Source organism: Sphingomonas sp. (genome assembly GCF_965200135.1).
In the GTDB taxonomy this organism is placed as follows: Bacteria; Pseudomonadota; Alphaproteobacteria; order Sphingomonadales; family Sphingomonadaceae; genus Sphingomonas.
Genome location: NZ_CBDATK010000007.1, coordinates 220,587 through 330,066, shown reverse-complemented (window position 1 = coordinate 330,066; position 109,480 = coordinate 220,587). Strand labels below are relative to the sequence as shown.

Genomic DNA, 109,480 nt, shown 5'->3' with positions numbered 1-109,480 from the left:
AGCCAGTCGCGCCTCAGCCGATCTCGGAGTCACGCGATGGCGTTGGCCTTTGCCAGACTGCGTCAGAACTGCGGGCGGAAACTGGAAGCGCTTCCGGCTGTGATGTCGGGATTGCCGAGTGGTGCGGCACATCGCGCAGCGTTGCTTCGCGGTTCGATGGCGCTGCCATATAATCCTCAGGAGTGGCGCGATTGTAAGCACGCGCCCAAGCCCTCTGCCGCGATACGGCGTCAGTCCGATCGAGGTCGTGACGGTCGAGCGCGCGCTGGCGGACAACTTGCCGAGGCGGTTGCCCTCGTTGCGCCCGCCGCCGCGCTTCGGCGACAGTTATCGTCTCGATCGCGATACCGAGCCGCTCGGCAACCGCTGCACATTGCGCGAGATATACAGCATCCCCGAAAACCGCTGCGCTCCCGAACCGCGCCTGAGCGAGCGTCAGGGCAGCTTCGACGGCTCGATCAGAGGTGTCGTTGACCCAGATAATGGCGCCGGCATCGACCAGCGCCGGTTGCCCGGCGCGCGCCCGATCGCTCCGCGCCCAGTAACGCACCATATATCCGCTGTGCTCCGCGTCGAACCCGGCGAGCACCGTCGCCGCTGAGAACGTGCGATCGCCATGCCACGGTGCAGAGACACCGCTCTCGACCGCACCGATCGCCGCCAGATCGACCATGTCGAGATCGTCCAATCCAGCCGCGGCATGGCGGAGTGCACGAACGGCAGCGATACGCGCATCGAATGCCGCACCCAGCGATGCAAGGGCATCGGCACCGATCCGCGGCCAAGCGGCGGCGATGTCACGGTGCAGGCGCGGATCGCCGTCGAACCCGGCAAGATCATTGCGATGGGCAGCGATGTCGGCGCGCATTTCGGCTAGCGTCGCATCGCGCGCGGCGAAAAGCGCCGCTATGCGCTGGTCGATCTGCACCGAGATGGCCTGCTCCCGCTCACGCCGTCCCAGCCAGTCGGCGGCTTTGCCTTGGTCGAGGATGCGCGGTTCGTACGGCGCGAGTTCAATACCTTTCGGCGGGACGTAAGGTCCGAGCCGGTCCGGCTTGACCAGCTGCGTCCAGCTGTGCCGCCGATCGACGTTGCTTAGTTTGACATGTTCGGCACCGGCGTAGAGTTCGCCGCCGTTGACCGACTGTCGGACACCCAACCCGATCGCAGCCAGATCGCGGTGTAGCTTCGGCCACGACATCGCGTCGTCGAGGATCGGCCCAGCGACTTCCTGCGCGAACCGGGTGAACGACGCGAATCCGGATCGCTCCTCGAAGGCCAAAATCTCCTGCCGCAGCGGCGCGCGCTTGCGTGCCCGCGGCGAGCCGTCCTGCTCAACCGGTGCGGGCTTGCGAACCACGTGCCCCTCGCTAATCTCGTAACGTCCGCTCGCCTCCGGCTGAAGCTGCTGGGCGTGCTCTATGCGGGCGATCGCGCGCTGCATCGCTTCCTTGTAGTTGGCCCTGCCGTCCGCCCCTTGCCCGAACGGCAGGGCCGCCCCAGTTTCGGGATCGACGGTCACGAACAGCGCGTGGATGTGAACGTTAGCGGTGTCGGCATGCGCCGCCCACAGGATCGCCGCCGCCTCGCAGCCGAGCTCGTGCGCCAGCAGGGCAATGGCGTCATGGCATTGCTGCACGTCGGGCTGCTCGCCCGCGCGGTAAGACAGGACCACATGGCGGGCAGGCTTCTTGACCCGGCTGCTGCGCCGCGCGAGCCGGCGCTCCATCTCGGCCAGGCCATCGTCCCAGCCGGCTTGCTCGCCACCGATCAACGCGCCCCGACAGAGCACGCGTTCGCGTGAGATTGCATTCCGCTCCCGCTCGCGCGTCATGTAGGCCGACAGCGTCAGGCCGTAGTCGAGCCCCGCCGCGTCCGGCTGCAGCCGGCGCGGATCGGCATCGGCCATGTAGCTGGCAAGGGTGCGTGCATAGCGCAGCGCCCCCTTCGCTCCTTCCTTGCGGTCGACCAGCTTGATGATCATGCCTGATGATATCGGCATCGCGCGGGCATAAGCCAAGCGATGCGCCAACCTTACCCGGCAACGCCGGGACCACGGTTGCGAGACCTGCGTCAGCAGGCGGAGCGACCGTCCGACCCCGGGTCCGCGCGCCGTCTCGAACCCGCATCCTGTGTGAAAAATCCTCCCTTCCCGTGGCAAGCTGCGGCGTAACCCCGCGTGGAGTGGCGTGGCGTGGCAAGCGGCAAAGCTCAGCGGAGCGGAGCGGAGCGCGGCACCCGGCAAAGCGACGCGCGGCAGAACGAACTTCCGGAATGTCCCAATCAAAAATCTGCCGGATGCGGATGGCGACTTCCTGTCACTGACAGGAGCGAAGCCAATGCCCAGAAAGATGTTCGACGGCGAGAAGCTGATCGCCGACGTAGCCCGGCTCGGTGTCATCGACCGGCAGTCGCCGCCGCAGGCCCGCCCGTCGCTCATGGATGCCGTGCGCGAATTCGCGGGTTTCATTGATGCGCGCACGCGGCTCGGCTGGACCGATGCAATGATCGCGGCCCTCCTGACCGCGGCAGGCTATGAGATCAACGCCGCGACCCTGCGCTCGTATCGCAAGCGCTTGCGCGACGAGGGGCTGATCACCGCGAACCAGCCTTTGCGGCGCGATGCCCGGGCCTCGTCCCCGCCCTCAGTAAGCCCCCTCCCGGCCGCCGCGCCGACGCCGGTCGTCACGGCCGAAGCGCCAGCGCGTGGAATGTCAGCGGACGAACCGCCGGCCGCGGGTCCGGCCCCGGTCGGATCACCCCGCCCGCCGCCATCGCCGCCCGCCGGCCGCCGCAGTTTCGCGGTCGATCGATCCAGCCTCCCGCCCGACCGGGCGTGACCATCACCCAAAGGAAAGCAACATGAACAACAATAGCCACGCGGCGCCGAGTCGCACCACGATCCTCAGCATCAAGAACAAGGGCGGTGTCGGCGGTAGCCATATCGCCATGGCGACCGCGACCGTCATGCGCATGGTCGGCGCCCGCCACTTCACCACCGCGCTGATCGATCTCGACGGCAGCACGGGAACGTCGATCAACCGGATCGGCGAGCGCGACCCCGATGGCATGATCCTCGCCGACCAGACATTCGAAGCCGGCGTGCCCGCCTTCAACGTGCTCAGGAAGGAAGAACGCGACAAGCTGTTCGACATCACCGAGATCGAGGACCGGTTCCTGATCCTCGACGGCCCTGCGACCTCGCTCGACACGTTCGGCGCGCTGACCGAGAATCTGGCGGCGCCGGAATGGGTCGAGCACAACCGGGCCTGCGGACGCAGCTTGATCGTCATGATCCCGATCACGCCGAGCCTCTCGTCAATCGTCGATGTCCCCAAGGCGATCGAGCTGTTCGGCCCCGACGCTCATTACGTCGTCGTGCGCAGCATGCGGGGCTGTTCGCCGGACGATTATGTCCTGTGGGACGCACCGGATTTCCCGGACAGGTACGGCCGCGTGGTCAGCGGCCGCTCGAAGGCGAGGCTCGCGGAGGTCGGCGGCGTCGTGCTCGATATGCCCGCGCTCAATGCCGGGGTGCTCGCTCGCGCGGAAGCGTTGAAGATCACCTTCGACGAGGCGGTCGGCTCGACGCAGCTGCGCGCGGCGGAACGGATTTCGGTGCGCAACTGGCTGGCGGCGTGGGCGCAGCAGCTGCGCGGCATCCACGGCCTGCTCGGCCTCGACGCCGAGTTCGCGTGGAGGTTCGCGTGACGGCGGGCGGCACCGGCGGCGCCGAAAAGACCGCCGAGGAACTGCTGGCGCAGCTGCTCAACGAAAAGGAGCGGCTCGCCGTCCTCAAATACTCGCGCGATAAAGACATGGAGAGCGACGACGCGGTCTATTTCCTGGTCGCGCTGCTCAAGATGTTCGCCCACGCCTATGATCAGATGCTCGCGGTCGTCGCGGCCGGCGATCGGGGCCGCAACGACTTCGAGCAGTCGTTGCGGGTCGCCAAGGCTCAGATCGACAGCGCGCTGGCACGCTGGAAGTCGCTGATCGGGACGGTCGTGCAGGAGGCGACCGACCAGATCTCCTTCCACACCGGCGAAATCAGGTCGGCCGCCGGCGAGCTGAAGATCCTGCGCGAGCAGATGGCAGTGATCGTCAAGGACGCCAGGGAAGCGTTCGCTGCCTACGAGCGGCTGGGCCGCGGGGTGAAGCAGCCTGTCCTCTCCAAGCTGTTCCACGATCGCATGATCCAGGCGCTCGATCAGCGCGTCCCGGTGTACGACCAGACCTTCCGCGCGCTCATGCTCGACACCATATCGCTGGGGATGGGACGCTACTTCCTTATTATTCAGATCGAACTGGTCGCGATGGCCGCGCTGCTCGCGGCGATCTTCAAGTTTGGCTGAGAAGCGGGCGAGCCGGTGACCAGCATCGTCGTAACCGAGATCAAGGGGTCGATCCTACGTCACCGCCTGTTCGACCGGCTGGCCGGTCGCCGCGACATCGTCGCTCCTGAAGAGCTGGCACCATCGGTCATCCGCCACCTCTTGCGCTTCCTGGTGGCCGGCCTCGACGACGGTCGCTCACCGGGCAGCGGCGGCTGGCCTGTCTTCACCGGCGGACGGTACGCAAAGCTGTGCTTTTCGCCCGTGATCGATCCGGCCGAGTTTTCCGAGGCTACGGTACCATACCGCCTGCCGGTCTCAGAGCTCGACTATGTCAGTTACGTCGGCAGTATCATTGGCATCGGCGCGGCCCATGCCGACGAGCTCGCCCGCATCTTCCGGTTCGATCCCGCCGAGCTGTTCCACCTGTGCCGGTCGATCCGCGCGGATCGTCCGGAGGTGTGGCGGTTGCTGCTGAGCAACGAATTTCAGCTGGCGCGACAGCGTTGCTCGCTACTTGACGATATCCCGAACGGGTCACAATTCCGGTTCCCGCTGGTCGATGCCTTCCGGATCATCGCCGACTTCGAGCGTGCCAGTCTCATCATGCGCCACATGGCCCGGGCACGATCGATCATCGACCGCCCGCGCTTCCTCGACGCGCTGACCTCGTCGCTGCCGCTCAGCACATGGTTCAAGCCCGCCGCGTTGATCGAGGTCTATCGCTGGATCGAATATATCACGTTCTCGTCCGCCGCGATGACGGACCTGCTGTTCGATCGCGACCCGAAAGCGGTCGGAGCTTTGCCGGCGGGTTATGCGCCTTGGGCCTTCGCGCGCGGCGAGCTGCCGAGCGCCGCCGCCTCGTTCCATGACGATCCCGAAGTGCGGAAGGCGTTGGTTCAGGCCTTTACGCGACCCGCCATCAACGGCGAACGACGCAAGTCCGTGCTCCGCAACGACGAGGCGGTGCGGTGGTATGGCCTGACCAGCGAGGTTCTGCCGATCGTCGCGCTGGACGACGCCCGCACTCGGTTCCCGACCCGCCGTGGCAGGAGATACGGCGGCAGCAAGCCACGCGCGAAGATCGGCGAGAGTTCACGGATCGTACTGGCACAACTTGGGTCGGCCATGCGGACGCACGCCGATCCCGCCATGCAACGCCGCATCGTCGGCGCCGCCGAAGACTATCTGGAGGGATCGAAGGCGAACGCGAGCAAGGACGCGACCCTCGAGGCAAACACTAGGCTGGGGCTAAAACTGGCGTTCGACTATCTTCCCGCGCCGAAGAAGCCGGGCAGCGCCGCCCGCTTCGATCCAATGGTCTGGAATCATCCGAAGCGCGACGCAGACCTCTGGCACGCCCTGATCGATCCGCGTCGCGCGAGGTCGCTGTCCAGCTTCCATCCCCGTCGGGGGCAGCTAGTGAAGGCGATGATGGTCATGCGTCGTGCCTTCACGCCGGCGTTTGCCAAGCTGAAATTGTCGCCGGACGTCGAGCGGGTCGTGTGCGACATGGCGTTCGCACTGAGCCCGATCAGTGTCGATCCGCATATCGCCTTCGCGATCCACGCACTCGGACAACGTCCGAGCCTTCGACGGCGAAAGGGTCGAATGATACAGCGGCGGGGTTATGGCCGTTGAGCGTCGGGGACTAATCCGGCTGATCGAGCATAGGCACGGGTAAGCGGCCGCTTCGCGCCTTAGTTTCGGTCATTCAGGCTGACCCGCCGCAGGCCCGAAACCTGCCGTTTGCTTACCCCGTCCCTCTCCACCTGAAAAAGCTGACCAAAGGAGCGCCCCTAGTCGTTGTTCGACCAGTGCACATGCTTCTCCGTGTTGCCCTCGAACCAAAGCAATCCATTGTAGCGCAGGCGGATGTCTGGATGTCGCTTCTTCTTGAGCGTCGTCGCGCGGCGTTCGCCGATCACTGTCCAGATCGGCTCGAGGCCGTTCCTCCGCAACAAGTCCAGGAACGGGTCTCGGCGGACAAGGACGAAACTGCCCCGGTCGCCGCCACTGGCACTCCCCGTGACGATCGTCGGCAATCCCGCCGCATCGAGGAAGACGCCGAGGTTATTCGTGTCCGCCGTCAGTCCCAGACCACGGATCAGCCAGGGTATCGGCACGTGACGGGAGAACCCGTTGGGGAGGCTCCCGTCGAGATGGCTCTCCCAGACGAAGTCCGCGGTCGGCCGTATGACCCTGTAGCTGCGGGACTTCCCGATCAAGCGAGCATCGAGTGTCGTCCATGGTTCATCACGCCACGTGTCGCGTCGCGCCAGCTCGCCGACATAGGGGCCGTCGGTCGTTTGGTGCGGCAGCCATTCGTGGAAGTCGTAAGCGTCGGCGACGGCATCTTCGATCAGGCGCGCCTTGTCGTCGGGAGACAGGAGGATGGCGGCGAGGAAGTGGAAGTCGCTCTGGAGCCACGGCGCATCGAGATGCCGGTCCTCGCGTTCGGCGTCGATGTCGTGTCCGGCATAGCGGTACAGCGTGAGCCAACCCGGCTCGCCTACGTCGGGGCAGGTTGCCAGGGCGAGACGGCTGCCGGGCAGGTCCGGATCCGCCACCCAATTGGCTCTCCGCTCGACCGGAAGCGGCTCGCAGACGAGTGGCGGGACCCGCGGCAGGTCGGCCCGCACCGTCGTCTCCTGGTCGGCAGGCATGATCGACGGTTCGAGGTCACGGGTGAACTCGACGTCGAGCGGATTGTCGTACACCGCGGCCCCGCTTCCCCATTGCGGCTTCATCCAGAAGTTGTCGGCTAGGCGGGCCAGCAGTTCCAACATCGCGATCCGCTGATACTTCTTGCCGATCCGCTCGATGCGGCCGCCCCGTTCGCTTCTTCCGGAAAGATATCGGTCGCCGGGGAAGCGATCCGCCGCCCAGCCTAGCGAAAGCGCCCGGTTGGCCACCCAGACCTTGCACTTCTCGGCGTCGAACTCAGCGCCCTTGCCCTTACCGGGTATGATCCACTCGTGGCCGCCGCTACCCGTCACCCAGGCGTTCGCCTCGATCGCGTAGCGCTTGCGCTGCGTCGGCGTCAGGAGCGCCAGGAGCGTGGCGGTCGCACTGACGATCCGGCGGCGGTCGGCCGGAGGGACGATCACCTTGAAGGTGTCGCGGTCGAAGCTGACGCGCCTTTCTGCGTAGGCGGTGCGGAGATCAGAGAACGCGCTCTCGATGTCGGTGCGGCCGGCGACGACTTCCTTGAAGAACGCCTCCCCGCTTTCGTCCGCCGTGATCGGACGCGGCCCGGACAGGCGGGCTTCCGAGAAGCGGTGAACGCGTCCCTCCAATACGTAGCGCCCGAAATCGGCAATACCGTCGTAGCAGGAATTCAGGATGGAATGTGCGCCGGCCCGCTCGCCGCGGGCGTCGACACGAGCCTTCGTGACGCTGAAGCTGGGTGCCGTCGAGCCGTAAGGGGGGCGGCAGCGTGCGAGATCGACGGTTGTGTCGCACGAGCCCGCCGACACGGCCAGTTCGATGGTCCCGCGTGCGTAGTCCCTCGCAAGCAGGTGAACCGGGGCGCCGACCTCGAAGCAGTTCCTCCAGGCGACGCTCGCGAACATGCCTAAGGTGGTGGGTTCCAGAGTCCTCAGCGCCGCGCCATAAAGCGCGGCGTAAAGCCGTTCCACGACGTAAGGATCGTCGCAGCCGATGAAGCGCTCGAACAGCGGCGCGGCGAGCGCGGGGCGGGTCGCGAGGATCGACAGCATCCCCTTCGACGCCGTGTCGCGGATGCGGGCGCTCGTGCTGGCACAGCTCCAGGCGAGGGTCGCGAGCGCGAGGCCCAGGGTCGCGTCCGAGGCATGCGCGACGCCCGAGTTCAGGCTCCAGTCCGTGAGGCGGACGAGCGGGTGACCCGGGTCGTCATGCGCGGCGTTGATCGCGACCGTCCAGAAGGCGTCGCGCCCGGCGAGGTTCCGCGAGATCAGGTTGCGGTGGAGCAGTTCGACGTTCCAGGGATGGTCTTCGACGACCGCCAGTTCAACCAACAGCGCGGTGATGTCATCGTCGCTTCGGCTGAGACGGTTGAGCAGCTCGAGCGTCCTGTCGGAGAAGGCGGTGGGCGAACGCCAGCGGATGCTGTCGACGAACGCGTCCTCGACCGGCCACCTGTCCCACCAGGCGTCGAAGCCGCCCGGCAGTTCGTCGACCAGTTCCACGCCGTAGCGGTCGGCAAAATGCAGGCAGAGCGCGTAGAACAGCCCGCTCCACTCGTGGGCAACGCCATATCTGGCGAGCAGGAATGCGAGCTTCCCGCCGGGATCGAATAGGCCGGCGGGGGATGAAGCGCCCTCGAGCAGCGCCCGCGCGACGAGATGGTCGCCGAAGCGCTGGAAGGAGAAGCGGACCACGTCGATCGGGACCGCGAGCGGATCCTTGGGATCGGTGTCCGGGTCAGGGTCGTATCTGAGCAGTCCCCGGAACCGCAGGGTCTCGAGCCAAGTCTTGCTCGCGGGAGGGGCGAACCCCTCGAACGCCTGCTCGACGATCCGGTGCGCGTCGCCGCGCGGGACGCTGTCCCGCCTCGCGTCCGCCATCGACGTCGCGAGTGCCAGCACGGCCGAACGCAGTGGTCCGACGAGCAAGTCGCCACCATCGTAGCTCGTGCCGAGATGGCGCCCGGTCGACGTCAGGAAGAAGTTCAGCACCTCGCTGGTGCCGCGCATGCCGCGGGGGAACGCGGTGCGCCCTTCCGCCTTTAGCGCGAGGCAGGTCGTCCGCAGGAATAGCGGGTTGGAGAACTCCGGATTTAGCCAGGGCGTGGCAGGGCGCACGATGCCGCGCTTGTCCATGTAGACCCGCGCGGCCCGCTCGATGTCGGCGGGGGTCTCGAAGCCCGTGATCTCGACCAACGTCGCCATCTGGGCGACCGCGGGCACTATCAGGTGATCCAGGTATTCGCGTCGGCAGGACACGCAGAGGGCGAGGTTTGGGAAGGCCAGCACCCGCCGGGCGAACCCTTGAAGCGTGTTCCTCCAGAGTTCGGCACCTGCGCCCTCGTTGAGCGCGTCGATCGCGACGAGGCCCCGTATCCCCTCGGCCTCGGCCCGGGCCGACAGCGCACCCAGCATCTTGTCGAAGGTGGACTGGCCCCATTCGAAGTGCGCCAGTGTCTGGTTCTCGGGCGTGCCGTGGGTGGTGAAGTCCGTCCCGATCATGAATAGGGCCGGGGCTCCACTTGCCAGCGCGCGTTCGATCTCGGAGGCGATGAGGTGCGACTTGCCCGAGCCGGCTCTCCCGTCGAGCAGGGCGAAGCGCGACGCGTCGGCGCGGCAGGCGCTGGAGGCAAGCAGCTGCAGGACGTCGCCGGCCGCGTCCTGCAGTTTTCGTAACCCGTCGATGTGGTAGTCGAGGAAGGCGCGGTCATTGCCCTCCTCGATTGGTATCGGCGTCGTCCCATCGGGCGGGTCGGCCCTTGCCTTATCCTTGGCCTTGCGCTGGAGGTCCCCGCCGGCCTGGATCGACTCGAACAGCAGCTTTCGAAGTTCGAGCGCGGTGCTCTCCCAGCCGGCGTATGCCGCCGCATCGCGCGGTCCGGGCAGTTGCGCCATGCTGTCGATCAGCCTCGTGGCCAGCGTGTCGATCGTATCCAACCGCGCGCCGTCCGCGCTGCCTAGTTGGGTCGGCCGACGGCCGAGGCGTCGTGTTTCGACGAGCGTGGTGCGCGTCGTCGCGATGGCTTGGCCGAGGGCGGCGTTGTGCAGCAGGCCGTCGAAGACCGACCGCGTCGAGACGTCGACGTGGTCCTCGGGGTGATACCGTTCCTCCAACGCGTCGACCGTTCGTTGGCATTCCGCCGCGAGGCGCTCCCGCGTCAGTTCGATCGCACCGAACCAGTATTCGGAGAGCCCGATCGCCTCCGGTCTGGTGAGCAGCTCCTCCAGGTCGGGTGCCGTCCATGGGATGAACTCGACGGTCCGCCCGAGGGCTGCCGCGTTGGCGATCCACTTGGCCTTGTGCGTGTCCCACTCGCTCCAGCCGTTGGCGGTTGGCGCGCCCGCCCTGGTCCGCCGCTTCGTCGGACCGGTGAGTGAGCAGGCGATGGCGAGGTGCATCGTCGTCATCGCCGGGTGGGTCGAAAGCGCGGTGTCGACCGAGTTGTCGATCGCGCCCCAGTCGATGCCGGCGCAGGTGACGTAGTATTTGGCCTGGTATCCGACCTCGTCGCCGGTCGTCAGCAGCCAGACGGCTTCGACCCCGCCGTCGCCGCCCGCGCCGTGGATCCTTCGGAATTCGGCGCTTCCGGTCGGCGGCAGTCGCCTGGCGACCTGACACACGAGTTCCTCGAAGGTCTCGCGCTGGCCAGCGACGCCGGCGATGATCCGGGTGAAATCAAGCATTCCGTGAAACCTGGTGGACGTGTCCGCAAATCGTTGTCGCGATCTTCATCGGCACACTGAAGTCGCTTTGTGGCGCCTTGTCGACAACCGCCATGACTGCTCACGGGCTTTTCGCCGGAAGACGTGTGCTGCTTGTTAGCGAAAGCGCAGCTTTTCTTCCCGCCCGTCGATATCGGTTGCCGTGCCAGCCTCGGCGTGATCCGGTGCGGCCATGGCACGTCGACGTGAACCACCCGACATCTCGCCCGGCGCGCTTGGCAGCGCGGCCGCCGATGGCGCGCTGGAGATGCTGTTCCGCGATGCGCTCCTCGCACTCGACGACGATGCGGCCGGCCGCTTCAAGGAGTCCGTGGCCGACGCCCATCGGGCGGGCCTGATCGACCTGGCCGCCACGGCGGCGGGGACGCCCGGACCCGTCGACCACTTCGCGGGCACGGTCTACGGCGCCGCGATCGAGGCGCTGGAGGTCGATGCGGCGACCGTCATCGGCATGGCGAACTCGTTCGCGGCGCGCTCGAGGGACGGGACCGTCCCCTACTTTATGTTCGATGCGGTCGCTGGCTGGGCGGCCTGCGACGAGAGCCGTGTCGACGCTATGCTCCAGGCGATGGGCGTCGGGGACGCCCCCGCCTCCTTGCGGATCGCCACGCTCCAGGCAGGCCTGCGGGTCGACCGCGCGAGATACCTGCCCTTTGTCGCGAACATGCTGGTCACGGGTGACGCCTCGGAGGCGAGCGCGGCGGGCTTCGTGCTCGGCACGGTCTCGACCGCGGACGAGGCCGAGGGATCCATTGTGTCGGATGCGATTTCCACCGCGCTCTCGGCCGGTGATCTCGAACGCCGGGCGAGCGCGTTCGAGGCCGCGCTCACCATCGGCCTCCGGAACGGCGGCGACCCGGCCGGCGCAGAGGCGGCGCTGGACGCGGTCGCGGATCAGGCGAATGCGCGCCTCCGTCGTATCGCGGCGACCCGCATGTTCTTGGCCAGGGACACGATTCCCGACGGGCTTCGGCGGCGACTGCTGGCGCTGCTCGGGGGGGTCGAGAAGGGTGAGGCCGACACGATCGAGGCGGTCAACATGGCGATCGCCCAGCGGCTGCGAGGCAACGAGGGTGAGCCGTACCGCGCGCTGTTCAAGCGCATCCTGGCGAGCGGAATTGCCGACATCGAGGCGATGGACGACAGCGCCCACCAGGTGCTCACCGCGAACGACGGGTCGCTCGAGGCGCTGGTCGAGGATTGGGTCGCGGACGGGTCGGACGGCCTGATCAACGCCGTTTGCGACATCGCCTCTCTCACAGCGTCCAAGAGCGAGTTGACCTTCGAGCTGGACTTCGGCCGTTTTCAACTCAGCGCGGACCAGACCCTCGCCTCGGCCAGGAAGGTCGTCAGCGGCCTGATGATTCAGCCAGTGACTGCTACGTCCATCGTCTTGGGCCTCATGCGCACGGGGCACGCGGATGCCGGCGACGGCCTCGAGGCGCTCCTCTTCAACCCCGTGCTGATCAGCTACTGGGAAGGTCCGAAGGAATATCTCGAGAACGCATCGCCCAGCCAGCCGTCCATCGTTCAGGAGCGCATATCGCGCCTGCTGTCCTCGCTCGCGGACTATGAGGCCGCAGTGCGGTCGGCTGGCGTCATTCCGGAGCTGGGTCCAACGGCACGGCAGAACTTCCTGCGGCAGCTGTATCGCGCCGAGGCGCAGCGCAGTATCCGCGAGGACATGCCCAAGCGGTCCGCGATAATGGACTTCATTCCGGTCACGCGCGTGCTGCACGGCGACAGCGTCGTGAGCGAGGTATTCACCGGCGACGGTCCGCCGCAGCGGCAGGAGTTCCGCATGGGCACCGTGTCCCATTCCATCCCCCTCGCGAGGCTGGATGCGATCGATCCGGTCGGGTTCTGGTATCAACGCATCGTGCTCTCGATGGGGAAGGCGCCGTGATCACGCCGATCATCCGCGAATACTTCAAGGGGTTGAGGGAGCAGGACGAACTCGACGTCGTGATCCCCGACCTCTTGACGAGCATGGGGTTCGAGGTCGTCCGCAGGCCGGTTTCTGGCAACAGGCAGTATGGCGCCGACGTCATCGCCCTCGGCACCGACGCGGACGGTGAGCGTAAGCTGTTTGTGTTCTCGATCAAGCGCGGTGACTTGACGCGGCAGGAGTGGGCGGGCGCCGACCAAGCGCTTCGCCAGTCGCTCGACGAGATCAAGGACGTCATCCTCAACAACCGCGCTCCCGAGCACCAGGGTTTGAAGGTCGTGATCTGCATCACGCTCGGCGGCATCGTGCCTGAGGCGATGGAGCCGCTGGTCAACGGCTACATGAGCTCCAACCGGACCGAGACGCTGGACTACCAAGTCTGGACCGGGGACACGCTGACCCGCAAGATCCTCGACGGTGCGCTCCGCGAGGAGTTGTTCTCGGGCGAGCTGCGGTCGCTCCTCAGGAAGGCGGCTGCGACGGCGGACGACCCCGAGCGGTCGATCGCGCACATCGAGCGGCTCGTTGCCAAGGTCGCGCAGGGCGAGGCCGATCCCGTGGCGAAGGTCCGTATCCTCTACCTCGCGTTGTGGATCCTGTTCGTCTGGGGTCGGGACGCGGGGAACTTGGAGGCACCTTATCAGGCGAGCGAGATTGTGACGCTGAGGGCTTGGGACCTGTTGTATCGGCAGATCGAGGGAGATCGCGGTCGCCGGCTCGACGCCAGTCACTCATTTCACCAAGTCGTCAGCCTGCACCTTCAGATATGGGACGAGTTGTACGGGAAGAAGGTCATGCCCCACGCGGGCAAGCTGCACGTACTCAGCTTCGCGGTCAGGTCCGTCGACGGACTCGACATCAACCTGTCGATGTTCGAGACTGCGGGCCGGGTGGCGATGGGTGGGCTCTGGCAGCTCTGGATGGAACCAGGAAAGGGCGCCGCGCCGCAGACCTCCGACCTCCCGAACTGGCCGGCAAGGAGGGTCGCAGAGGCTTTGGGACGGATGCCGTTCGCCAACCCGACGCTACTGACGCCGTTCGCCGACCACCATTCGACCGACCTCGCGCTCGCGCTCCTGCTTCTGTGCTCCGTGCGCGACGCTAGGGACGCGGCGCGCCGGTGGGTTCGCGAGGCGGCGCAGCGCATCATGCTCGCCTACCGACACCACGGCCGCTATCCTGCGGACGACGGAAGTTATGGCTTCCTCCTGCGGCATCCGGAAAGCGCGACCGACGAATACCGGCAGGCGGCGATGGCGGCGAGCGTCACCATGCCGCTGCTAGCGACCGTCGCCTACATCTTGGACGATGGCGACACCGTCGCCGCGATCGGGGAATTCCAGCAGACTGAGGCGCCGGACTGCAGCTTCCAAGCGTGGGTTCCCAACAGCCGGACCGAGGATAAGATTTGGCAGGGCGACCCGTGGCAGGGATCGTCGATCACCGGACTCAAAGTCGGCACCGACGGCTCGGAACTAATCGCGGCGCAGCGGGCCGAGGCGCAGGTCAATCCGGACTATCCCGCGCTTTCCGCCATACGTCTCGAGCACTGGCCGGTCCTCTTGCTCGCCTGCCGTCGGCTCAGGTTGCCCGTGCCCCCTCAGCTCTGGATTAAATTGATGAATGAAATGAGACCGCCCGAGCGCGCGAAGGGGAATGTCGAAGCAGCGGGTGGCTTTAGCGGTGAAGACCAAACGACTTAATCGACGAACGTTTTGTGCCGATCGACCGCGGTTCGGCCGGCTAGAGGCGGTCGGGTGTGCGGCCGTGATCGAAGGATTTGCTCATTGCCGATTATTGCCACGCGTAGGTCTTGTCCCTTTGCCATTGCAAGCTGCTTGCGCTGTGCTTGGCGGCATAGGAGGCACCGAGCGCGCCCGCATGTTGGAATCTGATCCGGGCATTCTTCACCAGCGTAGTAATTTGCGGCGCGGCTCCGGCCTGGGGCTCGATGAGCAAAATATGCGAAACGTCGTTGGCTTGGTCTTGGCCGATGATCTCGGTCGTCACCAAGACGAACCGGCTAGGCACGATCCGGGTATTTTCGACACTGCGCGAGCCCTCGAGCACGGCATTGACGGCCTGCTGAAACAATGCCGTTGCGTAAAGACGCACGGAGCCGAACCGCCGGGGCGGCGCCGCGCCGTCTAGGCTAGCAATCCAGCCGTCCAGCGTGACTGTCATCGGCACGGTCGGCTTCAGCTCGGTGCCCTCGCCGAGCGCCCGTTCGCGCTTGGCGAGCCAATCCCCATACCGTTCGCCCAACGATTCATCGTCGGGCATAAATTCCCGAAACCTGTTCCATTCGGCGCGGTCAAGTTCTGGGAATACCAAGCCGACCGGGGGAAAATCGTCGCCGGCGCTGTTCAGTCGAGGCCGACCGTTGACGTAGAAGTCCGAGCTCTGGCCGAGCGGCGGCGCCGGCTTGACGAAGGTCTTGCCGTCGACATCAAAACCGGTGTCGAGAACCGGTCCTTTGGTAAGTCCCCGCGAAAGACCGTCCCTGACCGCTTCGGTCATCGCCCGCTCAGCATAGCCATGAAATGCCTCATGCAGCGCATCATATTCCGGAAAGGGCTGGTCTAGGCTGATTGGCACATAATGGATCGGCCATAACGCTAGGGTGTCGAACCCGTCGCTGTGGAGATAGGCCCCGGCAACGACCACGCCGTCGATATCGTCGGTATCGTTGCGCGCGCGGCGACCGGCCAGCTCACAGATCTCGTCATGGTCGAGCGCCGTGTTACCGTTATTGACCAGCAGCAGGATCGATCTTTTGCTGTTGGGGAACTCCGACCTCGTCTGGACAAGCTGGCCTTTTGCGCTTTTGACCGCGCCCTTGATTGGGCTCTCCATCGCGCGGTCGTAGGCCCGTTGGCCTTTCAGATCGAGCTGGGCGCGATCGAGTACATAGACCGGACGGTCCGGATCTAGCGCCGTGAAGATCTCGGCTAGCTTCCGTTGCCGCTCGATCTTGCTCAGCCCCTCGTCCTCGAGGATCTTCAACTCAATCACGGAGTCGCCGAGGATATAGTCGGCATTGCGCTTCTTGCGCTCGGCCTGGTCGGGATGGGCACGCCGCCCACCGGCGGCCTCGATGATCTCGTTGCAAACATCCTCGGTCAGAGGCCGGATGCGGGTGGTTGCGATGCCGATCATCGGCGACCACGCCGGTTTACTGGCGCACCCGCAACAGCCCGATATAGTGGGCGGATGGGGACCTCCGACTGGGCATTGATCATCAGCCTGTTCTCGCTGTTGCTGTCGCTGGCGGGTTTCATCTGGAATGTATGGTCGAAGTTCGTCTTTCCCAAGCCGCGCGTCGCCGTGAGCTTTATGGTCATGCACGTCGTCGGCAGCGATCCGCGCCAGCGGTTTCTCTCGCTGGACATCACCAACTTCGGTCCGGGCGAGGTGACGATCAGTTGCGCCGTCGCGCGACCCCGCAAGCCTTGGTACAAAAGACGCGTGGCGCTCGGCGTCCTTAACCCGCTGGTAGACCCGAGGTTGCCCGATCTCAGCAACGGACCGTTCACTGGCCTCCCGAAGAAACTCGGGGTGGGCGAGACATTCGCACTCTATTTTTGCTATATCGACGACATGTTTCTACGCGAACCGCTCGAAGCGATCGGCATCCATGACAGCTTTAGGCGCGCCCACTGGGCGCCGCGCCGCGACTTCCGCAAAGTGCTACGCAAGCATGGCGAGGATTTCCCGCGCTGACTGGCTATGTCGGACAATTCGATGTCCGCCTTTGAAGTATGTTAGCTAGAAGCCGCCAGTCTGCAGTCGGCCCAAAGACGACGCAAGCGGACGGTGGCCGCCGTGCCATGTTTCCGGGCCTTAATTATGGATCGTCCCATCTCGGCACGGTGCCGCGCGACGCGTCATGAGACCCTTGATCCCCGGAAAAGTGAGATTAGGTACGCAATCTGAGCCGAGACGCCATCGATCACCTGCTGGTGAAGGGTCGAGTCGGCAATAAGCACGCAGACCCGACGCGTCTGTGATCAATCGTTGTCGATGCGGTTGAGCCGCCGTCCCTTTTTGGGAAGGAATGTAAGAGCCAGGAAATGGGCTCAGGACCGGGCTGTCGGGTGCCGCGGTCTCCTTGAACACTCTTGTCCAAAGGAGACCGCCATGGGCACCTATGCCCATCGCAATACGACCCCCGCTGCGCCATCGATCGTGCCCAGCAATTCGCCCCGATCGCAGCGCAGGCGTTCGCCGCGTAGCAACTTCATCGATGAACTGGTAATTGCGCGCGAAGCCGAGCATCGCTCGGTGCCCAATCTCGCCAAGATGGCCGGCGTCACGCCCGCCGCCATCCGGAAGCTGGAAGCCGGTAAAGGACCGGTAACCACGCTGGTGGCGGTGATGAGGGCGTTGCCGTTCCAGCCGACCGTCCTCGCTCCGGCCGCCAGCTTTGCGGAGCAACTGCGCGCCCGCAGGGGCAAGGTCGGCCTGTCGCTCGACGACGTGGCCACCAAGGCGTCGCTGTCGCCGGAGGCAATCATCGAACTGGAGAACGGCGGCGGCTCGGTGGAAAACCTGCTGCGCCTGCTGTCCGTCATCGCGCCGAAGGTGAAGCGGCGGGCTCCGGAGCGGGTATATTGGGGAGCGGAGAAGAAGGCCGAGCGGGACAGCCGCTTCTCGCCGCCCGATTTCATGCAATCGATCTATGTCTCGTTCGGCCCGGTGGATATTGACCCCTGCGCTCATCGCGCCAGTCCAGTCATCGCGAACCGATATCTGTTGCTGGATCAGGGCGACGACGGTCTGAACGATCCATGGTCGGGACGGCTGGCCTATGTAAACCCGCCCTACTCCGCAGTGCTGGATTGGCTCGATAAGGCACACGACGAGTGGGCGACGGGGAATGTCACGACGATCGTGTGTCTCGTGCCGGTCAGGGTCGACAGTCCTAGGTTCCAGGACTTCATCAAGCCGAAGGCCGACCTGTACTTTCTGCGCAGGCGGTTGCGCTTCGGCAAAGAGGGCGGGAAACCGGAACAGACCCCGCATAGCCTCATGCTCGTGATTTTCGGGGCGACCGCTCGGCAGAAGGCGCACCTCGCGTCGCTGGTGCGTGGCTTTTGGGCACCCGCGAACGACCATCAGTCGGTCTCAGCAAGCGGCAACGCCGTGGCTGCGGGAACCGACCCTTGGGTCAGGACGGTCGAGAGCCGCTTTAACAGCACCTCGTGCGCGCCGATCGTCAGGCGGAATGGTCGCTATCCCATTCGCGCTTTTTGCGGCCCCTCCCTTAATCGACGGGGAGAAGCGCGATGAGCGAAATAGGGCCGGTGGTCAGCGCGCTGCCAGAGGAGGATCGTCCCGACACGGTCTGCACGATCTGTCCAAAGGCGATGTGGTACCGCTCGCGCAAGCAGGGTGTCCGCGCCTTCTGCCGCGAACTTCGCCACATCACCTGGCAGTCGGGCGAGCAGGATCCGGTCGCCGAATGTGACGGTCAGATCGCGGCCACCGACAGCTCCTGATCGACCGAATCGCTCGGTGTCACGCTTCGCCGGGCACGACCATCCCCATCGACCATGTTCGGCAGCGCCGACACAGCGCGCCGTCATCACCTCATCAGCATTTCGAAGGAGTATCCGATGAAGAAGCCCGGCAAATCGAGCGCACTCGTCCCTGCCGGCCAGCGCAAACCGCCCGCGACGCGTAAGGCGGCGACGCCCGCCATCGTCTGCGCCACCGCCGACACGCTGATGCCGGTCCTCCGTTCCGAACTCGCTGTGGCGAAGCTCATCGGCGCCGGCGGCGAGATCACGCGCGAGGACGGCATCGTCCGCGTCACCGGCCGCGGCTACGCCACCCGCGAGTGCGTCGTTCCCGCCGAGGAGGTCTTCTACGACCGCGCGGCCCATAGGGGCGACGAGGGCGCCCATCTCGGCGAGGCGGACAAGGTCAGCTGGCGCGACGAGGCATCCGGCTACGACTGCATCCTGCTGCGCGACAAGAACCGGCACTTTCTTTCTGGCTACGTCGGCGTATCCCGCGATCACCCGCTCTGGGGCTGGGAGCATGACGCGGTGCCGCCCGATCTCGGGATCGAGGTCCACGGCGGGCTGACCTATTCGCGGGTATGCCAGCACGGTCCCAGCCCCTCACCGCGCCTCATCGTGGAGGCGGCGCGCATCTGCCACGTGCGCGTCGTCCCGCCGCCGAAGTTCGAGCCGCTGCGGCACGCCACGGATTACCGCGTCGAGGACGGCGACGCGTGGTGGTTCGGCTTCAGCTGCAACCACGCCTTCGATTTGGTCCCCGGCGACGCGCGCCATTCGCCTGGTCCGGCGGCATCGGAGCTCGCCCGGACGTATCGCGACGATGCATACGTCGTCCGCGAGACGATCGCACTCGCGGCGCAGCTGCGCGCCATCGCCGACGGGAAGGAGGCGCCGCCCCGCGACGGATCCCCGCCGCCGGTCGGTCTCGATCCCAGCCGCGGAGGTGGCCGTGACTGAGTTCCCGCGCCATGTCGGCGAGCTGCCGTGGGGCTGGTGGCTGCGCGCCGGTCCTGAAGGCCTCGAGGATGCCAACGGCCGTGTCTGGCAGAGTGTCAGGGACGCCTTCTGGGAAGGTGAGCTCGGCTTCCCACCCGTCCACTTCGCGCCCGAGCAGCACGAATTGATGCTGCGCGTCATGACCTCGATCCAGGCGGGCTGGTTCGTCCGGGAGAGCAAGCACGACGTGTTCGGCGGGGACATGATGTTCTGGCGGTTCCACCAGTGCTGGCTCGCATCGATCGGCATGGTCGAGACGTCGCACGGGCGCTCCGCACTTGAGGCACCGCTCACCGCCCTCGGCCGGTCGGTCCTGATGATGCTGCAGGCGACCCGCGAACCGGAATTCGAGCGCCTGCCGATGGCGGCGGTCGTGGCGGCGGTCACGGCGACCAAGGGTCTGGATACTGAGGCCCGCGAGCGAGCGCTGCTCGCCTTCGAGCGCGAAGTCGGTTTCCGCCGGCACGTTTTCGCGCGCGAAGGCGTGGCGGCACACTATCTGGTCACGCTCACCGGCATCAAGGTCGGCGCGCGGATGCCCACGCGCAGCGTCGCCTGGTCCCAGTCCTTCGCCGATGCGAAGTCGCGCGACGACCTGTTCGCGTGGCTGGCCGAGCGCGTGCACCGCTGGGACGAATGGGGCGAACTGGCCTACAGAAAGGGCGCCGACGCGCTCACCCGTCACCTACTGTCGGTGATCATCGGCTCGGGCGGACTGTCGTGAGCCGGAAGCGTCCATCGCTCCCCGCCAGTAACGCCGAGCTCTCCGATCGGCCCAGCGTTTCCGATGCGCCGACCGATGATGATCGTCGTCGCATCCGGAACGCCCGCCGTCAGGCACGAGCGCGCTACGACGAGATCGATGCGGCTCGCGATGCTGAAGTGGCGAATACCTTACGCACCGAACTTACCGCCGCCATCAGATCGGCATCGCCATTGCTGATATCACTGCTCGCGGTCGAAGGTCTGACGCTGGACGACGCCATGGCGATGATGGTGTCCGAGCAGTCCGCAACGCAGCGCCCGACACGTCTGAGCCGCTTCCGTAGCTATCAGACCAGCCATAGTCAGATGCTGTGGCATTACGTCTCTGGGCCATCACCGAGCCGATTGGGCAGCGCCGCCTCGCACGAACATGTCATCAATCGTGCTGGGGGCGGATACATCACGATGAAGGTATTCGAGCATTCGGTCGAGGTCGAAACCCGGATCGCGCCGGTCTGGCTCGACACGAAGTTCGGAAAATTGCGGGTCCAGTTGGACACAGCATTACCAGAAACCCTGGCGACGGCCGCCGTGGGGCGGCTGCTCGAGGAAATCGTCGATCATGCCGTCTGGCGCGGGCGAGGATGGCGAATCCATACCATCGAGGAACCCGTATCTTCGTTCTTCGGTCATACGCTGATCGTGGCGACCGGTTCGGTGCCGTATCAGGTAACTTGGCCTGACGTCGAACATCTGACGGCCCGCGCCGCGGAATTACAGTGATGATCCGGCAAGCCCGAGCAGACGATCGCAGCGCGAACCGACCTGTGGGAACAGGCTGCGCAACTCGGTCTGCCGAATGGCGAGCCTAAGCCCGTCCGCCATCAGCCGCCGCTCGGCGCGGTTGGGCCGCCGGTCGAACTCGGCGGCGCCACGCCCTTCGCGCATCGCGATCATGCGGCGTTCGACACGGGCGGCGCGCCAGAAGAGAACGACGCCCACGGCAGTTGCGATAGCATCGACCGTCGATCGGGCGATCACCACGGCTGCATGCCAGACGAAAGTGATGATCATCAGTGCGATGATGATGGACATATATCAGCTCCTTTTTTCCATGATCCCGTTCGGATCAACCTCTCCTGGTCCCCATAGAAATTTGAGAATGTCCCAAGATCAGGCGCGGGCCGGGCTGGCAGTCCCGGGCCATGGACCGCCAGGCCGACAGCGAGAACGTTTGCGGCGAGCGCAGCATCGCCGGGGAACGCGCGTCGCCGTCGCGTCTTGTCCGTACCGACATCCCGGAACGACTTTCCGTCCTGCCCGACGAGAGCGATCTGGTCCTCCAGCATCTCGGAGAGGCGCTCGCCGATATCTTCAGTCCCTAACGTCATGACACAGGAGGATGAGCCATGAGTGATGATCGACGCGCCTTCATCTATCTGCGCGTCAGCAACGACGACGAGGGCGGCAACAACGCCTCCAGCGCCGCGCAGGAGGCTGCTTGCCGGGCCCTGTGCGAACGCGAAGGCATCGCGGTCGCCGAGGTGTTCGAGGAACTGAACGTGTCGGGCCGGAAGCTGCAGCGCAGGCAGTTCGACCGGATGATCGCGCTGGCGACGTCGCCCGCCCGCCCGGTGCATGTCGTGGTCGTCTATGCGCTGAGCCGGTTCACCCGGCGGCTGCTCACTCAAGTCACCGCCGAGCACAAGCTGACCGAGGCTGGAGTGAAGCTCATCTCCGTCATCGAGGGAATGGGCGATGATCCCAACAGCCGGATGATGCGCGGTTTCATCGCGGTGATGAACGAGAAGTACGCCAACGACGCATCCACGTTCACCTGCCGCGATCGGCGCGGCAATGCCCAGGCGGGATATTGGAACGGCGGGCCGGTCCCGTTCGGCTATGAATCGCGCGTAGTCAGCGTCGAGGGACGCAAGGAGCGGAAGAAGCTGTTCGTGCGTGCGCCCGAAGCGGCGGTCGTTCGCCTGATCGTGCAACTGGCGTGCACCGGTCTGGCCGGCCAGCCGATGGGCACGCGGGCGATCGCCAAATATCTCAACGATCAGGGCTACACGCTGCGCGGCAGGAAGTTCTATCACAGCAACGTCGATGGCATCCTGACGCGCGAACATTACGCCGGATCCTACCGGGACCGCACGCGCGACGATCATGGTGCTACGCCCAACACCGCCGACGAGATCGTTGTCGAATGCCCGAAGATCATCGAGCCTGACGTGATGGCGCGCGTCGCCGCGATTCGGTCGAAGGCCGCGCCGCGTGTGACGGCGCCACGCATCACCAACTCGCCCGTGCTGCTGGGTGGCCTGGCGACCTGCGGCCATGCCGAGTGCAATGCCGGGATGGTGATCCGCAGCGGCAAGGGTGGTCAGTATCGCTACTACGTCTGCAACCAGAAGGCGACGGCGGGCGCAAGCGAATGTCCCAGCAAGTCGATTCGCGAAGACGCGCTCGATGCGATCGTGCTCGACGGCCTGCTCCATCGCGTCCTAGCGCCGGATCGCTTGCGCGCGCTGCTCGCCGACGTGCTCGATCGGTCCGATGATGCCAGGCAGCGCCGTGAACAGGATCTCCACCGCGTGCGTCGCGAACGCATCGCGGCGGAGACGCGGCTGCGCCGGCTGCTCGAGATCGTCGAGGACGGAATGATGAGCGTCCGCGATCCGATCTTCGCGACCAAGCTCGCCGAGGCCAATGCCTCCATCGCCACCCTCGCCGAAACCGAGCGCAGCCTGGCCGGGCAGCTCGGCAACGCCGCGCACCAGATCACCGACGAAGCAATCCAGCGCTTCGGTAATGCGCTGCGCGCCAGCATTCTGGCCGAAAACAGCGAAATGCGTCGCGCGTATGTACGCTTGCTGGTGTCCAACGTGACGGTCAACGACAACGAGATCATCATCGCCGGTTCGAAGGCTGCGCTCGAAAACGCCGCCCGGAAAGGCGATCCCGCAGCTTGCGCTACGGTGCCCAGTTTTGACCGGAAGTGGTGCCAGAAGAGGACGCGCGTTTGCAGTGCAAACCATTGAAGACTAAAGCTTAAATAATTCCGCATTAGTGAAGGGCCCCCAGAAGGGCCCCCAGAAAAGTTTGTGCGCCTACTTTCCTGCGGCGGGGCGGACCTTCGGACGGGCTCATCCGAGCAACGAGCGCGATCGAAACCGGTAGATGGAGCACTTGAGGGCCGATGATCCAAGATTATCGCCGTAAGAGCTCCAACTCCTGCAAGGGAACGCCCGCGCACACGCGGGGCGTTGCCGAACGTGCGACTGCACGACCTTCGAAATAGCTTCGCCTGCGTCACCCTCTCGGACAGCATACCGCTGTCGATGACCGCAAGCTGCTCGGGCACGCTCCCTCCCAGACGACGGCGCGGTACGCGCACTCAGCCGACGATGTGATCGCGAGGCGGCTGCCCGCGTAAGCGGCGGTCTCGTGGACGCGCTCAAATTAATTTGCGCATGCGGTTAGCTTCAGCGGCAAGGTCTTGATCCCGCCTAAAAGCGTCCATCGCCCTTTCGATTTGTGACCGCACAATACTCTTCTGCTCGCTTGATAGCACAGCACCTGCTTCGAGCGACTCCGCAAGGCCTTTAAAGAGGATCATAAAGGGGTGGACCGTTACCCTGCCCTTGTAAGCTTCTATGCGTATTGCGGAGGACAACGCGTCCAGCGCTTCCTCCAGCTCACTCGGGATAACCCTGCCGAGGAGACGCATCTTACCAAAAATAACTCGGCCTATGGTCGTCATCGTAAACTGGTGTGAGCGCTCTATGGTCTTTGCAAAACGAGCATGCTGCACTGCAAGCTCGGCTTCTTGTTTTCTAACAGCCGGGTCGTCTGCATATGCAGCCAAGTCGAGCCGATACTGGGCAATTTGGTGCCAGTAGCGGGAGTTCCACTTCCATTCCTTCTTAGTCGCTTCGTAGAATAGGCCAGCACCTTGAATGCCTAAGAGCGGCTTGACTACCTCATCGAAATCAAACAGTCGTGATGCAATTCGTGCTGCTGGGTCACCGGCCATCATAGCCTTGATGCTAACCCTTGGACGAATCGCATGAGCCAAGTCTCCGAAGAGCTTCAAAGACCTATCGGGAAAGCGGTTGGTAAAGCGGCCTAGAACGGAGTCCGAAACAGCCTCATTGAGCGGAGTAACAAGCTCTAGCCCTGAAACGTCTTCTAACTTTAAGGGAAGAGCCGCTTCATCGTCGATTTGTGTCTCCACCTGATACCCTGGAAACTTCGCGCTGATGATGTCGTACTCGACCCCCTGCCTAAAGCAATGAGCAGCTAATGCCGCGAAGACATAGCAATCGACATCCTGCGGGGCATCGGCAAGAGACTTATCTATTATGTTTGCGAGGGGTTCAAAGTTATTTAGAATGCGGCAGCAGGCCACTGCAACAACTTCGTCCGCCACCGGGCTCAGGTTGGCATCCTGCTGTGGCGGGTTCGCGAGACCATAGTTCTTGTAGGCGGTGAGAAGCTCTCCAGCGATCGATTCTCCGACAGGGCCTAGAATTTCCGGAGTGAGTACGCCGCCTCCCAGGACTCTCCGGACATGGCCGATCCGGTAGGCTCGTTCCGCCCCAACAAACACCACGTTGTCGCGTGGTAACCGTTGTTGGAGTGCGAGTATCTCAGACACGTTATCTGCTAGATTGTCGACAAACACGTAGCAGCGTCGACCTAGGCTCCCGAGCACCGCTGCGGCGCTTGAAGTACGAATACGGCCGACTGAACGGAGCCAGAAGCACGGAGCGCCTGACTGAGCGATGTTCCATGCAAGCCTCTTCAGCTGGGTAGTTTTGCCCGCCCCAGGACCTCCGGCGACTACATAAAGTGTTTTATCACCGTTTTTGATTATCTCCGCTTCAAGCGACCCGGTGTTTTCGCGAGAGACATCGCGCCCGTTTTGAATATCTAGCCAAGTGGGTTGGTGACCGTAGGCGAAGTTCGTTCCCCCGTCGGCTCCCTCCCGCCCGTCGTCGGGAACGCGTTCGAAATCCGAGTGAAATTCCGTCAGGGCACTGGCATCAATCTTCGCTGAAGCGATGTCCCCGAGATTGTCCGCGATAGCCTCATCGACAGTTGGGCGAACTGGGAACCGGCGATTTACTTCATTCAGAAATTCCAGCGCCGATCCCGTGAAGAGGCCCATTTTGTACTCTTCGCAGTCGATTTCCGTTCCAGCGTCAGGAAAGGGCTCTACTATGATCGATGGCGGACGATCCCTTCGCTCGATTACGTTAGCTCTGTCCGAGAGAAAGTATGTGATATCCGGCTCTTCCAACGAACTGCCAAGGACAATAAATGGCTCCGTTCTGATTAGGGTGCCAAGGATATGAGCCCAAATATTGTTGGAGCTGATTGCACCCATGTACTCCTTGATGTCAAAGATGTACTCATCCTCCGGGCGGCGGGCCCATCCGTGAAGATGGACAATCGGGAGGACACGAAGGTCACGAATACTCTCGTACGGGTCCACATAGTTAAACGGTCTGACACTCTGAACAGAAAGCTCTTTAGTTTCGTAGGCCCTCTCAAGCGCATCATCTACATTCAATGTGAAGATGCGCTTCCATCTAAATTTCGCGATTTCCTTGACGGTATCGCCTGGTACGCAGCCACGGAACCTATTGGTTATTTGTTGCTCAATTTGCTCCGGCTTCATCGTTCGGTATAGCCGGTTCAATGAGGAACCGGGACGCACTCCCGGCAATGCGTCTTGCAGTGCCTTTGCTAGCCCTCCAGCCGCCGGACATTTCTCGTTGGGCAGCCCGCTCTGGCTGTCCAAGCTCACGCCCGCTCCCAAGAGCAGATTGTACCGGCCACTCTTGACGGCTGAGCCGATCGCTTCCCAATCTAAGTCCGCCACGTCGTCCCCCTTCGAACTCACGAGCCTCGCGTGTTTCTGGCCCGCCAACTTATCGCCCACGGTCAAGAGCCCACATGATAAATCATCGTCTTCTATCTCCGGTGGACTTCAGATTACGATCTTAGGTCTCTTGCAACTGCCGGGGCAAGCCTAGGTCCTTCAACGCGCTACGACACCGGTGCAGGCGACCGCCCCCGGGTTAACCGGTCAATGGGTTCAGCTCGGAGGCACGGTCCTTAGGCTGGAGCATTGTTGCGCCTCCGGCGCTCCCGCCAGAAGGGTATATAGAACCGTATCTCAGAAGCTTGGGCTTCGCCTAATAGCCACTCACTATGCGCTTAAAACCAGGCACACCTTACGCGGCGCGCCTCAGATAATGCGCTTTAATACAGCATCTTACGCTTGGCCATAAGGCGTGCGGTTCGTGGTCAATGACCACCTGCCCATCACTGATGGTCAGTCGCGAAAATCCGGGCTAATCCGCGGGCTTCGACCTTGACGGCCCGCTGTTGTCCGTCATATGTTCTGCATGCATTGTGTAGTGCCCACCACGCTCCAGACCGATATGGAGCCTCAAATGGCCGAAGTGTGGATCGACGAAGCGGAGCCGCTTACCGTGCGAGTAGGCACGGCATGTAGGCACGGCCTCGGACGGACAACGATATATGAGCTAATGAAGTCGGGCAGGCTCCGCAGTGTGAAGGTGGGCCGCGCGCGACTGATTGACCGAGCAAGCTTGTGCGGCTTGCTTCACGACTAGCGACTTCAGTCGGCGTTTGTGTCGAAGGCGGCAGAGGCCTCCCCAAGCGTGCGAACGGGGTTCAACCGGCCTTCCCAGGCTTCCTGGCGCACGAACAACGCCCGGTAGTGGTTCGGCGCATCCTGTTTGGTCGCATCAGCGCACCAGAGCTTGAGGCGGGTCCATTTGCGCGGATCGTCCAAATCCTCGCGTCCCTTGGTTTCGACGATCCAGACGGTGCCGTCGACCGCCCGCGCGATGAAGTCCGGCCGGTAGTCGCGCACGATACCGCCCCCGGCTGATTGATATTCGACGGTGAAGCCCGTCGCTTCCGTGTTCTTGAAGAACGCCTGCACGTCCGCCGCCGCCTCTAGGAAGCGGGCGAAGGCAAGTTCGAAGGCGTTGTCGCCGACGACCTTGTTCATCAGCGATTTGGTCGCTTCGATCATGTCCCGCCGCTTCGTTACTTGCGGCCGGGTTGCCGACAGCTTGATCCGGTCGACGACGTGCGTGTCGCCGCTGTCGTGCACGGTCAGCCGGTTGATGGCGCCCTTGATGGTGTCAAACAGTGCGCGGGTGACGCCCGTCTCGCTCAGGTTCCGCAAGACGTTCGGGTCGTCGAGCGACACGTTGCGGTCGAACAACCCGTCTTCGATGAATGGCACCAGCTTCCCGAACAGCACGTCATAGCCGCCCACCAGTCGCAAATCGTCCTTGATCGACTTGGCGAACCAGCCGACGACGTTGCGCCAGTCCGCGACCGCGCCCGCGTCGAGCTGCGTCGTGTGACTCACCTCGTCGGTGCGGATGTCCCGGAACACGATTTCGCGCTGCTCGGCTTCGGTGAACTCGCGCAAGGTTACGCGGGGGGCGGGCAGGCTAGCGTCGTCGATTTCCTCGAAACGATAGAACTGGCGTTCGATGCGTGGCTTCAGCTTGGGGAGTTCGATGTCGAGCGCGGCGACGTCCTTGTCGCGATCGATTTCGACAACCATCGGCCCGGCGGGTCCGCTGTTGCTCCCCATCGGCCGCTGTTCCAGCTCGACGCCTTCGTTCTTGATCGTCTCGACGAACTCCAGGAACCGTTCGGTGCCGAGCACGCTGACCTGTTCCTTGACGTCGCGGCCGGTGAACATGCGCCTGAGCCCGCGCCCGATCGTCTGTTCGGGCAGGATGTTCGACGGTGCCTTGAAGGCGCGCAAGCCGACGATCGTCGTGACGTTGCGCACGTCCCAGCCTTCGCGCAGCACCATGACCGACACGACCGCCAGATAGGGGCTTTCCCAGCCATCAATTTCACGGCTCTGCTTGCGCAACTCGTCGAGTTCGGCCTTGCCCTTCCCCGTCGAGCTTTCCGAAATCTCGCCGTTGTCCTTGGTGTGGATCACCAGCACCTTGTTCTTCAGTTCGGGATAGCGCGTGCCCAGCCACTCAGCGACCCGGTCGCAATTGGACGTGTTGTCCGTCATGACGAACAGCACCGACTTCTTGCCGGCCTTCCTCAGCTCGCCGAAGGTCCGCTTCCATTCTAGCACGCCCAAGTCGAGATGATCCTGATACTGCTCGACGAAATCCTCGCTTTGCCGGACGGTCAGGCGCGCGCGGCTGGCGGCGTCGGGCAGGACGGGCGTCTTGACCACGCCTTGGGCAATCGCTTCGACCAGCGGATAGTCCGACACCGTCTGCACGAATATCGCGCCGTTGTTGTGTTTGGGCGTCGCGGTCAGGTCGAATTGCGCCGACAGCCCGGTTCCCCGCCGGCGAAGCCCAGCGTCGAGTTCGCCCATTTGCCGGAACCAGGCCGTGCCCTCGCGAACATGGTGCGCCTCGTCGTTGATGACGATCAGGTCGGGCACCGAACGCACGATGACGCCCAGGTCCGCCTTGCTGTCCGTCGTCTTGGCAACCGGCTTCGCGCCCAGGAATTGCTCGCGCAAATCCCACGTCGGCGTTGCCCGCCCGCCCTCGTCGACCCGGTGAATGTTGGTCAGGAACAGGTTTCCACGCGGCGCGACGTGCCCGATGTCGTCCTGCACGTGCACGGTCAGTTGAAAATCAGCGCTCCAGTCGCGTCCCTCATACCCGTTCGGCGGCAACACCGGGTCGCTGTGAAACACCCGCGCGCCATCGAAATCGACGCGCAGCCGGTCGAGCACGATGATGTTCGGCGCGACCAGCAGCGTGTTGGTCGAAAGCGTCGAATCCGCCTCATAGAGCTTGTGGAAATAGCTCCAGGCGATCAGCAGGCTCGCGACCTTGGTCTTGCCCGCGCCCGTCGCGAGCTTCAGGACGTAGCGCGTCCAATGCTCGTCGAACATTTGCTGCGATACCGCGCCCGTGCTGTCATAGGCGATCAGGCTCAGCGGGTCGCGCGCCTTGGCGACTTCATACAGCCACACCGCGCTTTCCACCGCCTCGCGCTGCGCGAAATACCATTGCCAGAGGAACGGGCCGTCGTCGCCGTACAGCACGTGTTCGCGTTCGAACCACCAGCGCAGCAGCGCGCGCGTCGTCTCGCTCGCCCCGGCATATCTCGCCGCCCGCCATGAGGCGACACCCCGCCGGACCTTGTCGACCAGCGGCGGAATGAGCGAGGCTTGCCCCATACCCCCCAACAGCTCGTCGCCCGGATACCAACGGACGTCGGGCGACAGGATCACATAGGGGTCGGCGGAAAAGGCGGGGTTGAGCGGCATGGGTTAAACCTCCACCCCGATCACCTTGGTCGTGTCGTTCCCGAATATGTCGATCACCTTGACCGCAATCTGTTTGCGGCCGGGCGTCGCATACTCATGCGTCGCGCTGGTCAGCTCCAGCGCGCGGTTGCGGCGGGTGCGGAAGCTCTGCCACTCGTTTTCGAAGATGTAGCGCCCGGTCCATTGCGGCACGTGCTTCACCGTCCCGTCGGCTTGCGTCACGGTTTCGTGGATCGTTTCCGGACGGCTGGCGTAGTCGAAATCGACCGCCCAATAGTCGATCCAGTCGGTCCATTCTTTGGTCAGCACCTCGCGCGTGACGGTGCCGTCCTTCGCCTTGGTCAGCTTGACGACCTGCCCGTCGTCGACCGCCACCTTGGTGCCCGGCCGCATCCCGTCGATCAGGTTGTCGAGCCCGTCCTGCCGATAGGCGACAGCGAAGTTCGACAGGGTGACTGTCACCCGCCGCGCCTTCTTGTCGGCGATCGTCGCGCGCGCCTCGACATAGGCGAGGTCGTGGAAGTTCACCTGTCCCTTGTCGATCGCCCGCCGGTCGAACACGTCCTTCGGGATATAGCGCAGCGCGACTGCGACACCCTTTGCCTTCGCATCGTCGACCGCGCGCGGGGCAAGGCCCATTTCGAACTCGAATCCGAGCACGTCGACCCGCGCCACGCCCATGCGCCGCGCCGCTTCCACCGCCTCGGCGACGGTCAGCTCGTTAACCGGCGCGTCGAGCGGCCCAACGACGATGAAGGCACTGTCCTTCACCCCATGGAAGGGCGGCGACTGCTCGACGGGTTGCGCGCGATACGCCTCCAGGATCAGCGCGACATAGGCCGCTTCCTTCGCCGCCGCCGCTTGAGCGCTCTCCCCCGCCGGAAGCGCGGGGTCGATCCCCGCGAACCATTGGCGCTCGTACTTGCCGAGATTAAGAATTTCAAAGCTGCGCCACGGCCTGCCAGCCGCCTTCAACTCGCGTTGCACTCCGATCAGGCGCTTGCGACTGGTATGAATAGCGAAGCGGCCCAAGTCCGCGCCAATCCACTTACGGCCGAGCTTCTCGGCAACGGCTATGGTAGTCCCTGAGCCACAAAACAGGTCGGCTACTATATCTCCGGGATTGGATGCTAGACATACGATCCGTTGCATCAACGACTCTGGCTTTTGTGTTGCGTATCCAACCGCCTCTACTGCCTGAGAGTTTATCGCACTGACGTCAGACCATATGTCTTGGAGCGGAAGACCAGGCATTTCATCGAGGTAGCGTTTGTACCGCGGCACAGCACCGGGACTTGGTTGAATTATTCGACCGGCCTTCACCAGTTGATCCATCTTGTCGATGCTATAGCGCCAGTACCGCTTAACACCCATTAGTTCGTAGTAGGGGTTACCCTTCCCAGCTCCGCCAGGAGCGGTTAGATTATCAAGTTCGAATCGTCGACCTGTGCCCTCCTCCTTGCCCTTGTAATGGGTTTCTAAGTATCTTGCATCGTAATCAGTGTACTGCGTATTGAATGTGAAAGACTCCGACTTTCTATAATACAAGATAACGTCATGGATACGGCCTAGATGTCGAGCACCTTGACCGCCATCGCTATGTGCGGTTTGCCGTTTCCAAATGATTTGGTTCATGATGTTCTGTGCGCCGAATACCTCATCTAAGGCTATCCGCATGATGTGAGAGACGGCCCAACCTACATGAACCATTATTGAACCTTCGGCATGCAACAGCGCGTGAATTGCACGAAGACGTTCAATAATCATGTGAACATAGGAGTCTGTTCCACGACCCCACGTGTCTCGGTAAGCAATCTCTTCAATGACACTTGCAGACTTGGAGAGAGTCTCACCCCCGACGTCCAGCTCCACTGAAAAGTCGGCCCCAATGTCAAATGGAGGGTCGATGTACACCAACTTCAAGCCGCCGGCGGCTTCAATATCACGCCGTAAGGGGCCGCCAATCAAGCTGGATAGTACCAGCTTGTTGTCGCCCCAGATCAGCTTGTTCGACCAGCCACCGCCTTGTCGCCCGCCGCTGCCCATCTGGAAAAGGTCCGCGACTTGAGCGCCCGCCTCGCTGCGGGGTTCGTCAATCTGTTCGATGCTCTGGAACGGCAGGACGACGTTGGTGACTTCGCTCGTCTTGCCCGGCCAGATCAGCTCCGCCTCGCGCGGTTCGCGGAACAGCGTCCAGCGGAACCGGTCCGGCAATGGCTCCCCGCGCGCGAGGTGGTCGGCGATCAGCGCCTTGTCGTCGTCACTCAATTCCACTCGTGCACCTTCCACTCGCGCGGGCACCGAGGCTCCGACCCGCCGATCAATGTTATGCCGTGCCGGCACCCGATTGAGAGCGCCAGGTGTCGGCCGAAACCCAACCGTCCCGGCCTTTTAGCTCCCAATCGTTCCATCCGTTACGGCTCGTTTGAGTCGCTGCCGACGAGGCCCCGGAGAAAGAGCTGTGCGAGCCTCCGACGCCTTCCACTTCCATCTTACGGCTTTTGACCAGACCTATGAACGTCTCGCCGCCATACTGGAATCGACAGATGGTGCCTTCAGCCGGGAGGTTGCCGTTTTCACCCAAGCGACCCAGCTCGGGGAAAGCAGTTTTGGCTTCAAGCGGCGGCATCCACACCTTTCGCGCGGCCTCCAACAACGCCGCTCCACGCGCCTCGACGCATCCTTCGTTCCAGACATCGAAGTCGTGCAGTTCACGATTCAACGCGAGACTGGCATGAGCCCGCAGCGCCGGAAGCTTGGCTGAAAACGGCCCGTTCGACATGGTCGAGTTAAGTGGGGACGTAACTAGCGTCAGGTTGCCGAGTTTGTTGATGCACTCGTCTCGTTTAATCTCTGCGCTCAGTTGGTCTGGATCAGCGTACGCGGACCCTGCGTGATCGAACCCCTCGATTGGCCAATTGTCACGCCACTTCTGTGGCATAATGTGCTCAATAGTCAGTGCGGACTTTATCTCTATTTCTTCACTAAGGGCCGTTCGTTTAGCGCGCTCGATCCGCTCGAAAACGTAGCGCAGTCGGGGCTGGCGAGCTGATTTATACTGATCGCGTCCCAGCCATCCCTGCCTAAACTCGGCATCGTTGGGCCACCGATCCGTCTCATTTGGCCTTGTCGAAAGCCACCGCGCCAGCGCGGCGACCTTACATCCTTCGCTTTCCCGCAAGCGATCGATTGTGCCCACAAAAAATCGATTGTAGCTCTTCGTGGAGAGGCCGGCGATGTCACGCCGCAGTATATAACTTTCCAACATTTCAAGCGCGGCCGACAGCCTCTCGCCGACATCGGCCTCCGTGGCTAGGTATACGACCAAAGGAAACGCCGTGCTGACGTCAAAGGCCTCCGCAAGTAAGCCGAACTTGCCGATTGGGTTGTCCTTGTCCTTTTCGAAAATCTTCCGCTCGACGGCTGCCGACGCAGTGATCGCTGCCAGTTCCGGTTCGACTCCCGCAAAAGGCTGCTGATCAATAATCCACCGCCTATAGCTCTCGAAGAGTGCCTCTTTTGAGATGACGTCGGCTTTCTCCATCGAGAGATGGTCGGTCAGCATCCAGTCCAGACGACTCGCCCCCTGCCGACCTCGATAAGCCAAAGTTCCCCAAAAGGGACCGTCAAGCGGGAGCCAGTGCTTCTCATACAGCTCGTCGATCTTCAAAGAGCCCTGTTCTTGGCCCATGCCCTTTGCGCGTTGAAATATGAAGTTCCGCATTAGATCGCCTGGGGTCAAGTCGACACCACGGCTGTTAAGCGTTTCGAAGATGGTCTGGGGATCGTCGCCGCCTTCAAGCTCGATTGAGACGACAGCGAGCCCCTCCTTCATGGCTTCGAAGAGCTTCTCAAGCTTGGCTTCGTCGTAGTGCTCACCGCTACCGACATGGGCGTTGATCTGCTCGCGGAACCACTCGTGTGCTTGCACGGCCTTACGAACGAAACCATCTTCTTCCGGCGGCCTCTTCGCGATCTCATCAAGATTGATGGCGGAATCGATGACATGCGCAAACGCCCTTCGATCCATCAGCGACGGCCAAACCTTAAATCGTTCGACGTTGGGCGTCTCCATGATACCCTCATTGAACAGGTACTTCTGGATTTCGGCAGCATACGACGAGCCGTTCGCGGCGGCCACGTCACGAAGCGCCGCCAGCAACAGCTGGAAAGTAGTCATCCTTTGCTGCCCATCAATAACTTCGAACGCTTGGACCTCCTTCCCGAAGGTTTTAATTTGCGCGATAACCATTGCCCCCATGAAGTGGGGGACCACCGAAGCCCGATCCTTCAAGAGGCGCTGGTATGCGCGAACAATGTCTTCCCACAACAGCCTAAGCTGCGGCTCGACCTTCCACGCATACTGGCGTTGATAAAGGGGGATCAGGTATCGCTTCTTACCATCGAAAAGCTCGATAATTGAGCGTGTGTATGGTTTCATTGGTGCCCCTTCCCCAGGCTGCTAGTTAGCCTGGGGCGTTCGGACCCGACAAGGCCAATCAGTTACGCGTGTCTCGAACCGCCTAGTCCGGGGATCACGCGCTGAAGCGTAGCAAGAGCCTGAGCGACCTCGTCGCGGGCTGGTGACGATCCCCCTGCATGCGAGATTGATTGGATAAGTTCGCCCTGGCGGTGTGTCGGTACGCTGCCATAGCTCGTGAAGGTGGTTAGTACGTCGGCGTGGCCCAGATTTTGTGACCATGCCTTCATCGCTTCCGGCGACAGGTTGAGCGTCATCGCATGGCGCACCAGCATATCGCGGAAGCTGTGAGGGTTGTAATACGGCAGGCCGGCCCGCTCGAACGCTCGCCGAAACACCGCATTGATCGGCTGTGTCGTGCTCCAGCCGTTCCGCATGATCCCCGCCGCGCGAAAGCCGCCGTTTTCGTCGAGCCCCATTTCGGTCGCTGGGAACAGCGGATCGTCGCCGCCCCAATGATGATCCCGCTCCAGCTCGCGGGTCCAGTCGGCGAACACGGTCTGCGCGCTGCCTTCGATCGGCATGAGATAGGTACGGAACGTCTTGGCGAACTTGGTGCGGACGGACCGCGCATCCTGTTCGACATAACCTTCGTCCAGGTTGACGTGCCCCAGCCGGAAGGATGCCAGCGCGCCAACGCGCGCGCCGGTCAACGCGGCAAAAGCGATCAGCGCCCGGTTGCGCCTTTCGAGCACGGTGTCGGCGGGCATGGACGACAGAACGAGGTGCACTTGCGCGAGTGTCGGCACCCGCTTTTCGCGCCGCGCGCGCGCGACCGCCACGTCCTTGTCGCTCAGGTTGAAATAGTCCGCGTCCGCATAGGCAATATGCGACTTGAAGCCAGGCAGGTGTGCCAACCAGAAGAAGAAGGCGCGGAGGTCGCGCAGCGTCGACAGCATCGTCGCCTTGCTCAGCCGCTCCCCCGTGCGCGCGTTCAACGCGTCTGCCAGCGCCCGCTTGAAGGCGACCGCCTGTTCGCGGTGGAAGCGCCGAAACTCCTTGCGCTTGGTCGATTCCTCGAACCGCGCCAGCGACTTGGCAACGGCGTCGATCGTAGCCTCGTCACGGCCCTTCGCCTCCTTCAGATAGCGGTAGTAATCTCGCTTCACCCGCTCGTTTGCGGCGTTGTGCTTCGTCATATTGTCGCCTGCCTTTCCAAGTCACAGTTCAGGGAGGGCGAGGGGCTGCCCTTTAGGCGTGGCGGTGCTTGCGCGATTTGGACGTCGCAGCCGGGCAGGATGGTCGCGAGCGAGGCTTTGGCGGCGCGGCGATGCATGACGGTTTCGCAGGCGGCGCAGATCGCCCGGACGTTGCCGCCCGTGGCGTTGATCGGGATATAATCGACCATGCCCAAAGCCGGCGAACGCGGCGAGCGGCACTTGAAGCAGTAGAGGGTCCCCGGCGGACAGGGCGACTTGCGGCTGGCGCTACGGCTCGAAAGGAAGGCGCGGACTGTCGCGCCGTGGAACAGCACGGGCCGGCCGCTGTCGAGCGGTTTCAACCCGTCGCGCTGCCAATGGCGCACCGTATTCTTATGCACGCCCAATCGCGCCGCCAGCTCTGCCACGTCATAGGTGCGGTTGAGCTTGACGGAATTTGGGCCGGCCCGCCGCGCGGCCATAGCGACCGCCCTAACCCTGCGACTCGATCAGCCTGCGCACCGACTCCGCCTTCACCAGCCGCCGACGGCCCAGCTTGAACGCCTCCAATCGCCCATCGGCGATCATCGCATAAACGGTCGTCCGGCCCAGGCTCAGCGCCTTTGCCGTGTCGTTGATCGAAATTGCGAGATTTTCCATGCGTCACTCCCGTGTCCGTGCGAGCATCGGCGGACATGATCGGGGTTTGAGGCAGGTGGAATCAGGCGGCTATTTCGGCGGCTATTGCGCGGCAATTCCGCGGAAGATTCCCGCCTAATTTGTCTTTGGGCCCGGTTTGCGGCCTTCTGCCAGCGCCCGGATGCGATCTCGCGAGACGCTATGTTGCGGATGATCGTTGGCCGCGAGCCCGCGTAGCTGTTCCTGCGTAAGCCCGTCTCGTGCCTTCGCGAGCTTATTCCACCATCTCTCCAATTCGGCTTCCGGAAGTGCCGGCTTGCGCGGATCCGCTTGGTCGTGCTCTCCCGGCACTGGTGGCGCAACCGGCAAAAGGACATCGAGCGAGGACCGCAGGAAGTGCACTCCGTTGAGCGTTAGCCAGCCGTAGCCCTGAGGTGCGCGCCCCCGTCCAGCAAACCGACCTTGCTCCCAATCCTGCGAACTAGCGTCTTGCGTCGTGAAACGCTCCCAAAACCAAGCTGGGATGTCCCACTCGCGCTCTTCCTGCGTCCAGTCATCCGGCCTTTGCCCGGCCGCCCATCGCATCTCGATCGCTCGCGCTGTCACAAACCCAAGTCGGCATTGCTCGACCACAGCTGCGCCGGCCGTCATCGGGTTAAACCCCGCCATATCGTAAGCGAAGCGCCTAGCCTCCCGCGCCGAGACCCACGCCGCGTTGCCCGCAACTGATAGACTGCGCGCAGCCGCTGCCCGCTTTTCGACAGGAACCATTGCGATCACATCCGAAGCGTCGAAGCGCACGCCGAACGCGCAGGAAACCGTCAGCCCATCGAAACTAGATTGGAAGTCGCCATGCTCCCAGTCTTGTTGCAGGCGCTCTCGTCCACTGTCGGACCAGAACTCATCGGGAAGACAGAGGAACTCGACGGGCTCGCCGTCGATCGTGGCGCGTCGGGCGCAGCATCGCACCATCCCGAACGACACGCGCTGGCGAAGCGCGTCTGTATCATTGACGATCCGAGCGGCCTCGCGTGCCTCAATCCAGTGTTCGGCCATGCTCGCCAACTATCGCCAGCCGTCGCGTTCGATCAAGCACGCTAACGCAAAAGGGCCTGAGCCGTCAGCGGCAGGATAGTTGCCCCGGTCTTCAGCGCGTCCAGTTTGTCGCTCCACCATTGCGCCATCCGGACCCGCTCGTCCCAATGCGCGCCGCGATGGTAGGCGGCGCGAACCTGATCGCTGTCACGATGCGCCAGAGCGCGCTCAATCGCGTCGGGATGCCACTTGCCCGACTCGTTCAGCAGCGTGCTCGCCATTGCGCGGAACCCATGCGCCGTCATTTCGTCCGCGCCGAACCCCATCCGGCGAAGCGCGGCCGTTGCCGTATTCTCTGAAAGGGGACGATCACGTTTGCCCATCGCAGGGAATACCAGTCGCCCGCCGCCGCTCAATTCGCGCAGATTGCCAAGGATCGCCAGTGCTTGAAGGGATAGCGGTACGACATGCTCGCGCCGCTTCTTCATGCGCGCCGCCGGGATGCGCCAGACGTTTGCCTCCAGATCGAACTCGCTCCACTCCGCTTGGCGAAGCTCGCCGGGCCTGACGAACACATGGGGCGAAAGCGCCAGCGCCAGCCGCGTGACCGGCTGTCCAGTATAGCCGTCAATTGCGCGCAGCAGCTCGCCGATCCGCTTGGGGTCGACGATTGCGGACAGGTTTTTGGGTTTGGGCGACGCCACCGCGCCGAGCAACAGCCCGGCCGGATCGGCCTTGGCGCGAGCGGTGGCGACCGCATAGCGAAACACGCGACTGGCAAAGGCGCGGGTCCGGCGGGCAGTCTCTAGGTTGCCTTGCGCTTCCTGCTTTTTTAGGACGGCCAGCAACTCGTGAGGCTCCACCTGATCGACCGGACGATGACCGATCGCGGGTCGCAGCCACTCTCGCGCCCAATGAAGCTTAGCGATCGTGGCGGGCGCGCGGCCTTCGCGTTCAGCCTTGCCGACATATTCCAGGGCGACAGCGCCGAAAGTGGTGCCTGCCGCCAGCTTGGCCGCGACCCGCTCGCGCCGCTTGGCCGCTGCCGGATCGTCGCCCGCGCCCGCCTTCGCACGCGCCTCGCCCCGCGCCTTACGGGCCGCCCCCAGCGTCACATCGGGATACTTCCCCAGCGCCAACTTCCGCTCGACGCCATGCGCCCGGTACTTCAGCCGCCAGAGCTTGCCGCCGGCCTTAGTCACCAGAAGATAGAGGCCGCTGCCGTCCGCGAGCTTGTAATCCCGCTCCTTCGGCTTTGCCGCCCGGATCGCCGTATCGGTAAGCGCCATATCAGGCCCTCCAAAAAGGGCCCCCAAAAAGGCCCCTGTTTTGGCCCGGCTGTCGGCGAACAAAGGCGTACGCCAGCAACCGTGTCGCTGGCGAAAATGGCAGAAAACCTAGGGTTTGTCGACCAGTGGCGAACTCTCGCGAACAGGGAAATGGTGCCCAGAAGAGGACTCGAACCTCCACGACCTTGCGATCGCCAGCACCTGAAGCTGGTGCGTCTACCAATTCCGCCATCTGGGCACGGGGAGCTGGAAGCTCCGGGTAGGGGCGGGCCTTTAGGGGCGGCGTCGGCGCCTTGTCAACCGGAGCGCGGGAGAGCAGGGAGCGCGCGTTCGGTGCGAGGATTGGGCGATGCGTGACAGGCTGGTGGTGCTGTTCGGGGGCGGGGGCTTTATCGGCCGCTATGCCGCGCAGGCGCTGTTGCGGGCAGGCGCGCGCGTGCGCTTCGCCGAGCGCGATCCGCGGCGCGCCTTTTACCTGAAACCGCTGGGTGGCCTGGGGCAGAGCCAGTTCGTCGCCGCCGACATCACCCGCCCCGACACGGTGGCGCGCGCGGTTGCGGGCGCGGACGCCGTCGTCAACCTGGTGGGCAGCTTCGGCGACATGGCGCGCGTCCATGTCGACGGCGCGCGGATCGTGGCGCAGGCCGCCGCCGACGCCGGGGTGGAGGCGCTGGTCCATATCTCGGCGATCGGTGCCGACGCGACCGGCCAGTCCGCCTACGCGCAGACCAAGGGCGCGGGCGAGGAAGCGGTGCGCGTGGCCTTCGCGGCCGCGACGATCCTGCGGCCTTCGGTAGTGTTCGGGCAGGAGGACCAGTTCCTCAACCGCTTCGCCGGCCTGATCGCCAAGGCGCCGATGGTGCCCGTCCTCAAGCCGAATACCCGTTTCCAGCCGGTGTTCGTGGGCGATGTCGCCGAGGCGATCCGCTTCGCCGCGACCGAGCCGGGCCGGTTCGCCGGCCGCACCTATGAACTAGGCGGCCCCGACACGCCGACGATGGCGGCGCTGCTGCAATGGATCGCGGCGGAGACCAACCGGCGGCCGCGCTTCGTCGAGCTGCCCGACATCGCCGGCGCGCTGATCGCCGGCGCCGGGTTCCTGCCGGGCGCGCCGATCACGCGCGATCAGTGGCTGATGCTCCAGCGCGACAATGTCGTGGCGCCGGGCGCTGAGGGACTCGCCGCGTTCGGCATCGAGCCGACGCCGATGGCCTCGGTCGCGCCCGGCTGGCTGGTCCGATATCGCAAACAGGGCCGGTTCGCCCGCCGCGCCACCGAATCGGTCGAGCTTCAGGCGGAGAAGGTCGGCGCATGAGCGACCTGCTGACCGCCGCGCTGCTGGGCGTGGTCGAGGGCGTGACCGAGTTTCTGCCGGTGTCCTCCACCGGGCACCTGATCCTGGCGACGCGGCTGCTCGGCTACGACGCGGCGCGCTGGGCGTTGTTCAACGTCGTCATCCAGCTCGGCGCGATCGCGGCGGTGGTCGTGCTGTACTGGCGCACGTTCTGGACCGTCGCGGCCGGGTTGCTACGGTGGCAGGACGGCGCGGTCCGTTTCGTCCGCAACCTGTTGATCGCGTTCCTTCCCGCGGTGGTCGTTGGACTGGCGCTGCACAAGAAGGTGGAGGCGCTGCTCGGCAACGCCACGGTGGTGGCGGTGGCGCTGATCGTCGGCGGCGTCGCAATCCTGCTGGTGGAGCGGTTCGCCAGGCCGGGGGAGACGCGCGGCATCGCGGACATACCGGTCGGGACGGCGGCGGGCATCGGCGTGATCCAGTGCCTGTCGATGGTGCCGGGCGTCAGCCGCTCGGGCGCCACCATCCTGGGCGGCGTCGCGCTGGGGGTGGAGCGGCGGACGGCGGCGGAGTTCTCCTTCTTCCTTGCGATCCCGACGATGCTCGGGGCGAGCACGCTGGAGCTGTGGCAGAACCGGCATGCGTTGGCGGCGGGGCAGGGGGTGAGCTGGCCGGAGATCGGCGTCGGCGCGATCGTCGCGTTCGTCGTGGCGCTCGGGGTAGTAAAGGGTTTCGTCGCGCTGGTCGGGCGGCATGGTTTTGCCCCGTTCGCCTGGTATCGCATCGTAGCGGGGGGCCTCGCGCTCGTGTTCCTGCTGAAATAGTTCCGATCCGGGCGTGATTGAGCGTCATATATTTATGATGCGCTGCGATGAAGGATTCCAAATTACAATATAGGTAAGTTAGCCTGACTAGAAGATCACGAAGGCTCTGTTACAGGGGTGACGTTCACTCCTTGTACGAGTCTCCGCATGGCCGTCGATCCAATGCTGCAATTCGTCGGGCGCGATCAGGCTTACCCCGCCAAGCGATCGGCGGGCGACCGAGCCGCCGACTTCGCCGAGATCGCCGCGCGCTACGCTACCCCGGATGCGGAAGATCAGGCCGGGCGCTGCTCGCAATGTGGCGTTCCGTACTGCACGGTGCATTGCCCGCTCCACAACCACATCCCCGACTGGCTGCGCCTGACCGCCGAGGGGCGGCTGCGCGAGGCGTACGAGCTCAGCAACGCGACCTCGACGATGCCCGAGATCTGTGGCCGCATCTGCCCGCAGGACCGGCTGTGCGAGGGCAATTGCGTGATCGAGTTCGCCGGCCACGGCGCCGTCACGATCGGCTCGGTCGAGAAATACATCACCGACAAGGCATGGGAGGAAGGCTGGGTCGAGCCGGTCGCCGTCGGGCCGGCACGCGGCCAGTCGGTCGGGATCGTCGGCGCGGGCCCCGCCGGGATGACCGCCGCCGAATACCTCCGCAATCACGGCTACAACGTCCATGTCTATGACCGGCACGATCGCGCGGGCGGGCTACTGACCTATGGCATTCCCGGCTTCAAGCTGGAAAAGCCGGTGGTGATGCGCCGGGTCGAGCGGCTGCGCGACGGGGGTATCATCTTTCACCACGGCTTCGCGGTCGGCGAGGACGCCTCCCTCGACGAGCTGCGACAGCGCCACGACGCGGTGCTGATCGCGACCGGGGTCTATCGTGCGCGCCAGGTCGACATGCCGGGCGCCGACGGGGCGACGGCGGCGCTCGACTATCTCACCGCCTCCAACCGCAAGGGCTTCGGCGACAGCGTGCCGGCCTATGACGACGGCACGCTGTCGGCGACCGGCAAGCACGTCGTCGTGATCGGCGGCGGCGACACCGCGATGGACTGCGTGCGGACGGCGGTGCGGCAGGGCGCGGCGAGCGTCCGCTGCCTCTATCGCCGCGACCGCGCCAACATGCCGGGATCGCAGCGCGAGGTCGCCAACGCGGAGGAGGAGGGCGTCGAGTTCGTATGGCTCTCCGCCCCCACGGCGTTGCGGGACGGCCCGAACGGCGGTGAGGTCGCGTTGCGCCGGATGCGGCTCGGCGCGCCCGACGCGAGCGGCCGCCGCGCGCCCGAGCACGAGCCGGACAGCGACACGACGACGCGCGCCGACCTCGTCATCAAGGCGCTCGGCTTCGACGCGGAAGACCTGCCGGTCCTGTTCGGCGCGCCCGACCTGCAGGTGACGCGCTGGGGCACCGTGCTGGCGGACAGCAGGACGCTGATGACCAGCCTGGACGGCGTGTTCGCCGCCGGCGACATCGTGCGCGGTGCCAGCCTGGTGGTGTGGGCGGTCCGCGACGGCCGCGACGTCGCGGCGACCATGCACAAATGGCTCAGGGCGCGGGCAGCGGGCGCGCGGAGGGCGGCGTGAGGCTGAAGCAGCGCGACGTCGACGCGATCAAGACGGCGACGTGCGACGTGTTCGGCGCAACGGCGACGGTCCGGCTATATGGAAGCCGCACCCGCGACGACCTGCGCGGCGGGGATATCGACCTGTTGATCGAGGCCGACGTCAGCGATCAGCCCGTATGGCGTCGTGTGGGCGCTTTCAAGGACTTGCTGTTCCGACATATCGATGAACAGAAGGTCGATGTCGTGCTGGTGGAACGCGGGCGCCCGCTATCGGCGTTCGCGCGGCTCATCGCGCCCGACTCGATCGTCATCGCATGACGACGGAGGACGTGATCCGCGCCGCCGTCGAACGATGCGATCGGATCGTACGCGGCTTCGACGACCTGCGGCCATTTCTCCTGCCGCGGCTTCCGGCGACGGAGGATGAGCTGGAGCGGCTCCCCGTGATCGAGCGGATCGCTAGCGTCGCGCTGCTGAAACGCTACGAGCAGCTTCAGGACATGCTGGGCCGGCTGTTCCGCGCCTATCTCGATTGGGAGCTGGAGGACGTGCGTGCGATGACGCGCCGCGATCAGGCCAATCAATTGGAGAAGTTCGGCATTTTCGCCGACGCGGACGACTGGATCGGCGCATCGGAGCTGCGCAACAGGCTGGTCCACGAATACCCGACCGACGAGGGCGAACAGGTCGATCGCGTCAACCAGACCTGGGTAGCAAGCGGCTTGCTGGTCGCTGCCTACGCCAATCTGCGCGCGCGGATCGCCGAACGGAGGCTGCTGACATGACCACGGAGACGAACCGCACCTACCTCGCCGAACATGGCATGTACCGGCCGGACATGGAGTCCGACGCATGCGGCGTCGGTCTCGTCGCCGCGACCGACGGCAGGCCCAGCCGCCGCGTCGTCCAGTGCGCGATCGATGCGCTGAAGGCGGTGTGGCATCGCGGCGCGGTGGATGCGGACGGCAAGACCGGCGACGGCGCCGGGCTGCACCTCGACCTGCCGGTGCGCTTCTTCGACGACGCGATCGCCGCGTCGGGGCACAAGGTGCGGCCGAACCGGCTGGCGGTCGGCATGATCTTCCTGCCGCGCACCGACCTGGGCGCGCAGGAGAGCTGCCGCACGATCGTCGAGAGCGCGATCATCGAGGCCGGCTACACCATCTATGGCTGGCGGCAGGTGCCCGTCGACGTCGGCGTGATCGGCACCAAGGCGCAACTGACGCGGCCCGAGATCGAGCAGATCATGATCGCCGGGCCGGAGCCCGATGCGGTCGACGCGGCCGAGTTCGAGAAGAACCTCTATCTCGTCCGTCGACGGATCGAGAAGCGCGTCATCGCCGCGCAGATCCAGGGCTTCTACATCTGTTCGCTCAGCTGCCGGTCGATCGTCTACAAGGGGCTGTTCCTCGCAGAATCATTGTCGGTCTTCTACCCCGACCTGACCGATCAGCGTTTCACCTCGCGCGTCGCGATCTTTCACCAGCGCTATTCCACCAACACCTTCCCGCAATGGTGGCTGGCCCAGCCGTTCCGATGCCTCGCGCACAATGGTGAGATCAACACGATCCGCGGCAACAAGAACTGGATGCTCAGCCACGAGATCCGGATGGCGAGCCTCGCGTTCGGCGAGCATTGCGAGGACATCAAGCCGGTGATCCCGGCAGGCGCATCCGACACCGCCGCGCTGGACGCGGTGTTCGAGGCGATCTGCCGCTCCGGCCGCGACGCGCCGACCGCGAAGCTGATGCTGGTGCCCGAATCGCTCGTCGAGAACGGCGACACGCCCGACAGCCACGCGGCGATGTATCGCTATCTCGCCAGTGTCATGGAGCCGTGGGACGGTCCGGCGGCGCTCGCCATGACCGATGGCCACTGGGCGGTGGCGGGGATGGACCGCAACGCGCTACGCCCGCTGCGCTATACCCGAACCAGCGACGGGCTGCTGATCGTCGGCTCCGAAAGCGGCATGGTCGTGGTGCCCGAATCGACCGTCGTCGCCAAGGGCCGGCTCGGCCCCGGCCAGATGATCGCGGTCGACCTGGACGAAGGCGTCGTGCTGGAGGATCGCGCGGTCAAAGACCGGATCGCGGGCGAGGTCGACTATGCCGGCCGCATCGGCGAGTTCCTGACGCTCGCCGACCTGCCGCCCAGCGATACCGTCGTCGGCTATCCGCGCGCGGAGCTGGCGCGGCGTCAGGTCGCGGCCGGGCAGACGCTGGAGGACATGGAGCTGATCCTGTCGCCGATGGTCGACGGCGCCAAGGAGGCGATCGGCTCGATGGGCGACGACACGCCGCTGGCGGTGATCTCCGACAAGCCACGGCTCATCAGCCAGTTCTTCCGCCAGAACTTCTCGCAGGTCACCAACCCGCCGATCGACAGCTTGCGCGAACGCCATGTGATGTCGCTGAAGACGCGGTTCGGCAATCTCGCCAACATCCTCGACGTCGACGAAAGTCGCGAGCGGGTGCTGGTGCTTGACTCGCCGGTGCTGACGGGCGCGCATTGGGAACGGCTGCAGGCGTATTTCGGGACCGGCGCGGCGACGATCGACTGCACCTTCGCGGCGGGCGGCGACGCCTCGGACCTGCGCGCCGCGATCCAGCGCATCCGCAACGAGGCGGAGCAGGCGGTGCGGCAGGGCAAGAGCGAGCTGTTCCTGACCGACGAGAACGTGTCGGAAGACCGCGTCGCCATCGCCGGCGTGCTGGCGGCGGCGGCGGTCCACACCCATCTCGTCCGGCGCGGACTGCGCTCCTACGCCTCCGTCAACGTCCGCACCGCCGAGTGCCTCGACACGCATTATTACGCGGTGCTGATCGGCGTCGGCGCGACGACGGTGAACGCCTATCTGGCCGAAGCCGCGATCGCCGACCGCCACGCCCGTGGACTGTTCGGCGACCTGTCGCTGACCGAATGCCTGCGCCGCCACCGGATCGCAGTCGAGGACGGCCTGCTCAAGATCCTGAGCAAGATGGGGATCGCGGTGATCTCGTCGTATCGCGGCGGCTATAATTTCGAGGCGGTCGGGCTCAGTCGCGCGCTGGTCAACGACCTGTTCCCCGGCATGCCCGCGAAGATCTCGGGCGAGGGCTATGCGTCGCTGCACCTCAACGCCACGATCCGCCACGACGCGGCGTTCGACAGCGCGGTCGCGACCTTGCCGATCGGCGGCTTCTACCGTCAGCGGCATCAGGGCGAGGTCCACGCCTATTCGGCGCAGTTGATGCACCTGTTGCAGACGGCGGTCGCGACCGACAGCTATACGCAATACCTCCAGTTCAGTCGCGGCGTGGCCGACCTGCCGCCGGTCTATCTGCGCGACCTGCTCCAGTTCAACTTTCCCGCAGAGGGGCTGCCGGTCGATCAGGTCGAGGCGATCACCGAGATCAGGAAGCGGTTCGTGTCGCCGGGCATGAGCCTCGGCGCGCTCGGGCCGGAGGCGCACGAGACGCTGGCGATCGCGATGAACCGGATCGGCGCCAAGGCGGTGTCGGGCGAGGGCGGCGAGGACAGCGAGCGCTTCACCCCGCGCGAGAACGGCGACAATGCCAATTCGGTCATCAAGCAGATCGCCAGCGGCCGGTTCGGCGTCACCGCCGAATATCTCAACGCCTGCGAGGAGATCGAGATCAAGGTCGCCCAAGGCGCCAAGCCTGGCGAGGGCGGGCAGCTGCCCGGCTTCAAGGTCACCGAATACATCGCCAAGCTGCGCCATGCGACGCCGGGCGTGACGCTGATCTCGCCGCCGCCGCACCACGACATCTATTCGATCGAGGATCTGGCGCAGCTCATCTACGACCTGAAGCAGATCAATCCGCGCGCGCGGGTGTGCGTCAAGCTGGTCAGCTCGGCGGGCATCGGCACCGTCGCGGCCGGCGTCGCGAAGGCGCATGCCGACGTGATCCTCGTCTCCGGCCATGTCGGCGGCACCGCCGCCAGCCCACAGAGCTCGATCAAATATGCCGGCACGCCGTGGGAGATGGGGCTGTCGGAGGTCAATCAGGTGCTGACGCTCAACGGCCTGCGCGGCCGGGTGCGGCTGCGCGCGGACGGCGGACTCAAGACCGGGCGCGACATCGTCGTCGCCGCGATCCTGGGCGCGGAGGAGTTCGGCATCGGCACGCTCAGCCTCGTGGCGCTGGGCTGCATCATGGTGCGGCAGTGCCATTCCAACACCTGCCCGGTCGGCGTCTGCACGCAGGACCCGCGGATGCGCGCCAAGTTCACCGGAACGCCAGAAAAGGTCATCAACCTGATGACCTTCATCGCCGAGGAGGTCCGCGACATCCTCGCCCGGCTCGGCGTCCGCTCGCTCGACGAGGTGATCGGCCGCACCGAGCTGTTGCGTCAGGTCAGTCGCGGCGCCGAGCATCTGGACGACCTCGACCTCAACCCGATCCTCGCCAAGGTCGACGCCACCGACGCCGAGCGCCGCTTCAGCCTGTCGACCTTCCGCAACGAGGTGCCCGACAGCCTCGACGCACAGATGATAAAGGACGCCGCCAACGTCTTCACCCGCGCCGAGAAGATGCAGCTGACCTATTCGGTCCGCAACGTCCACCGCGCGGTCGGGACGCGGCTGTCGAGCGAGATCGTCCGCACCTTCGGTGGCGACAAGCTGGCGGACGGCCACGTCACCGTGCGGCTGCGCGGATCGGCGGGGCAGTCGCTGGGCGCGTTCCTGGTCAAGGGCATCCGGCTGGAGGTGTTCGGCGATGCCAACGATTATGTCGGCAAGGGATTGTCGGGCGGCACCATCGTCGTCCGTCCCGCCGTCTCCAGCCCGCTGGCGAGCCAGGACAACACCATCGTCGGTAACACCGTGCTCTACGGCGCAACCTCCGGCCGCCTGTTCGCGGCGGGGCAGGCGGGGGAGCGGTTCGCGGTCCGCAACTCGGGCGCGACCGTGGTGGTCGAGGGCTGCGGCGCCAATGGCTGCGAATACATGACCGGCGGCGTCGCGGTGGTGCTGGGCGCGGTCGGGCAGAACTTCGGCGCGGGGATGACCGGCGGCATGGCCTTTATCCATGACACCGACGGCTCGTTCGAGCGCCGCGCCAACGGCGACAGCATCGTCTGGCAGCGCGTCGCGACCGCGCATTGGGAGGCGACGCTGCGCGACCTGATCGAGGAGCACGCGCGCAGCACGGACAGCAAATGGTCGCGCGGGTTGCTCGACGACTGGGACCGCGCGCTGCCGCGCTTCTGGCAGGTCGTGCCCAAGGAAATGCTGGGCCGCTTGCCGCACCCGTTGGACGAGCTCCCGGAGGCGGTGGCGGCGGAGTAGCCTTAGCGCAGCTCGGCCCTGACGGGGGGTGGCGGCGGCGACCCGAGCAGGAAGCAGCCTACCGCCTTCACCTTGAACCAAAGGCCGCGGCGTGGCGGGGGCGGCGTCCACGGCGTCGGTGGCGTCACGTCGGCCAGCAGCGCGCGGGCCTCATCGATCAGCGTCCAGTGCACCCGCACCGGGATGCCGCCCAGCGCCGTCACCAGCCCCATGTCGGTGCGCGCGTGTTCGCTCAGCGCATAGGCGTCGATGCCGTGCCAGGCGAGGAACGACATCATCACCGCCGCCTCCGGCTGGCTATAGCTGATCGCCACCGTCTCGAACCCGTCGCTCATCCCCTGGCTTTAACGGTGCGACCGCGCGAAGGCCACACGCGACCGGCGTGCGTTGGCCAGCTGCCGTTAAGCTGCTATGATGCAAGCGTTCGGGTGCGGAGTCGTCCGCATCCCAGTCAGCTTTCGAGAGGTCCCCATGCGCGTCGCTTTTGCCGCCCTTGGTCTTGTCGTCGCCGCTCCCGCCATCGCGGCACCGGCCGAGCACCACCGTCCGACACCCGAGCAGGCGGTCGCCGCGCTCGGCGATCCGACCGTTCAGGAACTGGCGGCACGATCGCTGACGCAGCTGGTCGGGATCGTGCTCGACACCCATGTCGGGCCGGCGGCGGCGCTGACCGATCCGCGCGACCGGGTGCGGGCTACCGACACCCTGGGCGATCTCGTGCGGCGCGACGACCCGCGCTTCGACGACCACCTCTATCAGGGCACGCGCCGCACGATGGGCACCGCTGCGGCGGTGGCCGGCGGCGCCGCAAGGCAGGCGCGCGAGTTGAAGCGCACCGCCGACCGTCTCGACGCCGCGCTTGCGCCGGTGATCGCGGCGCTAGGTGCGGGCGGGGATCGAGACGGTTCCGACTATTGAGGGTCAGGCGGTTAGCGCCGACATGATATCCGTCTGGGCGAAGTCATCGCCCTTGTAGAGCAGCGGACACCCGGCGACCGCCGCCACCGCATAGGCCATGCAGTCCCCGAAGTTGAGCGCGGCGCGGTGGCGACCCTTGCCGAAGCGATCAAGCGCGCCGGTCGCGGCAATGAGGTGCGGCCGGCCGAAAGCGATTTGCTCGACCGTGTCGGCCAGCAGCGCGGCAATCGCTTTCTCCGCCGTGAGGGCGCCGACCCGCGCCGTCATCACCAGCCGCAGTTCCAGGATCGTCGGCATACCGATCAACAGCCGATCGGCAGCCGCCATCGTTTCCGCATACAGGTCGGCCTCTGGTTCCTGTTCGAGGATCGTGACGAGCGCCGACGTATCCAGCGCGATCATGTCGGCAGGCCGTGCTCGTCATAGCCGAGGATTTCGTCGGGCGTTCGCGGATCGAGCACCGGCATCGTCGCGATGATGGTCTGTGCCTCGCGGATCTGGTGCAGGTAGGACTCGAAGCGCACGGGCGTGCCCTCCCGTTTGAGCTCGTTGCGAACCGCGATGCCGATCGCGTCGGTCAGGGACAGGCCGCGTTCGGTCGCGAGCTGACGGATCGCGCGTTCATATTCGTCATGCTTGATGCTGATGCCCATCGGCTCTTTCCAGAAAAGTCGCGTTCTTTCTAGAAATGACGGCTCGGCCGCGCAACCGCTTCCCGCGCCTCGTCCGCTGGCCTAACGACGATGCCATGTGGCAGCTTTTCCAATTCCCCCTGTGCCCCTTCAGCCGCAAGGTGCGCCTGCTGCTCGGCGAGAAGGGCATCGGCTATGAGCTGGTGCGCGAATCGCCCTGGGCGCGGCGCGACGAGTTCATCGACATGAACCCCGCCGGCCAGACGCCGGTGATGGTCGATGCGGGGCGCGGCATCGTCCTGATCGATTCGATGGCGATCTGCGAATATCTGGAGGAGACCGTCGACAAGACGGCGATGATCAACGGCACCGCCGTCAACCGCGCGGAAATTCGCCGCCTCGTCACCTGGTTCGACACCGATTTCTTCCGCGACGTCACCGGCCCGCTGCTGTTCGAGCGGATGGAAAAGCGCGTCGCGCACGGGCAAGCGCCCGAGGCGCGGCACCTGCGCGAGGCGATGAAGGGCGCGATCAAGCATCTCGACTATACCGACTATCTGCTCGATCACCGCCAGTGGCTGGGCGGGGCGACGATGAGCCTCGCCGATCTGGCGGCGGCGGCGCAGATTTCGGTCACCGACTATCTCGGCGGCATCGACTGGAAGGGGCACGAACAGACGGCGCGCTGGTATCGCGGGCTGAAGAGCCGCCCCAGTTTCCGCCCGCTGCTGAGCGAGCGGATGGAGATGGTCGCGCCGCCGCAGCATTACGACAATGTGGACTTCTGATGCATCTGGTTCCCGATCCCGCCGCGCCGGCGGCCGAGGCGATCGGCTTCGACGACTTCCTGCGGGTCGACATCCGCGTCGGCACCGTCGTCGCCGCCGAGCCCTTTCCGGAGGCGCGCAAGCCGGCGCTCAAGCTCCGCATCGACTTCGGCCCGACGATCGGCGTCAAGCGCTCGTCGGCGCAGGTGACCGAGCATTACACACCCGAGGCGCTGGTCGGGCGTCAGGTCGCGGCCGTGGTCAACTTCCCGCCGCGCCAGATCGGCAAGTTTCTGTCCGAGGTGCTGACGCTCGGCTTTCCCGATGCGGCGGGCGCAGTCGTACTGATCGCGCCGGGCCAGCCGGTGCCGAACGGCGGCCGGTTGTTTTGAGCGTCCGAGGTTCGTCCGAAAGAGCCGCACCCGGCCAAAGGTGACCAAAGGTTACACCAAAACGCTGCGTCCGATCGGCGCCGGAAACGGCGTCGGCTTGGTCGTCCGGTCGGGTCAAAGAGCGGCGGCGTCGATGCCACGGCCGGCGAGGTGTAGGACAGCGTAAAGGTCCGTGATGGACTTGGCCGCGCAACCGGCTAAGCGGCGCGGATGACGACGCCCGCGGCGATCCTGGCCGGCCCCGACTGCACCACGATGGCGGAGGTCCGCGCCGGCGTCGACCAGGTCGATCAGGAACTGGTGGCGCTGCTCGCCCGTCGTTTCGCCTATATGGACGCGGCGGCGCGGATCAAACCGAGCCGCGACGCCGTCCGCGACGAAGCGCGCAAGGCGCAGGTGATCGACAACGTCCGCGCGCTGGCGCGGGCGGCGGGGTTGCCGGAGGCGGTGCTGGCCGACCTGTGGGACCGGCTGGTCGAAGCGTCGATCGCCTATGAACTGGCGGCCTACGACGCCGGCTAGGGGCCGGCTAGGGGCCGGCTAGGGACCGAGCGTCAGCAGCCACAGGTCCGGCGGCGCGCCGTAGCGCAGCGGCAGGCTGGCGCCGATGCCGCCGGTGACCAGCACCAGCCGACCCGGATCGCGCACCGCGCCGCACTCGTAGCGCGGGTCGTAGAGCGCTTCGCCATAGCGATGCAGCGCCAGCGACCCGACCAGCGGCAGCACCGCCTGCCCGCAATGCGTGTGCCCGGCCAGCAACAGCGCCGCCTCGCCGCGCGGCAGCTGCTTCGTGGTGTCGGGCGTATGCGTCAGCACGACGCGCGCGCCGGGCACTCCTCGCGCCGCCGCCAGCGCCCGGCCCACGTCGGCATGGCCCGAGAAGCCGTCGTCGATCCCGATCACCGCCAGCGGCCCGCGCGCTGTCGCCTGATTCGCCAGCACGGTGATCCCGGCCCGCTCCAGCGCGCGCCGTACCTCGACCGGCGCGGTCCAGTGATCGTGATTGCCCAGCACCGCCACCACGCCCAGCCGTGCGTGCAGTCCGGCCAGCGGTCGCGTCAGCCGCGCCGCATAGTCACGCCCCTTCACCGGATCGTGCCCCGCCACGAAGTCACCGGCGATCACCACCAGATCGGGCCGCAGCGCGTTTACCTGCGCCACGACGCGCGTCAGGCGATCCTCGTCGGTCGCCGGGCTGCCGATATGGATGTCCGACAGCAGCGCGACGGTGACCGGGGCCGCGCCGGCGGGCCAGCCGGGCAGCCGCACCGTCAGCCGCGGCACCACCGGGTCGGCGCGAGCGTTGCGGTAACCGACCAGCGCCACGACGCCGACGATGAGCGCGAGCACCAGCACCACCCGGCCGAATTTACGTCTCTTTCGCAAGCGCTGCTCCATGCGACACTCCTGCCCCGATCGGCGGGCGAGACGCAATCTCTCGGCCCGCCAGATCGCCCGTCACGCTCGACCCTGCCGGATGAGGATCGCCGCGCCATCGTTGCTGCATACCGCACGCGGCCGAAACGGAACCCGCTGCCGACGCGTTACCCGCGGATGCACACCTTCGCCGCGCTCCTGGACAGTCTGATCTATACGCGCGGGCGTAACGGCAAGCTGAAGCTGATCGCCGATTACCTGCAGGCGACACCCGATCCCGACCGGGGCTGGGCGATGGCGGCGCTGACCGAGGAGCTGGACCTGCCCGCGGTCAAGCCGGCGCTGATCCGCGCGCTGATCGAGAGCCGCGTCCACCCCGTGCTGTTCCGGATGAGCCGCGACTATGTCGGCGACACCGCGGAGTGCGTGGCGCTGCTCTGGCCAGCGCCTACGGCTCCGGTCGATCCGGCGCCGCTGTCGATCACCGAGGCGGTGGACCGGCTGAAGCACCTGTCGCGCTCGGACGCGCCGGCGGTGCTCGCCGGGATGCTCGACCGGCTCGACGCGGAGGAGCGGTTCGCGCTGCTCAAGATGGCGACCGGCGCGATGCGCGTCGGCGCGTCCGCCCGCCTCGCCAAGACCGCCTTCGCGCAAGCCTTCGGGCTGGAGCTCGAGGCGGTGGAGGAGGTGTGGCACGGCATCGACGCGCCGTACCCGGAGCTGTTCGCCTGGGGCCAGGGCACCGGCGCGCAGCCGACCGCCGCCGATGTGCCCGTGTTCCGTCCGTTCATGCTCGCCCACCCGCTGGAGGACGCGCGCGTGTCGCTCGACGACTATGTCGCCGAATGGAAGTGGGACGGCATCCGCGTCCAGATCGTCCATGTCGTCGACAAGGAGGGGGCCGGGCAGACTCGCCTCTACAGCCGCACCGGCGACGACGTGACCGGCAGCTTCCCCGATGTCGCGAGCGCGTTTGCGGAACCGGGTGTGGTCGACGGCGAGCTGCTGGTGAAGGGCGAGTTCCAGGGCGGGGCGCTGGACGACGGCGGTGGCGCGGCGAGCTTCAACGCGCTGCAACAGCGGCTCGGGCGCAAGGTCGTGTCGGCGAAGATGCTGGCCGACTATCCGGCCTTCGTCCGGCTCTACGACATCCTGATCGACGGCACCGAGGATGTCCGCGCGTTGCCGTGGACGCAGCGACGCGCGCGATTGGAGCGGTTCGTCACCGGCCTAGACCCCGACCGCTTCGACCTGTCGCAGGTCGTCGAGGCGGAGGACTTCACCACGCTCGAGGCGGTCCGCGCGGGTGCCCGCGACGCCGCGATCGAGGGCATGATGCTCAAGCGACGCGACAGCCCGTACGTCCAGGGTCGCCGTGCCGGGCTGTGGTATAAATGGAAGCGCGATCCGCTGACCGCCGACTGCGTGATGATGTACGCGCAGCGCGGCAACGGCCGCCGGTCGAGCTGGTATTCCGATTACACCTTCGGCTGCTGGACCGAGGAGGGCGAGCTGTTGCCGGTCGGCAAGGCGTACCAGGGGATCACCGATCAGGAGATCGCCGAACTCGACCGCTTTGTACGCACCCACACACTGAACCGCTTCGGCCCGGTGCGCGAGGTCGAGAAGACGATGGTGCTGGAGATCGCGTTCGACTCGATCCACGCCTCCGGCCGCCACAAGAGCGGCGTCGCCATGCGCTTCCCCCGCATCGCCCGGATCAGGACCGACAAGCCGGCGGCGGAGGCGGACCGGATCGACACGCTCAAGCGGCTGATGACCTGACCGCACAAACCGCTGTCCTCCGGCGGGTCGACCGCCCTATCGGCATCCGGTGAGCACCTCGTTTTCCGGTATCGGTTCCGCAGGGCGCGCGCCGCGTCTGCTCGCCCGGATGCGGCTTCACCTGACCTATGGCTGGCGCCTGCGCCGCCGCCTGCGGCTGGCCCGACCGGTGCTGTTCACCGAATGGGTCATGCATCGCAAGGCGAGCGACCGCGATCCGCGCCTGCCGGCCCTGCTGGACAAGGTCGCCGCCAAGTCGCTGGTCGCCGGTCGGCTGGGAGGCGACTGGGTGACCCCGACGCTGTGGCATGGCCGGACGCTGCCGGACGCGCCGCCCTGGCCGTTCCCGTTCGTTCTGAAGGCACGGCACGGCTGCGGTCAGGTCATGGTCGTGCGCGATCGGCGCGACTGGACCGAAGCGCGGCGCCGCGCCGCGCGCTGGACCCGCCACGGCTATGGTCGCTGGCTCGACGAATGGGCCTATGCGGGCGTGCCGCGCGGTCTGCTGGTCGAACCCTATCTCGGCGACGGCCCGACATTGCCGGTCGACTACAAGCTGTTCGTCTTCGGCGGCCGCGTCGCGTTCGTGCAGGTCCACCTGGATCGCGCCACCCGCCACCGTTGGATCGTCATGGACCGACGGTGGCGCCGGGCCTCGCCGGCGACGGGCGATCGCGATCCCTCGCGTCCCGTGTCGCTCGATCGCATGATCGCCGGGGCGGAGGCGCTGGCGGCGGGATACGACTTCCTGCGCGTCGATCTCTACGAAGTCGCCGGCCAGCCGCGGTTCGGCGAATTCACCGTCTATCCGGGATCGGGCCTGATGCCCGTGATCCCGCCGTCGCTCGATCTGGCGATGGGCGATCTATGGCGCCGCGCGCGCGACCCGGCGTGACGCCCTTCATCCTCCCCGCCGCGATGATGGTCGCGTCCGGCGCGATCCACGCGGTCGTCAACGCGATCGTGAAGGGCCCCAAGGCACAGGCCAGCGACCCGCTGCACGCGCGCATGGTCGCGCGCGGCAGCACCGATGGGGCGAGCGCGCTGCTGTTGCTGCCCGCGACGTTGTTGGTGGCATGGCCGAGCGGCGCGATCGGCTGGCTGGCGATCAGCGCCGCCGTTCACCTCGTCTACCTCTACGCGATGATCCGCACCTATGCCGTCGCCGACCTCAGCGCCGCCTATCCGGTGATGCGGGGGAGCGCGCCGCTGTTGACGGCGGCGATCAGCGTCGGGCTGTTCGGCGAGCGGGTCGCGATCGCCGATTTGGCGGGGATCGCGATGATCGGCGCGGCGATCCTGACACTGGTGCTGGGCCGGCACCTCGATGCGAAGGCGCTGGGCTGGGCGCTGACGACGGGCGCGATGACCGCGCTCTACACCGTCGCGGACGCGCACGGCGTGCGCGCGGCGCCGTCGCCGGCGAGCTACATCGCCTGGGACTTCGTGCTGATCGGCGCGATCAGCATCGCGATGTTCGCAGGGCTGACGCGCGGGCGGCTGTTCGCCGACCTGCGCGCGCAATGGCGGCCCGGTGCGGCGGCGGGGACGCTGTCGGTCGTCACCTATGGGCTGGCCTTGTGGGCGCTGTCGCTCGGGCCGACCGCGCCGCTCGCCGCCTTGCGCGAGACCGGGATGGTGACCGCGCTGATCCTGTCGGTGGCCTTCCTGGGCGAGTCGGTGACGTGGCGGCGGGCGGCGGCGGTGGGCGGCATCCTCGCCGGCGCTGGCCTCATCCTGCTGGGGTGAGCGCGATCTGGAAGACGCTGGGCCAGAGCTTGCCGGTGACGAACAGGCGGCGGTGCGTGACGTCCCAGGCGATGCCGTTGGCGACCGCCTCCGGATCGGTGACGCGGACCTGTGCCACCACCGCGCGCAGGTCGATCACGGCGGTGACGCGCCCGCTCGCGGCGTCGATACGGACCAGATACGGCGTGTGCCAGACGTTGGCGAGCAGCGCGCCGTCGACCCATTCCAGCTCGTTGACCTGATCGAGCGGCCGGCCGCGCAGCGTCACCGATACGGTGCGGCGCACCGCCAGCGTGCGCGGATCGAGGAAGCGCAGCGTCGGCGTGCCGTCCGACTGGATCAGCTGCGTGCCGTCGCTGGTCAGCCCCCAGCCTTCGCCGGTGAACCGTCCGTTGCCCCGTGGCTTCAGCGTACGGATGTCCCAGCGATGCGCGACGCCGCCATGCCAGGTAAGGCTGACCAGCTCGCTGCCCCAGGCGGCGAGGCCCTCACCGAACTCGCTCGCGGGGATGCGCGCGCGTGCGGTGACCTTGCCGTCGGCGAGGGAGACGCGCCGGACGTCGGAGCGGCCCTCCATCCCGGTGCTCTCGTACAGCGCGCCGTCGTGGAATAGCAGCCCCTCGGTGAAGGCGCTGGTGTCGTGTGGGAAGCGCGCGACGATGCGGGCGGTCAGGATGGGGATGGGCGAGGTCGGCGCTGGCGCTGTCTGGGGCGCGGGCGCTGCCTGAGGCGCGGCGGCGAGAAGGGCAAAGGAGAGAATCACGCGCACGCGCTCCCGTTACACGCCCCGGCGGGGGCGGCGCCATCGCTTAGCGATCGTTCCACGGATTACCTTGGCTTGTGCCGATCCGCGCTGGCATGACGAGGCCGATGCCGACGATCGCGTGCGAATGGGGCCTGGCCGGGATCGAGGCATGGCGGAATCGGGCGGCCGTCTTCGTGATCGTCGACGTGCTTTCCTTCTCGACGGCGGTCAGCGTCGCGGTGGAGCGAGGCGCGACGGTGATCCCCTTTCCCTATGGTGATCCGGCGGCGGCGACCGCCGAGGCGGCGCGGCGTGGGGCGGTGGCGGCATCGCCGCGCGGCGCGGGTGGCGGGCAGCTCAGCCTGTCGCCGGTCAGCCTGAAGATGCTCGAACCCGGCGCGCGGGTGCTGCTGCCGTCGCCGAACGGCGCACGCCTGTCGCTCGCGACCGGCGATGTGCCGACGATCGCGGGCTGTCTTCGCAATGCATCGGCGGTCGCCGCAATGGCGGACCGGATCGCGGGCGACGGCAACATCGTCGTCATCGCGGCGGGCGAGCGCTGGCCGGATCAGTCGCTGCGGCCGGCGATCGAGGATTGGCTCGGCGCGGGTGCGATCGTCGCGGGGTCACGCGCGACCGCCGACGCGGAAGCCGGGCTGGCGGCGGCGACGTATCGGGCGGCGGCAATGGAGCTGGGCGACGTGGTGCGCGCGAGCAGGTCCGGCCGTGAACTCATCGGCTGGGGCTATGGCGAGGACGTCGAGGTGGCGCTTGAGGTCGACGCGACGACCGCGGTGCCCCTCCTGCGCGACCTGAGTTACGGCGAGGCGTGACGCCGGAGGAGGCGGTGGCGGACAAACGCGATCCGGCGGGCAAGAAGAAGCCCGCCCGGAAGGTCCGGACGGGCTTACATCTTTCAGACGGGTATGAGCTGGCTCAGCCCAGCGGGGCGAGGTTCACCGCCGCATGCTTGCCGCGACGGTCGACCTCCAGCTCGAACTGGAGCTTGTCGCCCTCGTTGAGCGTCGGCATGCCCGCGCGCTCGACGGCGGAGATGTGGACGAACGCATCCGGCTGGCCGTCGTCGCGCTGGATGAAGCCGAAGCCCTTCATGGCGTTGAAGAACTTGACGGTGCCCGTCGCCTTTTCGCCGGTCAGCTCGCGCTGCGGCGCGCCGCCGCGGTCGCCACCGCCGAAGCCACCGCCGCCCTGACGCGGACCACGGTCGCCGAAGCCGCCGCTGTCGCGGGGCTCACGCGGGGGCGCGCGATCGGTAACGGCCATCGGCTCGCCGTCGATCTTGAGGTCGGTCGCGGAGATGCGGCCACCACGATCGACCAGGGTGAAGCCGAGCGGCTGACCCTCGGCCAAGCCGGACAGGCCCGCCTGCTCGACCGCGGAGATGTGGACGAACACGTCCTCGCCGCCATCGTCACGGACGACGAAGCCGAAGCCCTTTTGACCGTTGAAGAACTTGACCACGCCGGTGCCCTCGCCGACGACCTGCGGGGGCATGCGGTTCCCACCGCCGCCGCCGCCACCGAAGCCGCCACCGCCGCCGCCGCGGAACCCACCGCCGCCACCGCTACCGCCGCCGAAGCCACCACCGCCGCCGCCACGGAACCCACCGCCGCCGCCGCCGAAGCTGCTGCCACCGCCGCCGAAACCGCCGCCGCCGAAGCTGCTACCGCCACCGAAGTCGCCGCCGCCACCGCCGCCGAAATCACTGCTGCCGCCGCCGAAATCGTCGCGCTTGTCGCGCCCGCGTCCGCCACGATTGCCGCGGCCACCCTTGTCGTAACCCATAACCCTGTTCGTCTTCCCGACTCGTCCTCTTCAACAAAACCGGACGTCGGACGACGAACGCAACCGGCCGAACGCGCAAAAATCTTTGGCGCCTCGAACAGTCCATAACCCATTTCGCAAGCACGCGCGAGGCGATTCGTCGTCCTCCGGTGCGCTTCCTTGCGTAATTGTGGCAGGAACGGCACAGGACTGGGGCATGTCCGACATTTTCACGCTCGCGACCGACCCGTCCGCCTGGGCCGCGCTGCTCACCCTGGTGGTGCTGGAGATCGTACTCGGCATTGACAATCTGGTCTTCATCTCGCTCCTGTCCAACCGCCTGCCGGAAGCGGATCGGCAGCGGGTACGGCGGCTGGGCATCGGGTTGGCGCTGGGGATGCGGCTGCTCCTGCTGTCGGCGATCGCGTGGCTGGTCGGGCTGACCGCGCCGGTGATCGACCTGGGGCTGCGCGGCGCACCGGGCGCGCATGGCGAGCCGACGTTCGAGACCGCTTTTTCGTGGCGCGACCTGATCCTGATCGCGGGCGGGCTGTTCCTGTTGTGGAAGGCGACCACCGAGATCGGCCATACCATGGACGATCACGGCGACGGCGCGGAGAAGACCGAGCGGCCCGCGCCCTCGATCGGTTCGGCGATCGCGCAGATCCTGGCGCTGGACCTCGTCTTCTCGATCGATTCGATCCTGACCGCGGTCGGCATGACCGATCACCTGCCGATCATGATCGCCGCGGTCGTCATCGCGGTCGGCGCGATGCTGCTCGCGGCCGATCCGCTGGGCAATTTCATCGCCAGGAACCCATCGGTGGTGATGCTGGCGCTCGCGTTCCTGCTGATGATCGGGCTGGTGCTGATCGCCGACGGGTTCGGCGTGCACGTACCCAAGGGGTATATCTACGCCGCGATGGGCTTCGCGGGGCTGGTCGAAGGGCTGAACCTGTTCTCACGGCGACGCAACGCGACGCACTGAGCGGTTTGCATCGCCGGGCGGCGCGGCTAGGGCAGCGTCGATGACCGTTCACCTGCACGAGGAAGACCTGCCCGCCGGCGACCTGTTCGCTCCGGGCGCCGCGATCGCCGTCGATACGGAGACGATGGGGCTCATCACCCCGCGCGACCGGCTGTGCGTGGTGCAGTTGTCGGACGGCGGGGCGGAAGAGCATCTGGTCCGCTTCGGCCCCGGCAGCGACTATGCCGCGCCCAATCTGAAGGCGCTGCTCGGCGATCCGGCCCGGCTGAAGCTCTATCATTTCGGCCGCTTCGACATCGCGGCGCTCGGGCATTACCTCGGCATCGTCGCCGCGCCCGCCTGGGATACCAAGATCGCGTCGCGGCTGATCCGTACCTACACCGATCGGCACGGGCTGAAGGAGCTGGTCAAGGAACTGCTAGGGCAGGACCTGTCGAAACAGCAGCAGTCGTCCGACTGGGGCGGGCCGGAGCTGTCGGACGCGCAAAAGGATTACGCCGCGTCCGACGTGCGCTTCCTTCACCGATTGAAGGCGGAGCTGGAGCGGCGATTGGTGCGCGAGGGGCGGATGGCGCTAGCGCAGGCGTGCTTCGACTTCCTGCCGACGCGCGCGGCGCTTGACTTGGCCGGCTGGCCCGAGATCGATATCTTCGCGCATGCTTGAGGTGCTGCCGGTCTCGAACGCGGCCAGGCGGGAGCGCAGCGCGCGCGAGCGGTGGGCCGCGCCCGGCAGCAGCCACGACCGGCTGATCGCGACGCTGTCGGTGGCGCTGCCGGTCGGGGTCGGCGTGCTGGCGGCGTTCCTGGTGATGGCGCCGATCTATCAGTCGGGCGACGTGTCGTTCGTGCTCGACAAGAACAAGGTCGCGGTCGCGCACGAGCGGCTGAAGATCCAGGCCGCGCAATATCGCGGGCAGGACGCCAAGGGTCAGGCGTTCACGCTGAACGCGGGGTCCGCGGTCCAGCGCACCTCGGCGCAGCCGGTGGTGGAACTGACCCGGCTCGACGCGGGGCTGCAACTGCCCGATGGCCCCGCGCGGCTCCACGCCGACCGCGGGCGCTACGACATGGACAGCGAGCAGGTGCATGTCGACGGCCCTATCCAGTTCCGCGCCGCCGACGGCTATGCGCTCGACACGTCGGATGCGACGCTGGACCTGAAGGCGCGGCGATTGCAGAGCGGGGGCGTGGTGACGGGCACGGTTCGGCAGGGGACCTTCTCCGCCAATCGCCTGCACGCCGATCTGTCCGGGCGCACGGTGACGCTCGACGGCAATGCCCGCTTGCGTATCCAGCCACGAGGTCCGAAGTAACCGGCCATGCGCGTTCTTCCGCTCCTGTTCGTTCTCGCCGTCGCCGGCCCCGCGCTGGCCCAGCGCGGCCACAACACCAACGCGCCGATCGATTTCGGCGCCGACCATATCGAGTTGCAGGACAAGGCGAACCGGGCGTTGTTGTCGGGCAACGTCTCGGTGAAGCAGTCGGAGATGAACCTCACCGCCGCGCGGATGACCGTCGCCTATACCGGGCAGGTGGTCGGCGGGAACCCGCAGGTCTCGCGGCTGGACGCCAGCGGCGGCGTCACGGTGCGCCGGCCCGACCAGACTGCGCGGTCCAGCTATGCGATCTACGACCTCAACAAGCGGGTCATCACCATGCTGGGCGCGGTGACGCTGACGCAAGGCGGCAATACGATCAACGGCGGGCGGCTGACGATCAACCTCGATACCGGGCGCGCGGTGATCGACGGTTCGTCGACCGGCAGCGCGGGTGCACCGTCCGGCGCCACGACCACGCGCGGTGGCCGCGTCACCGGCACCTTCTCGGTTCCCGATCGGCGGTAGGGCTGGCGCCGGGCGCCGATCTCATGCACGAATCCTGCCATCAAGGTCGGCGGTAGCGAACCGTTAACCACTTTGCTGCGAGGCCGCTTGCCGATGGACGCCGTCACCGACACGCTGAACGCCCCGCTGGAGGAGGCGCCCGTCGACCGCGGGCTGCAGGTCGTGTCGATCGCCAAGAGCTACGACAAGCGATCGGTGCTGACCGACGTGTCGGTGTCGGTCGGCCGTGGCGAGGTGATCGGGCTGCTCGGACCCAACGGTGCGGGCAAGACGACGTGCTTCTATTCGGTGATGGGGCTGGTGAAGCCCGATTCGGGCCGCATCATGCTCGACGGCGACGACATCACCGGCCTGCCGATGTACCGCCGCGCGATCCTGGGGCTCGGCTATCTGCCGCAGGAGACCTCGATCTTTCGCGGCCTGTCGATCGAGAAGAACATCCTGACGGTGCTGGAGCTATCGGAGCCGAACAAGGCGGTGCGCCAGCAGAAGCTCGACACGCTGCTTGACGAGTTCGGGCTGACGCGACTGCGGTCGGCGCCGGCGATGGCGCTGTCGGGCGGCGAGCGGCGCCGGGCCGAGATCGCGCGCGCGCTGGCCGCGGAGCCCTCGATCATGCTGCTGGATGAGCCGTTCGCGGGCATCGACCCGATCTCGATCGCCGACATCCGCGATCTGGTGAAGGACCTGAAGCGCCGCGACATCGGCGTGCTCATCACCGACCACAACGTCCGCGAGACGCTGGAGATCGTCGACCGCGCCTACATCATCTACGACGGCCGCGTGCTGTTCAGCGGCTCGCCGGAAGCGCTGGTGGCGGACGCCAACGTGCGGCGGCTGTACCTCGGCGAAAGCTTCGAGCTTTAGGCCATGCGCGTGCGCCGATGAGCCTCGCCCCCTCGCTCCAGCTTCGCCAGTCGCAGTCGCTGGTGATGACGCCACAATTGCAGCAGGCGATCAAGCTGCTGACGCTGTCGAACCTGGAAATCGAGGCGTTCATCGCCGAAGAAGTCGAGCGCAACCCGCTGCTCGCCGCCGACCAGACGAGCGGGCGTTCCACCCCCGAGCCGGTCGAGGCCGCGCCCGTCGAGGCGGACAGCGCGGCGGGCGAGGGCGCGCTGGATGTCGACGTCGCCGCCGAGCGCTTCGACGACGGACCCAGCGAGGCGGCGCTGTCGACCGGCCCCGTCGGCGCGGGCGCGGCCGGCGAGGAGCTGCCCGACCTGGACACGCTCGGCGCGCCGCCCGAAAGCCTCCATGATCATCTCCGCGCGCAGGCTGGAACGGCGGTGGCGGCGACCGACCTCGGGATCGCCGAGGCGCTGATCGACCAGATCGACGAGGCCGGTTATCTCCGTGCCTCGCTGCTCGACATGGCGACGCGGCTCGGGGTGCCGCTGGCGCGGGTCGAGGCGGTCCTCGTCACTATCCAGACCTTCGACCCGACCGGCGTCGGTGCGCGTGACCTGGCGGAGTGTCTGGCGTTGCAGGCACGCGAGGCCGATCGCTACGATCCGTGCATGGCGCGGTTGATCGACAATCTCGACCTGCTCGGGCGCGGCGAGGTGAAGCGGCTGCAACGGATGTGCGGCGTCGACGACGAGGACATGGCGGACATGATCCGCGAACTGCGCGGCTATGACCCCAAGCCCGGCTGCCGCTATGGCGGCGACCCGGTGCAGGCGGTCGTCCCCGACCTGTTCGTGACGCGCAGCCGCGACGGCTGGACGATCGAACTCAACGCCGCGACGCTGCCGCGCGTGCTGGTCAACCGCCGCTATCACGCGCAGCTCGCGTCGGGCGCGCAGGACAAGGCGTCGAAGGCGTGGCTGGGCGATATGCTCGCCAGCGCCAACTGGCTGGTCAAGGCGCTGGACCAGCGCCAGCGCACGATCGTCAAGGTCGCGACCGAGATCGTCCGGCAGCAGGAGGCGTTCTTCCTTCATGGCGTCTCGCACCTGAAGCCGCTGACGCTGGCGCGCATCGCCGACGCGATCGAGATGCACGAATCGACCGTCAGCCGCGTGACGTCGAACAAATATCTCCATTGTGCGCGCGGACTGTTCGAGCTGAAATACTTCTTCACCAGCGCGATCCAGGCGGCGGACGGCGGCGAGGCGGTGTCGGCGGCGGCGGTCCGCGCGGCGCTGAAGGCGCTGATCGCGGGGGAGGGCGATCAGGTGCTGTCCGACGATACGCTGGTCGACCTGCTCAACGCCAAGGGCTTCGACATCGCGCGCCGCACGGTGGCGAAATACCGCGAGGCGATGGGCATCGGCAGCTCGGTGCAGCGGCGGCGGGCGAAGGCGCTGGAGCGGGCGTAGCCTTAACGTTGCGCGATCAATGCAGAATGCGGGCGTCGTCGGGCGTGGACCCAGGCTGTTGGCTGGCAGCGTCGAAAACACCTGCCAGCTGCTTGGCCAGATAGCTCTCCAATAGCTCCTTCATCGGTAACAGGTCAGGATCACCTTGCTTGGCCGACTCGTCGATACTCTCCAACGCATCATAATAGGGTGTCTTGTTGCGTGCGATCAGTTCGGGGATGTCACGCGGCTGGGAAAGCGGTGCCCCGCAGCGGCAGGCAGGACGAGGTATGCTACCGCGCGCGATGTCCGGCCGTTGCCATCGTTAAAAGGATGGATCCAGTTCAGGCGCCACATCACGTACGAGCACAGTGTGATCGGCGACGCATGTGACCATCGGTCGTTCACCCAGTCACACATCTCCTCCATCAACCCTGCTACCAGATACGCTCCGGGCGGATTATGGCTGCTCTTGCCGATCCTGATGTCGCCGGGGCGCCAGTTTCCCGTATAAGCCGACAGCCCCTCCAAGGCGAGGCGATGAAGCTGCTGGATGATCGAGACACGCAGCCGGAACGATTGACCCCCCACGCTCCACGTCGTCGATGAGGTCCAGTACCCGGTCGAACTGCGCGACTGCGTTGGCCGCCTCGCGTTCGGCTCGCTCCTGCTCGTCGACGATAAGCGACGGGGCGTCTGCATCGCTGTCACCTTCGTCACTCACGTCCGCGTTGTCGCCTTGTCGGCTGCCGCGTCGATCATTGCGCGCGTGACGCGCTCGTTCTCGATATGCGCGTTGCCGTATGCGAAGCTTCGCCGCTGCTCCTCCTTGTCGGCGGCAGACATAGGCACGCTGGCCGCGCGCTCGATGAGGCGCTTGATCTCGTCAGTCATAACAATGCTCCGTACCGCTTGTATGGCGCTGTGGCAGATTTCGGCGTCAACCGTTTTGCGGCGGTCTGGTCGCTAATCATCCTCGTCCTCGAACCCCGCCAGATGCAGCGGTTTCGCCTTCATCTGGCGCATCGCGCACCAGTGGACCAGCGCCTCCTCGCGCCCGTGCGTGACCCACACCTCCTTTGGCGCGATCTCGGTCAGCGTGTCGGTCAGCTCGTCCCAGTCGGCGTGATCGGACAGGATCAGCGGCAGCTCGACGTTCTTCTGCCGCGCTCGCTGGCGAATCCGCATCCAGCCGCTCGCCATTGCGGTGATCGGGTCGGGCAGGCGCCGGGACCAGCGGTCGTTGAGCGCGCCGGGCGGGCAGAGCACGACATGGCCCGCCACCTCCTTTTTCGGCGCGCCCGTGGCGGGCAACAGCTCGCCCAGCCGCACGCCGTGATCCTCGTACAACTCGCACAGCCGGGTGAGTGCGCCGTGGATATAGATCGGCGCCATGTGCCCGCGCTCGCGCAACTCGGCGATGACGCGCTGCGCCTTGCCCAGCGCATAGGCGCCGACCAGCACGCAGCGGTCGGGGTTGGCGTGGAGCGCGGCGATCAGCTTGTCGATCTCGTCGCCGGTGTCGGGATGGCGGAACACCGGCAGCGCGAAGGTAGCCTCCGTCACGAACACATCGCACCTGACCGGCTCGAACGGCAGGCAGGTCGGGTCGGCGCGGCGCTTGTAGTCCCCCGACACGACGACGCGCTCGCCGCGGTGGTCGAGCACGATCTGCGCGGAGCCGAGCACATGGCCGGCGGGGACGAAGCCGATGTCGACTTCTCCCAGACGGATCGTCTCGCCATAGGCGACCGGACGCCCGGTCTGCTCGCCGTAGCGCGCGGCCATGATCGCCAGCGTCTCGGGCGTCGCCCACACCTCGCGATGACCGCCGCGCGCATGGTCGGCATGGCCGTGCGTCACCAGCGCGCGCGCGGTCGGCTCGGACGGGTCGATCCAGGCGTCGGCGGGGCGGACGTAGATGCCGTGCGGATGAGGTTCGAGCCAGTCGCCGAGACGCGCCATGTTACCACTACGCTTGAAGCCCGTGCGGCGATCCGCGCGCAACGGAGCGAAACGCCGGCTCGCGGCGTTGAGGGACGACACAGGTTCGAGAAGGTGGCGGCGCGATGATGTATATGTGGACGATTATCGGCGCTGTGCTGCTCGCCGCTGCGATCGGCTGGGCGGCGCTCAACAATCGCCAGTCGAAGCGCGGGCTGGAGCGTACCGAACGCGCGACGCGCGACCTCTACGCGGAGCAGGATCGCGCGGACAAGGCGGGTGAGAGTCAGCGCGACGACGCGCGATAGGCGCATCGCCGCGCCACCCGGCGAGTGTCTGAGCAGCGATGTCGCGTCTGCGAACGCTGGTCTACGGACGCCCGGCCGTGAGATAAGGGCGTGTGATCCCACCGGCCTTCCTCATGTGGGGACAGATATCGGGCGCCGGCTAATGTTATCCGATCCTCACGGTGCAAGGCTCCGCGCCATGTCGGCAGGTGCGGTTATGCCCATTCCGCGATGGTACGGTGAGATGGCGTGAGGACCGCGACGTTCCGCGCGGACCGGCCTAGCCGGTGACAGATCTTCCCGCGCCCCTTCCCGACTGGTTCGCCGGACGCGGCTGGACGCCGCGGCGGCACCAGCGCGACATGCTCGATCGCGCCCGCGCCGGGCGGCACACGCTGCTGGTGGCCGCGACCGGGGCGGGCAAGACGCTGGCGGGGTTCCTGCCGACACTCGCCGAGCTGATCGAGCATCCGTCGGCCGGGCTGCACACGCTCTACGTGTCGCCGCTCAAGGCGCTGGCGATCGACATCCAGCGCAATCTGCTCGGACCGATCGGCGAGATGGACCTGCCCATCACCGTCGAGACGCGCACCGGCGACACGCCGTCCGACCGCAAGGCGCGGCAGCGGGTCAAACCGCCCAACATCCTGCTGACGACGCCCGAATCGCTGTCGCTGCTGCTGTCCTATCCCGACAGCGCGTTGATCTTCGCCGGCCTGCGGACGATCGTCGTCGACGAGGTCCATGCCTTCGCCACCGGCAAGCGCGGCGACCTGTTGTCCTTATGCATGGCGCGGCTGCAACGGCTCGCGCCTGCGCTGCGCCGCGTCGCGCTGTCGGCGACGGTGGCGGACCCGGACGGCTATCGCGCGTGGCTGGCGCCCGACGGCGATATCGGCGCGGTCGACCTGGTGCTGGGCGAGCCCGGCGCCGATCCCGACATCGCCATCCTGCTACCTCAGGACCGGGTCCCGTGGATGGGCCATTCGGGCCGCTACGCCGCCGAACAGGTGATGGCGGAGATCGAGACGCACCGCACCTCGATCGTCTTCTGCAACACGCGCAGCCTCGCCGAGCTGATCTTCCAGGATCTGTGGAAGGTGAACACGCTGGGCCTGCCGATCGGCGTCCATCACGGCAGCCTCGCGAGGGAGGCGCGGCGCAAGGTGGAACAGGCGATGGCGGACGGCCGCCTGCGCGCGCTGGTCGCGACCGCGTCGCTCGACCTCGGCGTCGACTGGGGCGACGTCGATTGCGTGATCCAGATGGGTGCGCCCAAGGGTTCGTCGCGGCTGCTGCAGCGGCTCGGCCGGTCCAACCACCGGCTCGACGAGGCATCCGAGGGCATCCTCGTGCCCGGCAACCGCTTCGAGTATCTGGAGGCGCGCGCGGCGCTCGACGCGGTGGAGGCGGGGGAGCTCGACCCCGACATCTTCCGCCCCGGCGCGCTCGACGTGCTCGCGCAGCACGTCATGGCGTGTGCCTGTGCAGCGCCGTTCCGCGCGCCCGAGCTGCTCGACGAGATCAGGTCGGCGCTGCCCTATTCGGCGCTGACCGACGAGCTGTTCGACCGTGTCCTCGGCTTCATCCGCGACGGCGGCTATTCGCTGAAGGCGTACGACCGGTTCAAGCGGCTGGTCGAGGAAGACGGCGTCTGGCGCGTCAGCCACCCGAAGTTCGTCGCCCAGCACCGCCTCAACGCCGGCATCATCGTCGAGGCGACGATGCTGACGGTGCGGTTCAAGAACGGCCGCAATCTCGGCAAGGTCGAGGAGAGTTTCGCCGCGCAGCTGTCGCCCGGCGACACCTTCTTCTTCGCCGGCCTCAGCTGCGAGGTCGAGCGCATCGATACCGAGGATCTGGTGGTGCGCGCGTCAAGCCGGCCCGCGCGCATCCCGACCTATGGCGGCAGCCGGATGCCGCTGTCGACCAACCTCGCCGACCGCGTTCGCGGCTTCCTCGCCGATTCGGCGCAATGGGCGCGCTTCCCCGCCGACGTGCGGGAATGGCTGGAGATCCAGCTCAAGCGCTCGGTGTTGCCCGAGCCTGGCCAGCTGCTGGTCGAGACCTTCCCGCGCGAAGGGCGCAACTATATGGTCGCCTACAGCTTCGAGGGCTGGAACGCGCACCAGTCGCTGGGCATGCTGGTGACGCGGCGGATGGAGGCGACGGGACTGAAGCCGCTCGGCTTCGTCGCCAACGACTATGCGCTCGCGACCTATTCGATCGAGCCGGTCACCGATCCCGCCAGCCTGTTCTCCGCCGATATCCTGGAGCACGAGTTCGTCGACTGGGTGCAGCAGTCGCATTTGCTGAAGCGTGCGTTCCGGGAAGTAGCGGTGATCGGCGGGCTGGTCGAGCGCCAGCACCCCGGCAAGCGCAAGACCGGGCGGCAGGTCACCTTTTCGACCGACCTGATCTATGACGTGCTGCGGAAATACGAGCCGGGCCACCTGTTGCTTCAGGCGGCGTGGGACGACGCGCGGGCGCGGATGACCGATGTCGGGCGGCTGGCGGGGCTGCTGGATCGAGCCGCCGACACGATGGTCCATGTCGACCTGCCGCGCGTGACGCCGCTGGCGGTGCCGGTGCTGACGCTGATCGGCCGCGAGCGGGTGGCGACCGGCGGTTCGGGCGAGGACGCGCTGCTGATCGAGGCGGAGGCGCTGGCGGCGGAGGCAATGCGCGTCGATCCATGAGGGATTGCGAAAGGCCCGGATCGGGCGCAGCATCGGGTCATGGCCGGCTTTCTCCTCCTGCTCGCCGCCGCCGCAGCAGCCGTTCCCGCCGCGCCGCCGCCGCTCGACACTGCGCTCGCACAACTGGTGATCGCGCCGCCGACGCCTGCGCCGGTGCCGTTGTCGGAGGAGGCGATGCTCGCCTTCGGGGCGGACGGCAGCCGGATGACGGTGCCGGTCTCGATCAATCAGCGGGGGCCGTGGAACTTCGTCATCGATACCGGCGCCGAGCGGACGGTGGTCAGCCGCGAGCTGGCGGGCGTGCTCGGCCTGTCGTCGGGGCCGATCCTGCGGGTGATCTCGATGACCGGGCCGTCGCTGACCAGCTCCGTCGTCGTGCCCCGGCTGTCGGTCTCGACCATCGCGCATGCCGGGATTGAGGCACCGGCGCTGGGCGCGCGCGACCTGGGCGCGGTGGGGATGCTGGGCATCGACGCCTTGCAGGGTCATGCCGTATCGATCGACTTCGACCGCGGCCGCATGACGCTCAAGCCGTCGCGGCGGCGCGCGTCGGCGCGTTACCAGCAGGCCGCGAACGAGGTCGTCGTCACCGCGCGCTCGCTCTACGGGCAGCTGATCGTCACCGACGCCTTTTGGCACGGCCGGCGCATCTCGGTCATCATCGACACGGGATCGCCGGTGACGATCGGCAACCGCGCGCTGCTGACCGCGATCACCAGCCGGCCCAAATTGGTCGGGCCGATGGAGATGACCTCGGCGACCGGCGGCACATTGCGCGCCGAGGCATTCACGGTCGATCAGCTCGACATCGCCGGCATCGGCTTCCGCAATTTCACCGTCGCCTTTTCGGACGTGCCGCCGTTCGCGCGCTTCGGGCTGGGCGACACCCCGGCGCTGCTGCTCGGGATGGATGCCCTGCGGCTGTTCCGGCAGGTCAACATCGACTTCGCCAACCGCGAGATCCGCTTCGCCCTGCCGAAAGGGCGGGTCGGGCTGGGGTTCGACGACTCGAGATCGGTGCCGGTCGACTGACCGTCACACCGGCACATTGCCCTTGCCGCCGTTTGCCGCTCTACACCGGACAGATGATCGGGAGGGTGCGATGAAGCTGGGGTGGATGACGGCGGCGGCGGTGCTGATGGCGCCGGGTGCGCAGGCGCAGACGCGGCCGGATCAGCAGGCGTTCTTCGCGCTCTACAAGGAGCTGGTCGAAACCAACACGACGCTGTCGTCGGGCAGCTGCACGCAGGCGGCGGCGCAGATCGGCGCGCGGCTGAAGGCGGCGGGCTATACCGACGCGCAGCTGACCTACTTCTCCGTGCCCGATCACCCCAAGGAGGGTGGGCTGGTCGCGGTGCTGCCCGGCAGCGATCCGCGCGCCAGGCCGATGCTGCTCCTCGCGCATCTCGACGTGGTCGAGGCACGGCGCGAGGACTGGCAGCGCGATCCGTTCACCCTCGTCGAGGAGGGCGGCTATTATTACGGTCGCGGCACCGTCGACGACAAGGCGCAGGCGGCGATCTGGACAGATGCGATGATCCGCTTCCGCACCGCCGGCTATCGGCCGAAGCGCACGATCAAGCTGGCGCTGACCTGTGGCGAAGAGACGACCTTCGCGTTCAACGGCGCGGAGTGGCTGGCGAAGAACCGGCCCGAGCTGATCGCGGCGGAGTTCGCGCTCAACGAGGGCGGCGGCGGGCGCAACGACGAGCGCGGCAACCGCCAGCTGCTCGCGATCCAGGTCGGTGAGAAGGCGGCGCAGAACTATACGTTCGCGACCACCAATCCGGGCGGGCACTCGTCGCAGCCGGTGCCGGACAACGCGATCTACCGCCTCGCGGATGCGCTGAAGGCGGTGCAGGGCTACGAGTTCCCCGTCCGCTTCACCGACACGACGCGGGCGTTCTTCACCGCCAGCGCCAAACAGCTGGGCGGCGAGACGGGGACGGCGATCACGCGGCTTCTGGCGAACCCGCAGGACGGCGGGGCGGATGCGATCGTCAGCCGCGACAAGGCGCTGCACTCGACGCTCCGCACCACCTGCGTGGCGACGCTGGTCAACGCCGGCCACGCCGAGAACGCGCTGCCGCAGCGGGCGACCGCCAACGTCAACTGCCGCATCTTTCCCGGCGAAACGGTGGAGGGCACGCTCGCCCGGCTGAAGGAGCTGGCCGGGGCGGGGGTGACCGTCACCGCCAACCAGCCGATCCGCCCGACCGCGATCCCGCCGACGCTGGACCCGAAGATCATCGGCCCGGCGCAGGCGGTGGCGGCGCGCCACTTTCCCGGTCTGCCGATCCTGCCGGTGATGTCGACGGGCGCGACCGACGGCATCTTCTTCGAGGCGATCGGCATCCCGGTCTATGGCGTGCCCGGCATGTTCATCGACAAGGACGGCGGCGGTATCCACGGCCTGAACGAGCGCATCCGGGTGCGGTCGCTGTACGACGGGCGGGACTATCTGTTCGATCTGGTCAAGGCATATGCGGGCTAAGCCCTTGAACCGACCGAGTCGCGGCGGCTAAGGGCCGGGACATGGTTCCCTTTTCGTTCGGTGGGCACGCGCTGTTCGCGCTGGGGCAGGGGGCACTGTTCTGGCCGGCGCGGCGCGCGCTGCTCGTCGCCGACCTGCATCTGGAAAAGGGCAGCTGGTTCGCGACCAAGGGCCAGATGCTGCCGCCCTACGACACCTTGGCGACGCTGGCCGATCTGGAGGCGCTGGTCGCGGCGACCGGCGCGACGGAGACGTGGTGCCTGGGCGACAGCTTCCACGATCGCGAGGGGTGCGAGCGGCTGCCGGTGCAAGCGCGGGCGACGCTGGAGCGACTGACGGCCGTGACGCGCTGGACGTGGATCACGGGCAATCACGATCCGATCATCACCGACCGCTGCGGCGGCGCGCTGATCGAGGAGGCGGTGGTCGACGGGCTGGTGCTGCGCCACGAGGCCGACCCGCACGAGACGCGGCCGGAGCTGTCGGGGCATTTCCATCCCAAGCTGCGGCTGACGGTGCGGGGCCGACCCGTCGCGCGGCGGTGCTTCGTCGCGTCGCCGAGCAAGCTGATCCTGCCCGCCTTCGGCGCGCTGACCGGCGGCATGGACCCGAGCCACCCCGCGATCGTGCGGGCGATGGGCGGGCCGGCGGAGGCGCTGGTCCCGGTCGAGGATCGGATGCTGCGGTTTAGGCTGGCCGCCTGAACGCGGTGGAAGAGGTGCCTGGGGTCCTGGAAATCCGGGCGGTCCGCTCGGGTCGGGGCCAAAGGTAACGAAAGGTAACACCAAAACGGCTTTTCGGTCAGCGGCCTGTGGCGAGCGGAACTTCCCGAACTTCACGCCAGATCCAGGCCGCATCGGAGTGGCGGCGGCGGAAGGTGACCAAAGGTAATACCAAAACGACCTGCGTCGCGGGCCCGCACGGGCCCTACATCGTCGGATCGCACGATGGCGCTGTCGGTCGGCCGGCGATGAGAACGTGCCTGGTAGGGGTGGCACAAGGGCTCTCTTGTAGGACAGCGGTGATTGTCCCGCTGGGCGCTGCGGTCGGTGCAGGACATTGCACCCGGCAGGTAGCCCTGCCCCTATCCCTACGCCGCCTTCTGCTCGGCCACCCGAGTCTGGATGTGCCCCTGACGTGGCGAGAAAGAGGGGCGGGGATTGCCTTGCCTTAAGCCCGTCGAACGGCGATCAGCGCGCCAGCGCGGGGAACCCGGCCTTGAAACCGGCGACCTTGGGCTTGTCCCACATCACGATATACGGGTGCGCCGGGTTCTTTCGATAGAAGCCCTGGTGATAGGCTTCCGCCGGGAAGAAGCCGCCGGTCTCGACCCGCGTGACGATCGGTTGCGGATAGGCATGGGCGGCGCCGAGTTGCGCGATATAGGCACGCGCGACGGCGGCCTGACGCGGGTTCTGCGGGAAGACGGCGGAGCGATAGCTGGGGCCGGAGTCCGGACCCTGACGGTTCAGTTCGGTCGGGTCGTGCGCGATCGAGAAATAGACACGCAACAGCGTCGCGTAGCTGACCTGGCGGGGATCGTAGGTGATCCGCACCGCCTCGGCATGGCCGGTGCGCTCGGTCGAGACCTGGTCATAGGTCGCGGTGGCGCGGGTGCCGCCCGCATAGCCGGCGACGACGTCACGGACGCCGCGGACCTGCTCGAACACCGCCTCCATGCCCCAGAAACAGCCGCCAGCGAGGACCGCAGTCTGTAGCCCCGGCGCCGGCGCCACGTCGGCGCGCGCGGCGGGGATCGGCACCGCGCGCTCCGCGCTTGCCGCGCCGGTCAGCGCGACGCCGCCTGCCACGGCAGCGCCCATAGCGAGGAAGGGCAGGAGGCGCTTCATCGCTGGACCGTGTGGGTCGGAGTGACGTGCGCCTTCGCCTCGGCGGGATGCAGCACGACGAGACCGGCGGCGCCGAGCGCGAAACCGGCGGCGAACTGCCACACGAAGCTGGATTTGAAATAGCTCAACATTTGCAACACTCGTTGGTTGACTTTCCGTGTGAACAGCTACGAGCGCTCACGCGAAAGGTTGCACGGAGGTCGGAATTGATCCGACCGGTGACAACCCCGTCTTAACGTCGCGGCATTAACGGAAGCTGGAAGCGCCGTTCATGTCTGCGTTCATCTAAGCGCGGCGCACGCCGTCTGGATGCGCTCGCAGGCGGTGCGGAGCAGCTCTTCGGACGTCGCGTAGGAAATCCGCATCGCCGGCGACAGGCCGAAGGCGGCACCCTGGACCGCCGCGACGCGCGCGTCGTCGAGCAGATAGCCGACGAACGCCTCGTCCGAATCGATCAGCTTGCCCGATGGCGTCGACTTGCCGATCAACGGCGCGATCGACGGATAGACGTAGAAGGCGCCTTCCGGCCGGGGACAGCTGATCCCGTTCGTCTGGTTGAGCATCGACACCACCAGATCGCGGCGCGACTGGAAGGCGGTGGCGCGCTCCTTCAGGAAATCCTGCGGGCCGGTCAGCGCGGCGACGGCGGCGGCCTGCGCGATCGAGCAGGGGTTGCTGGTCGACTGCGACTGGAGCTTGGCCATCGCCTTGACGAGCCACGCCGGCCCCCCCGCGAAACCGATCCGCCAGCCGGTCATCGAATAGGCCTTGGAGCAGCCGTTGACGGTCAGCGTGCGCTCGTACAGCTCCGGGCAGACCTGCGCGATCGTCGCGAACCGGAAATCGTCATAGACGATGTGTTCGTACATATCGTCGGCGAACACCCAGACGTGCGGGTGGCGGACCAGCACATCGCCCAGCGCGCGCAGCTCGGCGACCGTATAGGCGGCGCCGGTCGGGTTGGAGGGCGAGTTGAGGATCACCCATTTGGTGCGCGGCGTGATCGCCGCCTCCAGCGCCTCGGGCGAGAGCTTGTAGTCCTGCTCCGGCCCGGCGGGCGCGATGACGGGCGTGCCGCCGGCGAACTGGACGACATCGGGATAGCTGACCCAATAGGGCGCGGGGATCACCACCTCGTCGCCCGCGCCGACGGTGGCGACGATGGCGTTGAACAGGGTGTGCTTGCCGCCGACGTTCACCGACACCTGCGTCGTGTCGTAGGCGAGGCCGTTGTCGCGGGCGAACTTGGCGACGACCGCCGCCTTCAGCTCGGGCGTGCCGTCGACCTGCGTGTATTTGGTGCGACCGTCGCGGATGGCGCGGATGCCCGCTTCCTTGATGTGCTCGGGCGTGTCGAAGTCGGGTTCGCCCGCACCCAGCCCGATCACGTCGACGCCGGCGCGCTGCAACTCCATGACGCGGGCGGTGACGGCGAGCGTCGGCGACGGGCTGATGCGCGCGAGTGCGGCGGACGGCTGCATGGTGGAACCCCCTGAACGGTGCGCGCGCCTCTACGGTGCGGTCGGTCGGTCCGCAACCGCCACGATCGCCGGCATGAGGCCGCGCAGCGCGTTGCCGAGGAGAAAGCCCTCCGCGAGGTCGGCGACGGTCAGGTCGCCTTCCGCCGCCCGGCCGGTCGCGATCAGTTCGGCGCGTAGTACGCCCGGCAGCAGCCCGAGCGCCAGTGGCGGGGTGACGAGCCGATCGTCGCGGTGGACGAAGACGTTGGTGTAGCTGCCCTCCGTCAGCAGGCCGTCGGGGGTGACGAAGACGATCTCGGCGGTGCCCGCCTGTTGTCGGGCACGGTCGTAAAAGGCGCGGTCGCTGCTCTTGTGACGCAGCCGCCAGTCGGCGGGGGCGACGGGAAGCGGGACGATCGCGACGGGGATCGGCAAGGCGGGCGTCGGCGGCAGCGGCGCGACCTCGATCGCCATCGCGCCCGAGGGGGCGAGGAGGAGACGGACCCGCTTGCCCTCACGCAGACGGAAGGTGGCGGCCTGCAGCTCGTTGCGCGCGTCGTGGCGGTCGAAGCGTAGCCCCAGCGCGGCGGCGCTCACCGTCATTCGCGCCATGTGCCGGTCGAGCAGCAGCAGCCCGTCGAGCGGGTCGAAGCGCATCGTCTCGATCAGGTCCACCACGCGCTGTCCTTGCGTCAGGAACGCGCCCTTGGCGAGCGCTTCGTCCCATTCGTCCGCCGCGGTCGAATCGGCGACGATGCCGCCGCCCAGTCCCATCGTCGCCGCGCCGTCACGGACGGTCAGGGTGCGGATCGCGACGTTGAACCGCGCCGCGCCGTCCGGATCGATCGCGCCGATCGCGCCGGTGTAGATCCCGCGCGGCGCGTCCTCGATGGCGGCGAGCGCCTCGATCGCGCGCAGCTTGGGGGCGCCGGTGATCGAGCCGCACGGAAAGGCGGCGGCGAGCAGGTCGACCTCGTCCCGGTCCGGCGCGAGGTCGGCGGTGACGGTAGAGGTCAGCTGGAGCACGGTGGGATAATGCTCGACCGCGAACAGCGCGGGAACGCGGACGCTGCCCGGCGTCGCCACCCGCGACAGGTCGTTGCGGAGCAGGTCGACGATCATCAGGTTCTCGGCGCGCTGCTTGGGATCGGCGGCAAGTTTCGCGGCGGCGCCTTCGCCCGGCCGCGCGGTGCCCTTCATCGGGCGGCAGGTGATCGCGCCGTCGGCGACCGAGAAGAACAGCTCGGGCGAGAAGGAGAGGATGAGGTCGGTGCCGGTCGAGACGATGCCGCCCCAGCCCGCCGCCGCGCGCGCGCGCACCGCCGCGTAGAGCGCGAGCGGGTCGCCGAGGAACGGCACCGTCGCCTGGAAGGTCAGGTTCGCCTGATAGAGGTCGCCCGCCGCGATCAGCGCGAGGACCCGATCGATGCGGCGGTCGTAGTCGGGCTGGGCGATCGCGGGCCGGGGCGGCAGGACGCGGGCACCGGCGGGGTCCGGCAGGAGCGCGGCGACGTCGACGTCCTCCCAGCCGTCGAACAGCCCGAACCAGAGCAGCGGCGTCGGCGACGGCTGCGCCGGCAGCGTCGGCTCGAACGCGGGCGCGGCTTCGTAGGAAAGGAACCCCGCCGCGCTGAGCCCGTCGGCGACGGCGGCGCGGATGCGGGTGAGGGCGGGGCGGACCGCCGCCACCGTGCGCGCTTCGAGCAGCTCGACGGGATGGCGATAGAGCCGCGCGGGCGCCCCACCGGCGCGCACGTCGTCGAGGAGGACGAAGGGATCGGCGGGGTCGAGCACCCGGATCAGCCGGCGGGGGCGGCGACCGGGATGCCGGGCTGGGTCAGCACCACCGTCGCGGGGCGTTTGGCGGTCTCGATCGTCTGGAGCAGGCGGAGCTGCGCCAATTCGGGATTGTCGCGGACCAGCCGCGCGGCATTGGCGAGCGAGCGCAGCGCCGCCTGCTCGCCGCGCGCGCGTTCCAGCGCGGCCAGCCCCTGAAGGCGGGCGGCCTCTACCTCGGTGAACAGGCGGCGGACCTCCGGCGGCAATTGCAGGCGCGACACCGCCGGCTGAGCGAGCGTCACCGCCGGAAAAGCGGGCGCGACGGCGGCGAGCGCCTCGGTGGCGAGCGGCTGTGGGTCGGTCAGCAGCTCGGCGAGCGGGCGCGTCGCGGCGGCGGCCATGACGGCGGCGGTCAGCGCGGCGTCGAAGCCGGGCAGCCTGACGCCGGGAAGGAACGCGGTGCCGGCGCTCGCCTCGTGATAGGCGCGCGGATCGGCGGGAACGAAGGTGAGGGCGAGCGTCACGCGGTAGGCGAAGCCCTCTCGGCTGAAGACCTCGACCGGGCCGACCTGCGCGCTCTGCGGGGTCGTCACGATCCGCACCAGTTCGGGACGACCGAAGGGGCGGAACAGCCAGTGCCGCCCCGCGCCGAGCGCACGGTCGAAGCGACCGCCGGCATAGACCAGCACCGTCTCCCACGGTCGCACCGTCACCACCGTCGGCGCGGTCGCGGCGATCAACAATACGGCGATCAGCGCGACGGCGAGCAGGATCCAGCCGATCATTTTCTTTCCCTTCTTCCGAAGTCCCCCGGCGCCGGGGTGGCCGGGCGGGGGTGCAAGACCCGCTTGGCCCGACCACGACCTGCCCGAGGGCGTGGCGCCGGGGACCGTTGGTGGCAGTCCTGAGCTGTGAACGCTCGCCCTTCTGCGACCGCGCCCACCCGTAAGGTGGGTCCGACCAGGCGCGCGAACGTGCGGAGGCCAGGCCTCCGTGTGTCAGCCTAGCAGCGCGGGGACGTGCGGCAAGCGCGTTGACGTCGCGGGGAGCCGCCGCCATCTCGCGACCATGACCAACCCTCCCCTGCGCGCCGCGATCGTGCCCGTGACGCCGCTCCAGCAGAACTGCACGCTGATCTGGTGCACCGCGACGATGAAGGCGGCGGTGGTCGATCCCGGCGGCGACATGGCGCGCATCCGCGCCGCGGCCGATCAGGCGGGGGTGACGATCGACCGGATCTGGCTGACCCACGGTCATATCGATCACGCCGGCGAGGCGAAGCCGCTGGCGGACGCGCTGGGCGTGCCGATCGAGGGACCGCACGAGGCGGACCGCTTCTGGCTGGCGCGACTCGATGACGACGGCCGCAACTGGGGCATAAACGGCGTGCAGTTCGAGCCCGACCGCTGGCTGAAGGAAGGCGACACGGTCAGCGTCGGCGAGCTGACGCTCGACGTCTACGAGACGCCGGGCCACACGCAGGGGCATGTGATCTTTCACCACGCGCCGTCGAACTTCGCGCAGGTCGGCGATGTGCTGTTTCAGGGCTCGGTCGGGCGCACCGACCTGCCGGGCGGCGACCACGCGACGCTGGTCCGGTCGGTGGTCGACAAGCTGTGGCCGCTGGGCGACGACATCGCGTTCATTCCGGGTCACGGCCAGCCCTCGACCTTCGGGCACGAGCGGCGGCACAATCCGTTCGTGAGCGACGCGGCGCTGGCGGGCTAACCGTTCGCCGGCACCGTCACGTCCTGCGGCTGGCCGGCGTGCGGCACGGTCAGCGGCAGCGCGATCGCCCAGACCGCCAGCGCCAGTTGCAGCGCGAAGGTGATGCCGATGCCGCCACTCCGCCCGAGCGACCAGCCGTCCATGCCGAGCGCGTGGCCGATCCGCGCCACGACGAACAGCGCCGCCGCCGCCCACAGCCACGGCGACGGTCCGACGCTCAGTTCCAGCGCCAGCACCAGCAGCACCACGATCGGCGTGTTCTCCGCGAAATTGGCATGGGCGCGCATCCGGCGGATGACCCGCTCGTCGCCGCCGTCGCCGACCGACACCTTCGCCGCGCGCCGCACCTGACCGACGCGGTAGCCGAGCCAGATGTTGAGCAGCGCGCACAGCCCCGCCAGCACCAGCGTCACTTCCGGCAAGCGCAGCACCATATCGATCTCCCCGCGGTTCGGTTGCGGATTGCCACCGTTCCGCATGGGTTGCAACGCGCGGGCATTGCGCTATAGGCGCGCGCTTCGCGATGCGTCCGGCCGTTCGAGCTGCTTCTCGCGGCCGGCCATTCCAAGCCGGTTGCCGAAGCGCCTGAGCGGGCCTAACGCAGTGGTCCGATTTAAGAACAAGGTGCCGCAATGGCCGTCCCCAAAAGAAAGACTTCGCCTTCCCGCCGTGGCATGCGCCGGGCGCACGACGCGCTGAGCATCGACAGCTTTCAGGAATGCCCGAACTGCGGCGAGCTGAAGCGCCCGCACAATCTCTGCAACGCGTGCGGTCATTATAACGGCCGCGAGATCGTCGCGGTCGAGGGCTGAGCCAGCACAAGACGAACGTGAAACCTTCCATGCCCGATCAATCAACGATCGCCGTCGATGCGATGGGCGGCGACGAGGGGTTGGCGGTCATGCTGGCAGGCGTCGCAAAGGCGCGAGGCGCGGATGAGGGAATGCGCTTCATCCTGGTCGGCGACGAGTCGCGGATCGCCGACGGGTTGCGGAAGCACCCGAACCTGTCGGCCGGCGCCGAGGTCGTTCACGCGCCCGAAGTGATCGGCGGCAGCGACAAGCCGAGCCAGGCGATCCGGCGCGCCAAGACCACGTCGATGGGCATCGCCATCGACCTGGTGAAGAAGGGGCGCGCGGGCGCGGCCGTGTCGGCGGGCAACACCGGCGCGCTGATGGCGATGGCGAAGATCAGCCTGCGGATGCTGCCGGGAATCGACCGGCCCGCGCTCGCCGCGCCGCTGCCGACGCTGGGCGCGAACGACGTCATCATGCTCGACCTGGGCGCCAATGCGGAGGTCGACGCGCGCAACCTGGTCCAGTTCGCGGTGATGGGTGCGGCCTATGCGCGGACCAATTTCGATCTGGAAAGCCCGCGCGTCGGGCTGCTCAACATCGGCTCGGAAGAGCAGAAGGGCACCGGCGAAATCCGCGAGGCGGCACAGGTGCTGCGTAGCGCGACGTTGCCGTTGACCTTCACCGGCTTCGTCGAGGGCGACAAGCTGGCGCGCGGCGACCACGACGTGATCGTATGCGACGGCTTTGCGGGCAACATCGCGCTCAAGACCGCGGAGGGGACGGCGCGGTTCGTCGCCGACCTGCTGCGCCGCGCCTTTACGTCGTCGATCCGGTCGAAGCTCGGCTTTCTGATCTCGCGACCCGCGACCGAGCTGCTGCGCGAGCATCTCGACCCGAACAACCACAACGGCGCGGTCTTTCTGGGGCTGAACGGCATCGTCGTGAAGAGCCATGGCGGCGCGTCCGCTAGCGGTGTCGCGACCGCGATCGGCAATGCGGCCAAGATGGTCCGTGCCGACCTCACGCGCCGCATCGCCGACGATCTGGGCAATGTCGCCCAGACCATGATCCGGCCGGCCGCGTGATCCGCAGCGTCGTCACCGGCACCGGCTCGGCGCTGCCCGTCCGGCGCGTGTCGAACGCCGAACTTGCGCAGGAGGTCGATACCAGCGACGAGTGGATCGTCGAGCGCACCGGTATCCGCTTCCGCCACATCGCCGGTCCGGACGAGACCACCGCGACGCTGGCGACGGATGCGTGCAAGGCGGCGCTGGCGGCGGCGGGCGTCCTCGCGGTCGACATCGACCTGATCGTGCTGGCGACCGCGACGCCGGACCAGACCTTTCCGTCGTCCGCGACGAAGGTGCAGGCGGCGCTCGGCATCCCCGATTGCGTCGCGTTCGACGTGGCGGCGGTGTGCTCGGGCTTCCTTTATGCGGTGCAGGTCGCCGACGCGATGCTCAAGACCGGCCTCCATGCCAAGGCGCTGGTGATCGGCGCGGAGACGTTCAGCCGCATCCTCGACTGGGAGGACCGTGCGACCTGCGTGCTCTTCGGCGACGGCGCGGGTGCGCTGGTGCTGGAAGCGCGGGAGAGTGCGGACAACGTCGCCAGCCCCGACGCGCGCGGCATCCTGGCGACCCGGCTCCACGCCGACGGGCGGCACAACGACATGCTCTATGTCGACGGCGGGCCGTCGACCACGGGGACGGTCGGCAAGCTCCGCATGAAGGGCCGCGAGGTATTCCGCCACGCCGTCGTCAACCTGGCGGCGGTGATGCAGGAGGTGCTGGACCTCGCCGGTCTCGAGTCGCACCAGGTCGACTGGGTGGTGCCGCACCAGGCCAACGCGCGCATCCTCGACGCGACCGCGCGCAAGCTGGGGCTGCCGCCCGAAAAGGTGGTGGTGACGGTCGACCAGCACGCCAACACCTCGGCCGCGTCGGTGCCGCTGGCGCTCGACACGGCGGTGCGCGACGGGCGGATCAAGCGCGGCGATCTGCTGGTGCTGGAGGCGATGGGCGGCGGGTTCACCTGGGGTGCGGCGGTGTTGCGCTATTAGCCTTTGTCAAAGGCTTTCCGTTACCGGTAACCTCGGTTAAAGACAGTGGATTCGGGGGATGACTGGTGTGCTGATGACGACGGTGGGAACGCTGACCCGCGCCGATCTGGCCGAAGCGCTGCACCGCGAGGTGGGGCTGAGCCGCGCCGATTCGGCAAAGATCGTCGAGCAGATCCTTGGCGACATGTGCGAGGCGCTGTCGAACGGCGAGAACGTCAAGATTTCGGGCTTCGGCACCTTCGTGCTCCGCGACAAGGGCGAGCGCGTCGGCCGCAATCCCAAGACAGGCGTCGAGGTGCCGATCGCGCCGCGACGTGTGCTCACCTTCCGAGCCAGCCAGATGATGCGCGAGCGCATCGTGGCGGCCGGCTGACGGCGATGGCGGATGGCCCCGCGGCGGCCAGTTCGAAGGCAAGCGGCGCGCTGCGGACGATCGGCGAGGTGTCGCGCGAAACCGGGTTGCCGCAGCACATCCTGCGTTACTGGGAAAAGCGCTTCGTCCAGCTGCGGCCGCTGACGCGTGCCGGCGGCAGGCGTTATTATCGCGCGGAGGACGTGGCACTGGTGCGGCGGATCGACGCGGCGCTCAACCGGCAGGGCTACACGGTGCGTGGCATGCAGCAACTGCTGGCGGCCGGGCCGGTCGAGGCGCCTGCCGCTGCGAATGCGGAGCTGCGCGCCATCCGCGAGGCACTGGCCGCCGCGTTGTCGGCGGATGACGGAGTCGACCTTTCCGCGTGATGCCGGTGACGAGCCGTCGGAGAGGTCGGGAGAGAAGTCGCCAGGACGCCATCGGGACTAGCCACGCCGGCGAAAACCGGCATGGTTGCGATCGACGCGACCGGGAGAGGGTGTGATGCGGGCGACGAACGACGATACCTCCTCGTCCGGTTATCCGCGCATCGTGCTGGCGATGCTGTTGCTGGTCTATACCTTCAACTTCCTCGACCGGCAGATCCTGGGCATCCTCGCCAAGCCGATCCAGGCGGACCTGCATCTGGACGACGCGCAGTTCGGGGCGATCGCGGGGCTCGCCTTCGCGATCCTCTATTCGGTGTTCGGCGTGCCGCTGGCGCTGCTCGCCGACCGGATCGGCAAGACCAAGGTGATCGCCGGATCGCTGGTGGTGTGGAGCGCCTTCACCGCGCTGTGCGGGACGGCGGTCGGCTTCTGGCAGCTGTTCCTCTATCGGCTGGGGGTCGGCGTGGGCGAGGCGGGCGGGGTGGCGCCGTCCTATGCGCTGATCGCCGACTATTTCCCGCTGGAACGCCGCGCGCGGGCGCTGGCGATCTATTCGATGGGTATTCCGATCGGGCTCGCCTGCGGGGTGCTGGCGGGTGCCTATATCGCGGCGCTGGTCGACTGGCAGACCGCGTTCGTCAGCGTCGGCCTCGCCGGCGTCGTGCTGGCACCGTTCTTCATGTGGATCGTGCGCGACAAGCCGGGCACGCTCGCCGCGCCGGCCGATCGCGTGCCGGTGTTCGCGGTCTTTCCCATCCTGGCGTCGAAGCCCGCCTTCTGGCTGATGGCGTTCGCGGCCGGGTGCAGCTCGCTCGCGGGCTATGGTCTGGCGCTGTGGACGCCCAAGATCCTGATGCAGCGGTTCAACTGGGGGCTGATCCCGGCGGGGCAGTTCATGGCCTCGTTGCTGCTGCTCGGCGGGGCGACGGGCATCTTCATGGGCGGGGTGGTCGCCGACTGGCTGGGGAAGCGCGACCGGGGCTGGTACGTGAAGATCCCGGCGATCGCCTGGCTCATCACCGCGCCGATGTTCGTGCTGGGGCTGCTCAGCGACGCGCCGATGATGACCTGGTTCCTGCTGGTCATTCCCAACGCGCTCAACACGCTGTGGCTGGGGCCGGTCATCACCGCCGTCCAGCATCTGGTGCCCGCGCGGATGCGGACCAGCGCGTCGGGGACGTTCCTGCTCATCAACAACCTGATCGGGCTGGGCGTCGGCCCGTGGCTGATGGGCGCGTTGTCGGTGGCGCTGAAGGGGCAATATGGCGACGACTCGCTGCGCTATGGCGCGATCATCGCGGTGGGGTTCTATCTGGTCGCCGCCGTGCTGGCGCTGTTCGCGGTCAAGGCGCTGCGGCGCGGCTGGGTGGAACAGCCGGCCTAGCGCTCCCGCGTCGCCGCGAAGCGGACCTTCGGGTAGCGGTCCTGGACATAGCCGACTTCCCACGCCGACTTGGCGAGGAACACCGGATTGTCGTCGCGGTCCTTCGCCATCGCGGTACGGTTGAGGTCGGCGAACGCCTTGAGGTCGGCCGCGTCGTCCGCCGACACCCAGCGCGCGGTGTCGAACGGTGCCGGCTCCAGCGCGGCGGCGACCTTGTATTCGGCGTCGAGGCGGCTGAGCAGCACGTCGAGCTGGAGCTGACCGACGACGCCGATGATCCAGTTGGAGCCGATCTCCGGATAGAAGACCTGCGTCACGCCCTCTTCGGCCATGTCGTCCAGCGCCTTGCGGAGCTGTTTGGTCTTGGTCGGGTCCTTGAGCTGGACGCGGCGCAGGATCTCGGGCGCGAAGTTGGGCAGGCCGGTGAAGCGGACGTCGGCACGTTCCGACAGCGTGTCGCCGACGCGCAGCGTGCCGTGGTTCGGGATGCCGATGATGTCGCCGGGATAGGCGACGTCGGCGATCTCCCGGTCCTGCGCGAAGAACAGGATCGGCGAATGCACCGCGATCGGCTTGCCCGAACCCGACGGCGTCAGCTTCATCCCGCGCCTGAAGGTGCCCGAGCACAGCCGCATGAAGGCGATGCGGTCGCGATGCTGCGGGTCCATGTTCGCCTGGACCTTGAAGACGAAGCCGGTGACCTCGTCGTCATCGGGCGAGACGGGGGCGGGTTCGGCGGGCTGCGGGCGTGGCGCGGGGGCGTGGGTGGCGAGGGCGGCGATCAGCTCGGCGGGGCCGAAGTCCTTGAGCGCGGAGCCGAAATAGACGGGCGTCAGGTCGCCGTTGCGATACGCCTCGCCGTCGAACGCCGCATAGCCGCCCTGCGCCAGCTCGACCTCCTCGGCGAAACGGTCGGACAGCGGCGTATCGTCGGTCTGCCCCCGGAAATTGCGGCTGTCGCCCTCCGGCCGCCCGATCCGGCCGGTCGCGAAGTCGAGCACGCCCTCGAACTCGCCGCCCATGCCGATCGGCCAGTTCATCGGCGCGACGTCGAGCGCCAGGATGTCGGCGATCTCGTCCAGCAGCTCGAACGGCGCGCGGCCCTCGCGATCGACCTTGTTGACGAAGGTGATGATCGGCACCGAGCGCAGGCGACAGACCTCGAACAGCTTGCGCGTCTGCGCCTCGATCCCGCGCGCCGCGTCGATCACCATCACGGCGGAGTCGACCGCGGTCAGCGTGCGATAGGTGTCCTCGCTGAAATCCTCATGTCCCGGCGTGTCGAGCAGGTTGAAGGTGACGCCGTCCTTCTCGAACGTCATCACCGACGAGGTAACGGAAATGCCGCGCTGTTGCTCGATCTTCATCCAGTCGGAGCGCGCGCGCCGGTTCTGGCCGCGCGCCTTGACCTCGCCGGCAAGGTGGATCGCGCCGCCGACGTAGAGCAGCTTCTCGGTCAAGGTGGTCTTGCCGGCGTCGGGGTGCGAGATGATCGCGAAGGTGCGGCGGGGGGAGGTCATCGGCAGGGGTTACTCGAATCGCAAAGTCGCATCCTACACAGGGTCGTCGTGGCCTTGCGCCAGCGCCGATGCGTGAAGGCGAGCGCCGCATGGCAGCTTTCGCCGACATAGGACAGCATTCAGTCGTGTAGCGTCACGCGCAGCGCGATGTGCTTGCTGCCGCCCGGCGGCACCGAGAACACGCCGGGCTTGTCGCGGAAGTCGCCCGCGAAGCCTTGTGGGTCGGCGATGCCGTGCCAGGGCTCGACGCAGACGAAATGCGCGCCGGGCTTGGTCCAGATGCCGAGCATCGGCGTGTCGGGGAAGGTGATCTCCAGCTGCGGGCCGGTGGCCGCGCCATAGGTCACCGACTGCGTGTGGACGTGATCCCAGATCAGCGCATCCTGCGCGAACAGCTCGTCCGTCAACGGAAGCTCGCGGCCGTCGAGCGGTGACGGGCGGGACACCGGCAGTATGGTGCCGTCGGCGCCGATCTGCCGGATGGCATCGGGCTCGTCGGCGGCGAAGACGATGCGGTGGTCGGCGCGATCGTGGCCGTAGGGTAGCGGCCAAGCGAAGGCGGGGTGGAAGCCGAAGCTGGCGGGGAGCGGGGTGTCGGCGGGGTTGGCGATCGTCACGTCGACCGCGAGCGTCGCGCCGACGAGCAAAAAGGCGACCTCCAGCCGGAACGCGAATGGATATTGCGCGCGCGTCGCGGCACTGTCGGTCAGGGCGAAGACGACGCAGTCGGGCGCCCGGTCGGCAATCGTGAATGTCGATTTACGCGCGAAACCATGCTGCTGCATTGGATAGTCACGGCCGCCGACCCGGATCGTGTCGCCGGCGCATCGCCCGACGACCGGGAACAGCAGCGGCGCGCGGCCGGTCCAGAACGCCGGGTCGGCGTCGGTCATCAGCTCGCGGCCGCCCGCATCGCGGAGCGACGACAACTGCGCGCCGAGCGGGTCGATCGCGGCGGTGAGCTGCCCGGACGTGATCTCGATCCACTCAGCCACGCAGGGTCGCTCCCAGTTTCGTCGCGGCGCCGACGACCTTGTCCGCGATCGCCTTCAGTTCGGCATCGACGAACGCCTTGTCGCCGGGCTGCAACGTCACCTCGACCGCCATCGAGCGCTCGTCGTCGCGCGCGAAGACGTCGAACACGCGTGCGGCGACGATGGCAGCCTTGTCGGCGCCACGAAGTGCGCGGACCAGCGTGTCGGCGGCGAGGTCGGCGGGGACGGAAAAGGCGAAGTCGCGGCGCACCGCCTGCAACGCGGGCGGCGCATAGGACGGGCGCGCGAACCCGGTCCCCCGCTTCGCCGGGATGGCGTCGAGATAGAGTTCGGCCGCGGCGACCGGACCGTCGAGGTCGAACGCCTTGAGCAGCGTGGGGTGGAGCATCCCGGCGCGCGCGAGGATCGTCTTCGGCCCGAGCCGCAGCGTCGCCGACTGGCCGGGGTGCCAGGCGTCGCCCGCCTCCCCCATGACCTGAAGATTGTCGACCGGCGCGCCCGCCTCCCGCAGCAGCGCCAGCGCCTCGCTCTTCGCGTCGAAGGCGTCGAACGGTGTCGCCTTGCCGTCCCGCCAGCCGCGCGCGCGTTTGTCGCCGGCCAACACCAGCCCGAGCGTCAGCGGCTCGGCGTCGGCGAGATAGCGGCGGCCGATCTCGAACAGCCGAGTCGTCGCGACGCCGTGGCGGGCATTGCGCGAGGCGGCCGCGAGCAGGCCGGGGAGCAGCGACGGGCGCATCGCCTTCAACTCCTCGCTGATCGGGTTGGCGACGGTCCAGACCGCGCCGCCGAACAGCGCCGCCTGCGCCTCCGGCACGAAGCTCCACGTCACCGCCTCGTCCAGCCCGCGCGCGGCGGCGGCGCGGCGGACGCGGCGCTCCAGCTTCTGCTCGGGTGTCGCGGTCGGGCGGGCGACGCCCGGCGCGCGGTCGAGCGGCACCGGCGGCACGGCGTCTATGCCGGCGATGCGGATCACCTCCTCGACCAGATCGGCGGGGCCATCGATGTCGGGGCGCCAGGTCGGCACCGTCACCGGCCAGGCACGCTCGATCGTCGCGAACAGCGCGTCGCTATAGGCGTCGGGATGATCGATCGCGCCCATCTGGAAACCGAGCGAGAGCAGGATGCGCGCCTGCTTTTCCGGCGGCACGGCAAGGCCGCCGAGATCGCGCGCGAGGTGCGGATCGTAGACGACCACGCGCTTCTGCACGGGCGGTGCGCCGACGCGCGCGATCGCGGACGGCGTGCCGCCGCACAGGTCGAGCACGAGCCGCGTCGCGATCGCCAGCCCCTCGTCGAGGAAGGCGGGATCGACGCCACGCTCGAACCGCTGGCGGGCGTCGCTGGTCAGTTGCAGCTTCTGTCCGGTCCGTGCGATCGCTTCCGGCGTGAAGTAGGCGCACTCGATCAGCACGTCGGTGGTCGCCGCCGACACGCCCGACTCGGCGCCACCCATGATGCCGCCGATGTCGTGGACCGCGCGGTCGTCGGCGATCACCGTCATGCCCTCGTCGAGCAGGTAGGTGCGGCCGTTGAGCGCCTCGACGCTCTCGCCGGCACGGGCGCGGCGGGCCACCAGCGGGCCGGTCAGCTTGGCACGGTCGTAGACGTGGAGCGGCCGGCCGAGATCGACCGAGACGAAGTTGGTGATGTCGACCAGCGCGGAGATCGGCTTCTGTCCGATCGCCTCCAGCCGGCGGCGCAGCCAATCGGGCGACGCGCCGTTGCCGACCCCGGCGACGGCCTGCGCATAAAAGGCGGGGCACCCGTCCGGATCGTCGGTGCGGACCTCGGGCGGAGGATTGCCGCCCTCGACCGGGTGGACGTCGAACCGATAGGCTTCGGCGAGCGGCTTCAGCTTGCCGAGCCCGGCGGCGGCGAGGTCTCGGGCGATGCCGCGGACGCCCATGCAGTCGGGGCGGTTGGGGGTGATCGCGACCTCGATCGCCGGATCGGTGAGGCCGGCATAGTCGGCGTAGCTGGCGCCGACCGGCGCGTCCTCGGGCAGCTCGATGATGCCGTCATGGCCCTCGCCGATCTGTAGCTCTCGCGCCGAGCACATCATGCCGTTCGACTCGACGCCGCGGATGCTCGCGACCTTGAGCGTCACGTCGAGGCCGGGGACATGCGTGCCGGGGGCGCCGAGCACGCCGATCATCCCGGCGCGGGCGTTGGGGGCGCCGCAGACGACCTGGAGCGGGCCGTCGCCGGAATCGACCTGCAACACCTGTAGCTTGTCGGCTTGCGGGTGTGGGGCGGCGGACAGCACACGGGCGACGCGGAACGGCGCCAGTGTGGCGCCGGCGTCGTGTAGCCCCTCCACCTCCAGCCCGACGCGGGTCAGCGCGGTCGCGATGTCGTCGAGCGAGGCGTCGGTCGAGAGGTGCTGCTTGAGCCAGCCGAGCGTGAACTTCATGCGCCGACTCCACCGGAGAGCGTCGGTACGTCGAGCGCGGAAAAGCCGTAATGCTTCAGCCAGCGGCCGTCCGCCTCGAAGAAGGGGCGCAGGTCGTCCATGCCGTATTTGAGCATCGCCAGCCGATCGACGCCGACGCCGAACGCGAAGCCCTGCCACTCGGCCGGGTCGAGCCCGGCGTTGGTCAGGACACGCGGGTGGACCATGCCGGAGCCGAGCAGCTCCATCCAGCCCTCGCTGCCGCCCAGCGTCCGCCGGCCGTTCTTCATCGTCCAGCCGACATCGACCTCCGCCGACGGCTCGGTGAAGGGGAAGTAGCTCGGGCGCAGGCGGAGCACGATGTCGTCGCGTTCGAAGAACGCCTTGAGGAAGGTCTCCAGCGTCCATTTGAGATGGCCGAGCGTGATGCCGCGATCGATCACCAGCCCTTCGATCTGGTGGAACATCGGCGTGTGCGTCGCATCCCAGTCCGAGCGATAGACGCGGCCGGGCGCGATGATGCGGATCGGCGGCTTCTGCTGGAGCATCGTCCTGATCTGCACGGGACTGGTGTGGGTGCGGAGCACATGCCGTTCGGCACCGTCCCGCTCGACGTAGAAGGTATCGTGCATGGCGCGCGCCGGGTGCGTCTCGGGGATGTTGAGCGCGGTGAAGTTATGCCAGTCGTCCTCGATCTCCGGCCCCGTTGCGACCGCGAAGCCCAGGTCGGCGAAGATCTCGGCCAGCTCGTCCATCACCTGGCTGACCGGGTGGATCGAGCCGGGTGGCGGCAGATCGACGGGCAGCGTCATGTCGACGCGCTCGCCCGCCAGCTTCGCGTCGAGCGCGGCGCCCTCCAGCATCGCCTTGCGCGTCGCGACCGCCGCCGTGACCGCCTCGCGCAATGCCTGGATCGGCGGGCCTTTGACGAGGCGCTCCTCCGGCGACATCGCACCCAGCGTCTTGAGCAGCAGCGTCACCTGCCCCTGCTTGCCGAGCGCGTGGACGCGGCAGGTTTCGAGCGCGTCGAGACCCGGCGACGCGGCGATCGCGGCGAGCAGGTGGGATTGGAGGTCGGTCAGATCGGTCATCTCGTGCCTTCGATCGTGCGTAGCGGCGGCAGGCCGAGGCTGATGGCAAGATCGTCCCACTCCGGGTTGCATCTCTCGATCAGTCGGCACTTCCAGTCGCGGTTCCACTTCTTCAACTGCTTCTCGCGCGTGATCGCCGCCGCCATCGTGTCGGCCATCTCGAACCACGCGAGTCGGATAACGCCGTAGCGGGAGGTGAAGCCCTTGAGCAGCCCCTCTCGGTGTTGGACGAGGCGGGCGAGCAGGTCGGAAGTGACGCCGATGTAGAGTGTACCATGCCGGCCGCTGGCCAGGATGTATACGCAGGGCTGACGCTCTCTCATGCTCTCTTCGTCATTCCCGCGCAGGCGGGAATCCAGACTGGCCCGCTTTGGGAGCATCCACAACGCTTCGGAAGTCTGGATCCCCGCCTGCGCGGGGATGACGATTTACGATCAAGAAAAGGGCGCCGGTGTTGCCACCGACGCCCCGCCGTCTTCGATGCTGCAGGTCGCCTCAGGCGGCCTGGGGCAGTGCCGCCTTCGCCTGCGCGATGATCGCGGTGAACGCCGCTTCCTCGTGCATCGCGATGTCGGCCAGGACCTTCCGGTCCAGTTCGACGCCGGCGAGCTTCAGCCCGTGCATGAACTGCGAATAGGTCAGACCCTCGGCGCGGACGCCGGCGTTGATGCGCTGGATCCACAGGCCGCGGAAGGTCCGCTTCTTCACCTTGCGGTCGCGATAGGCGTACTGGCCGGCCTTTTCGACCGCCTGCCGCGCGACGCGGATGGTGTTCTTGCGACGACCCCGGTAGCCCTTGGCCTGTTCCAGGATGTTCTTGTGCTTGGCGCGGGTGGTTACACCCCGTTTGACGCGTGCCATCTATCTAGCTCCTCAACCCAGACCGTACGGGGCCCAAGCCTTCACCGTCGCGGTGTCGGCCTTCGACAGCACCTTGGTGCCGCGATTCTGGCGGATGTACTTGCCGTTGTGATGCAGCAGGCGGTGGCGCTTGCCGGCGACGCCGTGCTTCAGCAGGCCGGAGGCAGTGAGCTTGAAGCGTTTCTTGACGCCGCTCTTCGTCTTGAGCTTGGGCATTTTGGTCCTTTCTGTTGAAGCGAGACTGAAACGACCGCGGCAGCCCTGATGGCCGGGCCGTTGTGGACGCCTCGCTTGCGAAGCGGCGGCCCCTAGCTGGTCGGGCATCCGATTGCAACCGAATCGGAACCGGAACGATCCCCACGCGCTTGGGTCCGTCATGGACGAGGCTACTCAGCGTATCGAGCAGCCGGTCGACATTCCGGCGCCGCCCGCGCCCCGGCTGTCCCGGCGCAGGCGCATCGCGCGCAATATCCTGCTGGGCGTGGTCGGGACGGTCGCGGCGGTATGGCTGGTGCTGTTCGTCACCAAGGGTCGCTTTCTCAAAGGGCCTTTCGAGCGCATCGTCGGCGGGCAGCTCGGCCGCGAGCTGCGCGTCGGTGGTGACTTCCAGCTCTATTTCGCGCCGTTCCGGATCAAGCTCTACGCGGAGCGCGTGACGGTCTCCAATCCCGGCTGGGCGACGCGACAGCCGTTCTTTCGGGCCGACCGGATCGACGCGCGCATCGCGCCGCTGTCGCTGATCTGGGGCCGGCGGCGGCTGTACTCGCTCGATCTGCTGAACGGCGCCGCCGACCTGGAGTATGACGGCGCCCACGCCGCCAACACCTGGACGTTCGGCAGCGGCAAGAAGGGCGGCAAGCCGTTCGAGTTCCCGCGCATCGACGAGGCGACGGTGGCCGGCACGACCGTCCGCTATCTCGATCCGAAGATGCGGCTGCTCGCCGACCTCGACATCGATACGATCCGGTCGACCGATGCGCGGATCGGCAGGGCGGTGGGTCTGCACGGCGGTGGCATGGTGCGTGACACGCCGTTCACCGTCACCGCACGGCTGCTGTCCCCCGACGCGACGGTCAACCGTGGCAAGAACGAGCTGGTGATGCAGGCCCATGCCGCCGGCAACACGATCGACGTGGCGGGCACGCTGCCGTCGATCGCCGATATCGAGGACGTGCCGCTGCAGGTGCGGGCGCGCGGCGGCAACCTGTCGACGCTGCTCGGCATCATCGGCGTGACGCTGCCCAACACGCGCGATTACCGGTTGCGCGCGCAGCTGGTGAAGCAGGGGGAGGAGTATCGCTTCACGCGGCTGACCGGCGTCGCGGGCAACACCGATCTGGCGGGGCGGCTGACGATCACCAACGGCGAGCGGCTGCATCTCGCGTCGGAGATCGCGACGCGCAGCCTCGACATCATCGACGCGGCACCGTTCATCGGCTTCAATCCCGATATCGTCGCAGCGCGCGGCGCGGTGGCGGCGGCGGCGGCAACCGGTGCGGGGCCGGCGCGGATCATGCCCGACGCACGCTTTCCGGTGGAGACGATGCGGCAGTTCGATGCGGACGTGCATTGGACGGTCGGCGTGGTGAAATCGCGCAACGTGCCGATTTCCGACATCGATGCGACGCTGGACCTGACGCGCGGCAAGCTGACGCTGTCGCCGCTGACCTTCACCATGGCGCGCGGGCATGTCGCGTCCGACATCGTCTTCGACACCCGGCCGCGACCGAGCGCGGTCAGCTATGACATCCGCCTGGCGCCGACGCCGCTCGGGCGGCTGCTGGCGGGCTATGGCGTGGCGGAGGCGGGGACGAGCGGCACGGTCAAGGGTCGCATCCAGCTGACCGGGCGCGGCGACACGATCCACGACTCGCTCTCCAGCGCCAATGGGCGCATGGCGTTCATCCTGCCGCAGGGCACCTTCTGGACGCGCAACGTCCAGCTGTCGGAGCTGGACCTCGGCACCTTCGTACAGAAAATGTTCGAGAACCGGCTGAAGGAGCCGGTGCAGATCAACTGCGGGCTGATCGGCTTCACCGTGCGCGGCGGGGTGGCGGCGGCGGACCCGATCCTGATCGACACCAGCAAGAACGTGATGCTCGGACGCGGCGGCTTCAGCTTCCGGACGGAGGCGCTCGACCTGGCGTTTCGCGCGGACGGCAAGAAGTTCTCGCTGTTCTCCGCCCAGTCGCCGGTGTCGATCAACGGCAATTTCGCCAAGCCGGGGTTCAGCGTGGTCAGTCCCGAGCTGTTGGGGCGTGCGGGCGTCGGACTCGGGCTGGCGCTGGTGGCGACGCCGGTGGCGGGCATCCTGGCGTTCGTCGATGTCGGCGACGCGAAGTCCGCCGCGTGCGGTCCGGTGCTGGCCGGCGCGGGCGCGGCGGCGCAGCGGACCACCGGTGGCCGGGCGCGCGACGATGTCGGACGGGGCACGACGGCGACGGCGGAGGACGGGCGCCGGTCGCCCGATCAGCGGCGTTCGCAGCGGAAGAGGTTCCTGGGTATCTTCTAGGTCCGACCGGGCTGCGCCGCGGCAAAGCCGCGTCGATCAGGTCGGCGGCGCCGCCTGTCGGCCGGGCTCACGCGGTCTCCGGGCCAGCTACGCTGCCCCGGTGCCGCTTAGAGCTTCCAGCACGTCGTCCACCCGCGCCGGGTCGCCGATCGCGAGCACCTGACCGCTGCTGGCGGCGCTGAGCGGATCGCCTTGCCAGTCGCACATCCGCCCGCCCGCGCCCTCCACGATCGGCGCGAGCGCGGCGAAGTCGTAGAGCGCGAGGCCGCTTTCGCAGACCAGGTCGAGACAGCCGCTCGCGACCAGGCCGTAATTGTAGCAGTCGCCGCCATAGACCGGCCCCTGACGCAGATTGCTGCCGGACACCGCCATCGCGAGGCGCATATAGGCCTCGACCTCCTCGCCCCGGAACAGATGCGGGCTGGTGGTCGCCAGCAGCGCGCCTTCCAGCGCGGCGCAGGCGCGGGTGCGAACCGGCCGGCCGTTGAACGTCGTCGGCCGCCCCGCGACGCCGACCCAGCGCTCTCGCTGGATCGGCTGATCGATGATGCCGAGCACCGGCCAGTCGTCTTCGACCAGCGCGATCAGCGTGCCGAAGATCGCGCGCCCGGCGGTGAACGAGCGCGTGCCGTCGATCGGATCGAGCACCCAGCGGCGGCCGGTGACGCCCTCCTTCTCGCCATATTCCTCCCCGATCACGCCGTCGCCCGGTGCCTCGGCGTCGAGCAGGCGGCGCATCGCGGTCTCGGCGGCGCGGTCCGCCTCGGTGACGGGCGAATGGTCCGCCTTCAGCTCCTGGGCATAGGCGGCGCGGAACAGCGGGCGGATCGCCGCGCCCGCCGCATCGGCGAGGCGCTCGGCGAGTTGACGATCGGCGGGGGAGACGGGCATGGCGGTCGCGTAACCCGCACCGCCGCGCCCCGCAACCGCGCGGGTTTCCTTGCTCTACCGTCGCGCGCGGGGTACGCCCGATCGTCGAAACGAGGTTCGCGCGCGATGCTCCTGGCCTTTCTGCTCGCGTTGCCGGTCCAGGCGGAGGCGACGCCGCCGCGCCAACCGCCGCGTGAGGAGGATGTGGTGACCATCGTGCAGGCGATCCTGCCGCACGCCATCGGTGCCTTTGCCGCCAAATGTCAGACCCTGCTGCCGCCTGACGCCTATCTGCGCCGCGATGGCGAGCGGCTCGCCGGCCGGATGCAGCCGCTCGCCGACATCGCATGGCCTCGCGCGTCGCCGTTGCTCGCCCGGCTCGCCGCCGCCCGCTTTACGCCGGGTGCAAGCGACGCGGACAAGAAGACGCAGCTGTTCGCCTCCTTCGACCAGAAGGTCGTGCGCGACATGTCCGCGCCGGACTGCGAAGCGGTGAGCGGACTGCTCGAACCGCTCGATCCGCTGCCGCCGCAGAACCTGACCCTGTTACTGTCGAGACTGGTCGAGACGTTCTTCTTCGGCACCCGCGGTGCGACCCTCTCTTCGCCGATGCATTGATCCAAAGGAAAACCCATGCGCCACCTCCTCGCCGCCGCTCTCGTGTTTGCCGCTACCCCGGCGCTCGCAGCCCTTCCGGTCGGGGCGCGGGCGCCCGACTTCACCACGCGTGGCGCTTCGGCGGGCAAGGTGCTGACGGTGCATCTCGCCGAACAGCTGCGACGCGGGCCGGTGGTGCTGTATTTCTTCCCCGCCGCGTTCACCGGCGGCTGCAACGCGGAGGCGCATGCCTTTGCCGAGGCGGTGGACGATTTCCGCGCGGCGGGCGCGACGGTGATCGGCATGTCGGCCGACGACGTGCCGACGCTGCAACGCTTTTCGGCTGAGAAATGCGCGGGCAAGTTCGCGGTGGCGAGCGCCGGACCGGCGGTGATCCGGGGCTATGACGTGGCGCTGGGTCAGGCGGTGCAGGGCCGCAACGTCACCGGCCGCACCAGCTATGTGATCGGCCGCGACGGGCGGATCGCCTTCGTGCACAACGACCTCAATCCGGCCGAGCACGTCGCCACCACGCTCGCGGCGGTCCGGCAGCTGCGGGGACGCTGACGCGCTTCACGCGATGCTAACCTTCTCGCCCTAAGACGCCTCAAGGGCAGGGGGCCACGATGGCGAGCGCAGCGGTGCGACAGGGCAGGAAGGTCGATGTGCTTTACGCGCAGATCGGCGCCTTTCTCGATGCCCATGGACTCGATCCGGAACCGGCGCATTACAGCTTCGCGCACGCCGCGCTGACCGATCCGCAGATCGGGTCGGCGGTGGCGCAACTGACCGATGGCGGCGTGCGCCTGCGGCGGCAGGATATCGAGCAGCTCGGCGGCAACGTCGTCGCGCGCCGCGCGCCGCGGCCGGTCGCCGTGGTCGACGACAACGCCGCGCGGCTGGTCGCCGAAACGCAGGCGCAGGTCGACGGCTTCGCCGACCTGATGCGGACCATCCGGCACGAAACCACCGGCTTCGGCCGCGACCTGCAGGAGAGCGCGGCGGCGATCCAGCGTCAGCCGGTGGTGGCCGGACTGGACGAGATCGCGCGGCTTACCGGGGCGATGGCATCGCGCATCCGCGATGCCGAAGTCCGGCTGGCCAACGCGGCCGTCGAGACCGACCTGCTGCGCGCCAAGCTGGGCGAGGCCCAGGCGATGGCGCGGCGCGATCCGCTGACGGGGCTGACCAATCGGCTGGGGCTGGAGGAGGCGTTCGCGACGCCGGTGGCACCGGCGACGGTGCGCTGTCTGGCGGTCGCGGACGTCGATCATTTCAAGCGTTTCAACGACGAACATGGCCACGGCGTCGGCGACCGCGTGCTGAGCGCGATCGGCCGCGGGCTGGAACAGGCGTGCGTCGATCAACTGGTCGCGCGGTACGGGGGCGAGGAGTTCGCGGTGCTGACCACCGGGGCGTCGCTCGTGCAGGCCGCGGCGATGCTGAACGGCGCCCGGGAAGAACTGGGGCAACGGCAGTTCCGCGATCGCGAGACGGGAACGGCGCTGCGACGGATCACGCTGTCGGCCGGTGTCGTCGCGGTCCGGCCCGGCGAGACGCTGGCAGTGGCGTTGGCGCGGGCGGACGATCTGCTCTACGCGGCCAAGGCCGACGGTCGCGACCGGGTGTGCGTGGCCTGAACGCCAGCTAGCGGCGCAAAGCGCCAAACAACGTGGCGTGGTTCGCCACACACAAGATGCACTTTCAATGGCTTTCGCCTGAAAACAACGACTTCGGTAAGTTGGCACGGCGGGTGCAAAGTCTCTGGCACGACCGGAATGATCCGGTCGAGATCAGGGAGTTCCAACCATGACCACCACCACGCTTCAGCGCCAGCTCGTCTCGATGGTCGCCGCGCTGTTCTTCGCCGGTGTCGCGCTGTCGGCGGCGCTGCCCGTCCTGCCGGTCGCCTGAACGATGCGCCGCACCCTCTCCCTCGCCCTTGCCGCCTTCGTCGCCACCACCATGCTGGCGGCGACGACGGGCGGCCTGCCGATCGCCTAGACCGGCGCGACCGCGCCGACCGGCCCGATGGCGGCGGGCTCGCCACGACTATAGGTGCCGACCAGCACCGCCGATGCGAGGACATGACCGCGCATCGCCTCCACCAGCGCCGACCGCCCCGGTGTGTCCTTCGGGTCCGGCGCGTCGGCATCGAGCGCGAACAGCTGGAACACATACCGATGCTCGCCATGCCCGGTCGGCGGATCGGGCGGCAGCCAGCCGACGCGGAAGAACGAGTTGCGGCCGATATCGCCCGCCTCCCCGTCCGCGACGATCGCACCCTCCGCCAACCCGCCCGCCGCGACGTCGAGCGCCCAGACGATGCAATGGACCAGCGGCTGCGACGCGGGCGCGTCCGGGTCCTCGACCAGCAACGCCAGCGTCGCACCGTCCGGCACCCCGGTCCAGATCATCGGCGGCGATACGGGGCCGCCGTCTGCGTCGGCGGTGAACCGCTCGGGCAGCCGTGCGCCGTCGGCGAAAGCGGGGCTGGAGAGGCTTAGCTCTCCCTCACCTGCCATGCCGGGCTGCGCGACCACGATCTTGTCGATGCCGGCGCGCCGTCCGGCGAGCGCGCGACCGAGCCAGGCGGGGACGTGTTCGAGCATGGGCAGGTCTCCTTCACCCCCCTCAACGATGCGACGGCGCCGAAGGTCCGGGAACCGGTACAATCACGCGGCGGTTCGGGTCGGCATGACAGACTCGCTCGATCGGTTCGTGGACGCGCAACGCGACGGCTTCGACGATGCGGTCGCCGAGCTGCGGCGTGGGCGCAAGACCGGGCACTGGATGTGGTGGGTGTTCCCGCAACTTGCCGGGCTGGGGCGGAGTTCGACGGCGCGCTTCTATGGCATCGCCGATGCAGCGGAGGCGCGGGCGTACCTTGCACATCCGCTGCTGGGCGTTCGGTTGCGGGAGGCGATGGCGGCGGTCGTGGCGGCGCCCGGAGACGCGCCGACGATCATGGGTGCGATCGACGCGACCAAGCTGCGGTCCTCGGCGACGCTGTTCGCGGCGGTGGCTGACGATCCGGCGCCGTTTCGCGCGGTGTTGGCGCGGTTCTTCGATGGTGAGGATGATGTGCTGACGGTGGCGATGCTGGCGTCGTCACCCCGGAGCCCTCCGGGGTGACGCGACAGGTCAGGCGGTGGCGAGTTCGGCGGCGGCGTTGACCTTCGACTCGGCGAGCGCGGTCAGCTTCTCGTCGGTCGCCTTTTCCTCCGCCAGGGTCTCGGCGAGCAGCTGCGCGCTCTGGGTGCGGCCCAGCTGGTTCGCCCAGGCGATCAGCGTGCCGTAGCGGGTGATCTCGTAATGCTCGACCGCCTGCGCGTTGGCGGTCAGCGCGGCGTCGAGCACGGCCTTGTCGGCGATGTCGCCCGCGGTCTCGTTGGCTTCCTTGATGATGCCGTCGATCGCCGGGCAGGTAACGCCCTTCTCTTCCAGGCCTTCGATCTGGAAGATGCGCTTCAGCCGCTCGATCTGGCCCTCGGTCTCGCGCAGGTGGGTCTCGAAGCCCTGCTTCAGCTGCGGGTTCGTCGCCTTCTCGATCATCTTGGGCAGCGCCTTGGTGATCTGATTTTCGGCGTAATACACGTCCTGCAGCGTGTGGACGTAGAGGTCGTTCAGCGTTGCGATGTCCTTGGAGAACAGGCCCATGGTGCGATCCTTCGTGGGGGAGAGAGCCGCTTCAACGTGCGCCGTGGCGATGGGTTGCGGCGGCGTGGCCGATTGCGACAGGCAGCGTGCACTGCTACGATAAGCTATTGAAACGAAAGTGAGAACGATGGGCAGGCGTTGGGTGTCCGTTCTGGCGATGGCGGCGATGCTGGCCGGGTGCGGCGGCGGCTCGTCGGGCGGTGGCTCGTCGGCGGTCGGCGGCACCGCCGCGGCGACGTCGACCCCCACCGCCGCGACGACGGCCGGCGCCGGCTGTACGTTGCGCGACCGGCAGGACTGGGCGTTCGCGCAGTTGCAGGAATGGTATCTGTTTCCCGAGACGCTGCCGGCCAGCCTCGATCCGACACCCTATACCGACGTTCAGTCCTACATCGATGCGCTGACCGCGACGGCGCGCAGCCAGCGTCGCGATCGCTATTTCACCTATCTGACCTCGATCAAGTCGGAGGACGCCTATTACGACGCGGGCTCGTCGGCGGGGTTCGGCGTGCGGCTGAGCTATGAGGGCGCGGCGGGTCGGGTGTTCGTGGCGGAGGCGTTCGAGAACGCGCCGGCGCTGGCGGCGGGGATCGACCGGGGGACGGAGATCCTGGCGATCGGTACGACCGAGGCCGATCTGCGTGACGTCGGCACGATCATCGCCGCCGAGGGGACGGCGGGTGTCAGCACCGCGCTCGGCCCGAACACGGCGGGCACGACGCGGGTGCTGCGGATCGCCGATGCCGCGGGCACGCGCACCGTGACGGTCGCCAAGACGGACTATGCGCTGACGCCGGTGTCGAGCCGCTATGGCGCGAAGATCATCACCGAGGGCGGCAAGCAATACGGCTACATCAACCTGCGGACCTTCATCAGCACGGCCGAGACGCCGTTGCGGAGCGCCTTCGCCAGCTTCCGCGCGGCGGGCGTTACCGACGTCGTCGTCGACCTGCGCTACAATGGCGGCGGGCTGGTCTCGATCTCCGAGCTGATCGGCGACCTGCTGGGGGCGGCGCGGTCGACCGGCGACGTGCTCGACTACACCACCTTTCGCACCTCCAAGTCGGCGGAGAACGAGACGCGGTTCTTCCAGCCGCAGCCGCAGTCGATCGCGCCGACCCGGCTCGCCTTCATCGGCACGGGCGGGACCGCGTCGGCCAGCGAGCTGACGATCAACGCGCAGATCCCCTACCTCCACGCCAACGCGGCGCTGATCGGCACCAACACCTATGGCAAGCCGGTCGGGCAGATCGCGCTGGACAGAGCCGCCTGCGACGACCGGCTGCGCCTGATCGCCTTCGCGACGCAGAATGCGAACCGGCAGGGCGGCTATTTCGACGGGCTGGCGAGCGTGGTCGAGGCGAGCTGTCAGGCGGCCGACGACCTGTCGCACCCGCTCGGCGACCCGCAGGAGGGCTCGACGCGGGCGGCGCTCAACTTCCTGGAAGGCGTGAGCTGCACGCGGATCGCGGCGGCCGAGGCGGAGACGCAGTCGGTGGGTGGAAGCCGGAAGCGCGAGTTGCTGACGCCGCCCAACCCCGACACCGCACAGCGCGAGACGCCGGGACTGTTCTGAGCGGACCCGAGGTCGGCCGGCTGCGTTGGGCAGGGCAGAGGAGACCTGCCATGCCCAAGACGCTTGCCGAACTCGCCGAGAAGATGCGCGACATCGACTTCTGCACCTTGTCGACGGTGACCGACAACGGCGCCATCGCCGGTCGGCCGATGAGCAACAACCGCGAGGTCGAGTATGACGGCGACAGCTGGTTCTTCGCCGACGACAGCGCGCGGCTGGTGAGCGACATCGCGGCGCGACCGGAGGTCGGGCTGGGGATGCAGGGCAAGAGCGGGCTGCTGGGGATGCGGCCGTTCTTCGTCACCGTCGAGGGGCGGGGCGAGATCGTCCGCGACAAGGCGCAGTTCGCCGCGCACTGGCACAAGGAGCTGGAACGCTGGTGGCCCGACGGGATCGACACGCCCAGCCTGGTGCTGGTCAAGGTCCACGCCGATCGCCTCCATTACTGGGACGGCGAGGACGAGGGCGAGCTGACGGTCTGACCCGTGGCGAACCCCGGCGGCTAGCCCGAGAACGAGCCGCCGGGGGCCATCATCCCGCGTGCCCCGAAGAACAGCGCGGCGGCGACCACCATCGTCATCGCGACGAAGACGATGCTGCGGCGACCGGTCGCAATCTGCCACACGCCGTTGAGGATCGACAGCGCGCCGAACGCCATCACGCCGACGAACAGTTGCAGCGCGTCGTGCGCCTGATCGGCGGTGCCGGTAAAGGTGGTGCCGCTCGCGTCGGTGACGCCGGGATGGCTCATCGACGGGTACATGTGCCAGGCGAGCGCGCCCATGCCGCCGAGCAGGAACAGGCCGAGGATCAGCAGCACCCAGCCGAGACGCTTGACGGTGCGGGGCTCTTGCGTGGTCATGTCAATTCTCCATCGGCAGGCGCATCGCGACATCGCAGCGCGCATAGGTGGCGCCGAACCGCGCCATGACGCCCGCATCGTGGACGAAGCCGGCGCGTTCGTAGAGGCGGATCGCGGCGGCGCAGCGGCTGCTGGTGAGCAGATAGAGCAGGCGGCAGTCGGGCAGCGCGCGGGCGTGGGCGATCAGCGCGTCGAGCAGCGCCGCGCCCGCGCCCGACCCGCGCGCGGTGGCGAGGACGCCCATCTTGGTCAGCTCGTACTCGCCCGGCCCGGTCGGCATCAGCGCGCCGGTGCCGACGATCCCGTGGTCCGTGTCCTCGGCGAACAGGACCGTGCCGCCCGCGTCGACGATGACCTCGCGCGGGTGATCGAGGACGTGCTCGTCATGCGGCTCCAGCACGAACATCTCCGCGATCCACGCCGCGTTGATGGCGCGAAAGACGGGGGCGAGATCGTCGGTGTAGGGGCGAATGGTGAGCATCGGGTCGGGCCAAAGGTAACGAAAGGTAACGCCCGGACGCAAGGCCGACGCGACGAAGCGGGGGCCGCATGGTCGCTGGGCAACGCTGCGGACGGCGCGTCGACCTCCGGCGGACGGACGGCAAAGGTGAGCTAAGGTTACACCCGGACGCGCTGACGACGGCGTGCCCGCTTGCTCTTCGCGGGCGGCTTCCAGGTGCCGTTCTTGGCCGCCTCCAGATCGCGCTCGAACTGCTCGCCGAACGGCGGCGCGTCGTCGGCGTGCGCTTCGTCCGCCTTCGCCTGCGCCTCGCGGGCGACGAGGTCGGGATCGCGGCGCCAGCGGGGCAGCTCGCCGTCGCAGGCGTCGGCGAGGTCGAGTGCGCCTTCCAGATCGTCGGCGTCCATCAGCATGTGCGGTGCCGCCGGCCGGACCGGATCGAGCCGCTCCAGCGCCTCGGCGATCGGTTCGGGCGCGGCGGGCGCTGGCTCCCCCACGGCGCGGTCGGCCCTGTGCGCCTTGGTGAGGTTTTCAGGGCGGAACAGCTCGGGCATGTGCGCGCGCAGCAGGAACATCGCCATGCGGTCGTGATGCCGGACGCGGGTGCCGATCACGCGGCCCTCGCGGTCGTGGATCGGCTCCTCGGTGCCCTCCAGCGCGCGTTCCATGCAGACGTCGATCAGCCGGCTCATCGCGCGGCGGATCGCGGCGGTCCAGGCGCGGTCGAACCCGGCGCCGTCGGGGGCGCGGCGGAGCGTGTAGGCGCTCTTCGCGGTCATGCCGACGGTGCGCGCGGCGAGCGTCACCGAGCCGGTGTCGGCGAGCGTGGCGATGAACAGCCGCTGCTTTTCGGACGACCAGCCGTCGACGCGCGGCTTTCGCCGGACCGGCAGCCAGTCATACTCGGCCGGATCGAAGCCGTGCGCGTCCAGCACGGCCTGGCGCGGCGCGTCGGGGGTGGGGGCGGGAACGCCGGCGCGCTCGGGCGCGGGCGTGAGGTTGCGAATGAGGTCGTACTCCATCGGCCAGCCTAGGGCACAGGCGGGGGTTTGTAGGACAGGCTTTTCCGGGCGCGGCCCTTCACCTTGTCCTAACCGCAGGCGTGGCACGACGGCGCGATGGGTGCTTTGCTGGCGACGATCGGGCCGTTCGAGATCGCGGTCTTTCTGGTGGTGTTCGTGCTGCTGGCGGCGTGGCTGTACCTGCCGCAGCCGACGCGGCCGGGGCGGCTGTGGGAGGATAGCCGGCCGTCGTCGCGACCGCGTCGGGGGTCGTCGCCCAACTCGGCGGCGCGGTGGCGGGCGGCGGGGCGAGGCGAGGTCGTCCGGCTGTCGTCGCCGATCGAGCCGCGGATCATCGATGCGGCGCCCACCCTTGCCGCGCCAAATTTCGCAGCGCCCAGTCCTGCACCGGGCGTGATCGATCCGGCGGAGCAGTTGCGCGCGGTGATGGCGGCGCCGTTCACCGCCAAGCGCGTGCTGTCGCGCACCGAAGCCAACGTCATGCTGGCGGCGGAGGCGGCGATCGCCGAGGCCGGACTGTCGTGGCGGGTGCTGGCGCAGGTGTCGCTGGGCGAGGTGTTGGCGTCGTCCGACAAGGCGGCGTTCAACGCGATCAACGCCAAGCGTGTCGACCTGTTGATCGTTTCCGGCATCAGCGAGCCGCTGGCGGCGATCGAATATCAGGGCGAGGGGCATTGGCAGGGCACCGCGCCGGCGCGCGACGCGGTGAAGAAGGAGGCGCTGCGCCGCGCGGGGGTGGGTTATATCGAGGTGACGCCCGCCCACGGTCCCGACGACCTGCGCCGCGAGGTGGCGCGGCTGGCGATGACGCTGGCGGCGGCGGGGCGGCTGCGCGAGGCCGATAGCGCGCACCGGGGGCGGCCGGGTGGCGGAGCGGACGCGGGGCAGGCCGGGGATCGGGCCGGGGTGGGCGGACCGCGCGCGGCCTAGCTGCGGCCGACGAACAGGAACGCGACCGCCGCCATCAGGCACGCCGCCGCCGCGCCGTGCCGCCAGGTGAGTGACTCGCCGAGCACCGCGACCATGAAGCCGCCGAAGATCAGCAGTGCGATCGCCTCCTGCGTGACCTTGAGCTGCGCGGGGCTCCATCCCTGCGCGTAGCCGATCCGGTTGGCGGGCACGGCGAGGCAATATTCGAACAGCGCGATCCCCCAGCTGATCGCGATCACCTGCCACAGCGGCTTCGTCATGCCGCCCTTCAGGTGCCAGTACCAGGCGGTGGTCATGAACAGGTTGGACAGCGTGAGCAACGCGAGCGTGGGCATGGCGGCGGTGTAGCGCGCGACGAGGGCCGACGACAGGCGGGCGGGCGGCGGCGAAATGGTGTAGAGGGGAAGCAGGGCATGCCGCCCCGATCGGAAGCGATGATGGCCAAGGGTCAGATGAAGTCGAACAAGGAAACCCGCAAACCCAAGGCGGAGAAGGCGCCGAAGCAGAATGCGTCGAACCCGAGCACCAAGGGTGAGGCGGTGAAGATGGTGACGGTGAAGGGGTAGGTCTGACGGTCCGACCGGATTGACGTTGGACATAGTCCTGTCCATAGTTTGTCCATGCAAGCCGTCAGCTATTCCGAAGCCCGCGAAAATCTGAAGTCGATGATCGACAAGGTCGTCGCCGGTCGCGCGCCCCTCGCCATCACGCGCCAGCGGGGCGAGGGCGCGGTGTTGATCTCGGCGAGCGAGTGGGCGTCGATCGAGGAGACGCTGTACCTGCTGCGCTCGCCGGCCAATGCGAAGCGGCTGCTCGAAAGCGTCGCGGAGTTGGACGCGGGCGGCGGCGAGGTGCGCGAACTCTTGCGGCCGTGAACGACCGGTTCTCGTCGCGATCGTGGGCGGAGTATCTCGACCTGCACGCGCACGACCCTAAGCTGTTCGCCAAGGTCAACACGCTGATCGAAGAATGCCGCCGTCATCCGTTCGAGGGCACCGGCAAGCCCGAACCGCTCGGCGGCAACCTGTCAGGCTGGTGGTCGCGGCGGATCAGTCACGAGCACCGGCTGGTGTATCGGGTCGCCGGGTCAGGTGAGGAGCAGGTGCTGGAGGTGGCGCAGTGTCGGTATCATTATTGAGGGTTAGGAATAAAAGCCACTGAAGCGATTCTCAACCAGCGCTTCTAAAACTTGAACCGAGCTAGCGTCTGGCTGCCCTTCAAAACTTCCCAAGATCGATAACGCTTCTGACGCTGCCCTTTTTGCCGCCTCGAGCATATCAATCGTCCCGTCATTCGCTACGTTCTGTAGAGCCAATGCGGCATGATAGAATACAAAGGGATGCTCCTCGCGAAAACGGCCGACTAGCCACTCCATGTCCGCCTTGTTTGGCTCCATCTGCATCATTGCGACCGCCGCAAGTCGCCTACCTGCTGATCTCGATGACTTGTAAGCGTCGACGCGATCTGAAATCGACGGACCCAACGAACGCATCTGAACAAAGACTCGAGTCATTGCATGAGTACGTCGGTCACTCGCCGGCATAACACGTCGAATAGTATCATACTCGATACAGAGACGCTCGAGTTGATCTACCAGCACTGGTTCGCCCACCACCCCCGCATCCAAGACGATCTTAGCTGCGGCTTCCACTTCGGCGATGCTCACCGCCCCAGACTCTGACGTTTGAGAGCCTAACTGATCAGCGACCTTTTCAAGTTCGGTTTCCACTGCGCCAACTTTGAGCGCTTTTACGCGGTCTATAACGCTAGGAATTTTTGCTAGCGCACCGCGTATCTCGCGTCTAAAGATCAGTACCAAAGACAAGACAGCAGCTGGCCAAGCCAGCGCGCCTATAAGTGCTGCTAGCGCAGTGATCAACTTAGCCGCTGGTTCCATATTAGTACCTAAGTATATTAGAGAAGCCCATCTTAGTGATGGTCCCGAGCGCCAGCATCAATGTACACCTCGCCGCCCTTCTCGCGAAACCGCTCGCTCATCCCGGCCATCCCGGCCTCCGCCTCCTCGGCGGCGATGAACGTTCCCACCGCCGCGTTCTGCTTCGCCGCGAAGTCCCGCACCTCCTGCGTGATCTTCATCGAGCAGAACTTGGGGCCGCACATCGAGCAGAAGTGCGCCGTCTTGGCACCCTCCGCCGGCAACGTCTGGTCATGGTAGGATTCCGCCGTGTCCGGGTCGAGCGACAGGTTGAACTGGTCGCGCCAGCGGAACTCGAAGCGGGCGCGTGACAGCGCGTCGTCGCGGAGCTTCGCGGCGGGGTGGCCCTTGGCGAGGTCGGCGGCGTGGGCGGCTAGTTTGTAGGTCACCACGCCGACCTTGACATCGTCGCGGTCCGGCAGGCCCAGATGCTCCTTGGGCGTGACGTAACAGAGCATCGCGGTGCCGTACCAGCCGATCATCGCGGCGCCGATGCCGCTGGTGATGTGGTCGTAACCGGGTGCGATGTCGGTGGTCAGCGGCCCGAGCGTGTAGAAGGGCGCCTCGCCGCAGACCTCCAGCTGCTTGTCCATATTCTCCTTGATCTTGTGCATCGGCACATGGCCGGGGCCTTCGATCATCACCTGGACGTCGGACTTCCACGCGCGGTGGGTCAGTTCGCCGAGTGTGTAGAGCTCGGCGAACTGCGCCTCGTCGTTGGCGTCGGCGATGCTGCCGGGGCGCAGGCCGTCGCCGAGCGAGTAGGCGATGTCGTACGCCTGCATGATCTCGGTGATCTCGTCGAAGCGCTCGTAGAGGAAGCTCTCCTTGTGGTGCGACAGGCACCATTTCGCCATGATCGAGCCGCCGCGGCTGACGATGCCTGTCACGCGCTTGGCGGTCAGCGGAACGTAGGGCAGGCGGACGCCGGCGTGGATCGTGAAATAATCCACGCCCTGTTCGGCCTGCTCGATCAGCGTGTCGCGGAAGATCTCCCAGGTCAGCTCCTCGGCGATGCCGCCGACCTTCTCCAGCGCCTGATAGATCGGCACGGTGCCGATCGGGACCGGCGAGTTGCGGATGATCCACTCGCGCGTGTCGTGGATGTTGCGGCCGGTCGACAGGTCCATGACCGTGTCCGCGCCCCAGCGGATCGACCAGACGAGCTTGTCGACCTCGGCCGCGACGTTCGATGCGACGGCGGAGTTGCCGATGTTGGCGTTGATCTTGACCAGGAAATTGCGCCCGATCGCCATCGGCTCGGATTCGGGGTGGTTGATGTTGTTGGGGATGATCGCGCGGCCGCGCGCGACCTCGTCGCGGACGAACTCGGGCGTGACGTGGTCGGGGATGGCGGCACCGAACGACTCGCCGTCACGGACGTGATCGCGCAGCATGTCGCGGCCGATGTTCTCGCGGATGGCGACATATTCCATCTCGGGCGTGACGATGCCGCGCCGGGCATAGTGCATCTGGCTGACGTTCTGGCCCGGCTTCGCGCGGAGCGGGCGGCGGACGACGTTGGGAAAGGGCTGAACGCCGCCGCTGCGATCCGGGCCGAGCTGGCCATTGTCCTCGGGCCGGGTTTCGCGCCGGTCATAGCTCTCGACATCGGCGCGCGCCTCGATCCAGGCGCGGCGGCGCTGTTGCAGGCCGGCACCGATGTCGATGCGGACGGCCGGGTCCGTGTAGGGGCCGGACGTGTCGTAGACGTTGAGCGGCGGTTCGCCGCAGCCGGGATCGAGGTCGATCGCGCGCATCGACACGCCGAGTGGGCCGACGTGGATCTTGCGGCTGCCGCGGATCGGGCCGGTGGTGACGCCGATGTCGAACTTGGACGGGATGTCGGCCATTGCGTATCGCTCCAATGTCGGAGCGAGGACGGATTTCGCGAGCCGAAAGCCGCTCCCTCCCTCCGCCGGTCAGTCCTCGAAATGAGGGGCCGGATCAGGTTCGGCGGGTCGGAGCGTGCTCGCTCCCTCTCAGCCGCGCATCAGCGGCCCCCCGGGGACAGCCTCGAACATAGGCGCGGTGGAGGTGACGTGCAAAGGAAAAGGGTCGCGTGCCCGAAGGAACGCGACCCTCTAATTGCATCACTGAGGCGACGGCGACGAGCCGTCACGCCACCTCGTTGTCTTAGGGATTGGCAGCCGCAACCCGGAAGGCGCTGTTCGTGCCGGCGGGGAAGAACCCGCCCGACGACGTGCCCGCGGCCGCATTCAGATACACGATGTGGTGAACCTGATTGGTGTTGCGGCTGTAGACGATCCCGTTGGCGTCGGTCGGAACGATGTTGGACGTGCCCGTGAAACCGGTGCCGGTCCCGGTGATGCCCTGATCGTCGTCACTGGCTCCATCAAGCGAGTCACGCGCATTCGAGATCGCATCGGTGGCGGTCCGCAGCGACGGCGTCGCAACGCCCTTTCGGTAGAGCACCGTGCGAACCAGGCCCGCATGATACGCTTCCGCCGCCAGGATACCGGCCGCCGCTTCGAGATAGGTCTTGTTGACCAGCAGCGGTGCACCGCCCTTGTAGGCGGTCACGCCGACGTCTTCGAAGATAAACGCGCCGAGCAGGAAGTTGTTGTCGTTCGCGTAGGGATCGAAGGTGCCGTTGGTGTTGTCGATCGCTCCGGTAGTCGGGTTGGTAGCGATCCCGGCGGCGCGAGCGGCGGCCGTGAACGCGCCAGTGGCCCCACCGTCGATGTTCAGCGACGGAAGCGCCACCGCCGCACTACCCAGGGTGTTACGAAGGAAGTTCACGTGCGCGACTTCGTCCGCCGCGATTTCACGGGCATATTGCGCCACGAGCGGGTCGGTGAACGTCACCTGGCGACCGCCGGTCACGGTCCCGGTGGTGCCGACACCACCGGTGATGGCAGCCGACAACGGCGCGCCGAACGCCGCGTAGGAGTAGAAGGTAGCTTCCAGATATTCGAGGTTAAGCGCGAAATTTAGCACGTCCAGATCGATCTGCGCCGCTGTCGGCGTCGGCGTCGTGGTCACTGGCGGCTGGGTCGTGCCCTGCACCGGATCGTTGTCACTGCCGCACGCGGCAAGCATCGACATACCCGCAACGGCGGCGGTGCCGGCACCCGCGACCTTAAGGAAACGGCGACGCTCCGCGCGACGCTCTTCGGAACGCTCGATGATCTCGAGCATGGCGTTGTTCTGAATCATTGTCTCTCTCCCTGCTCGGATCAGGCTGCTGGCACGTTGTTGGCGCTGGTACGGATGCTACCGTTGACGCCCTGCGGGAAGAACCCGCCCAGCGTAACCGCCGCCCTGTTCAGATAGACGATATTCAGCACTTGCCCCGTCGACCGGCTGAACGCGAGCCCGTTGCCGTCGAGCGGCGCGATGTTTGACCGTGCGCCGACAGCGCTATTGTCGGTGGCGATGCCCTGATCGAGATCGCTCGTTCCGTCCAGCGAATCGCGCGCGTCGGAGATCTTACCGGCGTTGGTGATCAGCGCCGGCTGCGCCACCACCGCCGGCGTGGTCGCCGTCGCGGGCGTGCCGATGCCCTTGGCATACAGCACGGTACGGACGATCGACGCGTGATAGGCTTCGACCGCCAGAATGCCAGCCGCCGCCTCGAGATACGCCTTGCTGGTAATCAGCGGCGACGCACCCTTGTAGGCGGTGACACCGACGTCCTCGAAGATGAACGCGCCGAGCAGGAAATTCTCGTCCGATGCATAGGGGTCGAAGAAAGTCGGCGCCGTATCGCTGGTCGCCCCAATGATCCCGGCCGCCCGCGCCGCGGAGCTGAACGCCCCGTTGGGCGTGATGCCGACGTCGATCTGCGGCTGCGCGACGGCCGCCGAAGTCAGCGCCGAACGCAGGAAGTTGACGTGCGCCAGCTCGTCGGCCGCGATCTCTCGCGCATACTGAGCGACCACGGCGTCGGTGAACGGCACCGCGTGGGCACCGGCGTTGAGCGACAGCGAGTCGGTCGGGACCGCCGTGCCCACACCCGTGATCGATGTCGCCGGGATCGGCGTGCCGAACACCGCGTAATAGTAGAAATTCGCCTCGAGATATTCGAGGTTGAGCGCGAAGTTCAGGATATCGTTATCCGTCACCGCCTGCGCCTCGGCCGCCGACGCGAACGCGAACGCTCCCGCGCCGATCGCCGCCGCGCCGACTACGGCCTTGAAGAACTCTCGCCGTTGCTCACGGCGCTGCACTCGTGAATCGAATGCTTCCACCAACTGGGCGGTATCGGTCATACGGGGCACTCCCTTTCCTTAACCATCTAGCAACAGCCGATGATATTGTTGGTTCCGGTAGCGGAAAGATTCAGCGCTGACCATTAAGTAAGCGCCAATTCCGCATCCCGGCCTCAGAACGTATAGGCGAGACCGACCACGCCCAGCCACTGGCTGCGCCGGCCGGCGATGCGAGTGACGGGGCTGTCGCCGAAATCGTTGAGCAGCCGGGCATAGGTGCCGCCGCCCACCAGCTTGAACCCATGCAACAGGTCGCCGGTCAGCGACACGGTGCCGAGCGCGCCGATCGTGTAGTTCTTCCAGCCGCCGCCAGCGTTGTAGGCGGGCAGCCCGGAGACCAGCGCCTGCCCCGGCGTGACGGAGAAGTAGGTGCGCGCGTAGCGGTCGTTGACATGCTCGGCCGACACGAACAGCCCGACCAGCGTCTTGCGGCTGAGCGGCGTCAGGTAGTTGATGCTGGGCGCCCAGATACCGCTGTCGTGCGCGTTGTTGACGTCGTGGCGATAGGACAAGGAGAAGCTCAACCGGTCGAAGTCGCTGGTGATGACCCCGGTCTTGCCGATCCCGACATAGCCGCCCAGCTCGATCGCGGTATTCACCTCGCCCAGCGCGCGGACGCGGACGTCGTCGATGTTCTTGACGCTGGACCGGTTGAAGTTGAGCACGCCGACCGGGCCGGCCTGTATGTCGATGCCGGGGCCGGGGCGGTTGGGGATGAGGTCGACCGACAGGCGATTGCCCGCGAGCGTGAAGTTGAAGCCGTGCACCGACCCGATCGCGCCTGGCGCGGGCGAGAAGCGATAGTCGTTCGAGCCCTCGTAATCCGGCAGGTAGGCGCCGCCCGCGCCGATCGTGATGGAATCGCCGCCCGCCGCGTCGACCGCCTCCGCGGCGTCGGGGGGTACGGCGGTGGGCGCATTCTGCGCGGCCGCGGGAATTGCGATCAGTGCGAGCGGCGCGACGGTGAGAGCGAGAAGGCGCAAGGCAGTTTCCCCAATTGTCATAAGCTGTTTCGCGTCCGTAACGCCGTCAATAGGGTTTGGGTCCGAACGCAGACGATGAGGTGCGGAGGTGTGGCAGAATTGCATCGGTTGGCGGCGAAACATGGCGTCGGATGGCCAGAGTCTGCGACATCCGTGGGACGGTCGGCTTGCCGGCGGTGCCTTGCCCGGCTCGCCTCCGGCCAAGTCAGGCGAAAGCTCGGCTCGGATTACAGGATGTACCTCACCGTAACCCGTTCCTCCCGACCGGCCCCATCCAGCGTGAAGCGGGCTGCCGCGAAGCGCGGCGGGCCGAACCGGGCGGCGGGGTTGCGGGAAAAGCCGTAGCCCTCGCGCGGGATACCGGCGAAGGTGTCGAGCCGACCGTTGCCGTTCTCGTCATGAATCACCGCCAGCGCATAGTCGCCGCGCGGTAGGGCCGGAAAGGCGAAGCGCCCGGCGCGGGTGGGAACGCTCAGCGTCACCGCGTCGCGATCGTCGACGCAGGCGGGAAAATTGCCCGGATCGGCGGTCAGGCAGACCCGGATCATTCCCTTCGCGGACCGCAGCCGATCAAGCGTCACGTCCAGCCGCGACACGGGCGCCGCCCCGCCCAGCATCGCCGGCAACGCCGCCGTCCAGGCGAGCAGCGCCGCACGGCCGACGCGCGCGCGCCTTCGTGAAGTCGCCGACTCCGCGATCGGTGCCGCACAGCCTGTCCCAGAAACGGAAATAGAGGCCATAGTTACACCCATATTGTTCGTGGTGACGCTGGTGATGGCTCGCAGTGATGAGCCAGTCACCCAATGGCCCGCGCCACATGAACCGGGGGAATATCTCCCACCCCATATGGTTGGTGACGCCCATAACCGTCATCGTGGCGAGCACTACCCCCAGCATCGCGACGTGGATCGGAATCACGAACACCAGTAGCGGAATGGCCACAGCCCCGGTCAGCGCCTCGATGGGATGAAACGCCATCGCGGCCCAGGCGGTGGGCGGGCGGCTGGCGTGGTGGACGGCGTGGGCGAGGCGGAACGGCCGGGGCCGGTGCATCCAGCGGTGCGTCCAGTAGAACCAGGTGTCGTGCGCCATCATGTAGAGCAGTACCGACACGGGCAGATACCAGAGCGGGTAGAGGTGGACGTCGCGGTAGATCAGCGTCCAGCCCTGCGTCGCCCAGCCCCAGGCGACGACGCCGGCGGGGATGCCGTAGATCGCTGCGGAAGCCAGGCTCCACGCGATCTCGCGCCGCACCTGCGCGTCCAGCCCACGATAGAGGCCGGGATGCCTGAACCGCGTCGCCAACGCGAACCCGCCGCTCGCGAGCAGATACCGCCCGCCCACGATCGCCGACATGGCAAGCGCGGAGAGGAGGATGGCGAGGAGCGGGGGCACCGACAGCGCTGTACCCTGTACCGCGGGCATGCGCCACTTCTTCGGGGGGCGACCCGGATCGGCATTGCATGGCGGCAACAGTGTGGCGGCTTTGGCGACGCGGGGGAAACGCAGCGGCATTGCTGCGTTCTTGCCTCGATTGGGGTACCGGTGTGTCGAGCGATGAGGTTCCGCCCGAGGACGAGTTGGAGAGCCGGCAGGGCGCCGGGCTCTATCCGGTCGGTCGCGCATTGCGCGCGACGTTCGATGCGGAGAACCACGACAGTCTGGGCACCGACCTG

The 109,480-nt window shown here is 67.2% G+C and carries 109 protein-coding genes, 1 tRNA gene and 1 riboswitch (1 of these 111 running past the window's edge); of the genes, 59 read left to right on the top strand and 51 right to left on the bottom strand.

Annotated features, from left to right (window positions below; all coding sequences use genetic code 11):
- Positions 1 to 13: 13 nt before the first annotated feature.
- Complete coding sequence (locus tag ACOFKS_RS09745) at positions 14 to 1,984, bottom strand: relaxase/mobilization nuclease domain-containing protein (protein WP_419809047.1); 1,971 nt, start codon at positions 1,982 to 1,984, stop codon at positions 14 to 16.
- A 355-nt stretch (positions 1,985 to 2,339) separates the two neighbouring features.
- Between ACOFKS_RS09745 and ACOFKS_RS09740 the strand changes: the two genes are divergently transcribed.
- From ACOFKS_RS09740 to ACOFKS_RS09725, 4 genes are read left to right on the top strand one after another with little or no spacing between them, the layout of a single operon-like run.
- Positions 2,340 to 2,840, top strand: coding sequence for a hypothetical protein (locus ACOFKS_RS09740; RefSeq protein WP_419809046.1), 501 nt, complete (start codon positions 2,340 to 2,342; stop codon positions 2,838 to 2,840).
- Positions 2,841 to 2,862: 22 nt separating this feature from the next.
- Complete coding sequence (locus ACOFKS_RS09735) at positions 2,863 to 3,711, top strand: hypothetical protein (protein ID WP_419809045.1); 849 nt, start codon at positions 2,863 to 2,865, stop codon at positions 3,709 to 3,711.
- Positions 3,708 to 4,355: a hypothetical protein gene (locus ACOFKS_RS09730; protein WP_419809044.1), complete on the top strand. Its 648-nt coding sequence runs from the start codon at positions 3,708 to 3,710 to the stop codon at positions 4,353 to 4,355. Before ACOFKS_RS09735 ends, ACOFKS_RS09730 begins: the two co-directional genes overlap by 4 nt.
- A gap of 15 nt (positions 4,356 to 4,370) precedes the next feature.
- The gene (locus ACOFKS_RS09725; RefSeq protein ID WP_419809043.1) at positions 4,371 to 5,978 is read left to right on the top strand and encodes a hypothetical protein; all 1,608 of its coding nucleotides are present in this window, start codon (positions 4,371 to 4,373) and stop codon (positions 5,976 to 5,978) included.
- A gap of 158 nt (positions 5,979 to 6,136) precedes the next feature.
- Here the strand turns inward: ACOFKS_RS09725 and ACOFKS_RS09720 are convergent, their stop codons facing one another.
- The gene (locus ACOFKS_RS09720; RefSeq protein WP_419809042.1) at positions 6,137 to 10,690 is read right to left on the bottom strand and encodes a hypothetical protein; all 4,554 of its coding nucleotides are present in this window, start codon (positions 10,688 to 10,690) and stop codon (positions 6,137 to 6,139) included.
- A gap of 211 nt (positions 10,691 to 10,901) precedes the next feature.
- Between ACOFKS_RS09720 and ACOFKS_RS09715 the strand changes: the two genes are divergently transcribed.
- Positions 10,902 to 12,635, top strand: coding sequence for a hypothetical protein (locus tag ACOFKS_RS09715; protein WP_419809041.1), 1,734 nt, complete (start codon positions 10,902 to 10,904; stop codon positions 12,633 to 12,635).
- Complete coding sequence (locus ACOFKS_RS09710) at positions 12,632 to 14,380, top strand: hypothetical protein (protein WP_419809040.1); 1,749 nt, start codon at positions 12,632 to 12,634, stop codon at positions 14,378 to 14,380. Before ACOFKS_RS09715 ends, ACOFKS_RS09710 begins: the two co-directional genes overlap by 4 nt.
- A gap of 91 nt (positions 14,381 to 14,471) precedes the next feature.
- Here ACOFKS_RS09710 and ACOFKS_RS09705 read toward each other — a convergent pair whose 3' ends face one another.
- On the bottom strand, positions 14,472 to 15,836 hold the full coding sequence (locus ACOFKS_RS09705) for a hypothetical protein (protein WP_419809039.1): 1,365 nt from the start codon (positions 15,834 to 15,836) through the stop codon (positions 14,472 to 14,474).
- 54 nt (positions 15,837 to 15,890) lie between these two features.
- Here ACOFKS_RS09705 and ACOFKS_RS09700 point away from each other — a divergent pair, with 54 nt between their 5' ends.
- The 6 genes from ACOFKS_RS09700 (at position 15,891) to ACOFKS_RS09675 (ending at position 20,689) form a co-directional block, all read left to right on the top strand.
- A complete protein-coding gene (locus ACOFKS_RS09700) occupies positions 15,891 to 16,400 on the top strand; it encodes a hypothetical protein (RefSeq protein WP_419809038.1) in 510 nt (169 codons plus the stop codon).
- A gap of 417 nt (positions 16,401 to 16,817) precedes the next feature.
- On the top strand, positions 16,818 to 17,969 hold the full coding sequence (locus ACOFKS_RS09695; protein ID WP_419809037.1) for a DNA N-6-adenine-methyltransferase: 1,152 nt from the start codon (positions 16,818 to 16,820) through the stop codon (positions 17,967 to 17,969).
- Positions 17,966 to 18,178 carry a hypothetical protein gene (locus ACOFKS_RS09690; RefSeq protein WP_419809036.1) on the top strand — a complete coding sequence of 71 codons (213 nt, stop codon included), beginning with the start codon at positions 17,966 to 17,968 and terminating at the stop codon, positions 18,176 to 18,178. The genes ACOFKS_RS09695 and ACOFKS_RS09690 overlap by 4 nt, the downstream gene beginning before the upstream one ends.
- Before the next feature lie 117 nt (positions 18,179 to 18,295).
- Entirely contained in the window at positions 18,296 to 19,162 is an 867-nt protein-coding gene (locus ACOFKS_RS09685; RefSeq protein WP_419809035.1) for a hypothetical protein, read from the top strand.
- Positions 19,155 to 19,925, top strand: coding sequence for a hypothetical protein (locus tag ACOFKS_RS09680; protein WP_419809034.1), 771 nt, complete (start codon positions 19,155 to 19,157; stop codon positions 19,923 to 19,925). Before ACOFKS_RS09685 ends, ACOFKS_RS09680 begins: the two co-directional genes overlap by 8 nt.
- Positions 19,922 to 20,689 (top strand): hypothetical protein, encoded by a 768-nt coding sequence (locus ACOFKS_RS09675; protein ID WP_419809033.1) that lies wholly within the window; start codon positions 19,922 to 19,924, stop codon positions 20,687 to 20,689. The genes ACOFKS_RS09680 and ACOFKS_RS09675 overlap by 4 nt, the downstream gene beginning before the upstream one ends.
- On the opposite strand, the gene ACOFKS_RS09670 is transcribed toward ACOFKS_RS09675, so the two are convergent.
- The gene (locus ACOFKS_RS09670) at positions 20,681 to 21,001 is read right to left on the bottom strand and encodes a hypothetical protein (protein ID WP_419809032.1); all 321 of its coding nucleotides are present in this window, start codon (positions 20,999 to 21,001) and stop codon (positions 20,681 to 20,683) included. The two genes, ACOFKS_RS09675 and ACOFKS_RS09670, sit on opposite strands and share 9 nt — an antisense overlap.
- A gap of 110 nt (positions 21,002 to 21,111) precedes the next feature.
- Between ACOFKS_RS09670 and ACOFKS_RS09665 the strand changes: the two genes are divergently transcribed.
- Both ACOFKS_RS09665 and ACOFKS_RS09660 read left to right on the top strand, forming a co-directional pair.
- Entirely contained in the window at positions 21,112 to 21,291 is a 180-nt protein-coding gene (locus tag ACOFKS_RS09665) for a hypothetical protein (protein ID WP_419809031.1), read from the top strand.
- Positions 21,292 to 21,315: 24 nt separating this feature from the next.
- Positions 21,316 to 22,950 carry a recombinase family protein gene (locus ACOFKS_RS09660; RefSeq protein ID WP_419809030.1) on the top strand — a complete coding sequence of 545 codons (1,635 nt, stop codon included), beginning with the start codon at positions 21,316 to 21,318 and terminating at the stop codon, positions 22,948 to 22,950.
- 416 nt (positions 22,951 to 23,366) lie between these two features.
- On the opposite strand, the gene ACOFKS_RS09655 is transcribed toward ACOFKS_RS09660, so the two are convergent.
- A complete protein-coding gene (locus tag ACOFKS_RS09655; RefSeq protein ID WP_419809029.1) occupies positions 23,367 to 25,859 on the bottom strand; it encodes an SIR2 family protein in 2,493 nt (830 codons plus the stop codon).
- A gap of 460 nt (positions 25,860 to 26,319) precedes the next feature.
- Here ACOFKS_RS09655 and ACOFKS_RS09650 point away from each other — a divergent pair, with 460 nt between their 5' ends.
- Entirely contained in the window at positions 26,320 to 26,559 is a 240-nt protein-coding gene (locus tag ACOFKS_RS09650) for an excisionase family DNA-binding protein (protein WP_419809028.1), read from the top strand.
- A gap of 5 nt (positions 26,560 to 26,564) precedes the next feature.
- Here the strand turns inward: ACOFKS_RS09650 and ACOFKS_RS09645 are convergent, their stop codons facing one another.
- The 9 genes from ACOFKS_RS09645 to ACOFKS_RS09605 form a co-directional block, all read right to left on the bottom strand.
- Positions 26,565 to 29,234 carry a DEAD/DEAH box helicase family protein gene (locus tag ACOFKS_RS09645; protein ID WP_419809027.1) on the bottom strand — a complete coding sequence of 890 codons (2,670 nt, stop codon included), beginning with the start codon at positions 29,232 to 29,234 and terminating at the stop codon, positions 26,565 to 26,567.
- A gap of 3 nt (positions 29,235 to 29,237) precedes the next feature.
- Positions 29,238 to 31,508: a site-specific DNA-methyltransferase gene (locus ACOFKS_RS09640; protein WP_419809026.1), complete on the bottom strand. Its 2,271-nt coding sequence runs from the start codon at positions 31,506 to 31,508 to the stop codon at positions 29,238 to 29,240.
- 52 nt (positions 31,509 to 31,560) lie between these two features.
- Positions 31,561 to 33,675 carry a DUF262 domain-containing protein gene (locus ACOFKS_RS09635; protein ID WP_419809025.1) on the bottom strand — a complete coding sequence of 705 codons (2,115 nt, stop codon included), beginning with the start codon at positions 33,673 to 33,675 and terminating at the stop codon, positions 31,561 to 31,563.
- Positions 33,676 to 33,737: 62 nt separating this feature from the next.
- Positions 33,738 to 34,613: a tyrosine-type recombinase/integrase gene (locus ACOFKS_RS09630; protein ID WP_419809024.1), complete on the bottom strand. Its 876-nt coding sequence runs from the start codon at positions 34,611 to 34,613 to the stop codon at positions 33,738 to 33,740.
- Between the two features lie 236 nt (positions 34,614 to 34,849).
- Positions 34,850 to 35,335, bottom strand: a complete 486-nt coding sequence (locus ACOFKS_RS09625) for a helix-turn-helix domain-containing protein (protein ID WP_419809023.1) — start codon at positions 35,333 to 35,335, stop codon at positions 34,850 to 34,852.
- Positions 35,336 to 35,345: 10 nt separating this feature from the next.
- The gene (locus ACOFKS_RS09620) at positions 35,346 to 35,513 is read right to left on the bottom strand and encodes a helix-turn-helix domain-containing protein (RefSeq protein WP_419809022.1); all 168 of its coding nucleotides are present in this window, start codon (positions 35,511 to 35,513) and stop codon (positions 35,346 to 35,348) included.
- Between the two features lie 114 nt (positions 35,514 to 35,627).
- A complete protein-coding gene (locus ACOFKS_RS09615) occupies positions 35,628 to 36,548 on the bottom strand; it encodes a hypothetical protein (protein WP_419809021.1) in 921 nt (306 codons plus the stop codon).
- A gap of 41 nt (positions 36,549 to 36,589) precedes the next feature.
- Positions 36,590 to 37,816: a tyrosine-type recombinase/integrase gene (locus tag ACOFKS_RS09610; RefSeq protein ID WP_419809284.1), complete on the bottom strand. Its 1,227-nt coding sequence runs from the start codon at positions 37,814 to 37,816 to the stop codon at positions 36,590 to 36,592.
- A 151-nt stretch (positions 37,817 to 37,967) separates the two neighbouring features.
- A tRNA-Leu gene (locus tag ACOFKS_RS09605) sits at positions 37,968 to 38,054 on the bottom strand.
- Positions 38,055 to 38,165: 111 nt separating this feature from the next.
- Here ACOFKS_RS09605 and ACOFKS_RS09600 point away from each other — a divergent pair.
- From ACOFKS_RS09600 to gltB, 6 genes are all read left to right on the top strand, one after another.
- Positions 38,166 to 39,131, top strand: coding sequence for a complex I NDUFA9 subunit family protein (locus ACOFKS_RS09600; protein ID WP_419809020.1), 966 nt, complete (start codon positions 38,166 to 38,168; stop codon positions 39,129 to 39,131).
- Positions 39,128 to 39,934 (top strand): undecaprenyl-diphosphate phosphatase, encoded by an 807-nt coding sequence (locus ACOFKS_RS09595; RefSeq protein ID WP_419809019.1) that lies wholly within the window; start codon positions 39,128 to 39,130, stop codon positions 39,932 to 39,934. The genes ACOFKS_RS09600 and ACOFKS_RS09595 overlap by 4 nt, the downstream gene beginning before the upstream one ends.
- 147 nt (positions 39,935 to 40,081) lie before the next feature.
- On the top strand, positions 40,082 to 41,518 hold the full coding sequence (locus ACOFKS_RS09590) for an NAD(P)-dependent oxidoreductase (RefSeq protein WP_419809018.1): 1,437 nt from the start codon (positions 40,082 to 40,084) through the stop codon (positions 41,516 to 41,518).
- Positions 41,515 to 41,817 carry a nucleotidyltransferase domain-containing protein gene (locus ACOFKS_RS09585; RefSeq protein WP_419809017.1) on the top strand — a complete coding sequence of 101 codons (303 nt, stop codon included), beginning with the start codon at positions 41,515 to 41,517 and terminating at the stop codon, positions 41,815 to 41,817. The genes ACOFKS_RS09590 and ACOFKS_RS09585 overlap by 4 nt, the downstream gene beginning before the upstream one ends.
- A complete protein-coding gene (locus ACOFKS_RS09580; protein ID WP_419809016.1) occupies positions 41,814 to 42,284 on the top strand; it encodes a hypothetical protein in 471 nt (156 codons plus the stop codon). The genes ACOFKS_RS09585 and ACOFKS_RS09580 overlap by 4 nt, the downstream gene beginning before the upstream one ends.
- Positions 42,281 to 46,792, top strand: a complete 4,512-nt coding sequence (gene gltB, locus ACOFKS_RS09575; RefSeq protein ID WP_419809015.1) for a glutamate synthase large subunit — start codon at positions 42,281 to 42,283, stop codon at positions 46,790 to 46,792. Before ACOFKS_RS09580 ends, gltB begins: the two co-directional genes overlap by 4 nt.
- Positions 46,793 to 46,794: 2 nt before the next feature.
- Here the strand turns inward: gltB and ACOFKS_RS09570 are convergent, their stop codons facing one another.
- Positions 46,795 to 47,127: a hypothetical protein gene (locus tag ACOFKS_RS09570; RefSeq protein ID WP_419809014.1), complete on the bottom strand. Its 333-nt coding sequence runs from the start codon at positions 47,125 to 47,127 to the stop codon at positions 46,795 to 46,797.
- 136 nt (positions 47,128 to 47,263) lie between these two features.
- Between ACOFKS_RS09570 and ACOFKS_RS09565 the strand changes: the two genes are divergently transcribed.
- Positions 47,264 to 47,710 carry a hypothetical protein gene (locus ACOFKS_RS09565; protein ID WP_419809013.1) on the top strand — a complete coding sequence of 149 codons (447 nt, stop codon included), beginning with the start codon at positions 47,264 to 47,266 and terminating at the stop codon, positions 47,708 to 47,710.
- Positions 47,711 to 47,713: 3 nt separating this feature from the next.
- Here ACOFKS_RS09565 and ACOFKS_RS09560 read toward each other — a convergent pair whose 3' ends face one another.
- Entirely contained in the window at positions 47,714 to 48,112 is a 399-nt protein-coding gene (locus ACOFKS_RS09560; RefSeq protein WP_419809012.1) for a type II toxin-antitoxin system VapC family toxin, read from the bottom strand.
- Positions 48,109 to 48,363: a type II toxin-antitoxin system VapB family antitoxin gene (locus tag ACOFKS_RS09555; protein ID WP_419809011.1), complete on the bottom strand. Its 255-nt coding sequence runs from the start codon at positions 48,361 to 48,363 to the stop codon at positions 48,109 to 48,111. Before ACOFKS_RS09555 ends, ACOFKS_RS09560 begins: the two co-directional genes overlap by 4 nt.
- A gap of 95 nt (positions 48,364 to 48,458) precedes the next feature.
- Between ACOFKS_RS09555 and ACOFKS_RS09550 the strand changes: the two genes are divergently transcribed.
- From ACOFKS_RS09550 to ACOFKS_RS09540, 3 genes are all read left to right on the top strand, one after another.
- Positions 48,459 to 49,130, top strand: a complete 672-nt coding sequence (locus tag ACOFKS_RS09550; protein WP_419809010.1) for a glutathione S-transferase family protein — start codon at positions 48,459 to 48,461, stop codon at positions 49,128 to 49,130.
- Positions 49,130 to 49,501, top strand: a complete 372-nt coding sequence (locus ACOFKS_RS09545; protein ID WP_419809009.1) for a tRNA-binding protein — start codon at positions 49,130 to 49,132, stop codon at positions 49,499 to 49,501. Before ACOFKS_RS09550 ends, ACOFKS_RS09545 begins: the two co-directional genes overlap by 1 nt.
- Positions 49,502 to 49,711: 210 nt before the next feature.
- Entirely contained in the window at positions 49,712 to 50,023 is a 312-nt protein-coding gene (locus ACOFKS_RS09540; RefSeq protein ID WP_419809008.1) for a chorismate mutase, read from the top strand.
- A gap of 18 nt (positions 50,024 to 50,041) precedes the next feature.
- On the opposite strand, the gene ACOFKS_RS09535 is transcribed toward ACOFKS_RS09540, so the two are convergent.
- Positions 50,042 to 50,887, bottom strand: a complete 846-nt coding sequence (locus ACOFKS_RS09535; RefSeq protein WP_419809007.1) for a metallophosphoesterase — start codon at positions 50,885 to 50,887, stop codon at positions 50,042 to 50,044.
- A gap of 168 nt (positions 50,888 to 51,055) precedes the next feature.
- Here ACOFKS_RS09535 and ACOFKS_RS09530 point away from each other — a divergent pair, with 168 nt between their 5' ends.
- From ACOFKS_RS09530 to ACOFKS_RS09520, 3 genes are read left to right on the top strand one after another with little or no spacing between them, the layout of a single operon-like run.
- Positions 51,056 to 52,663: a cisplatin damage response ATP-dependent DNA ligase gene (locus ACOFKS_RS09530; RefSeq protein ID WP_419809006.1), complete on the top strand. Its 1,608-nt coding sequence runs from the start codon at positions 51,056 to 51,058 to the stop codon at positions 52,661 to 52,663.
- A gap of 49 nt (positions 52,664 to 52,712) precedes the next feature.
- Positions 52,713 to 53,558 carry an ATP-grasp fold amidoligase family protein gene (locus ACOFKS_RS09525; RefSeq protein ID WP_419809005.1) on the top strand — a complete coding sequence of 282 codons (846 nt, stop codon included), beginning with the start codon at positions 52,713 to 52,715 and terminating at the stop codon, positions 53,556 to 53,558.
- Entirely contained in the window at positions 53,531 to 54,412 is an 882-nt protein-coding gene (locus ACOFKS_RS09520) for an EamA family transporter (protein ID WP_419809004.1), read from the top strand. The genes ACOFKS_RS09525 and ACOFKS_RS09520 overlap by 28 nt, the downstream gene beginning before the upstream one ends.
- Here the strand turns inward: ACOFKS_RS09520 and ACOFKS_RS09515 are convergent.
- Entirely contained in the window at positions 54,396 to 55,181 is a 786-nt protein-coding gene (locus tag ACOFKS_RS09515; RefSeq protein WP_419809003.1) for a glutaminyl-peptide cyclotransferase, read from the bottom strand. The two genes, ACOFKS_RS09520 and ACOFKS_RS09515, sit on opposite strands and share 17 nt — an antisense overlap.
- A gap of 89 nt (positions 55,182 to 55,270) precedes the next feature.
- Here ACOFKS_RS09515 and ACOFKS_RS09510 point away from each other — a divergent pair, with 89 nt between their 5' ends.
- Positions 55,271 to 55,990 carry a 2-phosphosulfolactate phosphatase gene (locus ACOFKS_RS09510; RefSeq protein WP_419809002.1) on the top strand — a complete coding sequence of 240 codons (720 nt, stop codon included), beginning with the start codon at positions 55,271 to 55,273 and terminating at the stop codon, positions 55,988 to 55,990.
- 103 nt (positions 55,991 to 56,093) lie between these two features.
- Here ACOFKS_RS09510 and ACOFKS_RS09505 read toward each other — a convergent pair whose 3' ends face one another.
- Positions 56,094 to 56,963, bottom strand: a complete 870-nt coding sequence (locus ACOFKS_RS09505) for a cold-shock protein (protein ID WP_419809001.1) — start codon at positions 56,961 to 56,963, stop codon at positions 56,094 to 56,096.
- 196 nt (positions 56,964 to 57,159) lie between these two features.
- Here ACOFKS_RS09505 and ACOFKS_RS09500 point away from each other — a divergent pair, with 196 nt between their 5' ends.
- The 6 genes from ACOFKS_RS09500 to rpoN all read left to right on the top strand — a co-directional run bounded on the left by ACOFKS_RS09500 (position 57,160) and on the right by rpoN (position 62,098).
- A complete protein-coding gene (locus ACOFKS_RS09500) occupies positions 57,160 to 57,930 on the top strand; it encodes a TerC family protein (protein WP_419809000.1) in 771 nt (256 codons plus the stop codon).
- A 40-nt stretch (positions 57,931 to 57,970) separates the two neighbouring features.
- Positions 57,971 to 58,594, top strand: a complete 624-nt coding sequence (locus ACOFKS_RS09495) for a ribonuclease D (RefSeq protein ID WP_419808999.1) — start codon at positions 57,971 to 57,973, stop codon at positions 58,592 to 58,594.
- Positions 58,587 to 59,243, top strand: a complete 657-nt coding sequence (gene lptC, locus ACOFKS_RS09490) for an LPS export ABC transporter periplasmic protein LptC (protein ID WP_419808998.1) — start codon at positions 58,587 to 58,589, stop codon at positions 59,241 to 59,243. The genes ACOFKS_RS09495 and lptC overlap by 8 nt, the downstream gene beginning before the upstream one ends.
- A gap of 6 nt (positions 59,244 to 59,249) precedes the next feature.
- Positions 59,250 to 59,774, top strand: a complete 525-nt coding sequence (locus tag ACOFKS_RS09485; protein WP_419808997.1) for an LptA/OstA family protein — start codon at positions 59,250 to 59,252, stop codon at positions 59,772 to 59,774.
- A 93-nt stretch (positions 59,775 to 59,867) separates the two neighbouring features.
- Positions 59,868 to 60,641, top strand: a complete 774-nt coding sequence (lptB, locus tag ACOFKS_RS09480; protein ID WP_419808996.1) for an LPS export ABC transporter ATP-binding protein — start codon at positions 59,868 to 59,870, stop codon at positions 60,639 to 60,641.
- A 17-nt stretch (positions 60,642 to 60,658) separates the two neighbouring features.
- Positions 60,659 to 62,098, top strand: a complete 1,440-nt coding sequence (gene rpoN / locus ACOFKS_RS09475; protein WP_419808995.1) for an RNA polymerase factor sigma-54 — start codon at positions 60,659 to 60,661, stop codon at positions 62,096 to 62,098.
- Between the two features lie 16 nt (positions 62,099 to 62,114).
- Here rpoN and ACOFKS_RS09470 read toward each other — a convergent pair whose 3' ends face one another.
- The 4 genes from ACOFKS_RS09470 to ACOFKS_RS09455 form a co-directional block, all read right to left on the bottom strand.
- Entirely contained in the window at positions 62,115 to 62,273 is a 159-nt protein-coding gene (locus ACOFKS_RS09470) for a hypothetical protein (RefSeq protein WP_419808994.1), read from the bottom strand.
- Between the two features lie 32 nt (positions 62,274 to 62,305).
- Positions 62,306 to 62,779, bottom strand: coding sequence for a Fic family protein (locus ACOFKS_RS09465; RefSeq protein ID WP_419808993.1), 474 nt, complete (start codon positions 62,777 to 62,779; stop codon positions 62,306 to 62,308).
- An 18-nt stretch (positions 62,780 to 62,797) separates the two neighbouring features.
- Positions 62,798 to 62,971, bottom strand: coding sequence for a hypothetical protein (locus ACOFKS_RS09460; protein ID WP_419808992.1), 174 nt, complete (start codon positions 62,969 to 62,971; stop codon positions 62,798 to 62,800).
- Between the two features lie 72 nt (positions 62,972 to 63,043).
- The gene (locus tag ACOFKS_RS09455) at positions 63,044 to 64,042 is read right to left on the bottom strand and encodes a ligase-associated DNA damage response exonuclease (RefSeq protein ID WP_419808991.1); all 999 of its coding nucleotides are present in this window, start codon (positions 64,040 to 64,042) and stop codon (positions 63,044 to 63,046) included.
- A gap of 104 nt (positions 64,043 to 64,146) precedes the next feature.
- Between ACOFKS_RS09455 and ACOFKS_RS09450 the strand changes: the two genes are divergently transcribed.
- From ACOFKS_RS09450 to pdeM, 5 genes are all read left to right on the top strand, one after another.
- Complete coding sequence (locus ACOFKS_RS09450) at positions 64,147 to 64,329, top strand: hypothetical protein (RefSeq protein WP_419808990.1); 183 nt, start codon at positions 64,147 to 64,149, stop codon at positions 64,327 to 64,329.
- A 266-nt stretch (positions 64,330 to 64,595) separates the two neighbouring features.
- On the top strand, positions 64,596 to 67,007 hold the full coding sequence (locus ACOFKS_RS09445; RefSeq protein WP_419808989.1) for a ligase-associated DNA damage response DEXH box helicase: 2,412 nt from the start codon (positions 64,596 to 64,598) through the stop codon (positions 67,005 to 67,007).
- A 39-nt stretch (positions 67,008 to 67,046) separates the two neighbouring features.
- Entirely contained in the window at positions 67,047 to 68,039 is a 993-nt protein-coding gene (locus ACOFKS_RS09440) for an aspartyl protease family protein (protein WP_419808988.1), read from the top strand.
- A 70-nt stretch (positions 68,040 to 68,109) separates the two neighbouring features.
- The gene (locus ACOFKS_RS09435; RefSeq protein WP_419808987.1) at positions 68,110 to 69,501 is read left to right on the top strand and encodes a M20/M25/M40 family metallo-hydrolase; all 1,392 of its coding nucleotides are present in this window, start codon (positions 68,110 to 68,112) and stop codon (positions 69,499 to 69,501) included.
- 41 nt (positions 69,502 to 69,542) lie between these two features.
- Complete coding sequence (pdeM, locus tag ACOFKS_RS09430; protein WP_419808986.1) at positions 69,543 to 70,205, top strand: ligase-associated DNA damage response endonuclease PdeM; 663 nt, start codon at positions 69,543 to 69,545, stop codon at positions 70,203 to 70,205.
- Positions 70,206 to 70,691: 486 nt separating this feature from the next.
- Here pdeM and msrA read toward each other — a convergent pair whose 3' ends face one another.
- The 5 genes from msrA to ACOFKS_RS09405 all read right to left on the bottom strand — a co-directional run bounded on the left by msrA (position 70,692) and on the right by ACOFKS_RS09405 (position 75,375).
- Positions 70,692 to 71,351 (bottom strand): peptide-methionine (S)-S-oxide reductase MsrA, encoded by a 660-nt coding sequence (msrA, locus tag ACOFKS_RS09425; RefSeq protein ID WP_419808985.1) that lies wholly within the window; start codon positions 71,349 to 71,351, stop codon positions 70,692 to 70,694.
- Positions 71,348 to 71,482 (bottom strand): hypothetical protein, encoded by a 135-nt coding sequence (locus tag ACOFKS_RS09420; protein WP_419808984.1) that lies wholly within the window; start codon positions 71,480 to 71,482, stop codon positions 71,348 to 71,350. The genes msrA and ACOFKS_RS09420 overlap by 4 nt, the downstream gene beginning before the upstream one ends.
- Positions 71,483 to 71,632: 150 nt before the next feature.
- Positions 71,633 to 72,832 (bottom strand): pyridoxal phosphate-dependent aminotransferase, encoded by a 1,200-nt coding sequence (locus tag ACOFKS_RS09415; RefSeq protein WP_419808983.1) that lies wholly within the window; start codon positions 72,830 to 72,832, stop codon positions 71,633 to 71,635.
- 30 nt (positions 72,833 to 72,862) lie between these two features.
- Complete coding sequence (gene pabB, locus ACOFKS_RS09410) at positions 72,863 to 74,605, bottom strand: aminodeoxychorismate synthase component I (RefSeq protein WP_419808982.1); 1,743 nt, start codon at positions 74,603 to 74,605, stop codon at positions 72,863 to 72,865.
- 5 nt (positions 74,606 to 74,610) lie between these two features.
- Complete coding sequence (locus ACOFKS_RS09405; protein WP_419808981.1) at positions 74,611 to 75,375, bottom strand: SPFH domain-containing protein; 765 nt, start codon at positions 75,373 to 75,375, stop codon at positions 74,611 to 74,613.
- A gap of 283 nt (positions 75,376 to 75,658) precedes the next feature.
- Here ACOFKS_RS09405 and ACOFKS_RS09400 point away from each other — a divergent pair, with 283 nt between their 5' ends.
- Positions 75,659 to 76,318 (top strand): MBL fold metallo-hydrolase, encoded by a 660-nt coding sequence (locus ACOFKS_RS09400; RefSeq protein WP_419808980.1) that lies wholly within the window; start codon positions 75,659 to 75,661, stop codon positions 76,316 to 76,318.
- On the opposite strand, the gene ACOFKS_RS09395 is transcribed toward ACOFKS_RS09400, so the two are convergent.
- A complete protein-coding gene (locus ACOFKS_RS09395) occupies positions 76,315 to 76,752 on the bottom strand; it encodes an MAPEG family protein (RefSeq protein ID WP_419808979.1) in 438 nt (145 codons plus the stop codon). The genes ACOFKS_RS09400 and ACOFKS_RS09395 overlap by 4 nt on opposite strands.
- A gap of 198 nt (positions 76,753 to 76,950) precedes the next feature.
- On the opposite strand from ACOFKS_RS09395, the gene rpmF reads away from it, so the two are divergent.
- From rpmF to ACOFKS_RS09365, 6 genes are all read left to right on the top strand, one after another.
- Entirely contained in the window at positions 76,951 to 77,130 is a 180-nt protein-coding gene (gene rpmF, locus ACOFKS_RS09390) for a 50S ribosomal protein L32 (protein ID WP_419808978.1), read from the top strand.
- A gap of 29 nt (positions 77,131 to 77,159) precedes the next feature.
- Entirely contained in the window at positions 77,160 to 78,200 is a 1,041-nt protein-coding gene (gene plsX / locus ACOFKS_RS09385) for a phosphate acyltransferase PlsX (protein ID WP_419808977.1), read from the top strand.
- Positions 78,197 to 79,177, top strand: a complete 981-nt coding sequence (locus tag ACOFKS_RS09380; RefSeq protein ID WP_419808976.1) for a beta-ketoacyl-ACP synthase III — start codon at positions 78,197 to 78,199, stop codon at positions 79,175 to 79,177. Before plsX ends, ACOFKS_RS09380 begins: the two co-directional genes overlap by 4 nt.
- Before the next feature lie 73 nt (positions 79,178 to 79,250).
- Complete coding sequence (locus tag ACOFKS_RS09375) at positions 79,251 to 79,550, top strand: integration host factor subunit alpha (protein ID WP_419809283.1); 300 nt, start codon at positions 79,251 to 79,253, stop codon at positions 79,548 to 79,550.
- A 5-nt stretch (positions 79,551 to 79,555) separates the two neighbouring features.
- Positions 79,556 to 79,918 carry a MerR family transcriptional regulator gene (locus tag ACOFKS_RS09370; protein WP_419808975.1) on the top strand — a complete coding sequence of 121 codons (363 nt, stop codon included), beginning with the start codon at positions 79,556 to 79,558 and terminating at the stop codon, positions 79,916 to 79,918.
- 115 nt (positions 79,919 to 80,033) lie between these two features.
- Positions 80,034 to 81,302 carry a spinster family MFS transporter gene (locus ACOFKS_RS09365; RefSeq protein WP_419808974.1) on the top strand — a complete coding sequence of 423 codons (1,269 nt, stop codon included), beginning with the start codon at positions 80,034 to 80,036 and terminating at the stop codon, positions 81,300 to 81,302.
- Here ACOFKS_RS09365 and ACOFKS_RS09360 read toward each other — a convergent pair.
- The 7 genes from ACOFKS_RS09360 to rpmI form a co-directional block, all read right to left on the bottom strand.
- Positions 81,299 to 82,822, bottom strand: coding sequence for a peptide chain release factor 3 (locus ACOFKS_RS09360; protein ID WP_419808973.1), 1,524 nt, complete (start codon positions 82,820 to 82,822; stop codon positions 81,299 to 81,301). The two genes, ACOFKS_RS09365 and ACOFKS_RS09360, sit on opposite strands and share 4 nt — an antisense overlap.
- 119 nt (positions 82,823 to 82,941) lie before the next feature.
- On the bottom strand, positions 82,942 to 83,817 hold the full coding sequence (locus ACOFKS_RS09355) for an aldose 1-epimerase family protein (protein ID WP_419808972.1): 876 nt from the start codon (positions 83,815 to 83,817) through the stop codon (positions 82,942 to 82,944).
- Positions 83,810 to 86,230: a phenylalanine--tRNA ligase subunit beta gene (gene pheT, locus ACOFKS_RS09350; RefSeq protein WP_419808971.1), complete on the bottom strand. Its 2,421-nt coding sequence runs from the start codon at positions 86,228 to 86,230 to the stop codon at positions 83,810 to 83,812. The genes ACOFKS_RS09355 and pheT overlap by 8 nt, the downstream gene beginning before the upstream one ends.
- Positions 86,227 to 87,300 (bottom strand): phenylalanine--tRNA ligase subunit alpha, encoded by a 1,074-nt coding sequence (gene pheS / locus ACOFKS_RS09345; protein ID WP_419808970.1) that lies wholly within the window; start codon positions 87,298 to 87,300, stop codon positions 86,227 to 86,229. The genes pheT and pheS overlap by 4 nt, the downstream gene beginning before the upstream one ends.
- Entirely contained in the window at positions 87,297 to 87,623 is a 327-nt protein-coding gene (locus ACOFKS_RS09340; RefSeq protein WP_419808969.1) for a GIY-YIG nuclease family protein, read from the bottom strand. The genes pheS and ACOFKS_RS09340 overlap by 4 nt, the downstream gene beginning before the upstream one ends.
- A gap of 172 nt (positions 87,624 to 87,795) precedes the next feature.
- The gene (rplT, locus tag ACOFKS_RS09335) at positions 87,796 to 88,161 is read right to left on the bottom strand and encodes a 50S ribosomal protein L20 (RefSeq protein WP_419808968.1); all 366 of its coding nucleotides are present in this window, start codon (positions 88,159 to 88,161) and stop codon (positions 87,796 to 87,798) included.
- Between the two features lie 12 nt (positions 88,162 to 88,173).
- Positions 88,174 to 88,377 (bottom strand): 50S ribosomal protein L35, encoded by a 204-nt coding sequence (gene rpmI, locus ACOFKS_RS09330; protein ID WP_419808967.1) that lies wholly within the window; start codon positions 88,375 to 88,377, stop codon positions 88,174 to 88,176.
- Between the two features lie 160 nt (positions 88,378 to 88,537).
- Here rpmI and ACOFKS_RS09325 point away from each other — a divergent pair, with 160 nt between their 5' ends.
- Positions 88,538 to 90,673: an AsmA family protein gene (locus ACOFKS_RS09325; RefSeq protein ID WP_419808966.1), complete on the top strand. Its 2,136-nt coding sequence runs from the start codon at positions 88,538 to 88,540 to the stop codon at positions 90,671 to 90,673.
- A gap of 87 nt (positions 90,674 to 90,760) precedes the next feature.
- Here ACOFKS_RS09325 and ACOFKS_RS09320 read toward each other — a convergent pair whose 3' ends face one another.
- Positions 90,761 to 91,564, bottom strand: a complete 804-nt coding sequence (locus tag ACOFKS_RS09320) for an inositol monophosphatase family protein (RefSeq protein ID WP_419808965.1) — start codon at positions 91,562 to 91,564, stop codon at positions 90,761 to 90,763.
- Positions 91,565 to 91,669: 105 nt separating this feature from the next.
- Here ACOFKS_RS09320 and ACOFKS_RS09315 point away from each other — a divergent pair, with 105 nt between their 5' ends.
- Genes ACOFKS_RS09315 through ACOFKS_RS09305 form a run of 3 tightly spaced genes read left to right on the top strand, consistent with a single transcriptional unit; the run spans position 91,670 to position 93,780 of the window.
- A complete protein-coding gene (locus ACOFKS_RS09315) occupies positions 91,670 to 92,161 on the top strand; it encodes a hypothetical protein (RefSeq protein ID WP_419808964.1) in 492 nt (163 codons plus the stop codon).
- A 15-nt stretch (positions 92,162 to 92,176) separates the two neighbouring features.
- Positions 92,177 to 92,707 carry a peroxiredoxin gene (locus tag ACOFKS_RS09310; RefSeq protein WP_419808963.1) on the top strand — a complete coding sequence of 177 codons (531 nt, stop codon included), beginning with the start codon at positions 92,177 to 92,179 and terminating at the stop codon, positions 92,705 to 92,707.
- Between the two features lie 59 nt (positions 92,708 to 92,766).
- Positions 92,767 to 93,780: a diguanylate cyclase gene (locus ACOFKS_RS09305; protein WP_419808962.1), complete on the top strand. Its 1,014-nt coding sequence runs from the start codon at positions 92,767 to 92,769 to the stop codon at positions 93,778 to 93,780.
- A gap of 360 nt (positions 93,781 to 94,140) precedes the next feature.
- On the opposite strand, the gene ACOFKS_RS09300 is transcribed toward ACOFKS_RS09305, so the two are convergent.
- A complete protein-coding gene (locus ACOFKS_RS09300) occupies positions 94,141 to 94,752 on the bottom strand; it encodes a YbhB/YbcL family Raf kinase inhibitor-like protein (protein ID WP_419808961.1) in 612 nt (203 codons plus the stop codon).
- Positions 94,753 to 94,837: 85 nt separating this feature from the next.
- Between ACOFKS_RS09300 and ACOFKS_RS09295 the strand changes: the two genes are divergently transcribed.
- Positions 94,838 to 95,275, top strand: coding sequence for a DUF1810 domain-containing protein (locus tag ACOFKS_RS09295; protein WP_419808960.1), 438 nt, complete (start codon positions 94,838 to 94,840; stop codon positions 95,273 to 95,275).
- 9 nt (positions 95,276 to 95,284) lie between these two features.
- Here ACOFKS_RS09295 and ACOFKS_RS09290 read toward each other — a convergent pair whose 3' ends face one another.
- A complete protein-coding gene (locus ACOFKS_RS09290; RefSeq protein WP_419808959.1) occupies positions 95,285 to 95,800 on the bottom strand; it encodes a ferritin-like domain-containing protein in 516 nt (171 codons plus the stop codon).
- 127 nt (positions 95,801 to 95,927) lie between these two features.
- Here ACOFKS_RS09290 and ACOFKS_RS09285 point away from each other — a divergent pair, with 127 nt between their 5' ends.
- The gene (locus ACOFKS_RS09285) at positions 95,928 to 97,376 is read left to right on the top strand and encodes a S41 family peptidase (RefSeq protein WP_419808958.1); all 1,449 of its coding nucleotides are present in this window, start codon (positions 95,928 to 95,930) and stop codon (positions 97,374 to 97,376) included.
- Between the two features lie 50 nt (positions 97,377 to 97,426).
- The gene (locus tag ACOFKS_RS09280) at positions 97,427 to 97,858 is read left to right on the top strand and encodes a pyridoxamine 5'-phosphate oxidase family protein (protein WP_419808957.1); all 432 of its coding nucleotides are present in this window, start codon (positions 97,427 to 97,429) and stop codon (positions 97,856 to 97,858) included.
- 20 nt (positions 97,859 to 97,878) lie between these two features.
- Here the strand turns inward: ACOFKS_RS09280 and ACOFKS_RS09275 are convergent, their stop codons facing one another.
- The 3 genes from ACOFKS_RS09275 to ACOFKS_RS09265 form a co-directional block, all read right to left on the bottom strand.
- On the bottom strand, positions 97,879 to 98,238 hold the full coding sequence (locus ACOFKS_RS09275; protein ID WP_419808956.1) for a hypothetical protein: 360 nt from the start codon (positions 98,236 to 98,238) through the stop codon (positions 97,879 to 97,881).
- Position 98,239: 1 nt separating this feature from the next.
- A complete protein-coding gene (locus tag ACOFKS_RS09270) occupies positions 98,240 to 98,719 on the bottom strand; it encodes a GNAT family N-acetyltransferase (RefSeq protein WP_419808955.1) in 480 nt (159 codons plus the stop codon).
- Positions 98,720 to 98,856: 137 nt separating this feature from the next.
- Positions 98,857 to 99,720, bottom strand: coding sequence for a hypothetical protein (locus ACOFKS_RS09265; RefSeq protein WP_419808954.1), 864 nt, complete (start codon positions 99,718 to 99,720; stop codon positions 98,857 to 98,859).
- A 96-nt stretch (positions 99,721 to 99,816) separates the two neighbouring features.
- Here ACOFKS_RS09265 and ACOFKS_RS09260 point away from each other — a divergent pair, with 96 nt between their 5' ends.
- Positions 99,817 to 100,650 carry a DUF2726 domain-containing protein gene (locus ACOFKS_RS09260; RefSeq protein ID WP_419808953.1) on the top strand — a complete coding sequence of 278 codons (834 nt, stop codon included), beginning with the start codon at positions 99,817 to 99,819 and terminating at the stop codon, positions 100,648 to 100,650.
- Here the strand turns inward: ACOFKS_RS09260 and ACOFKS_RS09255 are convergent.
- Positions 100,647 to 100,985 (bottom strand): DMT family protein, encoded by a 339-nt coding sequence (locus ACOFKS_RS09255; RefSeq protein ID WP_419808952.1) that lies wholly within the window; start codon positions 100,983 to 100,985, stop codon positions 100,647 to 100,649. The genes ACOFKS_RS09260 and ACOFKS_RS09255 overlap by 4 nt on opposite strands.
- A 78-nt stretch (positions 100,986 to 101,063) precedes the next feature.
- On the opposite strand from ACOFKS_RS09255, the gene ACOFKS_RS09250 reads away from it, so the two are divergent.
- From ACOFKS_RS09250 to ACOFKS_RS09240, 3 genes are read left to right on the top strand one after another with little or no spacing between them, the layout of a single operon-like run.
- Complete coding sequence (locus tag ACOFKS_RS09250; RefSeq protein WP_419808951.1) at positions 101,064 to 101,216, top strand: hypothetical protein; 153 nt, start codon at positions 101,064 to 101,066, stop codon at positions 101,214 to 101,216.
- Positions 101,217 to 101,270: 54 nt separating this feature from the next.
- Positions 101,271 to 101,525 (top strand): type II toxin-antitoxin system Phd/YefM family antitoxin, encoded by a 255-nt coding sequence (locus ACOFKS_RS09245; RefSeq protein ID WP_419808950.1) that lies wholly within the window; start codon positions 101,271 to 101,273, stop codon positions 101,523 to 101,525.
- On the top strand, positions 101,522 to 101,788 hold the full coding sequence (locus ACOFKS_RS09240) for a Txe/YoeB family addiction module toxin (RefSeq protein ID WP_419808949.1): 267 nt from the start codon (positions 101,522 to 101,524) through the stop codon (positions 101,786 to 101,788). The genes ACOFKS_RS09245 and ACOFKS_RS09240 overlap by 4 nt, the downstream gene beginning before the upstream one ends.
- Before the next feature lie 3 nt (positions 101,789 to 101,791).
- Here the strand turns inward: ACOFKS_RS09240 and ACOFKS_RS09235 are convergent, their stop codons facing one another.
- The 7 genes from ACOFKS_RS09235 to ACOFKS_RS09205 all read right to left on the bottom strand — a co-directional run bounded on the left by ACOFKS_RS09235 (position 101,792) and on the right by ACOFKS_RS09205 (position 109,229).
- Complete coding sequence (locus ACOFKS_RS09235) at positions 101,792 to 102,547, bottom strand: hypothetical protein (protein WP_419808948.1); 756 nt, start codon at positions 102,545 to 102,547, stop codon at positions 101,792 to 101,794.
- Between the two features lie 32 nt (positions 102,548 to 102,579).
- A complete protein-coding gene (gene thiC, locus ACOFKS_RS09230; RefSeq protein WP_419808947.1) occupies positions 102,580 to 104,439 on the bottom strand; it encodes a phosphomethylpyrimidine synthase ThiC in 1,860 nt (619 codons plus the stop codon).
- Between the two features lie 40 nt (positions 104,440 to 104,479).
- Positions 104,480 to 104,603: riboswitch (TPP riboswitch) on the bottom strand.
- Positions 104,604 to 104,722: 119 nt separating this feature from the next.
- Positions 104,723 to 105,766, bottom strand: coding sequence for a ferritin-like domain-containing protein (locus tag ACOFKS_RS09225; RefSeq protein WP_419808946.1), 1,044 nt, complete (start codon positions 105,764 to 105,766; stop codon positions 104,723 to 104,725).
- Positions 105,767 to 105,786: 20 nt separating this feature from the next.
- Positions 105,787 to 106,821, bottom strand: a complete 1,035-nt coding sequence (locus ACOFKS_RS09220) for a ferritin-like domain-containing protein (protein ID WP_419808945.1) — start codon at positions 106,819 to 106,821, stop codon at positions 105,787 to 105,789.
- A gap of 113 nt (positions 106,822 to 106,934) precedes the next feature.
- Positions 106,935 to 107,825 (bottom strand): MipA/OmpV family protein, encoded by an 891-nt coding sequence (locus tag ACOFKS_RS09215; protein ID WP_419808944.1) that lies wholly within the window; start codon positions 107,823 to 107,825, stop codon positions 106,935 to 106,937.
- Between the two features lie 206 nt (positions 107,826 to 108,031).
- A complete protein-coding gene (locus ACOFKS_RS09210) occupies positions 108,032 to 108,421 on the bottom strand; it encodes a DUF2141 domain-containing protein (RefSeq protein WP_419809282.1) in 390 nt (129 codons plus the stop codon).
- A complete protein-coding gene (locus ACOFKS_RS09205) occupies positions 108,375 to 109,229 on the bottom strand; it encodes a sterol desaturase family protein (RefSeq protein WP_419808943.1) in 855 nt (284 codons plus the stop codon). The genes ACOFKS_RS09210 and ACOFKS_RS09205 overlap by 47 nt, the downstream gene beginning before the upstream one ends.
- A 122-nt stretch (positions 109,230 to 109,351) precedes the next feature.
- Here ACOFKS_RS09205 and ACOFKS_RS09200 point away from each other — a divergent pair, with 122 nt between their 5' ends.
- Positions 109,352 to 109,480, top strand: the 5' end (the start) of a protein-coding gene (locus ACOFKS_RS09200) for a hypothetical protein (RefSeq protein ID WP_419808942.1). It continues 171 nt past the right edge of the window; 129 of the gene's 300 nt are visible here — the first part of the coding sequence; the start codon lies at positions 109,352 to 109,354; its stop codon lies off the right edge, out of view.

What these genes read in the sequence shown, in the direction of transcription:
- ACOFKS_RS09495 (WP_419808999.1), top strand. Translation starts at nt 57,971, where the DNA reads ATGACCGTTCACCTGCACGAGGAAGACCTGCCCGCCGGCGACCTGTTC.
- ACOFKS_RS09315 (WP_419808964.1), top strand. Translation starts at nt 91,670, where the DNA reads ATGCTCCTGGCCTTTCTGCTCGCGTTGCCGGTCCAGGCGGAGGCGACG.
- ACOFKS_RS09440 (WP_419808988.1), top strand. Translation starts at nt 67,047, where the DNA reads ATGGCCGGCTTTCTCCTCCTGCTCGCCGCCGCCGCAGCAGCCGTTCCC.
- thiC (WP_419808947.1), bottom strand. Translation starts at nt 104,439, where the DNA reads ATGGCCGACATCCCGTCCAAGTTCGACATCGGCGTCACCACCGGCCCG.
- ACOFKS_RS09460 (WP_419808992.1), bottom strand. Translation starts at nt 62,971, where the DNA reads ATGACTGACGAGATCAAGCGCCTCATCGAGCGCGCGGCCAGCGTGCCT.
- ACOFKS_RS09685 (WP_419809035.1), top strand. Translation starts at nt 18,296, where the DNA reads ATGAAGAAGCCCGGCAAATCGAGCGCACTCGTCCCTGCCGGCCAGCGC.
- ACOFKS_RS09235 (WP_419808948.1), bottom strand. Translation starts at nt 102,547, where the DNA reads ATGGAACCAGCGGCTAAGTTGATCACTGCGCTAGCAGCACTTATAGGC.
- rplT (WP_419808968.1), bottom strand. Translation starts at nt 88,161, where the DNA reads ATGGCACGCGTCAAACGGGGTGTAACCACCCGCGCCAAGCACAAGAAC.
- ACOFKS_RS09220 (WP_419808945.1), bottom strand. Translation starts at nt 106,821, where the DNA reads ATGACCGATACCGCCCAGTTGGTGGAAGCATTCGATTCACGAGTGCAG.
- ACOFKS_RS09635 (WP_419809025.1), bottom strand. Translation starts at nt 33,675, where the DNA reads ATGAAACCATACACACGCTCAATTATCGAGCTTTTCGATGGTAAGAAG.
- ACOFKS_RS09565 (WP_419809013.1), top strand. Translation starts at nt 47,264, where the DNA reads ATGCGCGTCGCTTTTGCCGCCCTTGGTCTTGTCGTCGCCGCTCCCGCC.
- ACOFKS_RS09370 (WP_419808975.1), top strand. Translation starts at nt 79,556, where the DNA reads ATGGCGGATGGCCCCGCGGCGGCCAGTTCGAAGGCAAGCGGCGCGCTG.
- ACOFKS_RS09580 (WP_419809016.1), top strand. Translation starts at nt 41,814, where the DNA reads ATGACGACGGAGGACGTGATCCGCGCCGCCGTCGAACGATGCGATCGG.
- ACOFKS_RS09590 (WP_419809018.1), top strand. Translation starts at nt 40,082, where the DNA reads ATGGCCGTCGATCCAATGCTGCAATTCGTCGGGCGCGATCAGGCTTAC.
- ACOFKS_RS09630 (WP_419809024.1), bottom strand. Translation starts at nt 34,613, where the DNA reads ATGCTGTCGACGCTGCGCGACCTCCGCGCCTTCTTCTTCTGGTTGGCA.
- ACOFKS_RS09420 (WP_419808984.1), bottom strand. Translation starts at nt 71,482, where the DNA reads ATGTTGAGCTATTTCAAATCCAGCTTCGTGTGGCAGTTCGCCGCCGGT.
- ACOFKS_RS09295 (WP_419808960.1), top strand. Translation starts at nt 94,838, where the DNA reads ATGACAGACTCGCTCGATCGGTTCGTGGACGCGCAACGCGACGGCTTC.
- pheT (WP_419808971.1), bottom strand. Translation starts at nt 86,230, where the DNA reads ATGAAGTTCACGCTCGGCTGGCTCAAGCAGCACCTCTCGACCGACGCC.
- ACOFKS_RS09545 (WP_419809009.1), top strand. Translation starts at nt 49,130, where the DNA reads ATGCATCTGGTTCCCGATCCCGCCGCGCCGGCGGCCGAGGCGATCGGC.
- ACOFKS_RS09645 (WP_419809027.1), bottom strand. Translation starts at nt 29,234, where the DNA reads ATGCCGCTCAACCCCGCCTTTTCCGCCGACCCCTATGTGATCCTGTCG.
- ACOFKS_RS09405 (WP_419808981.1), bottom strand. Translation starts at nt 75,375, where the DNA reads ATGATCGGCTGGATCCTGCTCGCCGTCGCGCTGATCGCCGTATTGTTG.
- ACOFKS_RS09650 (WP_419809028.1), top strand. Translation starts at nt 26,320, where the DNA reads ATGTTCTGCATGCATTGTGTAGTGCCCACCACGCTCCAGACCGATATG.
- ACOFKS_RS09745 (WP_419809047.1), bottom strand. Translation starts at nt 1,984, where the DNA reads ATGATCATCAAGCTGGTCGACCGCAAGGAAGGAGCGAAGGGGGCGCTG.
- ACOFKS_RS09365 (WP_419808974.1), top strand. Translation starts at nt 80,034, where the DNA reads ATGCGGGCGACGAACGACGATACCTCCTCGTCCGGTTATCCGCGCATC.
- ACOFKS_RS09400 (WP_419808980.1), top strand. Translation starts at nt 75,659, where the DNA reads ATGACCAACCCTCCCCTGCGCGCCGCGATCGTGCCCGTGACGCCGCTC.
- ACOFKS_RS09555 (WP_419809011.1), bottom strand. Translation starts at nt 48,363, where the DNA reads ATGGGCATCAGCATCAAGCATGACGAATATGAACGCGCGATCCGTCAG.
- ACOFKS_RS09505 (WP_419809001.1), bottom strand. Translation starts at nt 56,963, where the DNA reads ATGGGTTACGACAAGGGTGGCCGCGGCAATCGTGGCGGACGCGGGCGC.
- ACOFKS_RS09720 (WP_419809042.1), bottom strand. Translation starts at nt 10,690, where the DNA reads ATGCTTGATTTCACCCGGATCATCGCCGGCGTCGCTGGCCAGCGCGAG.
- ACOFKS_RS09715 (WP_419809041.1), top strand. Translation starts at nt 10,902, where the DNA reads ATGGCACGTCGACGTGAACCACCCGACATCTCGCCCGGCGCGCTTGGC.
- ACOFKS_RS09600 (WP_419809020.1), top strand. Translation starts at nt 38,166, where the DNA reads ATGCGTGACAGGCTGGTGGTGCTGTTCGGGGGCGGGGGCTTTATCGGC.
- ACOFKS_RS09255 (WP_419808952.1), bottom strand. Translation starts at nt 100,985, where the DNA reads ATGCCCACGCTCGCGTTGCTCACGCTGTCCAACCTGTTCATGACCACC.
- ACOFKS_RS09540 (WP_419809008.1), top strand. Translation starts at nt 49,712, where the DNA reads ATGACGACGCCCGCGGCGATCCTGGCCGGCCCCGACTGCACCACGATG.
- ACOFKS_RS09265 (WP_419808954.1), bottom strand. Translation starts at nt 99,720, where the DNA reads ATGGAGTACGACCTCATTCGCAACCTCACGCCCGCGCCCGAGCGCGCC.
- pheS (WP_419808970.1), bottom strand. Translation starts at nt 87,300, where the DNA reads ATGACCGATCTGACCGACCTCCAATCCCACCTGCTCGCCGCGATCGCC.
- ACOFKS_RS09285 (WP_419808958.1), top strand. Translation starts at nt 95,928, where the DNA reads ATGGGCAGGCGTTGGGTGTCCGTTCTGGCGATGGCGGCGATGCTGGCC.
- ACOFKS_RS09625 (WP_419809023.1), bottom strand. Translation starts at nt 35,335, where the DNA reads ATGGCCGCGCGGCGGGCCGGCCCAAATTCCGTCAAGCTCAACCGCACC.
- ACOFKS_RS09530 (WP_419809006.1), top strand. Translation starts at nt 51,056, where the DNA reads ATGCACACCTTCGCCGCGCTCCTGGACAGTCTGATCTATACGCGCGGG.
- lptC (WP_419808998.1), top strand. Translation starts at nt 58,587, where the DNA reads ATGCTTGAGGTGCTGCCGGTCTCGAACGCGGCCAGGCGGGAGCGCAGC.
- ACOFKS_RS09510 (WP_419809002.1), top strand. Translation starts at nt 55,271, where the DNA reads ATGACGAGGCCGATGCCGACGATCGCGTGCGAATGGGGCCTGGCCGGG.
- ACOFKS_RS09225 (WP_419808946.1), bottom strand. Translation starts at nt 105,766, where the DNA reads ATGATTCAGAACAACGCCATGCTCGAGATCATCGAGCGTTCCGAAGAG.
- ACOFKS_RS09340 (WP_419808969.1), bottom strand. Translation starts at nt 87,623, where the DNA reads ATGAGAGAGCGTCAGCCCTGCGTATACATCCTGGCCAGCGGCCGGCAT.
- pdeM (WP_419808986.1), top strand. Translation starts at nt 69,543, where the DNA reads ATGGTTCCCTTTTCGTTCGGTGGGCACGCGCTGTTCGCGCTGGGGCAG.
- ACOFKS_RS09455 (WP_419808991.1), bottom strand. Translation starts at nt 64,042, where the DNA reads ATGGCGCGTCTCGGCGACTGGCTCGAACCTCATCCGCACGGCATCTAC.
- ACOFKS_RS09660 (WP_419809030.1), top strand. Translation starts at nt 21,316, where the DNA reads ATGAGTGATGATCGACGCGCCTTCATCTATCTGCGCGTCAGCAACGAC.
- rpmI (WP_419808967.1), bottom strand. Translation starts at nt 88,377, where the DNA reads ATGCCCAAGCTCAAGACGAAGAGCGGCGTCAAGAAACGCTTCAAGCTC.
- ACOFKS_RS09280 (WP_419808957.1), top strand. Translation starts at nt 97,427, where the DNA reads ATGCCCAAGACGCTTGCCGAACTCGCCGAGAAGATGCGCGACATCGAC.
- ACOFKS_RS09595 (WP_419809019.1), top strand. Translation starts at nt 39,128, where the DNA reads ATGAGCGACCTGCTGACCGCCGCGCTGCTGGGCGTGGTCGAGGGCGTG.
- ACOFKS_RS09310 (WP_419808963.1), top strand. Translation starts at nt 92,177, where the DNA reads ATGCGCCACCTCCTCGCCGCCGCTCTCGTGTTTGCCGCTACCCCGGCG.
- ACOFKS_RS09375 (WP_419809283.1), top strand. Translation starts at nt 79,251, where the DNA reads ATGACGACGGTGGGAACGCTGACCCGCGCCGATCTGGCCGAAGCGCTG.
- ACOFKS_RS09210 (WP_419809282.1), bottom strand. Translation starts at nt 108,421, where the DNA reads ATGCTGGGCGGGGCGGCGCCCGTGTCGCGGCTGGACGTGACGCTTGAT.
- ACOFKS_RS09250 (WP_419808951.1), top strand. Translation starts at nt 101,064, where the DNA reads ATGCCGCCCCGATCGGAAGCGATGATGGCCAAGGGTCAGATGAAGTCG.
- ACOFKS_RS09395 (WP_419808979.1), bottom strand. Translation starts at nt 76,752, where the DNA reads ATGGTGCTGCGCTTGCCGGAAGTGACGCTGGTGCTGGCGGGGCTGTGC.
- ACOFKS_RS09620 (WP_419809022.1), bottom strand. Translation starts at nt 35,513, where the DNA reads ATGGAAAATCTCGCAATTTCGATCAACGACACGGCAAAGGCGCTGAGC.
- ACOFKS_RS09215 (WP_419808944.1), bottom strand. Translation starts at nt 107,825, where the DNA reads ATGACAATTGGGGAAACTGCCTTGCGCCTTCTCGCTCTCACCGTCGCG.
- ACOFKS_RS09360 (WP_419808973.1), bottom strand. Translation starts at nt 82,822, where the DNA reads ATGACCTCCCCCCGCCGCACCTTCGCGATCATCTCGCACCCCGACGCC.
- lptB (WP_419808996.1), top strand. Translation starts at nt 59,868, where the DNA reads ATGGACGCCGTCACCGACACGCTGAACGCCCCGCTGGAGGAGGCGCCC.
- ACOFKS_RS09450 (WP_419808990.1), top strand. Translation starts at nt 64,147, where the DNA reads ATGATGTATATGTGGACGATTATCGGCGCTGTGCTGCTCGCCGCTGCG.
- ACOFKS_RS09305 (WP_419808962.1), top strand. Translation starts at nt 92,767, where the DNA reads ATGGCGAGCGCAGCGGTGCGACAGGGCAGGAAGGTCGATGTGCTTTAC.
- ACOFKS_RS09300 (WP_419808961.1), bottom strand. Translation starts at nt 94,752, where the DNA reads ATGCTCGAACACGTCCCCGCCTGGCTCGGTCGCGCGCTCGCCGGACGG.
- ACOFKS_RS09435 (WP_419808987.1), top strand. Translation starts at nt 68,110, where the DNA reads ATGAAGCTGGGGTGGATGACGGCGGCGGCGGTGCTGATGGCGCCGGGT.
- ACOFKS_RS09550 (WP_419809010.1), top strand. Translation starts at nt 48,459, where the DNA reads ATGTGGCAGCTTTTCCAATTCCCCCTGTGCCCCTTCAGCCGCAAGGTG.
- ACOFKS_RS09270 (WP_419808955.1), bottom strand. Translation starts at nt 98,719, where the DNA reads ATGCTCACCATTCGCCCCTACACCGACGATCTCGCCCCCGTCTTTCGC.
- msrA (WP_419808985.1), bottom strand. Translation starts at nt 71,351, where the DNA reads ATGAAGCGCCTCCTGCCCTTCCTCGCTATGGGCGCTGCCGTGGCAGGC.
- ACOFKS_RS09560 (WP_419809012.1), bottom strand. Translation starts at nt 48,112, where the DNA reads ATGATCGCGCTGGATACGTCGGCGCTCGTCACGATCCTCGAACAGGAA.
- ACOFKS_RS09570 (WP_419809014.1), bottom strand. Translation starts at nt 47,127, where the DNA reads ATGAGCGACGGGTTCGAGACGGTGGCGATCAGCTATAGCCAGCCGGAG.
- ACOFKS_RS09485 (WP_419808997.1), top strand. Translation starts at nt 59,250, where the DNA reads ATGCGCGTTCTTCCGCTCCTGTTCGTTCTCGCCGTCGCCGGCCCCGCG.
- ACOFKS_RS09205 (WP_419808943.1), bottom strand. Translation starts at nt 109,229, where the DNA reads ATGCCCGCGGTACAGGGTACAGCGCTGTCGGTGCCCCCGCTCCTCGCC.
- ACOFKS_RS09325 (WP_419808966.1), top strand. Translation starts at nt 88,538, where the DNA reads ATGGACGAGGCTACTCAGCGTATCGAGCAGCCGGTCGACATTCCGGCG.
- ACOFKS_RS09735 (WP_419809045.1), top strand. Translation starts at nt 2,863, where the DNA reads ATGAACAACAATAGCCACGCGGCGCCGAGTCGCACCACGATCCTCAGC.
- ACOFKS_RS09320 (WP_419808965.1), bottom strand. Translation starts at nt 91,564, where the DNA reads ATGCCCGTCTCCCCCGCCGATCGTCAACTCGCCGAGCGCCTCGCCGAT.
- ACOFKS_RS09615 (WP_419809021.1), bottom strand. Translation starts at nt 36,548, where the DNA reads ATGGCCGAACACTGGATTGAGGCACGCGAGGCCGCTCGGATCGTCAAT.
- ACOFKS_RS09500 (WP_419809000.1), top strand. Translation starts at nt 57,160, where the DNA reads ATGTCCGACATTTTCACGCTCGCGACCGACCCGTCCGCCTGGGCCGCG.
- ACOFKS_RS09610 (WP_419809284.1), bottom strand. Translation starts at nt 37,816, where the DNA reads ATGGCGCTTACCGATACGGCGATCCGGGCGGCAAAGCCGAAGGAGCGG.
- ACOFKS_RS09695 (WP_419809037.1), top strand. Translation starts at nt 16,818, where the DNA reads ATGGGCACCTATGCCCATCGCAATACGACCCCCGCTGCGCCATCGATC.
- ACOFKS_RS09740 (WP_419809046.1), top strand. Translation starts at nt 2,340, where the DNA reads ATGCCCAGAAAGATGTTCGACGGCGAGAAGCTGATCGCCGACGTAGCC.
- ACOFKS_RS09670 (WP_419809032.1), bottom strand. Translation starts at nt 21,001, where the DNA reads ATGTCCATCATCATCGCACTGATGATCATCACTTTCGTCTGGCATGCA.
- ACOFKS_RS09700 (WP_419809038.1), top strand. Translation starts at nt 15,891, where the DNA reads ATGGGGACCTCCGACTGGGCATTGATCATCAGCCTGTTCTCGCTGTTG.
- ACOFKS_RS09275 (WP_419808956.1), bottom strand. Translation starts at nt 98,238, where the DNA reads ATGACCACGCAAGAGCCCCGCACCGTCAAGCGTCTCGGCTGGGTGCTG.
- ACOFKS_RS09260 (WP_419808953.1), top strand. Translation starts at nt 99,817, where the DNA reads ATGGGTGCTTTGCTGGCGACGATCGGGCCGTTCGAGATCGCGGTCTTT.
- rpmF (WP_419808978.1), top strand. Translation starts at nt 76,951, where the DNA reads ATGGCCGTCCCCAAAAGAAAGACTTCGCCTTCCCGCCGTGGCATGCGC.
- ACOFKS_RS09415 (WP_419808983.1), bottom strand. Translation starts at nt 72,832, where the DNA reads ATGCAGCCGTCCGCCGCACTCGCGCGCATCAGCCCGTCGCCGACGCTC.
- ACOFKS_RS09690 (WP_419809036.1), top strand. Translation starts at nt 17,966, where the DNA reads ATGAGCGAAATAGGGCCGGTGGTCAGCGCGCTGCCAGAGGAGGATCGT.
- ACOFKS_RS09520 (WP_419809004.1), top strand. Translation starts at nt 53,531, where the DNA reads ATGGCGCCGCGCGCGCGACCCGGCGTGACGCCCTTCATCCTCCCCGCC.
- ACOFKS_RS09465 (WP_419808993.1), bottom strand. Translation starts at nt 62,779, where the DNA reads ATGCAGACGCCCCGTCGCTTATCGTCGACGAGCAGGAGCGAGCCGAAC.
- gltB (WP_419809015.1), top strand. Translation starts at nt 42,281, where the DNA reads ATGACCACGGAGACGAACCGCACCTACCTCGCCGAACATGGCATGTAC.
- ACOFKS_RS09290 (WP_419808959.1), bottom strand. Translation starts at nt 95,800, where the DNA reads ATGGGCCTGTTCTCCAAGGACATCGCAACGCTGAACGACCTCTACGTC.
- plsX (WP_419808977.1), top strand. Translation starts at nt 77,160, where the DNA reads ATGCCCGATCAATCAACGATCGCCGTCGATGCGATGGGCGGCGACGAG.
- ACOFKS_RS09245 (WP_419808950.1), top strand. Translation starts at nt 101,271, where the DNA reads ATGCAAGCCGTCAGCTATTCCGAAGCCCGCGAAAATCTGAAGTCGATG.
- ACOFKS_RS09705 (WP_419809039.1), bottom strand. Translation starts at nt 15,836, where the DNA reads ATGATCGGCATCGCAACCACCCGCATCCGGCCTCTGACCGAGGATGTT.
- ACOFKS_RS09665 (WP_419809031.1), top strand. Translation starts at nt 21,112, where the DNA reads ATGGACCGCCAGGCCGACAGCGAGAACGTTTGCGGCGAGCGCAGCATC.
- rpoN (WP_419808995.1), top strand. Translation starts at nt 60,659, where the DNA reads ATGAGCCTCGCCCCCTCGCTCCAGCTTCGCCAGTCGCAGTCGCTGGTG.